This is a genomic window from Lachnoclostridium sp. An138, from assembly GCF_002160765.1.
Classification (GTDB): domain Bacteria; phylum Bacillota; class Clostridia; order Lachnospirales; family Lachnospiraceae; genus Laedolimicola; species Laedolimicola faecalis.
The window spans coordinates 57,672-171,885 of sequence record NZ_NFLF01000003.1 but is presented as its reverse complement, the minus strand read 5'-3'; the positions used below and the strand labels follow the sequence as shown (position 1 = coordinate 171,885).

Here is a 114,214-nt window from a genome sequence, read left to right as displayed (position 1 = left end):
GCCGGAAGCAGCTTCCGGTTCTGCGCAGACCCATTCTTCGGATCTGGAGCCTGATTCCTCCGGAACTCAATCTGTAAAAACCGTCCTGATCTGCTGGGAAGGTGGCATAGAAACGCTCTCCGGCTGCTCCACAGGACTGGTGGATGATATCTCTGCCCTGGCATGGCTGGCCCTCAGAGGCGGCCTGGATATGGAAGCCGTATCTGAAGACATTTCGGAAAATGATAACGAATGGATTCGAATCAGCAATTCCCTTCTCGATGAGGAAGAAGCTCCTTCTCTCCCGGAAGAAGACGGCGTCTCCCAAGATGACAGCTCCGTCTGGGTAAGAATTGTTCAGGAAAATGTTCCCTCTGAAGCGGGTACTGCCGTGACAGACCATAGGGATTATCTGGCCTATATGCAAGGAAAAGACGCTTATATCGCCGTTCAGTCCGGCGGAGACAACGAACTGTGGAATGTCTGGAAAATTCCCGGCTACGGCAACTGGCTGGAAAAAGAAATCAGAATAGCTGTCCGGGTTATGACCGGGCTGTAAGATCTGCGCGCAGAACACTGCGTTATATAAAAACTGCCGCAGAACATGCTTTCCCAATTTCCCGGAAAGCATGCCTGCGGCAGTTTTCTGTCACTTACTTGCTATTCGTTACTTTTTACTTATTCCCCGCTGCTGTTACAGCTGTTCTTTTACTCTGCTACAGTCACCATTGTGATATGCGGATTTACGCCCTCATACCAGTACAGGAAGCCCTGCATATCGATGGTCTGGCCAATCTCCAGCGCCTCTACCGTATTATACACATCCGTCGTATTGTCACACAGATAAGACTCTACCGTAAAGGTATACGTCTGTCCATTATAAGAAGCGTTAAAATACAGGTCGTCTCCGTCTGAACCGGAACCATCATAGCTGTACAGGAACGCTGCGTCGCTTCCCTCCGCAGCCGGCTCTACAGTCAGGCCTGTGAAAGATACGAACTCATTCTGATGATTGATGAGCTCATCGGTTCCCAGAAGCTCTGTCACATCCACAGGCTCTGCGATAAATTCTTCTCCATCATCTACAAACTCAAAGGTGCCGTCCATGATCTCCACTTCTCCGGACCACTCAGACTTGTATCCGGTCACGCGGATCTTGGTTCCCGGAGTCAGCTTCGCAGCATCTTCTTCTGTACATGCCAGCTCATAGAAGAAATACGCGCCGTCCTCGCTCTGAGCGTAAACCGTGATCTTTCCCTGTCCGTTATCATCCCACCAGGACTGGGTTGCCTGAACATAAGACTCTACTGTCACCTGGCTGTCCAGATCTGCTGCCATATACTCCTCATGGGTCATAACCTCTGCCGGAGCCGTCTCTTCCGCAGAAGCTTCTGTGTCTTCTGCTGCCTCTTCTGTCTCTGCAGTCTCTTCCGTCGTCTCTGCAGCGGCGCTCTCCTCTGTGGTCTCAGTCTCAGCCGTGCTGCCAGCCTGTCCGGCGCATCCGGCCAGAGCCAGTGTCATGGAAAGAACCAGAACTGCACATAAACTCTTTTTCATAATAATTCTCCTTTTCACTTTGTATCTCCTACAGTAACGGCGCTTTCTTCTGCCGGAACCGGACGGAAATCCGACTGCTGTCCGGCTCTGCCTTTGAAAACGCACAATTTTATTATAATCGAATTTTCAAAGAAGTCAACAATTCCGCCGCAAACAAGCCGGCAGATATTCCGCAGATATTCCGCCGCAAACAGCCTGCCGGAAATCAGCGCCTTCTTCCGCGTTTTCTCATTCCTTCCCTCGCGAGATACAGCAGGATCAGTACCCAGGCAGCCGCCAGCGCCCCCAGCAGCGCCTTCGCTGTTCCGGGCAGAGGACCCAGATCCACCTTGCCGCCGGCCGGACCGCCATATTCATTCAATCGGTAGAGAGCCTGAACCTCCGCATACAGATTTTCCATATAGGACTCATCCACCGTCTCCTTTCTGCGGACAGATTTCGTCACTTCCTCGATGAGCTGCCCCGCCGCGTCGCGGAGAGACGTGGAACCGTTGAATACCGGAGTGGTAAAGGTATCGTCCATATGATCCAGAAGAATCTGGGACGCCTTGATCTTTACCTCATAATAGGTATCGTCATCCTCCCCTGCGCGGGAGAGATAGTCCTGGTATTTCTCCGAGTTCTGCGCCTTTGTCGTAACGGGCACATAGCCCTCCGTCTGCGCATAGGCGATCTGCACCTCATTGCTCAAAAGATACTGGGTGAACAGCCAGGAAGCCAGAACCTCCTGGGGGTCTTCTTTATTGAAAATACAGATGGACGGCCCCTGAGAAATCATCTGAGGATTCTCCGGATCGTACTGAGGAATCTCCATGACATCGATCTCAAAATCCACCAGAGCTTCTTCCGCAATATCCACCAGAGGCGCGTCGCTTCCCATCCAGGTGGCTCCCGCCGTGGAGTCAATGGCGAAGACGCACTGGCCCGCGTTCAGGAAATTGGCAGGATAACCGGAGATCTTGAACGTGGAAAAGGCTCCGCTTGCCGTATGCTCTGCCGCCGTATAGAGAATCTCTTCCGTCGTATTGTTGAAAATCTGTATATCGCCTGTCTCCGTGGAGTAGCCTGCCCCCTGCTGCTTCAGCATTTGAATCATCATGTTGTCCGTGGACTTGTAGATAAAGGGAATCATGACGTCTCCGCCGTTCAGCTTATAGGTGCCATCCGCATTCTTCTCCGTGGCAGCCTCCGACACCTCCCAGATAAAATCCCAGGTCAGCGTCTCCGGCAGCGTGTAGCCCAGCGCCTCTACGTATGTTTTATTGATATAGCAGGCTTCTGTGGAACGCATGTAGGGCACCGCGTAATAAGCGCCTTCGATGGAGCACTCTTCCAGGAATTGAGGCACAATCTCCTCCTGTGTGGGTCCGTCAAACAAAAGCTCGCTTCCACCCAGACCGTATTTTTCATCCGCAAACAGATCATCCAGCGGGACCACCACGTTTTCCCCTGTCATATAAGTCGCGATATGGTCCGGATAGGTGATGCACACGTCCGGCGTCGTTCCCGTGGAAATGTTTGTGATGACGTCATTATAGATATCGCCGTAATCCGTATAAAGGCGCAGATTCACCGTAATATTCGGGTACAGCTCCTGAAAGTCGGCGATCGCCTGCTTATAGATCTCTGTCTGATTGATATTCGTATCGTTTTTCGCCCAGAATGTAATCTCATAATCTCTGGAGGTGTCAAAACTCTCCGGCACCGCGAAAGCGGCCTGCTCTCTCTGTCCGTGGCAGCCGGAAAGAAGCGCCAGGCACATAAGGCCGAGGCCCGCAAGCGCCGCAATTCCTTTCCCAGGCTTTCTCATCCCTTCATTCCTCCTCTTGACACGCCTTCCATAATCTTCTTCCGGAATACCAGGAACAGAATGATAAGCGGCACGGAAATGACTACCACAGCCGCCATCATGGCCGGAATATTCTCACGGCCAAAGCCATTCTCCCGGATCTCCTGGATTCCGTTTGAAACCAGATAATAGGCCGGATCATCGGTGATGAGTCTTGGCCATACATAAGAGTTCCAGCACTCAATAATCTTCAGAATCGTAACCGTGACGATGGTTGGCCTGCAGATGGGGACCATAACCTTCAGGAGATATTTCAAATCAGAGGTCCCGTCCACCTTGGCTGCCCGGTAAAGCTCGTCCGGCACCTGTTCAAAATTTTCTTTCAGCAGATAAATGTAAAACACCGAGGTCACCGACGGCAGCACCAGTCCCGCAAACGTATTTCTCAGATCCAGATTGGTCACTGTCACGAAATTGGTGATCACCACCAGCTCGCTGGGAATCATCATCATAGAAAGAAACAGCGTAAAAAGCAGGTTTTTCCCCCGAAATTCCAACCTGGCGAAGGCATACGCCGCCAAAACGCTTACAACTACCATCAGCAGGGTGGTCAGCAGGGCAAAAATCACCGTGTTCATCAGATAACCGCCCAGCGGCACCTGCGTAAACGCGTCAATATAATTCTGAATGGTCGGCGACAGGGTAAAGAAAGACGGGACATGCTCCGCGTTGTACGCGCCGTAGCTCTTTACCGATGTCAGAAGCATCCAGTAGAACGGAAAGAGCACAATCAGCGCCCAGACGCTCAACCCCGTATAGGTCAGAGCTTTCCTTATCCGGTTTCTCCTGCCTGCCTTCTTCTGTATTCTTTCATATTCCGCCCGCCCGGAGCCAGGGTTCTCATCCCGGCCTTTTCCGAGGCCGGCTTTCTCAAACTCAGCTTGTCGTTCCATGTTCTATCCCTCTCAAACGTTACTGTTCACTCGTACCTCATTTCATCAGTAACTCTTAAACTTCCACCCGTTTTCTGCTGACCAGAAGATTGATGCAGGTGATTGTCAGCACGATGGCAAACAGAATCACCGCCGCCGCGGACGCATAGGAGGGATATCCGCCGCTGTCTCCATACAGCATGTCATAGACATAACCCACAATCGTATTCATTCCGGCCGCGTTCAGGTCCGTGCCAAACAGCGCCACCGCGTCGCTGTAGGCCTTGAAAGCTCCGATAAAACCTGTAATCACAAGATAGAAAATCATCGGCGAAATCATCGGCAGCGTAATCTTTGTAAACACCCGGAGCCGGGGCGTTCCGTCCACCCTGGCCGCCCGGTAATAATCCTGATTCACGGAAGCCAGCGCGCTGGTCAGCACCAGAATCTTAAAGGGCATGACCACCCAGACGGTATAGAAACAGAGTACAAACATCTTCGCCCAGTACGGCCCGTCAATGAAATCCACCGTTCCGCCGCCGAACCAGCTGATCAGCAGATTCACCAGACCATCCGTATACTCCGTCTTCTGAAACAGAATCATAAACACAAGGCCCACCGCCAGCGTATTCGTCACATAGGGCAGAAAGTACACGGTCTGGTAAAGCTCCCGAAGAGGTTTGATGGAGCTTAATCCAACCGAAATCAGAAGCGCCAGCCCGGTGGAAACCGGCACTGTGATAATCACCAGAATAAAAGTATTTTTCACTGCCTGCAGAAAATACGGATCATGCAGGACATAGGAAAAATTATAAAGCCCTGTGCCGAAATATGTCTGCGACGCGAAATTATATCCTTCCTCCACCGAGTAGACAAACACGTCGATCAGCGGATATACCAGGAAAAACACAAGAAATAATGTGGCAGGCAGAAGATAAAGCCAGGCCTTTTTGCTGTTTGCATTCATAACATCCGTTTCCTTTTCCTTTCTGGCGCCCGGGACAAAAAACCTGCTGCTGTTCCGTCTTTGCAGACCCGGACGGGAAATTAAAAAATCCTGTGGCTGTTCCGTACCCTCAGTTACAAAATTCTTTCTTCTGTCTCTTTGTGGAACAGGAATACCTTGCCCGGTTTCAATGCAAACCGGACTGAACGGGCAGCTGTATTTACACTGGTCTCCGCCGTGATAATCGATCGTACGGCCTGCGCCGCGCAGGCTTTATGGCTGGAAATAATACTGATATCCCGGCCCATGATCTCCACGCGGTTCAGCTCACAGGTCAAGGGGCCGTCCTCCTGCAGCAGAAATCCTTCCGGCCGCACGCCGGCCCAGACTTCCTGATCGGGAACGCCCTCCGCGGAAAATACTGCCTCATCCCCGATGTAAAGCCGGCCGTCCCGGACTCTTCCCTCAAAGACGTTGATGGGAGGCGTGCCGAGGAACTTCGCCACGAACAGGTTCGCCGGATTGTCATAGACCTCCTGGGGCCTTCCCATCTGCATCAGCACACCCAGGCGCATGACCGCAATCCGATCCGAAATACTCATGGCCTCATCCTGGTCATGGGTTACGAAAACCGTGGTAATCCCCGTCTTCTTCTGAATTTTCCGTATCTCCTCCCGGGTCTGCAGGCGGAGACGGGCATCCAGATTCGACAGCGGCTCGTCCAGAAGAAGGACTCTGGGCATCTTCACCAGGGCGCGGGCAATAGCCACGCGCTGCTGCTGGCCGCCGGAAAGCTCTCTGGGCTTCCGGTCCATCAGCTCTTCGATCTGAACCAGGCGCGCCGTCTCCTCCGCCCGCTTCTGCATCTCTTCTTTTGACAGTCTCTCCTTTCCCTTCAGATTCTCCATGGGAAAGAGAATATTCTGTCTCACCGTCATATGAGGATAAAGGGCATAGTTCTGAAATACCATGCCGACACCCCGAAGCTCCGGCGGCAGATCGGTAATATCATCCTCACCGAAAAAAATTCTGCCGGAGGTGGGATTTTCCAAACCGCAGAGCAGGTTCAGCGTGGTGCTCTTTCCGCAGCCGGAGGGCCCAAGCAGGGCTATCAGCTCCCCGTCCGGTATCTCGCAGGAAAGATCATCCACCGCGGTCACATCGTTCTGAGCCTTCCTGCCCCGGCCCGGAAACGTCTTTGTCAGATTCTGCAATACTATTTTCATTGTCTTAACTCCATTTCAGCGCCGGTGCACAAGCCTTCTGCGGACCATTCTGCGCCGGCGCCGTTCCTGCTGATAAATCTCTGGTTACAATTATAGCGTTTCTTCCTGTAATTCTCAAGGGATCGGCAAAAATTTAACATTCCTGTCCGCTTTCCTGCCGCTGTCCGCTCGTTCTCAACGGCAGATCAGCATTCCAGAATCATCGGTTCCCCCTGGCAGATCAGCTTCCCTCCCTTCACCTGCACCTCCGTGCCGTCCACGCAGTTGCAGTATGTGCCGTCCGGAAGATCTGTCTCCACCTCCGCAGCCCTGCCTTTGAGACTGAAAATTCCCGCCAGCCGGATTTTTCTGTTTTCCCGTGCTTCTTCCAGAGTGCCGCCTTCCCTGCCGCAGCTCTCCTCCCAGGCGCCCGTCAGAATGTCCTGCCCGTCCAGCGCCTTCAGGGAATACGCCCCGTCTGCCATAACCGGGTTCTTCTTTACTGCCGCCAGCCTCCGCATAAACTCTGTCAGATCGTGTCCCGTATCCCAGGACACCGTATCCTTTTCAAACAAGCTGGGGCAGTTCGTATTCTCCGTCTCCTGGCCTGCATAGAGCAGCGTGGCTCCCTTCTGAAAATAGCAGAAAGCCGTCCAGTTCCGGAGCTCCCTCTCATCCATAATCAGGGATTTCGCTCTGGCCTGATCATGATTCTCCAGGAAACGCAGCTTCACATAATTGTCCGGATAGATATATTCCTGCATATTCAGCTGGGCCGCATAGGCGCTCAAGGGCATCTCTCCCTTCAGATAAGCCCGGAACGCCGGATACACATCATAATCATAGCAGAGATCGAAGGCCTGGTAGCACTCCGAATCCGAAAGCACCGGCACGCCGGCCTTCCGGAGCCACCGCACGAAATCCGGCTCCGAGGACTCCGCCAGCCAGATACAGTCCGGCCTTACCTTTTCCACTTCTTCCCTGGCCTTCTTCCAGAACTCCAGCGGAACCAGCGGCGCCACATCACAGCGGAAGCCGTCCACCATTTCCGCCCAGTATTTCAGCGTCTCGATCTGATAATCCCAGAGCTCCCTGTTTCCATAATCCAGATCCACCACATCCGTCCAGTCGCCTACACGGTTTCCCATCTTTCCGTCCGGCTTCCGGTAGAAATACTCCGGATGATGCTCCGCCAGCCAGGAATCCGGTGAGGTATGGTTGTACACCACATCGATCATACACTTCATTCCCAGCTCATGAATCCGGTCCACCAGCGACCGGAAATCCTGAAGCGTGCCGAATTCCGGGTTGATCTCCCTGTAATTCCGGATTGCGTAGGGACTTCCCAGGCTTCCCTTCCTGTTCTTCACTCCGAGCGGATGAACCGGCATCAGCCAGATGATATCCGTCCCCAGATCCCGGATACGCTCCAGATCCCGCTCCACAGCCGCGAAGGTCCCTTCCCCGCTGTAATTGCGCACATAGATGGAATAAATGATTTGGTTTCTGAGATTTTTGCTTGTGTTCTGTGCCATTTGCTTTTCCTCTCATATACGATTCTTATTTTCTGCATGCAGCAGGCAGACAGCTTCGCAGGCGTCTGCCATCCTGCCCTGTCCTGCCTGGCAGGCGCCGCGGGACCGGCGTCTCCCGCCGCAGATACCGTAAATCATAACGGAAATTCCTCCATTTTATCTCTAAGGAGCTCCCAGCCCGCAGCAGGCAGAAAATCAAAAGCACTCCCGTTCCGCAGCCCGCCGTCTTATGTCAGCCTGACTCATGGCCCGGTATGTTATTATTCATGTAAGTCTTTCCTTCCAGCTTATCCCATCCCTCTACGGTGAAATACTTCGGAAAAACCTCCGGAGCGGATTCAAAATGAAAGGTCAGCGTAAACTCTTCCCCTTCATAGACCGCAGCCTTTCCGTTATCCTGAATCCGGGCCGTGCCGGAAAGGATTTCGGGACCTTCATCCGTCTCCGCCGCCAGCTCGTTTACTGTAAAATCAAAGCTTGTGTCCGTCACATTCCTGATCAGGATTTCGCAGTAGGTCAGTAATGAGGCATCCGTAATCTCTCCGACCCAGTACAGATAAATGCTTTCGTCAAAGTACCGGCCGTCATAAATGAGCTGCGTATCCATCGGCGCGCCTGCCTCCGCCGCCAGCTCGTAGACCCGCTTCCGCGTCAGATCTGCCGCTTTGCTGCTTACCACCAGAGAATACAGGCTGCCGCCTTCCACTTCCGCTCCGGCTTCCTGTACAGTCTCTTCCTTTCTTCTGATCCAGTACCGCTCCTCTTCCGTCAGTGTTTCCATGGACTCTTCATCCTTATTCTCCTTCAGGATCTCCCAGATGGTGTTCAGCGCATTGTCCCACACTGCATAGATTTGGCCGGATATTTCATTCATATCCGCCTGGGCTGCTGCGTTCTGCAGCTCTTCCTCCAGCCTGTCTGCCTCTGCCTGGGCTGCTGAAACCTCTCTTTCTATCTGCCGCGCCCAGACCGGCGCCAAAGACGGTTCCTTCACTGGAGTGGAACTGGAAAAGCCCGCTTCCGCCTTTTCGTTATAAAGCCCATAGAAAGGAAGTTCTGTCTCCTCTGTGCTTTCCAGATCATAATATCCCACCCAGCTCCGGTACCCCTCCGGAAGTCCGGCGATTTCCGAGCCGGGAAGATACAGATACAGATCCTCTGCGCCTTCCAGTCCATACGCGTCACCATAGCAATAGAGAACGCCGTATCTGATTTCCTCTTCCCCTTTCCGCAGATAATCTATGGATTCTATCTGAAACCGGTAAGTCATATCATCCACTTTTTCCGGCTCCGTAAACTGCCCGGTGAAATCACTGCAATAGAGCGTTCCGTTTGGATAGTTCTCTCCCGTATCACCCAGATTACTGTCCTGGAAATGCCCGTCAAAGCTGCCGTCCTCATGAATATAGAGCACCGTATACCAGCCGCCCGCTCCGCTGCTGAAATAAAATTCTCTGTCTGCGACATCTGTGAAAGAAAATCCCTCAGCAGGAGTCTCGTCTCCACCCTGTCCTTCCGGCACAGTCTCTCCGTCCTGAACTCCATCTTCCTGTATCTGCTCCGTCTCTTCTGCAGCTGAAAGATCCGGCTCTTGCTGCGTCTGGCCGCAGCCGGCAGCCAGACCCGCAATCAATATTACAGCGAACAACGTTGTTTTCTTTTTCATCCGTGTGTACCTCCCCTCACACCCCATCGCATACCGCATTCCTTGACAGAGCGGCATTTTTGACGGCGCTATCTTTCTTCTGGCTGACATCTGACCGCGACTTTCATCACACGGTCCTTTTTATTTTCAAACAGCTCATACGCTGCTTCGATCTGCTCCAGCGGATAAGTGTGGGTAATCAGCGGGAGCGTATCCAGCCGTCCCTCCGCAATCAGAGAAAGAATCTCCTCGCAGTCACAGCCGTCCACCCCGCCTGTCTTGAAGGTGAGATTTTTCCCGTACATCTGCGGAAGGGGCAGCACCTGGTCTTCCTCATAGAGCGCCACGATCGTGACTACAGCATTGGGACGGGCGTATTTCCAGGCCATCTCAAAGGTTCCCTTTGCCCCCGCCACCTCCAGCACCACGTCTGCCCCTCCGTTGGGACAGAATCTTTTGACTGTCTCCGGCAATTCTTCCGGCGTAACTGCTGTCACTTCCGGATAATGCTTCCGCACAAAGGCCAGTCTGTCCTGGTCTTTTTCACAGACGATGAGTTTCTTCGGATCTTTCAGTCTGGCACAGAGCAGCGTGCAGATACCCGTGGGACCCGCTCCCAGTATCAGCACCGTGTCCTCCGGCCGGATCTCCGAAATCCGCACTGCCCAGAAACCCGTAGCCAGCACATCCCCCACAAAAAGAGCCTGCTCGAAAGAGACGCCCTCCGGAATCATAGTCAGGCCCTGATCCGCGTGGGGAACCCGGACATACTCTGCCTGTCCGCCGTCAATCCGGCAGCCCAGCGCCCAGCCGCCGTCCGGATCGGTACAGTTATTCACATAGCCTCTCTTACAGAAGAAACAGGTCCCGCAGAAAGTCTCCACGTTGACCGCCACCCGGTCTCCCGGCTTCACCTTCGTCACTTCGGAGCCCACCGTCTCCACGGTCCCCACCATTTCATGGCCCACTGTGATGCCCGGCACCGCCCTGGGCACGGCTCCATGCTTAATATGCAGATCGCTGGTACAGATGCTGGCCAGCTCCACTCTTACAATGGCATCCTTTCCGTCCCGAAGCTCCGGCTCCGGTTTTTCCATCAGGCGGAAATCCCCTTTCGACACATAGGTATATGCAAGCATGACATGATTCCTCCTACTTTTTTCTAATTTTACCATATCCGGGGCTTCTTTGAAATCCATCTTATAAGAAATCTGTATTCTTATAAGAAGCCCCTGTTCTTAAGAAAAACCCCTATTCTTATGAGAAACCCGTATTCTTATGAAAACCCTTATCTCTGTGACTTGTGGAAACTCAGGAACAGTCCCCGGAAGGAAACGCCCAGACAGATTACCGCCAGGCCTGTAACCGCCAGTACCACCCAGACCGCTTGCGTAAAAGCGTCAAAAAGCAGCCCATAAATCAACTGGCCCAGAGGCTGTGCACAGGTGGAAAACGTAATTACGAAGGCCATAATCTTCCCGGTCAGTTCCGCAGGCGTCCGCTCCTGAATCATGGAAAGCGACATGACGGAAAAGACGGCGGCAGCTGCCTGCACCGCACAGAAACACAGAAGCACCACCAGGTAACGGCCGAAGGCATTCACAGGAAGCAAAAACATCATTCCCGCGGGCAGCAGACAGATTCCTGCAAAAATCAGAAGCCGGTACAGCCGGCTCATCTGCAGCCTCCCTGCCAGAACGCCCGACAGGATTCCTCCGGCTACGGCCGCTGCTCCCATGGCGCTCTCGGCTGCGCCGTAATGCTCTGCCGACAGTCCCAGAACAGTGCGGACCAGATAGGGAAGACCCACAATCGCGGTTCCGACTACGAAAAAGCTGGCGAGCGCTGCCAGAAGCAGCAGCTTAAGTACCTGCGGTTCCTCCCTGAGCAGAAAGCGTCCGCTGTCACCAAAGTCAGCGCAGATCATGTTCCATATGCCCTCTTTTTCTTCGTTTCCCCGCTTCCGGCATGGGAGCTGAATAAAATGTTCCAGAAAGGCCGTCAGAAAAAAGCAGACCGCAGCACCAAAGAGAACGGGCCTGATTCCGAAGGCCGCATAAAAGAGGCTTCCGGTAAAAGGCGTCACCAGGCCTGCAAGAGCCTGTACCTGATTCACAGCCGCATTCCCTTTCAGCAGATTTTCACCTCTCTGCATCTGAGGCACACACGCCTGTACCACCGGCGATTCAAAGGCCCCGAGAACAGCCAGAACTATCTGCAGTGCGCCCACCAGGAACATACTCATATTTTCTCCCATCAGTAAAAACGCCGCCAAGACTGCCGTCCCTGAAAGGAAGTCCAGCGCCACCATCATGTTTCTTCTGTTCAGCCGATCCGCCATAACTCCTCCGAAAGGCCCGAGAATCACCGCAGGAACTGTGGCAATGGCAAGGAGCGTGCCAAAGACGGACGCCGAGCCAGTCTGCTCCAGCACATACATGGACAGGGCAAATTTCAGCGTATAATTTCCGATAAGGGAGAAAATCTGCCCCAGCATCAGAAAGGTAAAATTCTTAGTGAACAGTTTCTCTGTCTTTCCCATTTCATACCTCCAGATTCAAAATTTTTTCATACAGGTTCCGTACAGCCAGCACCGCCGGTACCAGCAGTACCAGAACCCCTGCTCCTGCGGCAGCTGCCGACAGATAAGAAAACTGCAGAAGCTGGCACCCCAGAGACGCCAGAATGACCGATGCAGTAACTGCAGCAACCACAGAGCGCTTCATATATCCGATCCAGACTGCAGACACTCCGATCTCTGCGGCCATAACAGCGCTGAACAGCAGAACTCCAAGACTTTTCAAAACTGTGCTCAGATTCAGCTGATCCGTACACAGTGGAAACAGCTGCTCTGTCAGAAAGAACAGAAGCATCACTCCCCCTCCCAACACAATCATAGCCCCGGAAGCATATGACTGGAGAGCAGAATCGTCATCTTCTGTTTCTGCATCAGCCCTTTCAAAAGCTCCCGCATCTCCCGGATTCCCGCCGGGTCCAGACCGTTCATGGGTTCATCCAGGAGCAGAAGCTCAGGCCTGTGGACGACTGCCCTTGCTATGGCCAGCCGCTGGCGCATTCCCAGAGAAAAGGTACCGACCGGCTGCTCTCCCGTACAGGGGAGACCGGACAGATCCAGAACTTCTTCAATCCGCTGCTGTATGTTCTGCTCCCGAATTTTCTGCCTCCGGGAATTTTCTTGTTCCTGACCGCATATCGTCTTCCCCGGCATTTCCATATAGGCCAGATGAATCCGAAGGTTTTCCTCCGCAGACAGATGCTCATAGAAAACCGGCGCTTCAATCAGGCTTCCTGTCCGCCTCAGAATCTCCCGGTTATCCCTCACGCTGTTCATTCCCAGTACTTCTGCCTTTCCCATCGCAGGTTTCAGGTATCCCAGCAGAAGCTTGAACAGAGTGGTTTTCCCGGCTCCGTTGCGTCCGAGAAGGCCATAGACCGTTCCCCGCTCCACAGCCAAACTGCAGTCTCTTAAGACCTCCCTGCCGGAAAATACCTTTGCAAGCTGCGTCGTCTTTACCGCAAATTCCATTTTGCTCCTCCTTATTGTTTTATATTTATATACATACCTTCTAAAGGTATGTATATAATCAAAAGAAAATCAGGCCGCAAAGCCCTGAAAACTGAAAAACAAAAAACGTGAAGAAATCTTCTCTTTTAATACCTACCGAATGAATGTATTAACTTAAAAGAATACGCGCAAAGGCTCCCGCATACTGTCTGACTCTGCGCGCATTTTCCGAAAATTCCCTGTAATATCCCACAGTCTTCTGCCGGCCTTTTACCGGCCGCCTGGTTCTCTCCCCGCGTCCTGGAAAGCTTCCGCTTCTTTCATACTGTCCTCGATCTCCCGGAAATACTCCTCCGCCATCTTCATAATCTCGTCGTCAATGACAGGCATTCCCATTTTCTCCAGCATCTCCCTGATAAAGCGGAATTTCTTCAGCATTCCCTCCGCTGTGGAGGGAAAGACCGTGGGCGCCAGCCAAAGGCTGGTCAGCAGAGGAATCAGCTCTGCCAGCTCCTTCCCATACTCCGTGTGAATCGAGCCATCCCTGCAGCCTTCCTCGATCAGCCGCTCAAAATAGGGCGTCAGCTCCTTCCGGTTCGCCTCGATCATCCCGGCAAGAACCCGGGGATTTTTCAAAATCGGCATGGACTGAATATTCATATCCTGCCTTGCCCGGTCGGACTGATTCACCCGCACCATCTCACGCAGCTTCTCCAGGCCGTTCAGATCCTTCCGTCCCATGACAGCCTCAAAGGGATTATTTTCCCGGAACATCCTGTCACCCACCGCATCCATGATTTCCTCCTTGGATTTGAAATGATGGTAGACTGCCCCCTTGGTCAGGCCGCCCAGCTCATCCACAATATCCTGAATGGTCGTATTGTCATAGCCCTTTTCCAGAAAGAGACGCTGGGCCGCGTCCAAAATCTTTTCCACTGTAATCTCCGGATATTTATTTCTTGCCATCTGAGCGCCTCCTGCATCTATACATTCTTTTGGTATGTTTATGGTAGCATAAATGAATCATGCCGTCAATCATTTTCCCCTGTCCGAACAGCAGGCGCAGGCACCCTGCAGCCTTTTCTCCAAAGCTGTTGCGGCGTCCCTGCTTTTCCCTTATAATTTTTCTGTAACCGGATGTAATCTGAGAAGAGAGAAAGGAAAACAATATGTTTGCAGACTATCACGTACATACGGAATTCAGCGATGATTCCGTCTACCCCATGGAGTCTGTCGTGCGGGACGCCATTCAGATGGGGATGGATGAAATCTGTTTTACAGATCATGTAGATTACGGGGTGAAGGATGACTGGGATGCCGGAGTGGAAATCCGCTGGCGCGGAAACGAGCCCTTTGCCAATGTGGATTATCCGGCGTATATGGCTGAAATCCGCAGGATGCAGTCGGAATACGGCGGCCGCATACACATCCGGACCGGTCTGGAATTTGGCATGCAGACACATACCATTCCGCAGTATAAAGCTCTTTTTGCCCGTTATCTTTTTGATTTCATCATCCTGTCTGTCCATCAGATTGAAAATAAGGAATTCTGGACTCAGGATTTTCAGCGGGGCAGAAGCCAGAAAGAATATAATGAACGCTATTACCAGGAACTGCTTGATCTGGTCAGAAATTACAAAAACTACAGTGTGCTGGGCCATCTGGATCTGATCAGGCGTTACGACAATGCCGGCGATTATCCCTTTGAATATACAAAGCCTCTGATCCGGGAGATTCTGCAGACCGTCATTCAGGATGGAAAGGGAATCGAAGTCAATACCTCTTCTTACCGCTACGGCCTGAACGATCTGACCCCATCGGAAGAGATTCTCCGCCTGTATCTGGAACTGGGCGGTACAATCCTTACCATCGGAAGCGACAGCCATAAGCCGGAACAGCTGGGGGCCCACATTTCGGATACCCGGAAGAGACTGAAGGAGCTGGGTTTTCAAAACTTCTGCACCTATGCGGAGATGAAGCCGGTATTTCATGAGCTTTAACTCTCCCGGGATTTTCCTCCCTTTACACCAAAAATCCACTGTACCGTCTCCGATACAGTGGATTCTATTACTCTATACTCAGGTTTTTCTGATATCCAGGCGGCCTGGGCCGGACACCGGATACAGAAAAACCGTCCTTATTTATCTCTCCAGATAATTCTGCCCTTGGACAGATCATAGGGAGACATCTCAATCGTCACTTTATCACCCGGCAGAATCCGGATAAAGTTCATGCGGAGCTTGCCGCTGATATGAGCCAGCACCTGATGGCCGTTCTCAAGCTGCACCTGGAACATGGCGTTGGGCAGCTTCTCCACTACGGTTCCTTCGATTTCAATTACATCTGCTTTAGACATTTTCATCCTCCTTTTCCTGCAGCCTGATGGCCCGCTTTACAAAATTGTCTGTCACGCTCTCAGAATCCCAGCCTTCCGGAATTCTGCATATGGGCTGAATATGCTTCTGATTCTTCCTTTTGGGTTTGGACAGAGGCCGCAGCTCTCCGTCTGTCAGATAGACGTATCCGCCCTCCGTTTTTAATATGATATACAGTTTATCCTTATCGTGTCCCGCCTTTGATCTGGCGAACATGCCCTGCTTCACTCTTTCCATAGGCATTTACAGTGTGAGGGTAAGAATCTCCGGCTCTCCGTCGGTGATCAGAACCGTATTTTCATAGTGAGCAGAAAGCGAGCCGTCGTCGGTGACTACCGTCCAGTCGTCGTCCAACCAGGAAACCTCCCAGGTTCCCGCGTTGATCATGGGTTCAATCGCAAGCGTCATTCCAGGCACCAGCTTAATCCCTCTGCGCCGCTGGCGGAAATTCGGTATCTGCGGATCTTCATGAAGATGCTCTCCGATTCCATGGCCTACCAGGTCCTGAACGACGCCGTAGCCAAACTGATCCACATAGTCGTTGATGGCTGCGGAAATCTCATGAAGATGATGTCCGGCCTTTGCGTATTTGATGCCTTCGAAGAAGCTTTGTCTCGTGACTTCTATGAGCTTTTCCGCCTCGGGGCTGATCTTTCCCACCGCATGAGTTCTGGCCGCGTCTGAATGGTATCCCTTGTAAATCAGACCTGCGTCCAGACTTACGATATCCCCCTCCTGCAGAATATGGTCCGCTCTCGGAATTCCGTGTACTACTTCGTCGTTTACCGATACGCAGATGGAAGCGGGATAGCCATTGTAATTCAGGAAATTCGGAATGCAGCCTCTCTCTCTTATGAGCTTCTCCCCATAGCGGTCAATGTCCAGTGTGGATATTCCAGGCTTTACAAAGGCCGCCAGTTCATTGTGAACCTCTTCCAGCAGTTTTCCCGCCGTCCGCATCAAGTCAATTTCTCTGGCAGATTTAATTGTTACCGACATAACCTACGCTCCTAATATCTTTACAATCGCGTCAAACACAGCGTCCACATTCTGAGTTCCATCTACCTCCACAAGCTTGCCCTGCTTGATATAATAGTCAATCAGCGGCTGTGTCTGGCTGTGATATACATCCAGTCTCTTCTTTACGGTCTCCGGCTTGTCATCGTCTCTCAGCACCAGCTTCTCGCCGCAGCGATCACAGATGCCCTCTTCCTTCGTGGGGGCGTACACCACATGGTAGGTGGCTCCGCAGGCCAGACAGGCTCTTCTTCCCGACATACGGGCAACGATGTTCTCATCCGGAACCTCTACATTGATTGCATAATCAATGGTTTCTCCATTCTTCTCCAGGGCTGCCGTGAGTGCCTCCGCCTGGGGAATGGTACGCGGGAAACCGTCCAGCACATAGCCGTTCGCGCAGTCCGGATTCTGGAAACGATCCATGATGAGTTCCAGCGTCAGCTCATCCGGTACCAGAAGTCCCTGATCCATGTAAGACTTTGCTTTCTTTCCGAGCTCTGTGCCCTCTTTTATATTTGCTCTGAAAATATCGCCCGTGGAAATATGCGGGATCTGATATTTGTCAGCGATTTTCTTCGCCTGTGTGCCTTTCCCTGCACCCGGTGCTCCCAACATGATAATTTTCATACCAGTACTCCTTTGTTTTTCTGTATCGCGGAAAGCCCCCGGGGTACTGCGCGGAAACTGTCTCCCGCGCAGGCCGGAAGCTTCTGTGATCTAGTCGTTCAAAAAGCCCTTGTAATACCGCACTGCCATCTGAGACTCGATCTGCTTGATGGTTTCCAGAACAACGCCCACCACGATGATGATGGAAGTTCCTCCGAAGGAAACGCTGGCGCCAAATACGCCGTTAAAGAAGATCGGGATCACGCATACGATGATCAGGCCGATTGCTCCGACAAATATAATGTAATTCAGAATTTTTGCAAGGTAGTCTGACGTGGGCCGTCCCGGACGGATACCCGGAATAAAGCCGCCCTGCTTCTTCATGTTATCTGCTATCTCCAGCGGATTGAAGGTGATAGAAGTATAGAAGTAAGCAAAGAATACTACCAGCAGAATATAGAGCAGCAGGCCCAGGCTGTAGATCGGGTTATCCGGATCGCACCAGCTGCTGGAACTTAAGCCCGTAATAATCTTGCTGCCGATTCCGTCGCCGTTTCCCTTTCCAAGAAAAGCAGCAATGATGCCCGGAAGAGACATCAGGGAAGAGGCAAAGATAACCGGGATAACTCCGGCTGTATTGACCTTCATCGGGATATGAGTGCTCTGTCCGCCCAGAACCTTTCTGCCCTGAAGCTTCTTGCTGTACTGAACGGGGATTCTTCTCTCACCATCCTGAAGGACAATAACAAATACTACCGTCACCAGGATGACAAGCAGAATAATGACAGCCGCAAGCACAGCCATCGCCACGCTCTTTCCAGCCATAAAGCTGTTGTACAGAGACACAAAGTCATCCGGCATACGGGATACAATATTAATCAACAGTACAATGGAAATACCGTTGCCCACACCGTTCTGTGTGATCCGCTCGCCGATCCACATCAGGAACGCGGAACCGGCTGTCAAGGCGATTACCACCACAGTCATATTGTACCATGTGGGATTCTCCAGAAGTCCCTGTCCGCCAAAGCCGATGGTCATGGCCGTTCCTTCAATCAGGGCCAGCGCCACCGTCACATAACGGGTGATATTCTGGATTTTCTTTCTTCCTTCCTCTCCGTCCTTCTGCATTTCCTCAAGCTGGGGAATCGCAATGGTAAGGAGCTGGATGATAATGGAAGAAGTAATGTAGGGATTAATACCTAACGCAAATATTGACATGCTGGCCAGGGAGCCGCCGGTGAACGCGTCCAGAAGATTGAACGCGTCTCCGGTCTGTGCCGCAAGCCAGGACGCAAAAAATGTACGGTTTACTCCGGGAATCGGAAGCTGAGATCCCAGTCTGATGACGATCAGCATCAGAAAGGTATAAATCAGCTTCTGCCGGATATCCTTGATTTTAAATGCGTTCTGTAAGGTCTTAAACATTAGATCACCTCTGCTTTTCCACCAAGAGCCTCGATTTTGGCTTTAGCGCCCTCGGAGAAAGCATTGGCCTGTACTGTAAGCTTTTTCGTAAGTTCTCCGTTTCCGAGAATCTTTACTCCATCCTTCGGATTTTTAACAATACCCTGTTCCATCAGAGTCTCTACAGAAACAACTGCGTCATTATCGAACACTTCCAGAGCGCTCACATTGATTCCAACGATAACCTTGGAATTTCTGTTTGTAAAGCCTCTCTTCGGAAGTCTTCTGTATAACGGCATCTGACCGCCTTCGAAGCCCGGTCTCGGCGCTCCGGAACGAGCCTTCTGGCCCTTATGTCCCTTACCGGCTGTCTTACCGTTTCCTGAACCGTGTCCACGACCTCTCCGGAAGCTTCCGCTCTGCTTGGAGCCTTCCGCATACTGCAAATTTGATAAGTCCATTGTGACACCTCCTATTCCGTAATCTTAATTAAATCTCTTCAACCTTTACCAGATGCTTTACGTGCCAGATCATTCCTCTGACCGCGTCGTTATCCGGCAGTTCCACTGTCTTGTTTACCTTGCGGAGACCGAGGGCCTCCACAGTAGCTCTCTGCTTCGGGATCGCACCGATGGGAGATTTCACTAACGTAATTCTTAACTTATCTGCCATGTCCGTATCCTCCTAGTTCGTAATCTCTTCAACGGATTTTCCGCGGTTCTTCGCCACTTCCTCCGGAGTCTTCAGAGCCTTCAGGCCTTCAATCGTAGCAAGAACAACGTTCTGCTTATTGTTGGAACCAAGAGACTTGGTACGGATATTCTTGATACCAGCCAGCTCCAGCACGTTACGAGCCGGGCCTCCTGCGATAACACCGGTACCTTCCGGAGCTCTCTTCAGCAGCACGGAAGCACTGCCGAACTTTCCGATAAAATCATGTGTAATACTCTTATTCTCGTCGATGGCTACAGTTACCAGTTTCTTCATGGCATCTTCTTTGCCCTTGCGGATTGCTTCCGGAATCTCAGCAGCCTTTCCAAGACCGGCGCCGACATGTCCGTTGCCGTCACCGACAACGACCAGAGCGGTGAAACGCATGGTACGTCCGCCCTTGACAGTTTTGCTTACACGCTTAATTGCCACTACCTTGTCAGTTAATTCCAGCTGACTCGGATCGATAATCTCATGTCTCATCTGTCTTTTTCCTTCCTTTCCTAGAATTCCAATCCAGCTTCACGGGCTGCTTCTGCCAGTGCCTGAATCTTACCCTGATATATGAAGCCGCCTCTGTCAAAGACAACGGTCTTAATTCCCTTATCAAGGGCTTTCTGTGCGATTACTTTTCCAAGGTATGCTGCCGCATCGACGTTGTTCGTCTTCTCCAGCTCTGCCTTCACATCCTTCTCCAGGGTGGAAGCGGCTACCAGAGTATGGCCGACGGTATCGTCAATAATTTGAGCATACATATGATTATTGCTTCTGAACACAGCCAGACGCGGTCTTTCAGCAGTACCGCTGAGATGATTACGTAATCTTCTATGCTTATTCGCGCGAACTACGCTTCTTGACTTTTTACTAACCATTTTTATACTCTCCTTACTTATTTTTTACCAGTCTTGCCGACTTTACGTCTGATGACTTCATCCGCATACTTGATTCCCTTGCCCTTGTACGGTTCCGGTCTTCTCTTGTCTCTGATTTCAGCAGCGTACTGTCCAACCTTCTCTTTGTCGATTCCCTTTACGGTAATCTTGTTGCCGTCTACTACAGACTCCAGGCCTTCCGGATCGATCATCTCTACCGGATGAGAATAGCCTAAGTTCAGCGTCAGCTTCTTGCCGGACTTCTGCGCTCTGTAACCTACTCCGTTTACCTCAAGAACTTTCTCGTAACCCTGGCTTACGCCTACGACCATATTCTGGATCAGGGTTCTTGTCAGACCATGTAAGGATTTCATCTTCTTCAGGTCATTCGGTCTGGTAACGACCACCTGACCATCTTCCAGTTTAATTTCCATCTCTGCGGGCAGAACTCTTACAAGCTCTCCCTTGGGTCCCTTAACAGTGACCTTGTTGCCCTCCGCGATGTCTACAGTCACACCTGCGGGAATGGCTACCGGATGTCTTCCAATACGTGACATTCCTATTTACCTCCTAAACTTAAATTCTCGGAGGAAGCTTGTGCGCTTCCTCTGTTTTCAGTATGAGCACTTAGTGAAAGCGAGCCACATCGGGCGAAGCTTGAACTTAGTGCGAATCTGCACCTGGTTCCTGGCTGTGAACACTTGGCGAATTTATGAGCCTAGTGTGAACGCCCACCTGGACACTTAGCGAAGACAAGCGCTCGCGCGTAGTCTGAGCTTAGTGACCACGGTGTTACCTTGTTCAGTAACCATGGTGCTTCCTTATAAAAATTCTCGGCTAATTACCGGGAACCGGGAATCTTACCAAACAAAAGCCAGAACTTCTCCGCCTACGCCCTGCGCGCGCGCTTCCTTATCGGTGATAACGCCCTTATTTGTAGAAATGATAGCGATTCCGAGACCGCCAAGTACCTTCGGCAGCTCTTCCTTGCTGGCGTATACACGCAGACCCGGCTTGGATATTCTCTTCAGACCGGAGATGATCTTCTCATTCTTATCCTTTCCGTATTTCAGAGTGATACGGATGGTCTTGAAGTTTCCGTCTTCTACGAGATCATATTTTGCAATGTATCCCTCGTCTACCAGGATATTCGCGATAGCGATCTTCATCTTGGAAGCGGGTACATCAACGGTATCATGTTTAGCGGTGTTCGCATTACGGATTCTCGTAAGCATATCCGCGATGGGATCGTTCGTTGTCAATGCCATGACTTCTTCTTCCTCCTAATTTTTTGAATGGAAACTGAGTAACCTGACGGGTATGTTCGCTCCACTAAACTCAAGCTTCGTCCTCCGGACTCCCCCCAGGGGGCCTTTTCTTGGCCTCCGGCCAATTCATCTTGCGCTTTCGTTAAGGGTCGCGAACGGCCTCGCACTAAGTTCAGGGTTCGCCTTCCAGGCTCCCCTTCACTAAGTTGCTTCCGGCCTACCAGCTTGCTTTCTTAACGCCAGGAATCTGGCCCTTGTATGCCAGCTCACGGAAGCAGATTCTGCAGATTCCGTATTTTCTCAGATATGCATGCGGACGGCCGCAGATTCTGCAGCGATTGTACTCTCTAACCGCAAACTTCTGTTTCCGCTGCTGCTTGATCTTCATTGCTGTCTTAGCCATGAATTTTTCCTCCTATTTTAGTCCCGCAGCCACCGTCCAGCACCTGGATGATAAGAATTTCTGCAAAACCGTCCAGAAATTCTCATGTGCTGTCCGCTGTCTGCTGATACAACCTTTTAGTTCCGCCTATTTTGTAAACGGCATGTTGAATAATGTCAGTAACTCTCTGGCTTCCTCGTCGGTCTTGGCCGTCGTCACGAAGATAACGTCCATACCTCTCACCTTGTCTACCTTATCGTATTCAATCTCGGGGAAAATCAGCTGCTCTTTGATACCCAGCGCATAGTTTCCGCGTCCGTCAAATGCGTTCGGGTTTACACCACGGAAGTCACGCACACGGGGAAGAGCCAGGTTGATCAGACGGTCAGCAAACTCATACATTTTCTCGCCGCGCAGAGTTACCTTGCAGCCGATTGCCATACCCTCTCTGATCTTGAAGTTCGCAACGGAGTTCTTTGCTCTGGTCAGAACTGCCTTCTGTCCGGTAATGGTTTCCATATCCTTCACGGCAGACTCAAGAACCTTCGCATTGTCCTTTGCCTCGCCAACGCCCATGTTTACCACGATCTTGTCGAGCTTCGGAACTTCCATAATGTTCTTATATCCAAATTTCTTAATCATCGCGTCCACGATTTCATTCGTGTACTTCTCTTTTAATCTACTCAACTTCTGCGACCTCCTTCCTCAATTAATCAATCACTTCGCCGGTCGCCTTGGCAACGCGGACCTTCTTGCCGTTCTCTACCTTGAAGCCGATTCTTGTGGTTTTGCCATTCTTCACGTACATTACGTTGGAGATATGAATCGGAGCTTCCTGGTGAACGATGCCGCCGTTCTGATTGGCCATGGAAGGTTTGGTGTGCTTGGTAATCATGTTCACACCCTCTACGAGCACAGTGTTGTTCTTATGATTGACGGCAATTACCTTGCCCTCTTTATCCTTGTCTGCTCCGGCGATAACCTTTACCGTATCGCCTTTCTTAATCTTAACTGTTGACATGTGGCACCCTCCTATAATACTTCCGGAGCAAGTGAAACAATTTTCATAAACTGCTTTTCACGAAGCTCTCTCGCTACTGGTCCAAAAATACGGGTTCCTCTCGGGTTCTTGTCATCTTTGATAATAACCGCAGCGTTCTCGTCGAATTTGATGTAAGAGCCGTCTTTACGGCGGGCGCCCTTAACCGTACGAACAACCACTGCCTTTACAACGTCGCCCTTCTTTACAACACCGCCGGGTGTTGCATCTTTGACGCTGGCAACGATAATGTCACCGATATTTGCATATCTTCTTGTGGAACCGCCTAATACGCGAATGCAAAGGAGCTCCTTTGCGCCGGTATTGTCAGCCACTTTAAGTCTGGTTTCCTGTTGTACCATGCCGGTAGCCTCCTTCTTAACTTATTTCGCTTTCTCCATGATCTCGACGAGTCTCCATCTCTTGTCCTTGGACAGCGGTCTCGTCTCCATAACCTTTACCGTATCGCCGATGTGGCACTCGTTGTTCTCATCATGAGCTTTCAGCTTGTAGGTATCCTTTACAATCTTCTTGTACAGCGGATGCTTTACATGCTCCTCAACAGCAACCACGATAGTCTTATCCATTTTATCGCTAACGACTTTGCCGACACGCGTTTTTCTCAAATTTCTTTCCACGACAATTCTCCTTCCGCTCTGTTACGCATTCGCCTTCTGCGCGATAACAGTCTGAATTCTGGCGATGTTCCTGCGAACCTCTTTGATTCTGCTTGTGTTATCGAGCTGATTGGTTGCGTTCTGGAATCTCAGATTGAAAAGTTCCTTCTTTGCAGCTACTAATTCCTCATTTAATTCCGCAGCAGATTTTGCCTTTAACTCTTCTACATACTTATTACTCTTCACTGTTATCACCGCCTTCTAAGTCTGCTTTAGAAACGATCTTACACTTGCAGGGCAGCTTGTGCATTGCAAGACGAAGCGCTTCTCTAGCTGTTTCTTCCGGTACACCTGCAACCTCAAACATTACACGGCCCGGCTTTACAACTGCTACCCAGTACTCCAGCGTTCCCTTTCCGGAACCCATACGGGTCTCGGCAGGCTTTGCTGTAACCGGCTTATCCGGGAAAATCTTAATCCATACTTTACCGCCACGCTTCATGTAACGGGTCATGGCAACACGGGCTGCCTCGATCTGATTTGATTTAATCCAACACGGTTCTGTAGCGACGATACCGAACTCGCCCATGGTGATCTTGTTGCCTCTTAAGGCCTTTCCTGCCATGGAACCACGGAACTGTTTACGACGCTTTACTCTCTTCGGCATTAACATTATTTATCGCTCCCTTCCTTGTTTCCTTTCGTCGGAAGTACCTCGCCCTTGTAGATCCACACTTTTACGCCAATCTTGCCGTAAGTGGTATCTGCCTCGGCGAATCCGTAGTCAATATCTGCTCTCAGTGTCTGCAGCGGAATGGTTCCCTCACTGTAGAACTCAGTACGAGCCATATCGGCTCCGCCAACACGGCCTGCTACAGCCGTCTTGATTCCCTTTGCGCCAGCCTTCATGGTTCTGGACATGGTGGACTTCATGGCGCGGCGGAAGGACACACGGTTTTCCAGCTGAAGCGCGATGTTCTCTGCTACAAGCTGCGCGTCGCGGTCCGGTCTCTTAATCTCCTTGATGTCTACGATGAGCTTCTTGTCGGTGTACTGAGCAAGCTCAGCCTTTACCTTCTCAATCTCAGAACCGCCCTTACCGATGACAACGCCCGGCTTTGCGGTATAAACGATAACTTTTACTCTGTCGGAAGCGCGCTCGATCTCGATCTTGGATACGCCCGCGCTGTACAGTCTCTTCTTCAGGAATTTACGGATGTTGTAGTCCTCTACAAGATAATCAGCGAAGGAATCTTCAGCATACCATCTGGAATCCCAATCTTTAATAACGCCGACTCTGAGGCCGTGCGGATTAACTTTCTGTCCCATGCTCTACCTCCTATTTCTCATCAAGCACGATTGTGATGTGGCTCATTCTCTTCTCGATTCTGTAAGCCCGGCCCTGTGCTCTCGGTCTGATTCTCTTCATTGTCGGTCCCTTGTTCGCATAGCACTCTGCTACGTAGAGGTTGCTGCGATTCATTCCGTTGTTGTTTTCAGCGTTTGCAATCGCTGACTTTAATAATTTTTCAATCAGTGTGGAAGCATAACGCGGATTGTACATTACAATACCAAGCGCTGTGTCCACGTCTTTGCCGCGAATGGCATCTAATACGAAGCATGCCTTCTGAACGGATACACGAGCGTAGGAAAGCTTTGCTGACGGTCTCGTATCCTTCTGGGCATTTCTTTCTCTCTTAATCTGACTTCTATGTCCCTTAGCCATTGGATGAGTCTCCTTTCCTTATTTTGCCTGTTTTCTGGCATTCAGGTACACCCGGAGGGTGTTTCCTTATTTTGCCTGTTTTCTGGCATCCAGGTACATGCCCCAGGGCATTTTTCCTTTTGCCCCGGAGGGTGTTTCCTGGTATTTATCGGTTAACGTCTGGATTTCTTCTCGTCTTTTCCATGTCCACGATAGGTTCTGGTCGGAACGAACTCACCGAGCTTATGTCCTACCATATCCTCTGTGATATACACCGGAACGTGTCTTCTTCCGTCGTGAACTGCGATTGTATGACCAACCATCTGCGGGAAGATTGTGGAGCGGCGGGACCAGGTCTTGATGACTGTCTTCTCGCCTGCTTCGTTCATCGCGTCTACCTTTTTCAGTAAGCTCTCATCTGCAAATGGTCCTTTTTTTAATGAGCGAGCCATGTGTTTTCCTCCTTACTTAAATGTTCTGCCGTCTCTTCTTCTGACGATCAGCTTATTGGACTGCTTGTTCTTCTTTCTCGTCTTCAAACCAAGAGCGGGCTTGCCCCACGGTGTGCACGGACCCGGACGGCCGATACCGGTCTTTCCTTCTCCACCACCGTGCGGATGGTCGTTCGGGTTCATTACAGAACCGCGGACGGTCGGACGGATACCCATGTGACGCTTGCGTCCTGCCTTACCGATGTTGATCAGGTTGTGCTCTGCATTTCCTACCACACCAACAGTCGCTCTGCAATTTAAGGGAACCATTCTCATCTCTCCGGAGGGCAGACGAAGTGTCGCGTACTTGCCTTCCTTAGCCATGAGCTGTGCGCTGTTTCCTGCGGAACGAACCATCTGTCCGCCCTTTCCAGGATGCAGCTCGATATTGTGTACCTGAGTACCTACAGGAATCTCGGAAAGCGGCAGGCAGTTGCCGATTCTTACCTCGGCCTCCGGTCCGTTCATGACCTTCATGCCGTCTTTCAGTCCCTGGGGAGCCAGGATATAAGCCTTCTCACCGTCTGCGTAGCAGATCAGCGCGATATTTGCGGTACGGTTCGGGTCGTACTCGATTCCGATTACCGTAGCCGGAATTCCATCTTTTCTTCTCTTGAAGTCGATGATTCTGTATTTTCTTCTGGAACCGCCTCCGCGGTGTCTTACTGTGATTTTACCCTGATTATTGCGGCCTGCGTTCTTCTTTAAGGATACCAGCAGGGCCTTCTCCGGCTCGTTCTTTGTGATTTCAGAGAAATCAGAACCAGTCATATGTCTTCTGGAAGGTGTATAGGGATTATATGTTTTAATTCCCATTACAGTTCTCTCCTTTCGTTTCTGTTATTTGATGTCACGCTTTTATGCGTATAGTCTGTTTCCCACGCCTTTTCCGGCGTCCGCGGCTTACAGTCCCTCGAAGATCTCGATGTCTGCGCTCTCAGCTGTCAGCTGTACGATAGCCTTCTTTGTCTTGGCTGTCTTTCCAACTACCATGCCGCGTCTCTTTTTCTTTCCATCCAGGTTCATGGTGTTGACGCTTTTTACCTTTGTTCCGGCAAACATCTTTTCCACAGCCTCTTTAATCTGAGTCTTGGTAGCATCTGTATGAACCAGGAATGTGTACTTCTTCTCACCCATGGCATCCATGCTCTTCTCGGTGATAACCGGCTTGCGGATGATATCGTAATACTTCAGATCTGCCATTATGCGTACACCTCCTCGATTGTCGCTACAGCGTCCTTGGTCAGGATCAGTGTGTTGTACTTCAGGATGTCGTATACGTTAATCGTATTCGTCAGAGCCGTCTTCACTGTAGGAATATTTCTTGCGGACATTACCACATTTGCATCGTTCTCGTTCAGAACTACCAGAGCCTTGTCAGCCTTCAGGTTGTTCATCACGTTTACAAAATTCTTTGTCTTAATCTCATCGAACTTCAGCTCGTCAACTACGATGAGCTTGTTCTCCTGAAGTCTGGAAGTCAGAGCAGACTTGAGTGCCAGTCTCTTCTCCTTCTTGTTCAGGCGGATGGTGTAATCTCTCGGTACGGGTGCGAATACCACGCCGCCGCCCGTCCACTGGGGAGCTCTTGTTGAACCCTGTCTTGCATGACCGGTTCCCTTCTGTCTCCAGGGCTTTCTTCCGCCGCCGGATACTTCAGAACGGGTCTTTGCTTTCTGCGTTCCCTGACGCTTATTTGCAAGCTGTGCAACAACGGCCATGTGTACCAGGTGCTCGTTTACGTCAACACCGAATACAGCATCGCTTAACTCGATTGTGCCAACTTCATTTCCTTCCATATTGTAAACAGATACTGTTGCCATCTGTAAGTCCTCCTTTCCGCTAAAGATTATTTGCTAACCTTTACTGTTTCCTTTACTGTAACCAGAGCCTTCTTCGGTCCCGGTACCGCGCCCTTTACCAGGAGCAGATTCTTGTCTGCGTCTACGCGTACAACCTCAAGGTTCTGGATGGTGATTTTCTTGTGTCCCATCTGTCCGGGCATCTTCTTGCCCTTGAATACCTTGCTCGGATCGGAGCAGGCGCCGTTGGAACCAGCGTGGCGGTGGAACTTGGAACCGTGTGCCATGGGTCCTCTGTGCTGTCCGTGTCTCTTGATGGCACCCTGGAAGCCCTTACCTTTGGAAATAGCAGTTACATCAATCTTGTCGCCTGCGGCGAAGATGTCTGCCTTAATCTCCTGTGCCAGAGCGTACTCTTCTGCATCCTCAAGCTTCAGCTCTCTCACGTATCTCTTATAAGAAACGCCGGCCTTGTCAAAGTGGCCCTTAAGCGGCTTATTCACCAGCTTCTCTCTCTTGTCTACGAATCCGACCTGTACCGCGCTGTATCCGTCGTTCTCTACAGTCTTAACCTGCGTTACCACACAGGGGCCTGCCTGAAGTACAGTAACCGGTGTCAGTACGCCGTCTTCGTTGAAAATCTGTGTCATTCCAACTTTGGTAGCTAAAATAGCTTTCTTCATTTTTTCTCCTCCTTGTTTCTCTACAGCGGAACGCATGCGCGTTCATTCTAGCTGAAGGAATTATTTTGTTTTCATTTTGATATCGATGTAAACGCCAGCCGGCATCTCCAGTCTGGACAGTGCATCAACCGTCTTCTGAGTCGGTGTAATGATATCGATAAGACGCTTATGAGTTCTCTGTTCGAACTGCTCTCTGGAATCTTTGTACTTGTGTACAGCACGAAGAATTGTCACTACCTCTTTCTTTGTGGGCAGCGGAACGGGACCGCTCACCTGCGCTCCGTTCTTTTTTACAGTTTCGATGATCTTCTTCGCGGACGCATCCACCAGCTGATGATCATAAGCCTTCAGTGTGATTCTCATTACTTGACTTGCCATAAAAAAAGTCGCCTCCTTTTCGTACTCTTAACCAGTACGACAAGCGGTGACTGTACACTCTCCCGTGTGTATCCTGTATAAAAAAGGAAAACACGTTGTTTCTATTCTAAGATAGACCGTTATTTGGTACAGTGACTTGTCGCCAGTTTCATAACTTGACATTCGCTCCACGGAAAACCTGCCATTCTCAGGCAGCAACCTCACGCTTCACAGCTATCAATGTCACAACAGTAGCAATTATACAGGAATGTTCCGGGAATTGCAAGGATTTTTTTAAAAAAATTCCGGAAAAACTTTTCACAAAATGCACAAAGTTTTGTCCGGAATTTTGGTGGTTTTGACGATGCAGAATCAGGCAGTTCCGATGTGTGGTCAGAGCATTTTCAGGGCACAAGATATTGTGGAATTCTATGGATAACAGTTCCGTACGCATCGTACTGCAGAGCTTCATAATCATAAGTCCCATTTATATAAGTAAACATCCCTTCGTTTCCATTCGGGCAGACCCGGATATCACGAAATCACTTATGGCTGCTCTCCAGGTATTTATAAAACCGTACTGGAATCATACAGCTCATCCGGACAGATATCCTGCCCATGAGGCCACATGACAGTAAAACCATCCACATTCACAGAATTGAAATAGTCCAGATCATTCAGTTCCCCGTACCACTCTCTGCGGATAAATAGTTTTACGTCCGCAGTTTTATCTTAGCATTCTTTTGTCTCCGTGAAAATGTTGGCTTTTCACCACTTCAAAACCATCTTCTCTGCTGTTATAATATTTACTGTAATCCTAACGTCGGTATACCAAGGGACGCTAACAATATCATTTATCTCATGGGAGGTTCAGAATGAATATCAGGCTGATCGCATTTGATCTGGACGGAACTTTACTGAACAGCGAAAAAACCGTGTCACCAAGGACAAAGGCCGCGCTTACCCGGGCCGCAGAGCACGGCGTGGTTCTCGTGCCGGCCACAGGCCGGCTGCACCGGGATCTCCCGGTGGATGTGGCCTCGCTTCCTTCGCTTCGATATGTCATCGCCATCAACGGCGCTGAGGTCTTCGACCTGAAAGAGGACAGGCTTTTGTATCAGGCAGAGCTGGACAGGAAAGATGCGCTGGAGCTTATGAAATATATGGATACTTTGCCTGCTATCTATGGCTGGTACCAGGGCGGACAGGGCTTCATCTCTTCCCGCTACTATGAAAGAATGAAAGATTTCGCTCATGCGCCCTGGCTGTTTGACAGCATGAGACGGGCTTACACTCCCACAGAAAATCCGGAAAAAACTCTTTTTGAAGAAGAGAGCGGCCCGCAGAAGCTGCAGCTTTATTTCCGGGACATGGAGGCCAGAAAAAAGGCTCTGGAGGAAATTCCTTCCCGCTTTCCCCAGTGCGCTGTGTCCTCGTCTCTTCCTATTAATATAGAAGTAAATGCTGCCAGCGCCACAAAAGGACACGCTCTGGCTTTTCTGGCGGAGCGCCTGGGAATAAAGCCTGAAGAGACTCTCGCCTTTGGAGACGGCACCAATGATATCTCCATGCTCCGGCAGGCCGGCACCGGCGTTGCCATGGGCAACGCCGCGCAGGAGGCGCAAGAGGCCGCAGACCGGGTCACAGGCACCAACGACGAGGATGGCATTGCCGCCATTCTGGAAGAATACGGTTTCTGAAAAGCAGCGGGAGGCCTTCCCATTTTAAACGCCTCCCGCTGCTTTTTACTTTTTACAGTTCTATATACAGCTTTTCCGCCGCTTTTTCAAATACCCACACGGATACGGAGCCGCCTTCGACCCGGAACTCGGCCCAGCCGTCTTCTCCCACTGTGGAGCTCTCTGAGATTCCTCCCATTGCATCCATCATGTTTTTCCCGGCATGCTGTTTTCCCACATACATGCGCTTGCTGCCCGCTACGCTGTCCGTAAGCAGCACCGCTGTGCCGGAATCCGGATGCTCCGCGTCCCCTTCTCTGGTAAAGCCCACCACAGACGGGTCATCAAAATACAGGTTTTCTTTTCCATAAGCATACAGCTTCCGGACTCTCAGAAGTGTCTTTAAGCCCGGCACCGGAGCGATTCTGTCGTGGGGGATTCCATAAAAATCTCCATAAAACACGCAGGGAATTCCCGCGTCCCGCAGGAGAATCAGCGCATAGGCAAGAGGCTTGAACCAGGCCGGAATAAAGGACACAAGAGCCTGCCCCGGCTGAGTGTCATGATTATCCACAAAAGGAACCGCATGTGCCGGGTCCAGGCCGGTCAGCGTATTCTCATAAATCCTGCTCATATCATAATTTCCATTGGAAGTAGCCGCTTCCAGAAAATGAAAATGGAGGGGCACATCAAACAGGCTAAGGCTCCGTTCCAAAGTATCCAGATAGTATCTCAGCTTGTTTACATCCCTGGACCAGTATTCGCCCACAGCAAACACTTCTCTTCCCGCATGGGTACGCATGGTTTTCAGCCATTCCCGGTAAAAATCAAACCCGATATGCTTCACTGCGTCCAGGCGGAAGCCATCCATCTGCACCGTATCCAGATACCACTTTCCCCAGTCGGCAGTCTCCTTCACCACCTCCGGCTGGTCCGTATCCAGATCTGCCCCCATCAGATAGTCATAGTTGCCGTTTTCATTGTCAATCTTCCGCTCCCAGTTTTTCCCGTCAAAGCGGAATATTCCCTTCCTTTTTGCTCCTTCGTCCCAGTCTGTGCCGCTGAAATGGCGGGCTCTCCACTGAAAACCGGAATATTTTCCTCCGCGGCCGGGAAAATCGAAACGCGTCCAGGCCGTAATGGTCCGGTCCGGGCTGATTTCCTGATTTCTGTCTGTGCTCAGAGTCTCATCGGCCACCACCACTTCTGTTCCATCCGCCCCCATCCTGTGATTCAGCACAATGTCCGCCAAAACCTGAATGCCCTGCTGCTGGAGACCGCGGACTGCAGCCAGATATTCGTCACGGATGCCGTATTTTGTCCGGATGGACCCCTTCTGGTCGAATTCGCCCAGATCGTACATATCATATACATCATATCCCACACTTTTCGCTCCGGCCGCTCCCTTATACGCCGGAGGCAGCCAGACCATGTCAATGCCGGCCTCTTCAAGTCTGCCGGCCTGGGCAGCGCAGCGGCGCCAGTGAAGGCCGTTCTCCGGAAGATACCATTCAAAATACTGCATCATTGTGTGGTTTTTCATGCTGTCTTCTCCTTTTTCTGCGCAAAAACCCCGCCCGCAGGCCGCTTTATCCGATGCTCTGCAGACAGGGTCTTCGTTATTTACATTTCTTCATTCTGCTTCTCTGCGTCTTCCACATGGCCGCCGTTTTCCGGTTCCGCATTCTGCGCAGCTCCGGACTGCTCAGCTTCTGTGTTTTCTGCATTCAAAGGTGCAGCCTCTTCCTGCTCCTTCTCCGGCTGCAGGCTTTCAGGCCGGGGAACTTCCGCTTTTACCTGTGCGTGGCTGCTCTCCTCCGGTTTCTTTTCCTCCGGCTCGGGAATTCCTTTCACCTCGCGGAAGATCTTCATAAATTCCTTGCCGGTGATGGTCTCCTTCTGAATCAGGTACTCTGCAATCTTGTCCATGGCATCCCGGTTTTCACTCAGCAGCCGCTTTGCCTCCTCGTAGGATTTCTTCAGGATCTTCATAACCTCCTGATCTACTTCTGCGGCCGTAGCATCGCCGCAGTTCATGACTACGCGGCCGGTCAGATACTCGTTTTCCTGATGCTCCAGGCCCATCAGCCCGAATTTTTCCGACATGCCGTACTGCGTCACCATGGCGCGGGCGATCCGGGTCGCCTTTTCAATGTCGTTGGCCGCTCCGGTCGTCACGGTATCAAACACAATCTCCTCCGCCGCGCGGCCCGCCAGCAGGCCCACCAGCATGGCGTCGATCTCTTTCTTCGTATTCAGGTACTTCTCTTCTTCCGGCACCTGCATCACATAGCCCAGAGCGCCCATGGTACGGGGCACAATCGTAATTTTCTGCACCGGCTCCGCGTCCTTCTGCAGGGCGCTGACCAGGGCATGGCCCACCTCATGGTAGGACACAATGCGCCGCTCCTCCTTGCTCATGATGCGGTCCTTTTTCTCCTTGCCTACCAGCACCACTTCCACAGACTCAAACAGATCCTTCTGAGACACAGCCTGCCGGCCGTTCTTGACCGCCAGGATCGCCGCCTCGTTGATCATGTTCGCCAAATCAGAACCTACGGCACCGCTGGTAGCGAGGGCGATGGCCTCCAGATCCACTGTCTCATCCATCTTCACATTTTTGGAATGCACCTTCAGGATATCCACACGGCCTTTCAGATCCGGACGGTCTACGATAACCCGGCGGTCAAAACGGCCGGGCCGTAAGAGTGCCGGGTCCAGAACCTCAGGCCGGTTCGTGGCTCCGAGAACCAGGCAGGCCGTGTGGCTGTCAAAGCCGTCCATCTCTGCCAGAAGCTGATTCAGCGTCTGTTCACGCTCGTCATTTCCGCCGTAACGGGAATCACGGCTCTTTCCGATAGCGTCAATCTCGTCGATAAAAATAATGCAGGGAGAGTGCTTTTTCGCCTCCTGAAACAGATCGCGGACACGGGACGCTCCCACGCCCACGAACATTTCTACAAAATCAGAACCGGACAGGGAAAAGAAGGGCACATGGGCCTCCCCTGCCACCGCTTTGGCAAGCAGCGTCTTTCCGGTACCCGGAGGACCTACCAACAGGGCTCCTTTGGGAAGCTTGGCTCCGATCTGCGCATATTTGCCGGGATTATGAAGGAAATCTACCACCTCCTGAAGAGATTCCTTGGCTTCCTCCTCGCCGGCCACGTCCTTGAAGGTCACTCCGGTATCCTTCTCGATGTAGACCTTGGCCTTACTCTTGCCCACATTCATGCCCATCATGCCGCTGCCGCCGCCCATTCTGCGCATCAGCAGGGCAAAGGCTCCCCAGAGCAGCAGTACCGGAAGCAGGAAATTCACAATCGCTGAAAGTATCACGTTCCGGAAATCCTCTACCGGAGAGAAATACTCCACATCCGCCTCATCCAGGCGCTGCTGCAGGGAATAATCCGGCACAGTGCCCGTATAATAGGTAATATTTCTTCCGAGGGCATCTTTTTCCGTAGAAATAATGTTGATCTGGCTGGAGCCAATCTCAACGCTTTCTACCTTGTCCTCATCCAGCATCTGTATAAATTCATCATACGTAATTTCTTCGCTGGAAGACCCCATATTGCCGATAAAATTCCAGAACAGAATCGCTACCAGCGCAATAATCAGAAACATAAGTATGCTCTGACGGTTTCTGGGATTTTTATTGTCGTCTCCGCCGCCGGGAGGGCGGCCGGAATTATTGTTATGTTCTTCCATATTTCTCCTCCTTATGTGTCATGAACGCTGCGCCGTCAGGCGTGGTTATACGATCATAACACTACTATTATAATGTGTGTTTTTCCAGAAAGCAATACGGAAACCTGTGAAAATTCTGTTACGATGCCGCTTCTGCCGCTCTTCACTCCGCTCACTGCAGCATCCGCGGCGCCGCAAAAATTCTTTTTGAGGGTGGGTTTGCAGACTCCTAATTCCCAGTCTGCCCCCCGGCCAGCAGACGCCCGAAACCGGCAGGAGCGCCCGCCCCGGTCCGCCCCGCTTTCCCTGAAATTCCGTCTTTGAAAAATACGTTTTTTCCCAAAATTTCCGTAATTTTTTCGGCGTGTTTTTGACCGGAAACCCTGGATTTTTTACAAAGGCGGCGTTATAATAGGGAAGTTATTTTTTTGAAGCCATATGTTATCTTTATTTTCATGAGGAGGGAATCCTATGCCTGTGAAATATGTATTTGTAACCGGAGGAGTCGTCTCCGGCCTTGGAAAAGGCATTACCGCCGCCTCCCTGGGACGCCTGCTGAAGGCGCGGGGATACAAGGTCACCATGCAGAAATTCGATCCATATATCAACATCGATCCCGGAACCATGAATCCGGTACAGCACGGGGAGGTCTTCGTGACTGACGACGGTGCTGAAACCGATCTGGATCTGGGCCATTATGAGCGTTTTATAGACGAATCTCTTACAAAAAACTCCAATGTCACCACAGGAAAAATCTACTGGTCTGTGCTCCAGAAAGAACGCCGGGGAGATTACGGCGGCGGAACCGTACAGGTCATCCCTCATATCACCAATGAAATCAAAAGCCGTTTCTACCGCAGCTATGTGGAAGACGAAACACATATTGCCATCATCGAAGTGGGCGGCACTGTGGGCGATATCGAAAGCCAGCCCTTTCTGGAAGCCATCCGCCAGTTTCAGCATGATGTAGGGCATGAGAACGCTATTCTTATTCATGTGACTCTGATTCCCTATATCAAGGCTTCCGGAGAATTGAAGACCAAGCCCACCCAGGCCTCTGTCAAGGATCTGCAGGGCATGGGAATCCGGCCGGATATTATCGTCTGCCGCAGTGAATATCCTCTGGATCAGCAGCTAAAGGACAAGATTGCCCTTTTCTGCAATGTGCCCAGCTCCCATGTCCTCCAGAATCTGGACGTGGAATACCTGTATGAAGCTCCTCTTGCCATGGAAAAGGAACAGCTGGCCCAGGTGGCCTGTGAATGTCTGAACCTTCCCTGCCCGGAGCCGAACCTGGCAGACTGGACGGCCATGGTAGACGCGCTGCGCCACCCCACCTCTGAGGTGACAGTAGCTCTGGTTGGAAAATATATTCAGCTTCACGACGCCTATATCAGCGTGGTGGAGGCCCTGAAGCACGGCGGCATCGCCAGCCGCGCCGTTGTCCATATCAAATGGGTAGACTCCGAACTGGTAACAGATGAAAATGCCGCAGAATATCTGCGGGATGTGGACGGCATTCTGGTTCCCGGCGGTTTCGGCGACCGGGGTACGGAAGGAAAAATCAGCGCGATCCGTTATGCCCGGGAGCATCAGGTGCCATTTCTGGGGCTGTGCCTTGGTATGCAGATGGCCATTGTCGAGTTCGCCCGCCATGTCATTGGCTGGGAAGACGCCCACAGCGCAGAACTGAATCCCGAGACTACCCATCCGATGATTCATCTGATGCCGGAGCAGGACGGAATTGAAGACATCGGCGGAACCCTGCGCCTTGGCTCCTATCCCTGTATTCTCGATCCTTCCACAAAGGCGTTTGAACTCTACGGAGAAAAGACCATTCACGAACGCCACCGGCACCGCTACGAAGTTAACAACGATTACCGCAGCGCCCTGAAAGACGCCGGTATGACCCTGTCCGGACTTTCCCCCGACGGCCGAATCGTGGAAATGATAGAGTTGAAATCCCACCCGTTTTTCCTGGCCACTCAGGGACACCCCGAGCTGAAATCCAGACCCAACCGGCCCCACCCGCTGTTCCGCGGTTTTGTGGCCGCCGCGCTGGAACATAAAAAATCCAGAGCTGCGGAATAATCAGCTTTTTCTCACACAGACCTCTTATCCCGGCAGCTCACGAAACTAAATGGAAGGGCCGCGCCGGCTGATTACTCAGCCTGGCGCGGCTCTTTATTTCCTTCCCCTATTATATTTATCTCCGCTCCGATTTCCGAAATCTGGTATTCATCATTTTCCTGCCGTTCCAGCAACACCAATTCCTGTACCCGGGTATCTTTTTCAGGGTCCATGTCATCCGCTATAAAATTATAGGGCGCAGGAGGTTCTGCCGGCTGAACCGTCACCTTAACCTCTGCCGCGATCTTCTCTCCATCTTCATAAAGAATCTGAACTTCATCGCAGGACACCGGTCCAAAATAATGCATATCCATTTCAAGACTGTCAAACAGTCCCTTGATACCATCTGACACAATTTCTTCCGCGTCTTCTCCCGTCGAAGAAAAAACATAGCCTTCACAGGATTCCAGAAACGCGCTCGTCTGATACTCCGGGTCCATTTCCAGCTCAAAAGAATAGAGCGTCAGCTGTCTGGCCTGCGCCAGATACAGGACTCCCGCGGACAAAATTCCCAGAATCCCAGCAAAGAACGCCAAATCAAACAGCCACCATCTCTGTACCTTTTCCCTTTTGCCGCAGCCCTTCCATCCCGCCAGCGCCCTGCGCTGCTCTGCCGTCAAATCCTCCGTAGGAATCAACAGCACATTCTCCTTGATGCCGCGGATATTTCTGATCTCCCCTCTGCTCAGAACAAGAGTGGATTTCAGGCTTATCACAGGATTCGTCTCTTCTCTGGGCCAGAACCATTGACCGTCCTTTGTCCGGTAACGCAGTCCTGTCTCTTCTATAGAAATTGTCAGCTCTTTTCTTTTTCCAAGCTCTTTTACCGTTATCTCATACAGCCATATCCTTTTCAGAATTTCAGACAGCAGAAACGACAGGAAAATCGCTCCGAAAAAGAGCTGCTGAAACCAGTAAATCATCTGCCTGTCTGAATGCCACATAAGCAGATAGCCAAGAATTATCCGCAGCGCTCCCCATCCAAGCAGATAGGCCAGAAAATGGACTGCCAGGCTGAGAATCAGCCTGCCATTACCGCCCTCATCCTCTTTTCTTCTGATTCCGGAAGTGTATATCCGGCTCCAGTAGTGCGCGTATTCTTTACACTGTCTTTCCGTGTATGTCGTCCGAATTTCCATGATACTGCCTCGTACTTCTCTTACCATCGCTCTGTTTCCCGCACAGCCGATAAAATGCAGCTCCAGTCTCCTCTGGCCTATCTGGGCTCTGAGGTCAGCAGCACGCCCAGCTTCTGGAAGGTCTTCTCATCCGTATCGCTCAGCATCCGTGAGGTGTGGACCTGGCTTCCCCGCAGGTGCGGAAGCTGTTTCAGAGCCAGGTCTGCCACTTCATTGCTCTCGGAGCTGGCAGACAGGGCAATCAGCACCTCCTCCATGTGAAGCCGGGGATTCCTGCTTCCCAGATACTTTACCTTCAGTTTCTGAATGGGCATAATGATATTCGGCGTAATCAGAAGCACGTCCTTATCGATTCCGGCCAGCTCCTTCAGCGCCTTAATCAAAAGCGCAGAGCAGGCTCCCATCAGGTCGCTTGTCTTTCCGGTGATCAGGCGTCCGTCCGGCAGTTCCAGAGCCGCCGCCGTATGTCCGGTCTCCTCCGCGCGGTTCAGGGCCGCCGCCACAACCTTCCGATCCTTTGTGGTGACGCCCGCTTTGTTCATCAGAAGCTCTATCTTGTAAGCCTCTTCCTCCGTGGCTTTCCCGCGGGCGATATTAACCAGGGTGTGATAATAGCGGCGGATAATCTCCTGGCAGGAGGCTTTGCGGCAGACCTCATCGTCCACAATACAGTTGCCCGCCATATTGACTCCCATGTCGGTCGGAGACTGATAGGGGCAGTCTCCGTAGATCTGCATGAAGATAGCCTTCAGCACAGGGAAGATCTCCACATCCCGGTTATAATTCACCGTGGTCTTTCCGTATGCTTCCAGATGGTAGGGGTCAATCATATTTACATCATTCAAATCCGCAGTCGCGGCCTCATAGGCCAGATTAACCGGGTGGCTTAAAGGCAGGTTCCAGATCGGGAAGGTCTCGTACTTGGCATAACCCGCCCGGATTCCCCGCTTATGCTCATGATAAAGCTGGGAAAGGCAGGTAGCCATCTTTCCGCTTCCCGGGCCCGGAGCCGTCACTACGACCAGCGGCTTGCTCGTCTCAATATACTCATTATGTCCGTAACCTTCCTCGCTGACTATCAGCGGAATGTTGTTCGGGTATCCCGGAATCAGATAATGACGGTACACCTTTACGCCCATCTTCTCCAGGCGGCTCTGGAACATCTGCGCGCTGTACTGCCCTGCGAAATGGGTAATACATACGCTTCCCACATAGAGATTCTTGGACTCAAACACCGCCTTCAGGCGCAGCAAATCGGAATCATAGGTAATTCCCAGATCTCCCCGCACCTTGTTCTTCTCAATGTCCTCCGCGCTGATCACAATCACAATCTCCACCTGATCGGCCAGCTGCATGAGCATCCTCAGCTTGCTGTCCGGCTCAAAGCCCGGCAGTACTCTGGAAGCATGATAATCATCGTAAAGCTTCCCGCCGAATTCCAGGTAAAGTTTATTGTCAAACTGGCTGATGCGCTCCCGGATATGCTCCGACTGCATCTTCAGATATTTTTCGTTGTCAAATCCTTTATTCATTCGATCTTGTCTCCCTCTTTTGTCCACACGTCTGTCCGGCTTTTGGTCCGCCGGATTTCTAACAGAACGCAGCCTGCCCCGAAAGGCAGGCTGCCCGCTGATCCATATTTTCTGAGTTTTATTCTTACCGTTCTTCCGCTTCTATCTTTTAATCCGCATAACCATTGGGGTTCATGGTCTGCCATCTCCAGGAATCCTCGCACATTTCGTCTATGCCGTACTGAGCTTCCCAGCCCAGCTCTGCCTTTGCTTTTGCAGGATCTGCATAGCAGGTGGCGATATCGCCGGGTCTGCGGGGCTTGATCACATAGGGAAGTTCCTTTCCGCAGGCTTTGGAGAACGCATGGATCACGTCCAGCACACTGTACCCTTTTCCGGTTCCCAGATTGTAAACCTGAACGCCGCCCTCAGACTTCTCCATTTTTTCGATAGCTGCCACATGGCCCTTTGCCAGATCCACCACATGGATATAATCCCGCACGCCTGTGCCGTCCGGCGTATCGTAATCGTTTCCAAACACGCCTACACACTCCAGCTTCCCGATGGCTACCTGCGCCACATAGGGAACCAGGTTGTTGGGAATTCCCTTCGGATCTTCCCCGATCAGTCCGCTCTTGTGGGCTCCGATGGGATTGAAGTAACGCAGGAGAATCACCTTCCAGTCATGATCCGACACGTAGATGTCCTCCAGAACCTGCTCCAGCATACTCTTGGTCTGTCCGTAGGGATTCGTGCATTTTCCCTTGGGGCATTCTTCTGTAATCGGAACAAAAGCCGGATCTCCGTACACGGTAGCGGAAGAACTGAATACAATATTCTTCACGCCATGATTTCTCATCACGTCACAGAGCACCAGTGTTCCGGCGATATTATTGTAATAGTACTCGATGGGCTTTGCCACGGACTCTCCCACAGCCTTCAGGCCGGCGAAGTGAATCACAGAATCGATCTTTTCCTTATCAAAGACTTCATTCAGCGCCTCCCGATCGAGAATATCCGCCTCATAAAAGGTCACATGCTTTCCTGTGATCTGTTCCACACGATCTATGGCCTTCCTGCTGGAATTATACAGATTGTCCACCACAACCACATCATAGCCCGCATTTAAAAGCTCCACACAGGTGTGGCTTCCGATAAAGCCCGCACCGCCTGTCACTAGAATTGCCATCTTGTACTTCCTCCTGATTTCTCTTTTTTGGCAGAAAACGGTTTTCTGCTCCGCCCTCTTCCTTCGATAAATATACCATGCTTTCCCCTTCGGCGCAAGCCAGATCCGGCCGCTTCCGGCAATCTGATCCGAAAATTTTCCAAAAGATTAATTTTTCGTTAAGTTCTTGCGAAACCTCTTGTCCCTTTACCTCTTCCTTCGTATAATGTCACTGTCATTTTATTTCCTTAAATGGGAGAGGAGAAAAGAGAGACTTATGAAACGCATCTTTGACTTTTTCAGGAATCAGCCACCAGGGCGTCTGATCACCCTGGGCTTTTTTCTGGTAATCATGACTGGAGCTTTTCTGCTGCTCACACCCATGGCCAGACGCCCCGGCGTCGATGTCAGCTTTGTGGACGCTCTGTTCACATCCACCAGCGCTGTCTGCGTGACAGGACTGATTGCCATCGACACCTATGATACCTTTTCCGTCTTCGGCCGGGCTGTTGTCGCGCTGCTGATTCAGGTGGGCGGACTGGGCGTTACCTCCGTGGGCGCGGGCCTGATTCTTGCCGCCGGAAAGAAATTCAGCTTCAAAGGCCGTCTCCTGATCAAGGAAGGATTGAACGTAGACAGCTTTAAGGGCGTGGTAAGTCTGGTCAAATCCGTCCTGCTCATGACCTTCTGCTTTGAGCTGGTAGGAGTCATTTTAAGCTTTATCGTATTTGTACAGGATTATCCTCCGCTTCATGCCCTGGGAAACAGTATTTTCCATTCCATTGCGGCTTTCAATAACTCCGGCTTCGATGTGCTGGGCGGACTGCAGAACCTGATTCCCTACCGGGATGATGTGCTGCTGAACCTGACTACCTGCGGCCTGATCATCTTCGGCGGTATCGGTTTCCTGGTTATCCTGGACGTGCTGAGGAACCGCTTCCGTTTCCGGAAACTGGCGCTGCACTCCAAGGTTGTCATTTCCACCAGTATATTCCTGATTATTGCAGGAACCCTAATCCTGAAATGCACAGATGATGTCACCTGGCTGGGCGCGTTTTTCCACAGCGTATCGGCCCGTACGGCAGGTTTTTCCACCTACCCGCTGGGCACCTTTTCCAACGCCGGACTGTTTGCCCTGACCATCCTGATGTTTATCGGAGCCTCTCCGGGATCTACCGGAGGCGGTATCAAGACGAGCACCTTCTTCACCCTGGTGCAGTCCATGCGCAGCGCTCTGAACAAGAAACATTTCGGTGCTTTCCGCCGCAGCCTTTCTAAGGAAACCCTTTCCAAGGCTTACCTGATTACGCTGCTTTCTCTGTGCGTAGTCTGTACCGGCACTTTTGTGCTCTGTATTCTGGAGCCCCATCTTTCGCTGATGCAGCTTCTCTTTGAAGTCACCTCAGCCTTCGGCACTGTAGGACTTTCCACCGGCATCACGCCGAATCTCTGTGACGCCAGCAAGCTTGTTGTCACACTCATTATGTTTATCGGCCGTCTGGGAGCGCTGACCATGATCACCATCTGGATCAACCGCCCGGAACAGCAGGCACGCTATACAGAGGAATCTATTACAATCGGATAGGAGAGAATTAGAATGAAAAAATCGAAAGCAAACTTATTTGGAGTCATCGGTCTTGGCCGTTTCGGCACCGCTCTGGCCATCAGTCTGTCAGAGGCCGGAAAGGATGTAATCGTAGTAGACCGGAATGAAGAAAAAGTAAAAAACCTGCGCCAGTACACGGAATATGCTTTTGTCACTGAAAATCTGTCCAAAGAAGCTTTGAAGGAAGTGGGCATTCAGAACTGCGATACCGTCATTATCTGCATCGGCGAGAGAATCGACACCAGCATTCTGACCACTCTGAACGTGGTAAGCCTCGGTGTTCCCCATGTGATCGCAAAGGCAACCAGCCAGGAGCAGGGCGCCGTGCTGGAAAAGATAGGCGCTGAGGTGGTATATCCGGAGTGGGATATGGCTCTCCGTCTCGGAAAGCAGCTCGCTTATAATAACTTCCTGGATTTCATCTTCCTGGATGAGCAGGTGGAGATTCAGCAGGTTCCCGTAGGAGAACGCATGGTGGGCGTCAGTGTCCAGGACTTCAATATCCGCCGGAAATACAATCTGAACATCATTGCCATTGAGCACGACCGTTCCACAGATATTGAGGTGTCTCCTGATTACCGCTTTGTAAAAGATGATATTGTGGTCGTCATCGGCAAGGTGGAAAATGTAAAGCGCTTTGAGCGTGATATGGCAGAGTAACCAAATAGCTGAGCAGCAGAATAACAGAATAAAAAACCACATCCCCCGCAGCAGACTGACAGGCATGAGAGACAGCCGCCACAGCAGAGCTGCGGGGGTTTTTGTATCCGCAGGACAGCTTCCCTCTGCGCCGCAGGACGCGCAGGCAGACGCAGGCAGGGGCAGCCTGCCGCTGCCCCTGCCCCTGTCTGGCTTCCTCTGTCAGACCGTAGACCGTATTTATTTTTCCATCAGCTCTTTCCAGCCTGCTGTTTCCTTCAGAAAATCCAGAGTCGGGTCTTCCCGCATGCTTTTTTTCAGGTATTCCCGCAAATCCAGTTTTTCTTTCGTCTCCACAACCTTAAACTTCAAATGGGAATACAGGAGAGAATTCCGGAAGCTTTCATCCATCCCGTTTACATGGTTCAGAAGCTGTTCCAGAATCTCGAGACACCGCTTTTCATCCTTCTCCACGACCGCCTGCTCCAGCTCCGGCGCGATGGCGCTGTACTCGCCCATATCAAAGAGATAGGCTGTCTGCGCCTGCTTCTCTGTCAGATAGCGGGCCTTCTCCCTGTCGCCCTGCGACAATGCCAGGCTGTACAGATTGTGAAGCACCAGGCTCACCATGGTGTAATAGGAATACAGCAGCTCTTCATAGGCTTTCCAGGCTTCCTCTGTCCGCCCGGTCTTTTCATAAACCGTGCCTTTGAGTCGCTTCCGCTCAGGATTCTGATCAGAAAGGAAATCCAGATATCCCTCCGCCTTTTCATACTGCTCTTTCTGGAAGTAGAATCGGAACAGGGAGTCTGCCGCGGAACGGCGGATTTCCTCCTCCCCGCTTTTCAGGGACTGCTCCAGCCAGCTGTAGATATCTGCGTCATACTGCTCCGGATTCTCCGGATTTTCCGTTATCCTGTACGCAGTCAGCATCTGAGCCATCCACAGAATCAGTCTTTCACTTCCCGGATACTCCTGAAGCTTCTCCTTCGCCCAGTGAAAAGCGCAGTCATAACCGTCTTTTTTCATCCGTTCTCCAAGCTCATTCAGCAGCGCCCGGATCTCCTCCTCCGTCAGCTCCTCCCGAAAGGACAGCAGTTCCTCCAGGGATACACCGAGAAGTCTGGCAATGGGCGCCAGAAGGGCAATATCCGGCAGAGAATTTCCATTTTCCCATTTATTCACGGCGGGAGCCGTCACGCCCAGACGCGCCGCCATCTCTTCCTGAGTCAGTTCTTTCTGCTTCCTGTACTTTCTGATCACTTCACCTGTCTTCATCATAGACCTCCTATCCGGCGGAAACCGGAAGCCGCGCCTTCCTCCGTTCCGCCTGCATCTGATTTTTGCAGGCTCCTGCTGTATTCAGAATATCACAGGCCCCATACAGGTACAATTGAGCAGATTTTAACTTTTATTTATATTTTTTAACCTTTAGTTAAGTTTCCAGGTATCCGGCTTTAGGCACTCCTGTGTTACGGCTGCCCGCCGTCTTTCTCCCAGATAATCTGATACTTGTTTTTTCCGGTTCTCTTGGCTTCGTACAGAGCCTGATCCGCCATTTTGTAAAACCCGGAATAGGGATTCTGCCTGCTGCCTATAAAGATCCCTGTGCTGCACTGCATCTCAAATCCTTCTCTGCCGGCCTGTTCCAGTTGGCCGTACAGCCGCTCCACAATCTTTTCCGCAGCCTGATCAGGCTGAGACACGTCTGCCGCAAATCCTATAAATTCATCGCCGCCCATGCGGTATACGATGTCGCTCTTGCGGAATACATGCTTCAGGATCGCCGCGAACCTTTTCAGATATTCGTCTCCCTTCAGATGCCCGTACGTATCATTGATGCGCTTGAAATTGTCAATATCCATCATAAACATGATGGCTTCCCCGCCGGCTTCCATATTTTCCAGCGCCTCCGTCACCATCTCTTTTCCGGTCTTCACATTGTAAAGGTCCACCAGAGGATCATACATGGCTTCTTTCTTCAGAGCGGCCTGAGCCTTTATCATCTGCTCCACATTCCGCAGGTATCCCACCACCCGCAGCTGTCCTGTCTTCTGTTCCACATAGGCCGAACTGCTGACTGCATACCAGCGGTATTCTCCGCCGCCTTCCAGGCAGGCCTGAATATTGAATTCCACGGCTCTGTTCCCCGCCTTCAGCCTCTCAAAGGCGTCTTCAATCCGGCCTCTGTCCTTCTCCCGGATGATTCCGTTTTCCACCAGTCCTTTCAGGCCGCCCTTGATCACCCTGTTCTTCTCGCTGACCCGCTCTCCGTCACCGAAGGCCAGCGTCTCCGTCGCGAAGTCATATTCAAAATCTATCTCTGTCGTGGCTTTCAGAAAGGTCTTTCTCTTCTCATGCTCATGGATCAGCTTCAGTTCCATTCTCCGGTTTTCCGTCACGTCCTGCAGCACACAGCCGCAGAGACTGTCCTCCAGAGGATAGAGATAAATCAGAAAATGCTTTTCCTGATCCGGGCTGTAATCCTTCAGAACATGTTCTTTTCCATGGAAGGCCGAATCATAGCAGCACATGAGAAGCTCCTGGTCGATATGTCCCCGCACCTCCAGGCCCCGCTTTCCATTCAGCGTACCGTAGGGCAGCCCTGCCAGCCTGGCATAGGCTCTGTTATGATAGACCAGGCAGTAGTCCACCGGCCGGCCGTCTTCTCCAGTCAGAATCTCCACCGCGCAAAACGCAATCGGCATATTTTCAAGGTAAAAATCAGCGTCTCTCACCCTTTTGCTTTTTCTCCTTCCGGGAGATTTTCCCATATCTCATATGATAAGAAAGGCATAGCAGATCCTCATGTAATGCGAACTCACTATGCCTGTCTTACTGATTCCAGTATAAAAGAATTTCTACAAATTGTAAAGAAACTTATCCCTTTTCTGCCGGTATACTTCATACATTAAGAGCGAAGCCGCCACCCCGGCATTCAGAGACTCCAGCTTTCCTTCCATGGGAATCCGGATGAGCGCGTCTGCCTTTGAGGAAAGCTCCTCCGTCAGCCCCGCTCCCTCATTTCCGATGAGAATAGCCGCTCCTCCTGTGTAGTCCTCCTGATCATAATATTTTTTCCCTTTCAGATGGGCCGCAAAGGAGCGGATGCCCCGGCTGCGCAGACTCTCCACCACCTGTCCCAGATCCTCCGCGTACAGCGTGGGAACCCGGTAGACAGAGCCCATCGTAGAACGGATCGTCTTGGGATTATACAGGTCCACAGAACCTCTGCTCAATATCACGCCTGCGGCTCCCGCTCCCTCAGCAGTGCGCAGGATCGTCCCCAGATTTCCCGGGTCCTGAAGGTTCTCCAGCAGAAGCAGCAGGGGATTGTCCTTCCGGAGAAGATCCTCCAGCTCCCAGTTCTGCCTGCGCACAATGCAGAGCACTCCCTGGGGCGTCTGGGTATCGCTGGCCGCCTTAAAGACCGAATCCTGCATCATTTCCCAGTCAATCCCCTCCAGGTCAATTTCCTGCCGGTGCGCCGCGAAAAAGCTTTCCGACACATAGACCCTTTCTATCCGGTCCCTGGGAGCCTCCTGAAACATCTTCAGCCCCTCCGCCACAAACACGCCCCGCTCGTCCCGGAGCTTTCTTTTTCTGTTCAACTGTATCAGCTGCTTTACCTGCTGATTGGACGTACTGGTTATCATGCTGCCTCCCTAACGGTGTATTAGCAGTGCTTTGACAGATCCTTTGCCACCTGATACTGATAGGGATCGATCCCCTTTACCATATCCAGCGCTTCGTTGATGTCAAAATCCTGGAAGCGTCCGTGCTGATATCCCACCACACGGTTGGTCTTGCCGTCGCAGAGCAGATCCGCCGCCATAGCTCCCATCATGGACGCATAGACGCGGTCCTTGCAGGTGGGGCTTCCGCCGCGCTGCATGTGTCCCAGAATCGTAGCGCGGGTCTCGATACCTGTGGCCGCCTCAATTCTGCGGGCCATACTGGTGGAATGGCCTACGCCCTCGGCATTCACAATGATATGATGCTTCTTCCCCCGCTTGCGGTTCTCAATGATATTATTGATGATCTTCTGCTCGTCATAGTCATAGTTCTCCGGCAGAAGGATATCCTCGGCTCCGTTTGCGATACCGCACCAGAGAGCGATATAGCCAGCATTGCGGCCCATAACCTCGATGATGCTGCAGCGCTCATGGGAAGTGGAAGTATCCCGCACCTTATCGATGGCTTCCATGGCCGTATTGACCGCAGTATCGAAGCCAATGGTGTACTCTGTACAGGAGATGTCCAGATCGATGGTTCCCGGCACGCCGATGGTATTGATCCCTAAGTTCGCCAGCTTCTGGGCTCCCCGGAAAGAACCGTCTCCGCCGATGACCACGATGCCGTCGATTCCGTGCTTGCGGCAAATCTCCGCTCCCCTTTTCTGGCCTTCCTCTGTCATAAATTCTTTACAGCGGGCCGTAAAGAGGATCGTTCCGCCCCTCTCGATGGTATTGGATACGTCGTTCGCTGACAAATCTATAATCTCTTCATTCAAAAGTCCCGAATACCCCTTTAAGATGCCCTTGACCTGTTTTCCGTTTACCAGGGCCTTGCGTACCACGGCACGGATCGCCGCGTTCATGCCCGGCGCGTCGCCGCCGCTTGTCAGTACTCCGATAGTTTTAATCTCTTTTGCCATGTTCATCCTCCTCGTATCTGCCCGTTTTTGAACACCTTTTTCTCCTCCGCACGCGGCCCTTTTTTGTCCGTACAGAGGCCTTTGAATGTGATTTTACTGCATCCTTCTTATATTTTCAATACGTTTCTCCACAACTTTTACATTCCCTTCACCAAAGCTTTTCTCGAGCTTTACAATCAGCTCCGGGCCGGCATCCACGGTCTGTCCTGCCGGCAGCCGTTTCACAGATTTCTCTGCCGCCGCGTACAGCACCACCCGGTCTTTTCCGTCGCTGTCCGCCAGAAGCGTCAGAAGCTCCGGCTCCCGGCTCAGGCATTCCTGCTGATTGGAAAACTGAATCCACAGCTCCCGTCTTGCCGCCTCGAAGGGCACGATCCGGTCGCAGATCAGCTTGGCCGCCTTATCGTCTCCGGCGTCCACATGGCCGCTCACAAAAATCTTGGCTTCCTCGTTCAGCTGCTGCGTGTTCTTCTCGTAAATATTGGGAAATACCACTACTTCCACGGAACCCAGCAGGTCCTCCAGCTGCAGAAAAGCCATAACACGGTTGTTCTTCGTGTATTTGACCGTCTTCCCGGTGATCATGCCGCCGACCACCACCTGCTGCCCGTCGCGGACCTTTGTGCGGTTCGTCTCCTCGTCCAGCTGGAAATCCGTCGTCACCGCCGTAATATTCTTCCGCCAGCGCCCTTCATACTCCTCCAGCGGATGGCCGCTTACATAGATTCCCAGCACCTCCTTCTCAAAGGAGAGCAGAAGCTCCTTGGGATATTCTCCCACATCGGGAAGCTTGGCCTGAAAGCTGGCCTTCTGATCCTCATCCACCAGGTCAAACAGACTCATCTGCCCTGTCATCATGGTCTTCTGGCTCTGGGCCACGCTGTCCATAATGCCCGCGTAGGCCAGAATGTACTGCTGTCTCGTTCCGCCCAGGCTGTCCAGGGCTCCGGCCTTGATCAGATTTTCCACCACCCGCTTGTTGACCTCTTTTCCGGTCATCCGCTCCAGGAAATCTGTCAGGCTTTTGAATTTTCCGCCCAGCCGCCTCTCTTCCATGATAGCTTCCACCACAGGACGCCCGATGCTTTTGATGGCCGACAGGGCGTAGCGGATGGAACCGTTGGATACAGAGAACCGGGCCGCTCCCTCGTTGATATCCGGCGGCAGAATGGAAATTCCCATCTGCCGGCAGGTCAGAATGTATTCGGATACCTTGCCCGGATTGTCAATCACCGAGGTCATGAGGGCCGCCATGAATTCCACAGGATAATAATGCTTCAGCCATGCCGTCTGATAGGCCACCACCGCGTAGGCCGCCGCGTGGGACTTATTGAAGGCATACTTGGCGAAATCAATCATCTCATCGTAAATCTTCTGGGCTGTGGCCTCCGGAATCCCATTTGCGATGCAGCCGGGCACTCCCTCTTCCTCATTCCCGTATACGAAGTTCTGCCGCTCCTTCTCCATGACAGAGGCCTTCTTCTTCGACATGGCGCGGCGCACCAGATCGCTCCGTCCCAGCGTGTAGCCCGCCAGCTTCTGTACGATCTGCATGACCTGCTCCTGATAGACGATACAGCCGTAGGTGGGTTCCAGAATCTCCTCCAGCTGCGGACAGTCATAGGTAATAGACTCCGGGTGATTCTTTCCCCGGATGTACTGGGGAATGAAATCCATGGGGCCGGGCCGGTACAGAGAGATTCCCGCGATGACGTCCTCCAGATTTTTCGGCTGCAGCTCCTTCATGAAGTTCTTCATGCCGCTGCTTTCCAGCTGGAACACGCCCTCAGTCTTTCCCGTACCGATGGAAGCATAGACTGCCGCATCGTCATAATCAATCTTATCCATGTCGATGGTCTTTCCCGCCCGCTCGGACGCCATGCGGGCCGCGTCCTGAATCACTGTCAGCGTCCGGAGTCCCAGGAAATCCATCTTCAGAAGGCCCAGCTCCTCCAGGGTCGTCATGGTAAACTGGGTCGTGATCGTGCCGTCAGAAGCCCTGGACAGGGGTACATACTCGTCCACTTCCTTCTGGCTGATGACCACGCCCGCCGCGTGCATGGAGGTGTGTCTCGGAAGTCCCTCCAGACGCATGGACATGTCGATCAGCTCATGGACCTGCGGATCATTCTCATAGCTTTTCCGAAGCTCAGGATTCATCTTCAGCGCCTTCTCAAGGGTGATATTCAGCTCCTGGGGCACCATCTTGGCAATGGAGTCCACAAAATTGTAGGGCAGGTCCATGACCCGTCCCACGTCCCTTAAGCACCCTCTGGCCGCCAGCGTACCGAAGGTGACGATCTGAACCACCCGGTCCTTGCCGTATTTGCGCACCACATAGTCGATGACCTCCTGCCTGCGCTCGAAGCAGAAATCAATATCGATATCAGGCATGGACACACGCTCCGGATTCAGGAAACGCTCGAACAGCAGCTGGTAACGGATAGGATCAATATTGGTAATTCCCATCGTATAGGCCACAATGCTTCCCGCGGCAGAGCCCCGGCCCGGCCCCACGGCAATGCCATGGTCCCTCGCATACTTGATGAAATCCCAGACAATCAGGAAATAATCCACATAGCCCATATTTTTAATAACGCCCAGCTCATATTCCAGTCTTTCCTTCAGAGGGCCGTCATCGTCCGGATAACGCTCCTTCAGGCCGTCGAAACAAATCTTGTTCAGATATTCCCAGGAGGTATAACCCTCTGGCACGTCGTACTTGGGAAGCTTCGTCACGCCGAACTCAATCTCCACATTGCAGCGCTCCGCTATCTTCGCCGTATTCTCGATGGCCTCCGGCGCATAGGGAAAGAGAGCCGCCATCTCCTCCGGAGATTTCACATAATACTGGCCGCCCTCGTAACGCATCCGGTCCTCATCCGCCAGCTTCTTTCCGGTCTGAATACAGAGCAGAATATCGTGGGGCTTCACATCCTCCGCATAGGTGTAATGGATATCATTGGTAGCCACAAGCGGAATATCCAGCTCCTGGCTCATGCGTATCAGGGCCTGGTTTACGATTTTCTGTTCCGGCAGGCCGTGGTCCTGAAGCTCCAGAAAATAATTTCCCTTTCCAAAGACCTTTTCATATTTGAGGGCAGACTTTTTGGCCTCCTCATAGAGGCCCTTCACAATATACCGCTGCACCTCTCCTGCCAGGCAGGCGCTTAAGGCTATGATACCCTCATGGAACTGGTTGAGAACCTCCATATCGACTCTGGGACGGTAATAGAAGCCTTCCACATAACCCCGGGATACAATCTTCATCAGATTCGCGTATCCCTGGTTATTCTCCGCCAGAAGAACCAGATGGTAATAACGGTCCTCCCCTCCGGTCAGCTCCTTGTCAAAACGGGAATTGGGAGCCACGTAAACCTCGCAGCCCAGAATAGGCTTGATACCCTCCGCTCTCGCCGCCCTGTAAAAATCTATCACGCCGAACATGGCTCCGTGGTCCGTAATGGCCGCCGCCGTCATGCCCAGCTCCTTCACCCTGGCCACGTACTCCTTAATCTTATTGGAGCCGTCCAGAAGGCTGTATTCCGTATGTGTATGCAGATGTGTAAATGGCATTCTTACCTGTCTCCTTTATCCGGCCGGGCCGGTATACGGCGCGCTCCCGGGCTGCCGCGCCCCGGAATTGCTGCGCCGTCAGTCCTTCTGCATTCCGCAGATCATATCCAGTATCTTATGAGCCGTCTCTTCCTTGGTCAGAAGCTCCAGCTCCGTATCTTTGTCCTTCGTAAGCACGGTCACCCGGTTCGTATCCGTTCCGAAGCCCGCGCCCTCGGCCCGGAGGCTGTTGGCACAGATCAGGTCGCAGTTCTTGCTCTCCAGCTTCTTTCTGGCATTTGCCAGCAGATCCTCCGTCTCCATGGCAAAGCCGCAGAGAATCTGCCCTTCCTTTTTGTGCTCACCCAGATATTGCAGAATATCTCTGGTCCGCTTCAGAGTCAGGGGCAGTTCTCCCCCCGCTTTTTTAATCTTGTTCTCCGCCGTCTCCACCGGTGTATAGTCGGCCACAGCCGCGGCTTTGATGATGATATCCGCTTCCTCTGCCCGGACCGCTACCGCCTGGAACATATCCTCCGCGGATTCCACCCGCACCACGTCCGTGAACAGGGGCGGCGCCACCTCCGTGTGCGCCGCCACCACTGTGACCTCCGCGCCGCGAAAGCTCGCGGCGCGGGCCAGGGCGAAGCCCATCTTGCCCGAAGAATGGTTCGTGATGAAACGCACCGGGTCGATGGATTCCCGGGTGGCACCGGCCGTCACCAGCACCTTTTTTCCTGTCAGATCCTTTTCACATGCAATCTCTTTCAATACATATTCCAGCAGAACGCTCTCCTCCGGCATTCTGCCGTCTCCGCTGTCCCCGTTTGCCAGCATGCCGTGCTCCGGCGGAATGATCTCATAGCCGAAGCGGGCCAGCTTCTGCAGATTGTCCTGCACGATGGGATTATGGTACATATTGTGGTTCATAGCCGGGGAAATGATCTTTTTGCAGGGGCAGGCCATCACCGTCGTTGTCAGCATATCGTCGGCAATGCCGTTCGCAATCTTTCCAATCACATTGGCGGAGGCTGGAGCCACAAGGACCACGTCCGCCAGCTTTGCCAGCGCCACATGCTCTACGTTGTACTGAAAATTCCGGTCGAAGGTGTCTACCAGACACTTGCTGCCAGTCAGCTCCTCAAAGGTCAGCGGCGTGATAAACTCCGTGGCATTGCGGGTCATCAGCACCTGCACATTACAGCCCAGCTTTTTCAGCATCCGGGCCAGGTTTACGATTTTATATGCGGCAATGCTTCCGGTCACGGCCAGCACTGCGGTCTTTCCTTTTAACTGCATAGATAATTTCCTTTCTTTTTATGAATTAGTATAACACAAAAAGCCCAAAGTTTTTATATCTTTTTCCTTCTTCTGTGGTATAATTTGAATGTATTGTATCTTCATGTGAAGAATAATAACAAGGAGGAATTTCAAAATGAAAAAAAGATTCAACACCCGGCAGCTAACCATTCTCGGGCTGCTGACCGGCATTCTGCTTCTTATGGCCTACACCCCTCTGGGATACCTGAACATCGGCCCGCTGGCCATCTCGTTCAACGTCATCCCCGTCGCTCTGGCAGCCGTGACCCTTGGACCTGCAGGCGGAGCCGCCGCGGGAGCTGTATTCGGGCTGACAAGCTTTCTGCAGTGCGTCGGCGTCGGAGGCTTAAGCGCCATGGGGGCCATTCTCTTTGGCATCAATCCCGTCCTGGCCTTTATTCAGCGGTTTGTACCCCGCGTTCTGGACGGTTTTCTTCTTGGCTATATATTCCGCCTCGTTCAAAAGACAGGCGGCGCGCGTCTGGGCTGCTTTGTCACAGGATTTTTCTCCGCATTTCTGAATACGCTCTTTTTCATGACCGCTCTGATTCTGCTCTACGGAAATACCGAATACGTGCAGGGGCTCATCGGCGGAAGAAATATTCTGCTTTTCGTATGCTCCTTTGTGGGCATCAACGCGGTCTGCGAAATGGCCGCTTCTACCATTCTGACAGGCGCCGTCGGCTATGCGCTGTACCGCTCCCGGCTTTTCGCCTCTCAGAAGTAGGCCGGAAGCGGCATTGAATTTTTATCCCGGAGGAATGGCAAATGATTCTTACCATAGATATCGGAAACACAAATATTGTAACCGGCTGCTTTGATCAGGACCAGCTTCTCTTTCTGGAACGGTTCTCCACAGAACAAGAGGCCACCAGCCTGGAGTACGCCACCATCTTCAAGGAGACACTGGATCTGCATGAGATCCCTCCTTCCCTGATTCAGGGAGGAATCATCTCCTCCGTGGTGCCTTCCGTCACCGGCACCGTCAAAGAGGCCGTGGAGAAATACACCGGCGCCCGGATTCTCGTGGTAGGTCCCGGGATCAAAACAGGCCTGAAGCTTGCTGTGGACGATCCCGCCCAGCAGGGAAGCGATCTGGTCGTGGGCGCAGTAGCCGGCGTGCATCTCTATCCGGTTCCCCAGATTCTCATTGATATGGGGACAGCCACCACCGTCTCCGTCATCAACCGGGAGAAAGCCTATATCGGAAAAATGATTCTCCCCGGCCTGGCCATTTCTCTGGACGCCCTTTCCAGCCGGACGGCCCAGCTTCCCAGGATTTCTCTTGATCCTCCGAAGAAGCTCATCGGAAGCAATACGGTAGATTCCATGAAAAGCGGGATTCTGTACGGGAACGCCGGAGCGCTGGATGGTCTGATTGACCGGATTAACGAAGAACTGGGGGAGACCTGCACGGTAGTGGCCACAGGAGGCCTGGCAGGCGTCGTCGCCCCTCTGTGCAGGCATAAAATGTTCCTGGAAGACGACCTTCTGCTGAAGGGGCTGCTGATTATCTATCACAAAAATATCCACCGGTAATTTGCCTTCTCAACTGCAATAGCATCTGCTAATACCATCTGCAAACATTATCTGCGAATGGAGCGTCAGAGAAGGCCGCGGTGTATTTCATAATCTTCCTATCTTCTTCAGATCGAAAACGAGGTAACTGCTCCCTCCGGGAACCTTTACCTCGTTTTACTTAACCATTAATCATAAATGAAACTAATTTATCGATATCTTCCTTCTCGTAAGCGATAATCTCCAGCTCCGGAATCTCGCCGTTGGAAAAGATATTTGCCATGGATACGTACTGAGAAAGCTTTGACTTCAGATTCAGTCTGTCGCCTTCACCTGTAACCAGCTCAACCTTACCCTTGCAGCTGTCAACTACCTTGAAGAACTTATCGATGTCAGTGATATTCTGAACTTTCATCTTTTATTCACTCCTTTCTTCTTCCCCATTATAACCGCTAACTACGGCTTTGGAAAGAGATTTTTTTCAAATTTTCAAATTTTGGTACTTTTTTATGATTTGCGGCGGATACTCTTCTCTGTTATTTCTATTTTGCCTTCTTTCAGGAGCCGTCCCACTGCCCTTTTAAAAGCATTTTTACTGAGTTTCAGCTCCCGCTCAATGACCTCCGGAGATGCCTTGTCATTGAAGGGCAGCACGCCGTCAAATTCATCGATGACCTTCAGTACCGTCTGCGCATCCTGGTCCATCTGGAGATACGCCTTTTCCCGGATGCTTAAATCCAGTTTTCCATCTTCATGAACCGCTGTCACCCGCGCTTCCACCACGTCGCCGATGGAGGCGTCCCCATGAAAGTCCTTTCTGGGAATCAGTCCGGAATACCGGTTGTCTACCGCCACAAAGGCTCCGAACTCCCGGCTGATCTCATAAACCGTTCCCCGGACCCGGTCCTCCTTCTGATAGGGCGACTGTGTCTCCAGGTACTCATAAACGTTCATGGTGGCGCAGAGGCGGCTGCTCTTGTCAATATACAGCGCAGCCAGGACCTGGTCTCCTTCCCTTACCCGCCGCGTCTGCTGACGGAACGGAAGAAGGAGATCCTTCTCCAGACCCCAGTCCAGAAACGCGCCGATTTTCCCCACCTGAACCACTTTCAGCACCGCCAGACCTCCCAGCTGCACCTTAGGTTCCTGGGTGGTGCAGATCAGTCTGTCTTTGGAATCCCGGTAGACGAAAACCGTAAGCTTATCTCCGGCTGCCGTTCCCTCCGGAACCTGCTTTTTCGGAAGGAGCACCCGCTCCGCCGCTCCCGGCTCCTCTCCAAGATATATGCCAAAATCTGTCTTCTTTATGACAGTCAGTTCCTGCTTTTTACCAAGCTCAATCATTTCTCATTTCCTTTCGTATCTCTCCGGGTGCTTCAGGAGAGTTCCACTACCGCGTAGGGTTTTCCCGCTTCGCTGCACAGCCCTATCGTATACCTGCCGTCACCGGAAGCCGTCACCGGATAAATCACGTCTCCCAGCAGCGCCGATTTCTTATACTCTGCCCGCATCTGCCGGATTGTAAATTCCTCCGGCACATATTCTCTGGCCATCTGAATGTACTGGCCGTTATTTACATGATGATTGGTGTCCAGATGATGCTTCTGGACCGAGAAGGGTTCTCCCGCCTTCCCTTCCGCCGGCATGGGAACCTTTCTGGAAGCATACTCCATATCCAGCTTCTCTTCCAATGTATACGCTTTTTCAATCTCTTCCGGAACCCGCGCGGGCCTGCCTGTCTGCGTATCCAGGAAGGTCCACAGGCTGTTGGCCCAGGCCAGCAGCTTTCCGTCCCCGTCCGTCATCGTAAAATTACGCCAGCCCAGAAATCCCTGAAACTGATAGGGCCAGGTGGAAATGCGTATTTTTTCACACAGGGCCGGATACCTGTCGACTACTATCTGCCAGGAGGACAGCACCCACACTCTCTGAAGAGCTTCCAGTCTTTCCACTCCCACCTGGAGCTCCTCGGACTGAAAAGTGCTGCAATCCTGAAAGTAGTTGATAATCCCATCCAGCGTCAGCTTTTTATCTTCGCCCACCTCGCTGTACCGGACGAAGCTGTCAAATGAGTACATATTTTTCCTCCCTGAGTGACAGAAAACAGCCGGTGACTCTGTTCCCGTCCACTGGCTGTAAAAACTGCAGATTTATTTTTACAAGCTTATATCATGCTCCTGTCCCAGTATATCATTTTTCTTTCCATTTTGCACTCTTATTTTTTATTTTATTTCAAGACACAAAGACGCTCCGGTGTATCTTCACCGGAGCGTCATGAGCAGGGCTACAAGGATTCGAACCTTGAAATGACGGAGTCAGAGTCCGTTGCCTTACCGTTTGGCGATAGCCCTTTGTTTTCAGCGAATGTTATTGTAGCATAGCTTTATCTCAAATGCAAGTACTTTTTTTAAATTTTTTTTATTTTTTTGAAATTCTTTGTTGCTATTCTTTTCCGCTATGCCGCCAGAAAACCAATCGTCTCAGGAATCTTCCGCGATATATCCGTTTTCCAACGTAACCACACACTGATAACGGGGGTCCAGACCGCTGACTTTCTCTACGATATCCAGATGAAGCTGCGTCATGTCTTTATCACTGTAGGAATGCGGCACCACCACGTCAAAAATCAGGTTAATCTGCTGCTCTCCATCCACAATGCGGAAATCATGCAGAGACAGCCTTTCATCAATCTTTTTCAGCTCCGCCGTCACCTGTTCTTTCAGCTCTGTCACACGCTCATCCCTGACCGCCACCGGGTCCATATGAATCACCAGAAAGATACCAAGCTTCCTGGCAGCGTCCCGTTCTATCCGGTCAATGATCTCATGAGAGGTCTCGATGTCCACATCATTGGGCACCTCTGCGTGAATGGAAGCCAGGCTCCGGGTAGGCCCGTAATTGTGCACAATCAGATCGTGGCTCCCCAGAATCCCATCGTAGCTTTCCACAAATTCTGAAATTTCCCGGTACAGCTTCGGATCTACCGGCTGTCCGATCAGCGGTTCCAGGGTATCGCGGGCGATGCCGATGCCGGCCCACATGACCACCAGAGAGACCAGAAGGCCCACAAAGCCGTCGATATTAATCTGCGTAAAATGAAAGAAGAGAATCGATCCCATTGTAGCCAGAGTTGTGACCACATCGCCCAGCGCGTCCGCAGCCGCGGCCTGCATCACGCTGGAATTGATTCGTTTCCCCAGTGCCTTGTTAAAGCGCCCAAGCCACAGCTTCACAGCCACAGAGGCTGTCAGAATCAGCATGGACACCAAATCAAAGCTCAAGTCCTCTGGATGGCGGATTTTATCCAGGGAGCTTTTAAAAAAGGTCAGGCCCACCTGTATAACCAGAAAAGCCACCACAAGAGCCGCGATATACTCAATTCTTCCATGGCCGAAGGGATGCTCTCTGTCCGCCGGCTTTCCGGCCATCTTCACCCCTACAAAGCCAATCACAGAAGAGGCAGCGTCGGACAGGTTATTGAATGCGTCCGCCATAACGGAGACGCTTCGCATCACCATGCCGACCGCCAGCTTTCCCGCAAACAGCAGTACGTTGCACAGAATTCCCACAACGCTTGTCAGAACGCCATAATCTGTGCGCACTCTGCTGTCATCTGTATTCTGATAATTTTTAACAAATTTTCTGACTAATAATTCTGTCATTGTTACTGTCCTGTATTAATCTCCGCCGTGGGATCTGTCTGTACTTCCGCAGTGGCCTGCCCGTCTGCATTGATCTCCGCGCTGCTGTTTAAAGCGGAGGTGTCGCCCGAAAGCGGGCTGATCACCGTGCCGATCAGATTGCCCGGATGCAGACTGCAGGGCTTAGCCACAAGCGGCGAGCCGGATACATTGTTGTCCTCCGGAATCAGCGTAATAATACGGAATTCATGGGTCGGACAGGTATCCGTGGCAAGCGCGCCGCTCTCCACGCAGGCCTCCCCGGTCACATGCACGTCGCAGTACTCGGTGGGAGTCGTACCCTCAGCAAAATATTCCGTCCTCATCATGCCGTCGCAGATACCCGGAATCGGCAGCTTGCCGGACGCCGAGCAGACGGTGGCGCTGGTAATGCCGGAAGGCATCTCAAAGCTCTTGTTATCCAGATTTTCGTGAATCCGGGACATGACTTCACGCCAGATATTCAGATGATACCGGGTCTCGCCCGCGCTGCTGCTCAGGCTGTGGTTGTTGTCATAGCCTGCCCAGACGCCCGCCGTATAATACGGCGTATAGCCTACGAACCATACATTAGTGTTTGAAGTAGTCGTACCGGTCTTTCCGGCAATGGTCATGCCGGAGAAGTTCGCTCTCGTACCCGTTCCGCTGGTTACTACATCCTGCATGGCATTCGTCAGAAGCCAGGCTGTCGTATCCTTCAGGACGGTTCTGGTGGTGGAAACGGTATTATCAATCAGTACATTCCCATCGTGATCGAGAATTCTTGTATAGAACACCGGCTCCGTATATACGCCTCCGTTGGCAATGGTGGCAAAGGCAGCAGTCAGCTCCACATTTTTGACGCCGTTCGTCAGTCCGCCCAGAGCCATAGCCTGGCCCACATCGCCGTTTCCTCCAGAATCCAGTTCTGTCTGGAGAGTCGTAATGCCAAAGTTCTGCACATAAGTGGCTCCCAGCTCCGGCGTGATATCCGTCAGCGTCTTTACCGCCACAATATTGATCGATCTCCGGATCGCTTCCCGGTATGAGGTCCAGCCGCTGTAGGAACGGTCGGCGTTGCGCACCTCTTTTCCCTTGCCTTCATCGTAATAATACGGAGCGTCATACTGGGTGGATGCCAGGGTCATGCCCGCGGAATCCAGCGCCGGAGCATAGGTGGATACAATCTTGAAAGTAGAACCCGGCTGACGGGTGGTATCCGTCGCTCTGTTCAGGGACAGGCTGGCTGTCTTCTCGCCGCGGCCGCCCACGATTCCCTTCACATAGCCGGTAGCCTGATCCATAACTACCATGGAAATCTGCGGCTGAATGGTAATATCAATACTCTCGTAAACCGTATCTCCTTCTTCTACCACAGACGCCTTATAGGCTTCGACATGCGCCATGGCGTCTTCCTCGCTGTCAAACAGCAGCTCAAAATCAGCATATTCATTTTCCTGGAAATATTTTTCCATCATTTCCTTGCTGTAATTGATCTGCTCCCCGTCTTCCTTTACAACAGTCAGCGCGTACTCCAGGCCGTACTTCACATTATCAGGATAGTTCTCAGGGTCCGAGGTCTCCTCGTCCATGATTGCCTGAATCTCCGGGTCCTGCGCCGTCTCGATGGTCAGTCCGCCATTGTAAACCAGGTTATAGGCCTGCTGGGAAGTATATCCTTTTATCTCCTGCAGGTCCGCAATGACTGCCTCGATGGTAGCGTCAACATAATAGGAGTACACTTCTGCGGTACCGGTGCTTTCATTGGTCACCTGAATGCGCTCATACACGTCGTCAGCCAGAGCCTCATTATACTCATCCTGGGTAATATGTCCGTTCCTCAGCATGGAATCCAGAACCAGCTCCCGTCTGGACGCATTATCCTCCGGATGGCTGATCGGATTGTATCTGCTGGGATTCTGGGTAATAGCGGCAATCACCGCCGCCTCGGAAATGGTCAGCTCTCCCACGTCTTTATTAAAATATCTGTTTGACGCGGCCTGTATGCCCAGGGTATTCTGCCCCAGGTTGATGGTATTCAGATAAGCTTCCAGAATTTCTTCCTTGGACATGATTTTTTCCAGCTCCAGCGCCAGATACTGCTCCTGAAGCTTACGCTCTACCTTCTCCACGAAGGTATCTTCGCTCATGAAATCAAACACGCTGTTCTTCAGAAGCTGCTGGGTGATGGTGCTGGCGCCCTCCGTCCTCTTAAAGCCTGTAGCCACAGCCGTCGCGGCCGCCCGGGCGATACCTCTTAAGTCGATACCGTTATGCTCGTAGAAACGCTCGTCCTCGATATCGATAAAGGCCCACTGTACATGCTCCGGAATATCTTCAATGTCGGCCCATACACGGTTCGAACCGGCCGTGACAAGCTCCGCCATCGTATTTCCTTCCGAATCCAGCATCACAGACTTGTAGCCTCTCGGAATTACACTGGTGCTGTCGATATCCGGCGCGTTGTCAATCACGCCTTTCATGATCCCGATGCCCGCGCAGGCGCCGATAACCACCACAGCCAGCATACAAATCAGAAATGCTTTTATAAATATCACACTTGCTTTTTTACTTACCTTTGTAGCTTTGGAGTGCATGGACTTCTGCTTTTTAGAAGTTCCGCGTTTTCCATAATTCATTTTCTTTCCTCCTCTACATCGTTTCATTATAGCAAAAACTTACCAAGGAATAAAGAGAAAATTAAAATTTCACAGTTTCATCAGCATTTCTTAAGCATTTTGCCCTGTCCTCGGTTGACAAAAAGCCTTCCTTCATTCTATACTGACCGTAGCATCGGCGCGCCGGAGGGCGCCGGCTTTTTGAAATTTTGGACCTCCGACAGCTTTCGACAGTCTTTTCAGCGGCCATCCTGTATAATACTCTCTGAAATCGGATATTCTGCCTCAGAACAGAAGGCGGCATGTCAATACAGCCAAAGGAGAGTATGATGCAAAAGGAATTTCTAATTGAAACCCGGACTGTCACTGATGAAAAAGGAACCCTGCTGAATCTGAAGTACTACCTGATCGAGGAAGAAGCGTCCCCTGCGGCCGCTCCCCTTTACCGGATCTGCGTCAAAAAATCCCTGTCAGAACATCCCGGAGTGGAAGAAAGCGCAAGCACTCCCCCTGTTTCCGATTCGGAAACGCGGGCCCGTCAGCTGCTCCGCCGGCTTATCACAAACGCTGTGACGCCCGTGTGTCTGCTGGAGATCGTAGACGACATAATGACAAAGGAGGACATGCAGGCGTCCTGAAAGGAATCACAGATAAATGCCTGAATCATACCGTTTTACCTGGCAGGGCGGAGCAGGAGAACTGATCGAGAAGAAATCCCGTTTCATCGCCACTGTCTCCCCTGTCAAATCTGAAGAAGAAGCCCAGCGCTTTATAGAGCAGATCAAAAAGCAGTATTGGGACGCCAGACACAACTGCACGGCTTTTACCATCGGCAGCCGCCATCAGCTGACGCGCTGCAGCGACGACGGAGAGCCTGCCGGAACTGCCGGACGCCCCATGCTGGACGTGCTTCTGGGCGAAGATATTCACGATACCTGTGTTGTCGTCACCCGCTATTTCGGCGGCACCCTTCTTGGCACCGGCGGACTGGTCCGCGCCTATTCGGGCGCCGTACAGGAGGCTCTGAAAGCTTCCGTCATTCTGGATCGGCAGAAGGGAATACGCCTGGAAATTCATTCCGACTATGGAGATATCGGAAAAATACAGTACCTGATTGGACAGAATCAGCTTCCGGTTCTGTCCTCCTCCTATACGGATTCCGTTTTGCTGGAAGTACTCGTGCCGGAATCCCATTTTGAAACCTTTACCGGCGCTGTCACGGAAGGCACTGCCGGAAAGGCCCGTCTGGAAAAGGGCGGTTCTGTCTGGTACGCCCTTCGGGAAGGAGAAGTACTTCTGTTCGACAAGGAGGAGACAGAATGAAGTTTTTTTCCGTCAGAAAACACGCCTTGTTATGGGCCCGTCTTTTTACAGCGGGTCTTTTTCTGGTTCTGCTCTTTTTTGTTTTCCGGAAGTATGAAAACGGTCTTTACACCGATCCGGTTCTTTCTCTGCGCATCAACGAAGTCTGCACCATCAGCCCCGGCACCACGGAAGGGGATTCCGTCACCTACGAGGATTACATTGAACTTTACAATCCCACCTCCCAGGCCGTTTCCCTGGAAGGACTCTATCTGTCCGATGATGCCGGAGATCCGCTGCAGGCCGCTCTCCCGGAAGGAGAGATTGAGCCGGGAGGCTATTATATCATCTATGCTGCCGGCGAGGGGGATTCCGCCCCGGAAGGCACGCCTTCTGTTGCTTTCGGCCTTTCCGAAGAAGAGGTTATTATGCTTACCTGGGTCTGCGAGCTGGAAGACGGCACAGAATCCGCCCATACCATTGACTCTGTTTACGTTCCCGCCTCCATCAGTCCCGGCGCCGTCTATGCCGCCACAGAAGACGGAGGAGACAGCTACGGGCAGCTTTCTCCCTCTCCCGGTCTTTCCAACGCTTCCGCCTCAGCCATTCTGGAGGACCCTGTTTTCCTGACTCCCGGCGGTTTTTATGAGGACAGCGTAGAGGTCACTTTGACTGCCGCGGAAGGCCTCTCCATCCGCTATACACTGGATGGAAGCGAACCCACAGAAGATTCCCCTCTCTATACAGAGCCTCTGATTCTCACTGACCCCAGCTCATCTCCCAACGTATGGTCTGCCCTGGAAAACATCACCACCTCTGACCGGAATTACGAGATTCCGGATACCCCTGTGGACAAGGCTGCCGTTGTGCGGGCTGCCGCTTTTGATGGAGAAGGAAACCGCAGCGGTACTGTGACCTGCACCTATTTTATCGATTTTGACGAAAAGGAAGGCTACGAGAATGCCGCCGTCCTCTCTCTTGTCACCGACCCGGAGAATCTGTTTTCCCAGGAGGAAGGCATCTACGTGCGCGGTTCTCTTTACGAGGAAGCCCTGGAAGCCGGCCTGATCTATGAAGGCTTAAGCTGGATTGAGCTGATGGATTATACGCATTATTATCTGGAAGGCATGTCCTCCGAGCGTCCCGCTCATCTGGAACTTTATTCTGTGTACGGAGACGCTCTGCTGAATCAGTCCTGCGGAATCCGCATCCGTGGAAACGAGTCCCGCAGCTTTCCCCAGAAGAGCTTTACGCTCTACTCCCGGAAACGGTATGAAAAAGAAAGCTTTGATCCGGTTCTCTTTGACACGGGAATTTCCTATGACAGTCTGATTCTGAACAACAGCAAAACACCGAAAAAGGTGTTTTTCTTCTCTCTGGTGGAAGATCGGGAAGCCGCCGTCCAGGAATACATCCCCTGCCAGGTCTTTCTAAACGGAGAATACTGGGGAATGTATTACCTGATGGAACGCTATTCCTCAGAATATCTGGAAGGCCGCTACGACGCCTCGCCGGAAGAATCCACTCTTATCAAAGACACCCGCTACGTGGCGGACGGTGTAGAGGAAGAAATCGAAAGCTACCGGGCTCTGCGGGACTATCTTGATCGGGAGGATCTGGATGACCCGGAAGTTTACGAGGGCCTTCTGGAACAGATGGATATGCAGAGCTTCATAGACTGGATGTGCGTAAATATCTATATCGCCAATACCGACAACAAGCCGCTGGAGAATAATGTGTATACCTGGAAGTCCGACGGCAGCACAGAGACTGCTCTTCCTGAAAACATGGAATACAGCGACGGAAAATGGCGCTGGATGCTTTACGACCTGGACGATTCCCTGGCTGCAGGCACAGTATACGCAGACAGCGGGGCCTGGTCCATGGATTCTTTCACGGAACATGCCGTCTATGCCTCTTCCGGCTATCTGGACGACAAGCCCATGCCTGCCCTGATGAAAAACGCCGATTTCCGCCGACAGTTTGTTCTGACCTTTTTGGACATGGCCAACGAAAATTTCCGGCCAGACCGGGTGCTGGCCCTTCTCGATGAAATCGAAGAACAGTATTCCTCCTGGGCCGAGCTGAGCTGGGAGCGCTGGAACACCAATCTCCAGGATCAGACCTTCTCTGAGCAGGTGGAGGAACTGCGTCTTTTCTTTGAAAACCGCTTTGATTCCATCATCCCCTGCCTGGCGGAGCATTTTGGGCTCACAGGAGAGCTTGTGACACTGAGCCTGTCGGCGGAAAACGGCGGAGCAGTGTCGCTGAACACGCTGGATCTGGATCTTATGGACGGCAGCTGGCAGGGACGCTATTACACGGACTACCCTGTGACCCTGACTGCGCAGGAAACAGACGGAGCGGCCTTCGACCACTGGGAAATCGAAGGCGGCTCAATTATAGAAGGAAGCCAGGACAGCGCCAGCATCCAGGTGCGGCTGGAAGAGGACACCACCGTCCGGGCCGTCTATACAGAGAGCTGACGCCTTTCCGGAGTTTTGATTCTTTTTTGAATTCTGCTCCTTCCCGGAATTCCGACGCCTTCGAAGGACAGCGTTTTTCCGCTGTCCTTCTTTTTTCTGTCTTTTTTCTTCCGTTTTGATTCTGTTATGAGATCGATAATTTTTGTCAATAATACTCCCAAATGGCAGCGTCCGGCGCATTGACTTTCTGTCTTCCGTTTGTTATTATGTTTGTAGTTAGTATTATCTAACTTCATGTGAATAACGGCAGACTCCTTTCGGAAAGACCGGCTTATCTTTCCAGATCCATGACAGGATATGATAGATACTCCAGGGTGCTCCATAAGCCCCTGGCATACTCTATCCCCTGATCCATCATGCGGCGCAGGCTGCTGCAAAGGCGCCCCATGCGCCGGACGGGAACAGTACCCGCGCCGCCTTCTGCCCGGAACAGGCAGAAGAGGCGGCGCGGGGGTTCCCGGGATGCTCTGCCAGAAATATGGAAGGAGATTATCACAATGGACTATTTACAGATCGAAAAAGTTATCGGAAGAGAAATTCTGGACTCCAGGGGCAATCCCACGGTTGAAGCTGAGGTCACTCTGGCCGACGGCACGACTGCCCGAGGCGCGGCTCCCAGCGGCGCCTCCACCGGTGAGTTTGAGGCTCTGGAGCTCCGTGACGGTGATAAAGGACGCTACCTGGGCAAGGGCGTCACAAAGGCCGTGGAAAACATTAACACCATCATCAGAGATACCATCACCGGCATGGATGCTTCTGACATCTATGCCGTGGATAAAGCCATGATAGCGGCCGACGGCACAAAGGACAAGTCACGGCTTGGCGCAAACGCCATCCTTGCCGTCTCCATCGCCGCGGCAAGAGCCGCCTCCGCCGCTCTCGGCATTCCGCTTTACCGCTTCCTGGGCGGCATCTCCGGAAACCGTCTCCCGGTACCCATGATGAATATTTTAAACGGAGGCGCGCACGCGGCCAACACCGTAGATGTGCAGGAATTTATGATTATGCCCGTGGGCGCTCCCAGCTTTAAGGAAGCTCTGCGCTGGTGCGCCGAAGTCTTCCATGCCCTGGCAGCCATTCTGAAATCCGAGGGCCTGGCCACCTCCGTGGGCGACGAAGGCGGCTTCGCTCCCAATCTGGCCAGCGATGAGGAAGCCATTTCCTATATCCTGAAGGCTGTGGAGAAAGCCGGATACGAGCCGGGAAGGGACTTTATGCTGGCCATGGACGCCGCTTCCAGCGAATGGAAAGGAGAAAAGAAGGGCGAGTACATCCTTCCGAAAGCCGGCACCCGCTTTACCTCTAAGACACTGATTGAGCACTGGAAACAGCTGGTAGAAAAATATCCCATCATCTCCATCGAGGACGCCCTCGACGAGGAGGACTGGGAAGGCTGGCAGCTTCTGACCCGGGAGCTTGGCGGTAAGGTTCAGCTGGTGGGAGATGACCTCTTTGTAACCAATACCGAACGTCTCTCTAAAGGAATTGCCCTGGGCTGCGGCAACTCCATCCTGATTAAGCTCAACCAGATCGGCTCCGTATCTGAAACCCTGGAAGCCATCAAAATGGCCCATCAGGCCGGCTACACTGCCATTTCCTCCCACCGTTCCGGCGAGACCGGAGACACAACCATCGCAGATCTGGCCGTGGCTCTGAACACCTGCCAGATCAAGACCGGCGCTCCCAGCCGTTCTGAGCGCGTGGAGAAATATAATCAGCTTCTGCGCATTGAAGAAGAGCTGGGCGCTGCGGCAGTATATCCCGGTATGGGAGCCTTCCATGTGAAGAGAAAATAAGATTCTGTTTTAACGGACGCGGGGACTTCTTCTGATTCCGCCGTTCGTCCCTTCTCTGACAGGCGTGTGCTTCCGGACGGACTAAAAATCAGTCCGCCGGAAGCACACACCGGTCTGCGAAGAGGCCGTACGCGTGAATTCAGAAGAAGTCCCCGCTGTCGTTCAAAAAATTTCAGTTTCTCCGTATGTCCCAATTTTTCCTGTGTCTCCTGCGCCCCTGTTTCTCCTGCCGCAGAAGTGTTGAGCTCTTTCGGTACCTTTGGTATAATACAGATAGATATTATACCACGCCGCCCCGGAACAGACCGGATGGAGGCGTTTCCCTTACCGGGGCGTGCGCATCCCCCGGAGGGTCCACAATTATTTACAGAAGAAAGAGAAGTGAAAACAATGACAAAACGCAACGAAGCACAGCTCCATGCAAAACCGGCAGACTGCGGCGTTTGCATGGAGTAGTAGTCATTGCCGCAGAAACCATATGCCGGCTTTGCCGCCTGACGATTATCTTATCTAAAGGAGGAAGCCTGCATGAAATACAGGAACGCAAAGGCTCTTCTTCCCGATGCGCTGGTCAGAGAGCTGCAGCGCTATATTCAGGGCGGATATCTCTATGTTCCCACCGAACAGGAGCAGAAGAAACGCTGGGGAGAAGCGTCCGGCTACCGGCAGGAATTACAGTGGCGGAACCGCCAGATCAGAGAGCAGTACCAGCAGGGGTGTTCTGTCGATTCTCTGGCCGAAAAATACTGCCTGTCTGTACATGCCATCAGAAAAATCATTTATCAGAAACCATAATCATCAGAGGCTGCCCTGACGCGGCCTCTGCCTTTTTATACTGTTTGATTCTGTATCATCCCGGGGATAGAAAAGCAGCCACGGTCAGGATAAGATATAAGAAAAACGCAGTGCCGGCGTGCCCGCAGACTCTCTCAGGCACATCGGCCGCAGGGAAAGGAGAAAGCCATGTGCACTCGATTTGTTTACCGGGGAAACGATACCGGAGATATCATCACAGGTTTTAATTTTGACATCGATCTCGCGGCATGGGATCATCAGGTTGTGAAAGAAAAGGACCGTTTCTATATCGGCATCCTGCGCCCCGACGGGCTGCGCCATTCCTATCACGGCGTTCACCAGAGCGGAAACGCCGGCACTCTGCTGTATGTCCATGGAAATCCCGAGGCTGCATACCGGAATACTTCCGGCTGCATGACAATCGCCGATCTGACAGAGCAGTTTATCCAGGCCCGGCTTACTTTTGACGATGTTCTCCGCATCGTGCAGGACAGGAAGATCGTCTATGCGCCGGATGCGACGATGCAGGCCATGTTCTCCGACCGTCAGGGACGTACTCTGATCATCGAACCGGGTATCGGCTGGCGCGAAGACTGCGGAAAATATTCACTGATTACCAATTACTCTCTTCTTGCCCCGGAAAGCACCCGTCCGTACACAGTGCCCGGTGACGATCGATATGAAAGAGCCGCACAGCTCCTGAACGGATACGGAAACCGTTTCTCCGTCTCCGACGCCTTTTCCGTTCTCCGTGCCGTCCGTCAGGAAGAGCCCTGGGCCACTAGAGTCTCTTTCGTATATTCATCCGGAGAACAGGCCGTCTATTACGTACAGAATTCCTGTTTTGAGCAAATAGAAAAATGGGAATTTACTGATTTCTGAGAGAAAGGAGAACTTATGAACCCAGAGAAAATCTATCCCCGCACCGGAGATTTACAGACCGTCTATCTGAAAAACGTTATCACAGATCCCAATATCACTGCGGGCAGTTACACCATCTACAATGATTTCGTCCATGACCCGCGGGACTTTGAACGGAACAACGTGCTGTACCACTATCCCGTCAATCACGACCGGCTGGTAATCGGAAAATTCTGTTCCATCGCCTGCGGAGCAAAATTCCTGTTCAACAGCGCCAACCACACTCTGTCTTCGTTGTCCACTTATCCCTTCCCCATCTTTTTTAAAGAATGGGATCTGGATATTCAAAATATATCGGATGCCTGGGACAATAAAGGCGATATCGTCATCGGCAATGACGTATGGATCGGATACGAAGCCGTCATTCTGGCCGGTGTCTCCATCGGGGACGGCGCGGTCATCGGCGCCCGTGCCGTCGTGACAAAGGACGTGCCTCCCTATACCATCGTCGGCGGCGTTCCGGCAAAACCAATCCGCAGGCGCTTCCCGGAAGAAACCATAGCTGTTCTCCAGAAGCTCAGGTGGTGGGACTGGCCGGAAGAAAAAATCCAGAGGCACATCAAAGACATACAATCCGGCAGAATAAAAAATATTACTGCAGCCCGCCCATAAAACACTTTCACGAAACAGCCCCTGCGGATTTCTGATATCCAGATGTACGGCCTCTTCGCGGACGGCTGTGGGATTCCGGCGGACTGGTTTTCAGTCCGGCCGGAAGCACACGGCTGTCAGAGAAGGGACGGACAACGGATACAGAAATCCGCAGGGGCGTCCCGTAAAATTCTTTTATCTTTTAACCTGTCCGTAGTAAGCATTTGCCCCATGCTTTCTCAGGAAATGCTTATCCTGAATCACCTGCGGAGCCGGAGCCACGCCCGGCTTCAGAGCTTCGGTGCGGTAAGCCATCTTAGCCACTTCCTCAAGCACGACTGCGTTATGTACCGCGTTGGCCGCGTCTGTACCCCAGGTAAACGGTCCGTGGTTTGTGCAGAGCACGCCCGGAATGTGCATCGGGTCTTTGCCCTGGAAGGTCTCAATAATGACAAGACCTGTATTCTTCTCGTATTCTCCGTTGATCTCCTCCTCTGTCAGGCTTCTGGCACAGGGAATCTCACCGTAGAAATAGTCTGCGTGAGTAGTTCCGTAGCAGGGAATGCTGCGTCCGGCCTGGGCCCAGGAAGTTGCCCAGGGTGAGTGGGTATGAACCACGCCGCCGATCTTCGGGAATGCCTTGTAAAGCTCCAGATGAGTCGGCGTATCGGAAGACGGATTGTAATCTCCCTCTACCTTGTTTCCGTTCAGATCGATGACTACCATATCTTCCGGCTTCAGAAGGTCATATTCCACGCCGCTGGGCTTGATGACAAACAGTCCGCTCTCGCGGTCGATGCCGCTGACATTTCCCCAGGTATAGGTGATAAGCCCTCTCTTCGGAAGCTCCATGTTGGCTTCGTATACTTTCTTTTTCAGTTCCTCTAACATTTTTATTCTCCTTCCTGACCGGGCATCCCCCAATCACACTCAGAATATTCCGGCTTTCTTCGGACAGCCGTCCTCCGAATCCTGTAACTTTATTTTACAGTCTGCAGGCATTTCTTTCAAGAAAAAATACACTGTTTTCAATCGTCGTTCTTCTGATCCAGAAGCTTTCTCATGGCGCTGCAGGCGAAATGCAGATCAGATTTCCAGTCTTCTTTTCCCAGATACCAGAACTCTGTCACGAAACGGCGGACGCCAATCTCCCATGCCGTGTCAATCATGGCCGGGAAGTCTACCTGTCCTTCTCCGAACATCATGTCCCGGAACTTTCCGGGCACGGTTTCCTTCAGATGCATGGCTACCACATGACCCGCGCAGGTGCGCAGATCCTCCAGCACATCCGTGCCATAGGTCAGGGCCGCGTTGTTGATATTTCCGCAGTCCGGATAGACGTTCAGGTATGTGGAACCTACGGCGTCCACATATTTCATGGACTTGGCGCAGGTGTTCATAAACTCGGTCTCCATGGTCTCAAAGCCCATGAGAACGCCCGCTCTGGCCGCCATACGGACCGCTTTCTTCAGATTTTCCCCAAAGCGTGCCACGGTCTCCGGAGTGGACTCGTCATAGTATACGTCATAGCCTGCCAGCTGAATGATGCGAACTCCCAGGTCATCCGCCAGCTGAATGGCTTTTTCCATGATTTCCATGCCTCTGGCGCAGACAGCCGGATCGCTGCTTCCCAGCGGATATTTGCGGTGTCCTGACAGGCACATGCTGCGGACCGGAATTCCCACCTCGTACATGGTCTTTACCAGCTCCAGGCGCTCTTCCTTTGTCCAGTTCAGACGGGCAAGCTTGGCGTCCGTCTCGTCGATGCTGATTTCCACAAAATCATAACCCGCCTCTTTGGCCGCTTCCAGCTTTTCCTTCCAGCTCAAAGTATTCGGCATGGCCTTTTCGTATAATCCAATGGTATATGCTTTCATTGCGTTTCCTTTCTTGTCGCCCCGGGAGCCGGATGGCTGCCGACTCCCTGCTCCCCTGTTCTTGGCTCTTACAGACTGTCAATCTCGTAAAAGGCAATCTGATTGATCTCGCGGTTTGTGGATACCAGGCCTACCTTGCCGGGTTTCTCATAGACACGCACGTTGGCCGGTCCCACATCATGATCCAGGACTTCCATCACATAGTCGCTGCCGTCATAGGTGCAGGCCAGCAGATCGCGCTCTCCCTTGCGGTGTCCGATGATGGCCACGCCCTTGCCGAACACTTCTGCGCCCCAGATGCCATGAGCAAACTCATAGGTCTTGTCAAAGGTCTTGATGCAGGTATAGGCGCCGTTTACCTTTTTGTAAATCTTCACGATCTCTCCATGGAACGGAGTCATGACCAGCATCTCCAGTTCTCCGTCTCCGTCAAAATCAGCGAAGGTCATGTCGCTGGCAGCATCCTCCGTCAGCGTCTCCACAGTCCACTCACCGCCCTTTTCCGCAGGAGGAACTACCTTGAAAATTCCGTTGTCGGCCGCTACGGCAGCCCAGACTCCTCCATTCTCCTCCACGCGGCAGTAACCATGGTTCTTGAGAAGTCCGTCCTTGAGCACGGTCAGCTCAATCTGATGCTCCTCATCCACGCCGCTCAGATCATCCGGCAGCACGCCGACCCAGATCTTTCCGGGGAATCTCCAGTCATCCTTGTACTCGTGATCGGATTTCAGCGCGCAGGCGATCAGATAGTTCACGCCGCCCCTGGTCAGAATGTCAAAACGGTGTACGAAGGGCAGATCTACGAGGGTCTTTACTTCCCAGTCGTTCTTCGCCTTCGGAGTCACCAGAACAATCTTTGCCTCTTTGGAATCATTGGGGGAGTAGAATTTGTGGGTTGCAAGGAACTGTCCGTTGCTTCCGGGAACCTGTACCATGCTCATGGTTCCGCCCGGCTCATCCCATACGGTCTCCTCCAGATTTCCGTCCAGGTCAAACAGAAGGCACTTGTTCACCTTCTCCGCCGCAATCAGGATATGCTCTGATCCGTTGTAGGTCAGAGGGCTGATTGCGTAGCACTTCTCCAGTTCATGTGTCTTTATCTTATTTACTTTCATTGTTGTCTCCTAATCTACCTGGTATACCCAGGTTCCAATCTCACGGAACTGCCGCACCATCTCTGGCGGAGCAGACATATCCGTTATAATATTCTCTATCTTTTCCGGCGGACACGACACGCGGCCGATTTTTTCTCCGAATTTGGTGCCGTCTGCCAGAATGTAAGAGGTTCCTGTAACACGCTGAAACATCATCTGATTCAGGTTTACCTCGCTGACCATTTCGGTGGTCATCCCTATATCAGGGCTCAGTCCGCTGCACCCGATAAAGCTTTTCTTGGCCGTAACCTGAGACAGATTATTCTTTGCAAAATCACCCACCATGGCGCCCTTCATATACCGCAGCTCTCCGCCCAGCAGAATGATGGTCGCCTGAGAAGGATTTTCTTCGTTGATGATATTCCCGTTATTCGTGATGATCGTCACGCGCCGGCTCTTAATGTATTTTACCATGGCCAGGGCTGTGGAGCTGGTATTGATAAAAATGCTGTCTCTGTCCTCCACCAGACTGGCCGCATAGCGGGCAATCCTTTCCTTGCGCAGTTCCCGGCTATTCTTCCGGGCCTCCTCCGCGCCGCCCGTACGGGCCCCGCCGTAAAAACGTTCCAGAAGCTTGTGCTCTTCCAGATACTGCAGATCTCTCCGTATGGTCAGCGGCGACACCTGAAGCTGTTCGGCAAGCGTGCTGACTGTCACGTCTCCCTCGCTGCGAACAGTCTCCAGGATTCTCTCCCGCCGGCTGTTTACAATCGAACGGCTTGCTTTCATGTCGCTCCTTTCCTGATAAAAAGATTCCCACAGGCTATCTTTTTTTTCATCTTAGAAGGAAAGAAGGTCCTTTCTCAGGCCTCCCGGACCTGAGAAGAACCTTCCCCCAATCTGCCGCTTAGTTCAGCGGCACTCCAGACTCTTTCAGTTTTTCTTCCATCTCAGCCTGGGACATTACGTTCTTCAGACCAATTACATGTACGCCCTTTGCCTCTGCGTCCTTGAACATGGAAATGAAGTTCAGCGGACAGAATACAACGTCAAACTGGGTAGCGGCGCTCTTTCCCTCAGACAGAGAGCAGTGATGCAGCTTTCCTACTTTCACGTTCAGAGACTTGATGACCTTCTCAGCGGTCATCTTCATCATCAGACTTGTTCCGGCGCCATTTGCGCAGCATACCAAAATGTTCAGCATCTTAATTCCTCCAATACTTTATAAAATTTTGAGCGGTTTTTATTCAGCCTTCTTAGCCTTCAGCTCCTTGTAAGCCTCCCAGTCCTCGGTCATCAGGAAGTAGCCGTCCTTGTCCAGTTTGTACTGAATCTGCGGAATCGCAAGAAGCGCAATGATAACGATCGCCAGACCTGCGTAGCTTAAGTACTTCATCAGAACTGTGAACACCGGCCATACTACTGCCCAGTCCCACATGCCAAGGTATCCGCCGTATGCAGCCATGCCTACCCAGCTTGCGATGAACGCGGAACCGAATACCTGACACAGACCGGAAATGAACGGCAGTACAATCGCAGCCTTCATACCGCCTCTGTTATTAGCATACACCGCGATGGTCGCGTTGTCAAAGAAAACAGGCACGAATCCGGCGATTACCAGTACCGGGCTCTTCAGAAGAATCAGAGCGCCGATAGCCAGGAACTGTCCTACGGCTCCTGCAAGGAAACCGATGGGAACCGCGTTCGGAGAACCGAATCCGTAAGATACCGCACAGTCAACAGCCGGAATGGAGCCGGGCAGCAGCTTGTTCGCGATACCCTGGAAAGAATTGGTCAGCTCAGTTACGAAGGTACGAACACCCAGCTGCAGGATTGCCAGATATACGGCAAAGTTCAGACAGGTGGTCAGGATATAGAACAGGAAGCTTGCGCCCTCTGCCAGGAAGCCTGCCTCTGTCAGGTAATCACGTCCCAGAAGCAGAAGAATGATGCCGAAGAACAGGGTCATCAGAAGAGCGGTACATACCATGTTCTCATTGAAGATGGACATGAAGCCCGGAAGCTCGATATCCTCGATCTTTTTGGATGCCTTCTTTCCCTTTTTGATATCATGGTCATGCCATTTTCCGGCAATCCAGGAGAACAGAGCCACGCCCATGATCTGCTGATGTCCAAGACAGAAGCCCGCGCCGTCGGTCAGCTCCTGCGTCGGCTTGATGGTCAGGTTGGAACCTACGGCCCAGTACAGACCCAGAACAACAGCCATGACAATCAGAAGCGCTGTGTTATTCGTCAGAAGTCCCGGCAGAGCGAACAGGATCAGCCAGTAAGCAGTGGAAGCCTGCTGTACCTGTACGTGTCCTGTGGTGAACAGGGAACGAAGCTTCGTGATTTTGCGGAAGCGTACCAGCAGAATATTGATAACAAACGCAAGCAGCAGAAGAATCATAACCTGTGAAAACGGTTTTCCAAATACTTCTTCCACACCTGCGGTAACCGCGTTCTGTCCGAAATAGGGGTCGATAACCATGGCGTCCAGATTGAAACGTTCGCCAAGGCCTACCAGTACCGGACGGAAATTGTTTACAAGTCCGCTGGAACCTACAGCCAGAATCATGTAGCCGATGACAGCCTTTAAAGTGCCTCCCAGTACATCATACCAGGGTTTCTTAAGCAGTATGTAACCAATCAGTACAATCAAACCGATCATCCATGCTGGCTGCTGTAAAATATTTGTAGCAAAATACGACCATGCTCTCATTAAAATATCCATACACTTTTCCTCCAGATTTTCCCTCTAGTTAAACATTAGCCCTCTTTATTGTCCAGATACTTTTCCTGAAGTCTCAGCAGATCCTCGGGTCCCTTTGCCTCCAGAAGCTCTGCTACCAGCTCTTCATTCATCAGCATCTCAGAAAGACGCATCATGTTATTCAGATGCTGTTCCGGATTGCAGGAAGCCAGCGTAAAGAACAGCTGCGCATCCTTTTCCGGGTCGTTCGGATCAAAGCTGACCGGCTTCTCCAGCTTCATAAAGCCGATAGCCGTCTTATTTACTCCTACCGCTCCCTCCTGGGAATGGGGCATCGCAATCTTCGGCATAATTACAATATAGGGGCCGTATTTGCGCACGCACTCCACAATATCGTGAGCATAATTGGACTCTACGGTTCCGTCCGCTTCCAGGGATTTGCAGCTCATGATAATGGCGTCTTCCCAGTCTTTGGCTTCTTCAGCGAACAGATAATGCTTCTTTTCCACAAATTCTCTTAACATAGCTCTTCTCCTTACATCTGCCCGCCCGGCGCTGCCGGGCAGACAGGAATGTTCAAATGATTACAGGCAGGAACGGAACGGGATATTCTGCGGATGCTCGAAGCAGTCCTCGAATCCTCTCCTGTGATGGTAGTAAATCTTATCCTTATCCTGCGGATAGGTATACTTGCCGCCTACCTGCCAGAAGAACGGGTGGAATTTGTATTCGTTGCGGTCCTTCTTGAAATCATAGAGCAGCTTAATCTCCTCGCAGTCCGCCTGGAAGTTGGTCCATACGTCCCAGTGAATCGGAACTACGACCTTGCACTGCAGGTTCTCAGCCATACGCAGCACATCGATAGAAGTCATCTTGTCCTGCATACCGATGGGGTTCTCTCCAAAGGAGCCGAATGCCACGTCGATATCGTAATCCTTGCCGTGCTTTGCAAAGTAGATGGAGAAATGGGAATCTCCGGAGTGATAGATGTTTCCGCCCGGAGTCTTCACCAGGTAGTTTACTGCCTTGTCGTCCATATCGGTCGGGCATACGCCGGTCAGCTCTTCTCTGTTCTCGCTGGTGTCGTCTGTAGTTACGATACAGGTACGGTCAAAGCTGTCCAGAGCAACAATCTCGATATCTTTGATCTTAATTGTGTCTCCCGGTTTTACGGTAATGCAGCGGTCAGCCGGAACGCCCCACTTCATCCAGGTCTCCACAGATTTCTTCGGTCCGATGAACGGTACCGGAATCTCCTTGCCGTTCTCATCTGTGGTGGTCATGCCGCTCTTGATTACGTGGGCTGCCCACTCAGCTGACATGTGATCCTGATGGTAATGAGTTGCCAGAACCGCGTCTACCTGCTTGAACGCAAAGGGATCGATCACGAACGGCACATTACGCAGATTCGGCTGCATCAGGCGGCCTCCGCACATATTCGCCATCTGATGGCCCGGCTTCATCTTGTTGTCACCATGGGTTCTCTTTCCATTTCCGCACCAGAGGTCAATGGTGATGTTCGCTCCGCCCGGAGTCTTAAACCAGATTCCGGTGCAGCCCAGCCACCACATGGCCACATTTCCGGGGGCAACCACCTCGTTCTCAATGTCTTCCACGAGCCAGGTTCCCCACTCCGGGAAAGTACTCATGATCCAGCTGTCTCTTGTGATTTCATCAATCTTGGACATATCTGTTCTTCCTTTCTTAAAAAGATTTATCAGTTCCTTATGGTTATTATTGTAACGGACACAGCTTCGTCTTGCAAATACTTTTATGATTGTTTCGTTCATTTTATGTTCATTTCGTTCTATATTTGATAATTTCGTGTTATCTCACAAGCAAAACCCACTATTTTGTCGGTTATGTAAACTAAAATCCGGCATTTTGTACAGATTTATTCTATTTTATGATTATTTTGAACATTTTGCAATGTTCATTTATTTCTTAAAACCATCTATTCAGGCAAAAGGCGGTGCCTTGACAGAAGTGACATTCTTTATTTTGCTGTCGCTATACACACCGAAACGCGGATATGCCATTATGCAATTTATCGAGAATGAAACGAAAGGGCGCTTACTATTGGGAAAGGGACATGACGGAGGGTTTACAATTCATCTATTCCAATAAGTAAACAGCCATAGTATAATAAAGCCAGGGACAAATTGAAAGTTGAAAAGGAGATTAGAAATGAAAAGATATGAGTATATGACCGTAGATTTAAGCGCAGAGCCTTCGTTTAATGTTCATGTTAAGTTAGACAGATATATTGCTAAGCTGAACGAATATGGTAAGCAAGGGTGGAGACTGATTTCTGGAACTGATGATTGGAAATATTCAATTTTTGAGCGAGAAATTGAAGATAAGGAAGAATGATAAACTGTAATTTAACGGGCCATCCTGACCCGAACTTTCAAAACTGAATACCAGCCACCCCAAGGCAGCCCTTGAGACTCTGCAGAGAACTCGGAATCTTTCCATATATACAGTTCAACCGGTTTCCATTATCCAAGTGTCCGTGAAAAATCATGATGACCCGCACTCTACCAGCTGAACTCTTTCAAAACACAATTCCGCGGCTTTCTGATATCGCAGTGTCCGGCTCGCTGCGGACGCCCGTATGATTCAGGCGGACTGTTTTTTAGTCCGTCCGGAAGCATACGGGCGTCCGTGGTGTGTCCGCAAGGTGAATTGCCGCACAGCGGCAAGAGAGGGCGGCCTGGGCCGAACACGGGATACAGAAAGCCGCGGAATGTCCGCTTTGAATTATTTCAGCACCTCTATCGCTGCCTGCAGCTGATTATCCTCTTCCTTCGGTATCTCTACCTCATACATCAGCTCCTCATCCAGCTCCACCGTCACATCCGGCTCAATTCCGGTTCCGTGGATGTTGTTCCCATTCGGCGTATAATACTTGGAAACCGTCAGCTTCACGGCCGTGCCGTCACTCAAAGGATATATCTTCTGCACAATACCTTTTCCATATGTGGTAGTTCCCACCAGGGTTCCGATTCCGTAATCCTTGATGGCTCCCGCGAAGATTTCGGAGGCGCTGGCGCTGTTTCCGTTGACCAGTACAGCCAGAGGCTTATCAAAGTAATTTTCCGCGTCGGAATATTCTTCCTCACGGTTTCCGTATTTGTCTTCCGTGTAGACAATCAGGCCTTCCGGAAGCAGGCGGTCCAGGATTGCGCATACGCTGGAGACCAGGCCGCCGCCGTTATTGCGCAGATCCACTACCAGGGCTTCCATTCCCTGACTTTCCAGAGTATCCAGAGCGGTCATAAACTGTTCCGTGGTCACATCGTCAAAGGAGGTAATGGCAATATACCCTATCTGGTTCTCCAGCATCTCCGACTCCACGGTAGGCACTTCAATGGTACGGCGCTCCACCTCAAACTCCAGGTAGCCGCTCTCGCCGTCCCGGGCCACCTCCACGGTAACGGTCGTATATTCCTCTCCCTTGATAAGAGCGACTACTTTGTTCAGGTCCTCGCCTGTCACTTCCTCTCCGGCAATCCTGTAAATCACGTCGCCGGGGAGAAGACCTGCTTCCTCTGCCGGGGAACCCTCAAAAATCCGGCTGATGGTAATGATGCCTGTGGTCATATTCTGGGAAATCTCCACGCCGATGCCGTAATAGCTGCCGTTTGTGGAATCTATCATGCTCTGGTACTCTTCTTCCGTATAGTAGGCCGCGTAAATATCACCCAGGCCGGCCACAGCTCCTTTATAAAGATAATCCTCTACCTGTTCCGCATCAATATCCTCCAGATAATAGGTCTCCATCAGAGCCTGAATCTCTTCCAGTTTGCTTTCCACCGATGAACCGGTCAGATTCAGCTGTCCGCTTTCCTCCCGGTTTTTCTCCTCCATGTCCGTCAGAAGATTCCGTCCGAATATCGCTCCCTCTGTCAGAATCAGGGTGATCACAAATCCGGCCGCTATCCCTTTCCAAAACTGTTTTCTGTCCTTCATACGCCGTATTCCCCGTCTTTCCGATAAGCGGGCTGCGGCAGATCATTCCGTAACCCGTAATCTGCAGCAGCCCCCGCTCCTCTTCGTTACTGTTCGCAGTAACCTTTTTCCTTCAATATACGCTTTTTTCTTTTGTTTCATACCCTTTCGGCACGGCGGCCCTCTGCGGCCGGCCCCAGCCTGTCATCCCACGTAACCCAGAGGATTTACATAGGACCCGTTCACAATCACGCCGAAATGCAGGTGGTTTCCTGTGGAATAGCCTGTGGAGCCCACCGCCGCTATGGTCTCTCCCTGGGAAACCGTCTGCCCTACCGACACATAGAGCGCCGAACAGTGCATATACACCGTGGATATCCCATTTCCATGGGAGATAACCACATAATTTCCCGCAGAACTGCTGTAGGTAGCCGTCGTCACGCGGCCGGCTGCCGAGGCTATGATAGCCGAGCCATATCCGGCTCCGATATCGATTCCTTTATGATTCGTGGAAGCGCCCGCCGTAGGCTGTTCTCTCGGGCCGAAATAGCTGGTAATCCGGCGGCTGCTGGGACAGGGCCAGAGAAAACCTGACGCTCCGCCGTCCCCGTCGCCATCCTGGGCGGCAGCAGCAGCGGCCGCGGCAATCTGCTGTTCAATCTGGTCCAGCAACTTTTCCTGCTCGGCCAGATCCGCCTCGTACTCCTCCGCATTGCTGCTTTCGCTGTCAATCTGCGCCTGATAGCTGGCGATTTCCGCGTTTTTAGCCGCGATCAGGTCTTCCACGGCGCTCTTCTGCTCCTTCGCGGCGTCTGCCAGCAGATTCAGCTCTTCCTCTTCCAGCTCCAGCTCCTGCTTTTTCTGCTCCACGGCCTCTTTCTGGGCAATATACTCATTCAGCATATCCCTGTCATATCTGGTCATCTGGGACGCGTATGTGGAGCGGTTCAGAAAATCCGCTATGCTGTCGGAGGTCAAAAGCAGTTCCAGCATGGAAGGCGTACCGTTTTCATAGAGATACTGAATCCGTTTCTTCATGTCCTCATACTGCTTCTCAGCTACGGCCTCAGCCTCAGCCAGATCCACTCTGGCCTGTTCCACTTCCGCTTCCTTGTCCGTAATCTCTCCGTTCAGCTCCTGAATTCTCTGCTCCAGCTCATTTGCCTCCTGGTCCAGCTGAGAAATGTAGCTCTGAAGACTGCTTTTGCTGTTTTCCAGATTTTCGATTTTTTCCTTGGCCGACTTGATATCTGATTTGATATCGTCGATTTTTTCCTGAGTCTCCTGTCTCTGCTCTTCCAGTTCATCCGTATCTGCTGTCTGGGAAGCAAATACCAGCGGCAGCTTATCTGATGTAAAAATACAGGTAAATGCCAGCGCGGCCGCGAGAATCAGACACGCGCCGGACAGTCGCTTTCTTTTCATATATTTACTTTCCTTAATTTATCCGCCCGTTTCCGGCGCGCCTGTGAATCCAAAGGCCTTCCTATACTCTCAGGTGCTTCCGGATCGTGAAAAAGCTTCCGAAAAATCCGATTCCCACGCCCAGGCCCAGGCCTACCGGAAGCAGAATGTGGAACATCTCGCCTACCGGCAGGAACTGAAGCAGTCCTGTCAGAATATTGAACTTGTCCCCCATAAAATTAATCAGCTTCGTATACAGGAAATACAGCAGCGCCAGCGGAATGGAAGCTCCGATGAGACCGATGATAATTCCTTCCACCACAAAAGGCGCCTTGACAAATCCATTGGTGGCTCCTATCAGCTTCATAATCGCAATCTCTTCTTTTCTGACAGCGATACCGATGGTAACTGTATTGCTGATCAGGAACACAGATACGCAGAGCAGAAGCAGAATGACCGCGATGGAAATGTATCCTATCAGCAGGTTGAAATTCGTCAGAATATCCGCTACCTGCGCCGATTCATTGATTCTGCGGATGCCTTCCACAGACTCCAGCCAGGTAACCAGATCGTCCTGGCTCTCCACGTCTGTCAGATAGATCTCATAATGAGCCTCATTGGCCAGAGGGTTGTCATCCTCAAAGCCATCCGCCAGCTCCGGAGCCTCCTCAAAGTAGATTTCCTTATACTCGTCCCAGGCTTCCTCCGCCGTCACAAAGACCACATCAGCTACTTCCGTTCTGGAACGGATCTGCTCACCGATGGCATCGATCTGCTCCTGGCTCAGTCCCTCGTCAAAGAACACAGTGACAGCCACCGACTTCTCCATCTCCCGCACCATGTGCTGGAAATTCTCCACCACACAGAAAAAGATGCCGAACAGGAAAATACAGGCTGCCATCGTAGCCACAGACGCCAGGGAAAACATTTTGTTTCTCCAGATATTTTTCAGGCCCTGCTTAATGCAGTAGGCTATCGAACTAATCCGCATGCTGTGTGTACCCAGCCTTACGCTCGTCACTGATAATGACGCCTTTGTGCATTGCAATCACGCGCTTCTTCATGGCATCCACAATCTCCTGATTGTGAGTCACAACCACGACTGTGGTTCCCCGCTCATTGATGGTCTCCAGAAGCTTCATGATCTCTTTCGAGTTTTTCGGGTCCAGATTTCCGGTAGGCTCATCCGCCAGAAGAATATTCGGCTGATTCACCAGAGCTCTGGCAAGAGCTACCCTCTGCTGTTCACCGCCGGAAAGCTCTTTCGGGTACGCCTTGTACTTCTCCGCCAGTCCTACCAGCGACAGCATTTTCGGCACATTTTTTCTAATCTGTTTTGTAGGCGTAATGATGACACGCTGGGCAAACGCGATGTTCTCATAGACGTTCCGGTCTTTCAGAAGGCGGAAATCCTGGAACACCACCCCCAGCTTTCTGCGGTATTTGGGAATGGCGCGCGGCTTCATCCGGTTCAGGTTGATGCCGTTCACTTTAATCGTTCCGGAAGTCGGGTCAAGCTCCTTCAAGAGCAGCTTGATCAGCGTGGATTTTCCGGAACCGCTGTCACCCACGATAAAGACAAACTCACCCTTATCAATGTGCAGCGTGATACCGTTCAGGGCCTGTACGCCCGTAGCATACGATTTTTTCACATTTTCCAAATCGATCATTTTTTCTCTCCTCGAAAATTCTGTCCGCCGGCAGGAAAGCCCGGGACAGGACCTTTAATAGTCCATGTTCTCCATGTACTTCATGTATTTGACAACCATCAGCGCAATCTTGAATGTGATTGCGTCCTCGAAGACGCGCAGATCCAACCCTGTACTCTTCTGGAGCTTATCCAGCCGGTAAACAAGCGTATTTCTGTGGATATAGAGCTGCCTGGAGGTCTCAGACACGTTCAGGCTGTTCTCAAAAAACTTGTTGATCGTAGTCAGCGTCTCCTCATCAAAATCATCCGGGGACTTTCCATCAAAAATCTCCTTGATGAACATTTTGCACAGAGGTATGGGCAGCTGATAAATCAGACGGCCGATGCCGAGCGTGCTGTAGGCCACGATGTCTTTGTCGTCAAAGAAAATCTTTCCCACATCCAGCGCCATCCGCGCTTCTTTATAGGAGCGGGACACCTCTTTGATCTCGCCCACGATGGTTCCATAGGCAATGTGAACCTGCTGATCATTTTCGCCGTTCAGCAGATCGCGGATCACCTTTGCAGTCTTGTTCAGCTCCGGATACCCTTCATTTTCTCCCAGCTCTTTTACTACAATGATATTTTTCTCATCCACTGCCGTGATGAAATCATGGGACTTGGGGCCAAACAGCGTGCGCACGCTTTCCAGGGAAGCCGTATCCTTTTCTCTTCCAGTCTCTATGATAAATACCGCGCGCCGCACTTCTGTCTGGATATGAAGCTTCTTCGCCCGGTTATAGATATCCACCAGAAGAAGATTGTCCAGAAGAAGATTCTTGATAAAGTTGTCCTTATCAAAGCGCTCTTTATAGGCCACCAGAAGATTCTGAATCTGGAATACTACCAGTTTTCCGATCATATAGGCGTCTTCACTTCCGCCGCCCGCCAGCAGAATATACTCCAGCTGATTCTCATCAAAGATTTTGAAGAACTGAAAGCCCTGAATCACCTGGCTGTCCGCCGGGGAATCAATAAACGCAAGAACGGAGCCCGTATAGGAATCCGCCTCAGGGAAAGTAGAAGCAAGCACCTTCCCTTCTGTATCTATAATACAGAGATCAATTCTGGTTATCCCCTTGAGTCCGTCAATCGTATTCTGCAGTATCTGGTTTGAAATCATAACTTTCTCCGCTCCTTCTGAATTATATAGTTTTGTGCATATCGCTGACAGTCATTCCGGAGCCTTCTCTCTCCGGTTTCCGGCAATATTTACAATAAAAAACCCCATTTTTCTGGCAACAAAAAAATACCTAAGTTATATATTAATGCAAAATTGTAAAAAAGAAAAGAGGAAATGCAAATTTTTTTATGCACATCCTCAGTATTTCCAGTAATTTTCTCCGATTTTTTTCTTATACATTGTTCACAAAATATGTAAGAGGCCATTTTTCACCTCCGCCCCGGCTTTTCCCGGGGGCCTTGCATTTTCCTTTTGCCTGTGATAGCGTTGGTGTGCAGGGAAAGAATATGGAAAAATTTTTTCAGCAAGGAGGCTGTCATGTCTGCAATCAATATAAAAACCACCCTCAGAAATTATATCCTTATCATCGTCGGAACAGCTGTGATGGCATTTGCCACAGCTTCCGTGCTGGAACCGGCCAGCCTGATCACCGGAGGCTTCACCGGTATCGCCATCATTGTCAAGCAGTTTACAGAGCATCTGATTCCCGGAGGAATCCCGCTGTCTGTCACCAACCTTGTACTTAATATTCCACTGTTTCTCATTACCATCCGCCTGAAAGGCTTTCACTATCTGGTCCGCACCATTTTCGCGACCCTCATGCTGTCCTTCTGGCTTTCCGCGCTCCCCGTGATCCCGCTGGCTGAAGGCGATCTTCTTCTGTCCTCTCTCTACGGCGGCATTTTCATGGGAGTCGGCATCGGACTGGTTCTTGTGGCCCAGGCCACCACGGGCGGTACGGAGCTGATCGCGGCGCTGATTCAGCATTTCCTGCGCCATTACAGCATCGCTTCCATTATGTGGATCATCGACACTGCCATTGTCATTCTGGGCGCTTATCTCTATGGAATTCAGATGGCGCTCTACGCGATCATCGCCATTTATCTGACTTCCAAGATCTCCGACGGCATCATCGACGGCCTGAAGTTCTCAAAAGCCGCCTTTATCATTACCGAAAAGCCGGAAGAGCTGGCCGCACTGGTTATGGACGAGCTTGACCGGGGCGTCACCGGTATCCCGGCCACCGGCATGTATTCCGGCGAAGCCAGAAACATGCTGTTCTGTGTCGTGGCCAAAAAACAGATTGTCCGCCTGAAGGATCTGGCCAAGGGCTGCGATCCGAACGCCTTTGTCATCGTAACGGATGTGCGCGAAGTGCTGGGCGAGGGCTTCATCGAGCACCAGGGCGGCACCGGCGCTTCTGTCTAGGGCGTTTCTGTCCAGGACTTTTCAGGCCTACGAAGCCCGGACATACTCCTGCTGTCCGCAGTTCCTGCCGCTGCTTTTTTTATCCAGATTTCTGCGCGCTCTGTGCCAGATTACGACGGACAGCCCCACCGCAATGTAATCTGTGACGCTCTGCCCGTAAATCACGCCGTTCAGTCCAAACAGAGCGTCCAGCAGATACAGAAGCGGTATCAGGAGCACTCCCTGACGCAGAATCGAAAGGATTGTGGCCGGGAAAGCATGATCCACAGACTGCAGGCAGTTCATATTCATAAAAAGAAATCCAATCACCGGACCGGAAAGCATATATCCAATCAGCATCTGCACGCCGTAGCGGATGACCTCTTCATCATTGATAAACATCCGGATCACGGACTCTCTGCAGGTATAATACAGGATCACAGACGCGATTCCCACAATCAGGCAGCATCTTTTCGTGAACCGTTCCACCGCCTGAAAGCGTTCCATATTCCCCGCTCCGTAATTATAACCCAGCAGGGGCTGCACGCCGTTGGCCAGGCCCATCTGCAGGAAGGTGATAAACATGTTCGCCTTGAACACAATGCCGATGGCTGCCACAGGGGCGTTTCCATACGCTACAAGAATCTGGTTCAGCACAATGGTGGACAGGCTCATAAGAGCCGAAAAAATCGCCGTTGGCAGGCCGATGCTGCAGATTTTCACAAGAATTCCGTCCCCGCACCGGAAATATTTTGGGCTGAGGGACAGAAGTCTGGACTTCTTCAGAAAATACCACAGAAAATAGAGGCAGGACAGTACGTTTCCAATGGTCGTGGCAATCGCCGCGCCCGTAGCTCCCATACCAAAGACGGAGATGAAAACCGGGTCCAGCACAATATTGGCTATGGTTCCGATCATACTTCCAATCATGGCTTCCCGGCTCGCTCCCTCCACGCGGATCACAAAGCTGCAGGCTGCCGACCAGATGATAAACGGAGCCCCGTAGGAAATATGGAACGTATATCCCCTGGCAAATTCATAGGTCTCGGAGTCGGCTCCAAACAGGGTCAGAACCGGCTGCATGAAGACCATAAGAACCAGCATAAACACAATTCCCACGATCAAAGACGCATACAGCACGAAGGCCGACACGTTTCTGGCCCGTTTTTTATTCTGCTCGCCCAGAGCCATGGAAGCCACCGCGCTTCCTCCCATTCCAAACATGTTTGCAAAGGCCATCATCAGAATAAATATGGGATTGGTGAGACTCACCGCCGCCACCTGAAGAGCGTCTCCCGTCTGTCCCACAAAGAAGGTATCAGCCATATTATAAACCACCGTCACCAGACTGCTGATGACGCTGGGTATGGCCATCTTTGCCACAGCCTTCGACACCTTCATCCTCCCCATCAGTTCATTGTCTTCCATCTGTTTCACTCCTCTATTCCAGATTTTTCAGCATCCGCTCTGCCAGCTCCAGGAACACTGCCTTTTCTTCCTCCGAGATTCCCTGCAGCATCCGTTTCTCCGTCTCTTCTATTTCTCCCTGAAGGGCCGCCCGGATTCCGTCCGCCTTCGGCGTAAATACCAGCTTCTTCAGCCTGCCGTCCCGTTCATCCGGCACTCTGGCAATCAGCCCCTCCGTCTCAAGGGCGCTCAGCGCTCCCGTCACCGTGGAAGAACGCAGGTCAAACTCCTTTTCAATATCCTTCGGATATACCGGACGTCTGGCTCCCTCCACCAGAATATAGTCCAGAATTCTCCCCTGGGCCTCGCTGATTCCCACAGTTTTCTGCACAGCCTGGGAACGTCTCCGAAGCCGGTGAGAGATTTTATTGATCATTTTTCCTGTTTCCACAAAACCACGCGCCTCCTCCATTTTTATTTTACTAGTTTCCTAGTAATTTTAGCGCCGGTTTGATCGATTGTCAAGAAGAATCCCGGCGGGGCAAAAAAGCTCAAGTATATTTCCCCCTTCTTTCTCATACCTTATAACAATCGAAACATACAGGAGGGGCTTTCCTTGAGCTCAAAAACAAAAATCGTCGTCCTCCGCATGAAAGAATTAATCTATACGGGAATCTTCGTGGCCCTTGGCATTCTTCTGATCCTTCTTCTGGTCTACATGTTCTCTCCGAAGGATAAGAGCACAGACACGGCCGCGGCTTCCGAAAAGTACATACCGGGCGTATACACCTCCTCCATCATGCTGAACGGCAGCGCTGTGGACGTGGCTGTGACCGTCAGCGCGGAGGAGATCGAATCCATCCAGCTGGTAAACGTCAGCGAAGCCCTGGAAACCATGTATCCCCTGATGGAGCCCGCCCTGGAGAGCCTTGCGGAACAGATCTGCTCTACCCAGTCCCTGGAAGGACTCACCTACGCGTCAGAAAACCAGTACACCTCCCAGGTTCTCCTGGACGCCGTCAGCCGGGCGCTGGATAAGGCAGCCGTGACAGAAGATGACAGTGAGTCGTAAGGTATATATAATACCTGCGCGCGGTGCGGAAACAAAAAAGGCCGACGGCGCCGGCGTACAGGGAAGCTCTGCACTCCCCTGTACGCCGGCGCCGTCTATAAACCGCGAACTATATACGCAAAACCGGATTCTGCTTTTATGTTCCTCTCATTTCATTCTTATTTCAATTTCTTTCTTAATTTCAATTTCATTCTTATTCCACTTATTCCACTCTTATTTCAGCCCTAAAACTCAAACACAGCCACTCCGTAAGGCGCCAGCGGGTAGGCGATGGAGTAGGGCTGGCCGTCGCACTCGCCCTTCACTGCCTTGTAAATCAAAGGCTTCTCCTGGCCGCTGCCGCCGTAAATGGCGGCGTCGCTGTCCAGCACCAGCTTGTACTGCTTTCTTCTCGGAACGCCTACCCGGTAATCAGGACGGGCCATGGGCGTGAAATTGCAGACAAAGAGCAGACTCCTTCTGCCGTTTTTCGCAAAACGCATAAAGGAAAAAATGCTGCGGTCCGCGTCATTGGGGTTAATCCACCGGAAGCCCTCCGGATAGGTATCCTGCTCATAAAGGGACGGATGAGTCTTGTACAGATGAAGCAGCGCCTTCACATAATTCTGAATCTGCTGATGGCGCTCTTCGCCCAGAAGATACCAGTCCAGCTCTCTGGCCTCGCTCCACTCCTGGAGCTGGGCGAATTCCTGGCCCATAAAGAGCAGCTTTTTCCCGGGATGGCCCATCATAAAGGAATAGGCCGCCTTCAGGTTCGCGAACTTGTCATCCGGATACCCCGGCATCTTATTGTACATGGAGCATTTCAGATGCACCACTTCGTCATGGGAAAGCACCAGAATATAATTTTCACTGTAAGCATAGGTCATGGCAAAGGTCATCAGGTTATGGGCTCCCTTACGGAAATAGGGGTCCAGTTTCATGTATTCCAGGAAATCATTCATCCACCCCATATTCCATTTAAAGGAGAAGCCCAGGCCGTCATTCTCCGGCTTATCAGTAACCTTGGGCCAGGCTGTGGACTCCTCGGCAATCATCATGGCGCCCGGGTTGCGGCCCAGCAGAACAGAATTCAAATGCTTGAAGAACTCCACTGCTTCCAGGTTTTCATTTCCTCCGTATTTGTTCGGCACCCACTGTCCTGACTGCTTTCCGTAATCCAGATACAGCATGGAAGCGACCGCGTCCACACGCAGGCCGTCCACATGGAACTGTTCCACCCAATAGAGAGCGTTGGCAATCAGGAAGTTCTTTACTTCGTTCATCTCGTAGTTAAAAATCTTCGTACCCCAGTCCGGATGCTCGCCCTTCCGGGGATCTGGATATTCGTACAGCGGCTGGCCGTCGAAATCCGCAAGGCCGTGGGCATCCCGCGGAAAATGAGCCGGCACCCAGTCCAGAATGACGCCAATCTTTTTCTTGTGCAGATAGTTCACAAGATACATGAAGTCCTGAGGACTTCCGTAGCGGGATGTGGGAGCATAATAACCTGTCACCTGATATCCCCAGGACCCGTCAAAGGGATGCTCCGCGATTCCCATCAGTTCCACATGGGTATAACCCATCTCATGCACATAGTCTGCCAGGCTGCTGGCCAGCTCACGGTAATTGTAGAAGCCGTCCTCGTCCGGACCATGGGGATGCTTTTTCCAGGAGCCGGGATGAACCTCATAGATGCTCATGGGTTCTTCAGTCATCTTCTTTTCCCGCCGCTGCTCCATCCAGGTATGATCCGTCCATTTAAATCCGGTAATGTCTGCCACACGGGAAGCAGTGCCCGGCCGCATCTCCGCAGAGGATGCGAATGGGTCCGCCTTATAAAGCCGGCGGTGATCCGGAGTCTCAATCAGATATTTATAAAGAGCTCCAGCCTTCAGCCCGGGAACGAACAATTCCCAGATTCCCAGAGGCTCCAGCCGCTCCATCTCACAGCTTTCCTCATCCCATCCGTTAAAATCCCCAATCACATGTACTTTCAGGGCGTGAGGCGCCCATACCGCAAAGTATACGCCCTTCTTTCCCCGGTACTCGGTGGGATGCGCTCCCAGCTTCCGGAAAATGTCATAGTGGGTTCCCTGGCCAAACAGATACTGATCCAGATCTGTCACGAAATTATCCGGCCGTTTTTTTCCGCTTCCCTTTGTTCCTTTTTTTCTTTCTTCCATAATCTCACCCCTGTTTTACTGTAAATACCGCACTTCCGTAAGCGGGCATCTCCCATATGATTTTTCCATTCTCTATCTTCTGCGTCTTTTCTGTAAAGACTTCCGCAGCTTCTGCCCCCGGAACAGGGCAGGGAATCTCAAAACGCGCTTCCTTTTCGTCGTTATTCACAGCCACGACTACCGCTTCCTGACCCAGGATTCTGGCGAACGCATACTGGCGGTTGGTAAGCAGCAGTTCCCGGTACACCCCGTCTGTCAGCGCCGGCTCCTTCCGGCGTACTTCCGCCAGGGTCTGAAGCAGAGCAGGCAGTTCCCGCACCGGCGGGTTCTCTTCCAGTTCCGCCAGCTTCAGGCAGGGCCGTAAGTATTCATCGCCGCCCCACTCCTTCTTTCCTTCCACTCCATATTCGCTTCCATAGTATACGGAGGGAATGCCCGGCAGCGTATAAAGCAGCGTATAGACAGAACGCAGGAAGTTCCTGTCCTGCAGCGTATTTACGATCCGGTTCACGTCATGGTTATCCACGAAGCTGTAAAGCCTGCAGCCTCTGTAGATGCCTCCGTTCGCGTCAAACTGGCGGCGGATTGTATGGGCAATCTCAAAATAATTGTGATCGTTATGTCCGGAATAAAGTCCTTTCCACAGCTCATAGTTGGTGACAGAGTGAAGCATCTCCCCGTTGACCCAGCGGGAGTAGTCTCCATGAATCACCTCTCCCATCAGCCAGAAATCCTGCTTTTTCTCTTCCACGGCCCTCCGAAGCTCTTTCATAAAGTCAAAATGCAGGCAGTCGGCGCAGTCCAGGCGGATTCCGTCAATGTCAAATTCATCGATCCAGAAGCGCACCACATCCAGCAGATAATTTCTCACCTCCGGATTCCAGAGATTCAGGTTTGCCAGCTCATAGCAGTCGTGCCAGGCTCTGTACCAGAAACCATCATGAAAAGGACTGTTCCCCTGAAAATTCACATCCTGATACCAGGAGGCATACGGAGAATGTTCCCTGTTCTTCTGCAGATCCTGAAAAGCGAAAAACTCGCGGCCCGTATGGTTGAACACGCCGTCCACCACCACCCGGATTCCGCTCTCATGACATCTCTCCACAAAGCGCCGGAAATCCTCATTGTCTCCCAGACGGCTGTCCACCTTCCTGTAATCCTTCGTGTCATAGCCATGGCTTGTGGATTCAAACAGCGGGCCGATATATACTGCGGTAAATCCCGTATCTTTCATATGATCGATCCACGGGTCCAGCTCTCTCAGCCGGTGAACCTCCCTTTCGTCCTGATGGGTCTTCGGCGCTCCCAGAAGCCCCAGCGGGTAAATATGATAAAAAATGGCCTCTTCGTACCATTTCGACATGATGATTCCTCCTCCGATTTTCTTCTGACACAGCCTGATCCCAGTCCCCAGTCCCCATTTCCGCAGTCCTCTTCTCGGGGCTGCCGCTCAGGAATAGATGCCGTGCATGAACTGATGGACCAGCGCTTCAATCTCCTCACGGGATATCTCAATCACTTTTCCCTCGCGCCTGTCGCTCTTCATCATCAGATAGACAAGCACCAGACCGATAAATCCCAGAGAGAACTGCTTCTGCCGGCCGTTCATGTTCCCCAGGTCAGCTGCCGCCGCCTGGAAAATTCCCTCCACATCCTGCTGCAGGCGGTGCACCAGCGGCCGGACCGCCTGATATGCCTCATTTTCCCTGGCAGAATAATACAGGGCCACGAACAAAAGAGAAAATTTCGGTTCTCTCCTCGCAAAGGCCGCCACAGCCGCCGCCGTCTCGCAGAGCGTATCCTTCAGTTCGCCATGATAGGCGCAGGCCCACCGAAGCTCCTCCAGGAACGGCTCTCCCCTGGTCTCCAGAAGCTGCTCCAGAAGGCCGTATTTGCTTTTAAAATAATAGTAGAGCGTTGGCTTGGTAACGCCAGATTTTTCCGCTATTTCCTGAACTCCCACCGCGTCATAGCCTCTGGAATAAAAGAGCTCCAGCGCCGTCTCAAGAATCCGTTCTCTGTTGTCCACAGACATCCTTCTTTCTACTGTTTTGTGCTGTGTATGTTTGTTCTTTTATTGTATACCGAACGGTATATTCTGTCAAGACTGTCCCTGCAGATTCTTCCATCTGTCAGACATGGCGCCGCAGAAAATTTCCGGCTGTTTTCGCTTTTCTCGCCTGTCTTTTGTTTGACATTTAATAGTTCTGCCCCTATAATGTATCTATATTCCACAAAAGTGTACGAAAAACCACGAAAACGAAAGGATTTGTCCATGATATTATCTGTAACTCTAAACCCCTGCATTGACAAAACCATTTATCTTGAGCGGCTGCAGGTGGGAGCCTATAACCGGGTAGAGGCGTCCCGCAGCGATCTGGCCGGAAAAGGGCTGAACGTAAGCACCGTGCTGAACAATCTGGGAGAAGACACCATCTGTATGGGCCTCAATTTCCGGAACAACGGAAGCCTTCTGGAACGCACCCTGAACAGCCGGGGGCTGAAGCACCATTTTGTCTATGCGGACGGTTCCATCCGAACCAACATCAAACTGTTTGACCAGGCTGCCCATGTCATGACCGAAATCAATGAGGCCGGTCCTCTTGTATCCTCCTCTGCCATTGACAAGCTGATCGACGAGATCGACGCCCGGCTGGAGGATACCCACATCCTTGTCTTAAGCGGCAGCGTTCCGCCGGGAGTTCCCGCTGATATCTATCAGCGGCTTATCCGCATGGCGCACCGGAAAGATGTGAAGACAGTGCTGGACACTGCCGGAGAGCCCTTCCTTCTGGGGCTTCAGGAAAAGCCGTTCCTGCTCAAGCCCAACAGCATGGAGTTCGAGCAGGCTTTCAAGACTGAGCTGAAAGCCGGACGGGGGCCGCTGGAGGTAGCCCGCAGCGTCGTAGACAGCGGAATTCCCTATCTCTGCATCTCCATGGGCGCAGATGGCGCCATCCTGCTGGACAGAGAACATACATACCGGGCCAGGCCCCTTTGCGTGGAAGCCAAAGGCCTGACCGGAGCCGGCGACTCGATGGTGGCGGGCATGTGCTTTGCGCTCCGGAAGCATCTCGGTTCCGAAGATATGCTGCGCTATGCCATGGCGGCGGCAGCCGGTTCCCTGCGGCAGGAAGGGACCCTGCTTGCCCGGGAAAGCGATATAAATGAGCTTCTTCCCCAGGTGGAGATCGAGACAATTGCGTAAAGGGCGTCCCTCACCCGGATGTCTGAAAAATCTGACGGAACATATCTGTAAAAATACGCAGAAAGGAGACAGCCGGCCGGCCCGGAACTGTCTCCTGATTTTTTTATCCGTTTTATATTTTCCCGGAATTCTCCCTTTTAAATCGCAGCTTTTTCCGCAGGTCTTTCTGCAGATTCTTCCGCAGATTCTTCCGCAGATTCTTCCGTAGATTCTTCCACCGGTTTTTCTGCCGGTTCCTCCATCAGAGCTTTCCGCTTTGCGATCACCCGCGGGAAAAAGTACAGGAACAGGCATGTTGTCATCACAGCTGCCGCCACATCCGCCGCAGGTTCAGAGAAAAAGGCCGCCTCGGCCGTGAAAAGAGCCGGCAGAAGCAGAAGGCTTCCCAGATAAATCACTTTCCGGAAGGCCGAGCAAAAGAGCGCCAGCCTGACCTGTCCCAGGGCCGTCGTCTCATCCACCAGGGGATACTGCACCGCAAGCGGAATGATCATGGCCGTAAAAATCTTGATATAATGGACTGAACGCGCCGCGATTTCCCCTTCTTTCGTGAACAGAGACACATACAGCGGAGAGACCGTATAAGTTATCACCATCATAAAGGCGCAGAAGCCGAGGCAGAGGCCCACGATGCAGCGCAGGGCTTTTCTGATACGGACCGCGTCCCCCCGTCCGTAATTGAAGCTGATAACCGGCTGGCTTCCCAGCGTAATCCCGCCCATGGGCATTGTAATAAGCAGAAGATAGCTCTGTACAATCGTCGCGCAGGTCACCAGGATGTCGCCTTCTCCAGGCCCCCCATAGCGCTGAAGCACCGTGTTCAGCACAATCAGAAGAATACTGTCGCTGGCGATAATCAGAAACGGCGACAGGCCAAAGGCGGCGATTCTCCGGACCGTCTTCCACCGAAAGCCTCCCCAGCCCAGACGTACCGGCATCTTCCGGCTTCTGAGCGCCAGAAGGACGAAAACGCAGGACGCGATCTGAGAAATCACTGTGGCGATGGCCGCTCCCGCCACGCCCATGTGAAAAATAAAAATAAACACCGGGTCCAGCACAATGTTCATGACCGCTCCCAGAACCACTGTCGCCATGCCAAGACCGGAAAAGCCCTGCGCAATCAGAAAGCTGTTCATGCCGCCGGCCATCAGGGCAAAAAAGGTACCCGCCGTATAAATGGTCATATAAATATCCGCATACGCAAAGGTGGCCTGGCTCGCGCCAAACCACATCAGCAGATATTCTTTGGAAAACAGAAATATCACAGTTAAAACTATGGACAGCGCCAGAAGCATCAGAAAGCCGTTATTCAGGATTCTTCCAGCCTCTTTTTTATTTCCCTCTCCCATTCTCATAGCCATCAGCGGAGAACCGCCCATGCCAACCAGAGAACCAAAGGAGGAAAGAAGCGTCACAATAGGCGCGCAGACTCCCACTCCTGCCAGAGCCAGACTTCCCACTCCCGCTCCGATATACATACGGTCTACAATCGAATACAGCACATTCACCAGCTGCGCCAGCATAGTGGGAACCGCCAGGCGCAGTACCAGTGGAAACACTTCGTCGTGTCCCAGATCATTTGTACGTTTCATAACTCTTCCGGCCGGTCTGACGGCCGGCCTTAAGCCCCTCTATTTTTCAAAGTCTTTTTCCAGAAGAATCAGATGTCCGAATTCGTCCATACGGCTCTTCTTTGTCCTGCCAAACAGGCCCCTCTTTCCCCGCTTGTCGATGGCCTCGTCCACCATTTCCTTCACCTCAGCCACATTTACCAGGTGGTCGCTGGTCTGGCTGTTCCCGATCCGGTTGTACAGAGCCAGAACCGCCATCTCATCCAGCACGCAGTCTCTTTCCTGCGCGTAAGATTCCCCGAAAGCCACCAGCTCTTTATTGGTAAATACAGGGATCTCGATCGTGCGGGTAAACTTGGCGCCCAGACTCTCGCAGCGGGTAAAGAGCCTGCGGATCTCTTCCTTTTCATCCTCCAGAATAACCAGCAGCCCGCCTGTCCTGCGCGTCATGGCGTGAGACAGCTGCACTGCCGTCTGGGTCTTCAGATTGCCCGCTCTCTCAATCAGAAGCGCTCCGCCGCCCAGCTTCGCAATGATATCCGACACGCTCTTGCCGTTCAGGCTCTCCGCCGCGATCTTGGCCATCTTTGCGCCTTTGACACGGCGCTGCTTCTGCAGAGCTTTCACAATGTCCGCCGCCAGAGTGGATTTTCCATTTCCACGCTCTCCGGTAATGACAATATTTCCCACCAGGGAATCCTCCCGGCGTCCCTTCCGCATCCGGTCTTCCTCCAGAAGCTCCGCCAGCTGGCGGTTCATGCCGCGCACTGAGGTAAAATAGGCAAAAAGCTTCTTCTGCTCCTCGGACAGCTGGCCCGGGGGCAGTGTGGAAATAGTCTCTTCCAGAGATTTTTCCAGTTTTTCGATCATCGGAGAAGCCGCTTCTTCCTTCGGTTCCTTCTTCCCGTTCTCTCTCTTTTCCTCTTTTTCTGTGTTTTCCTTCTCTTCTCTCTTCTCCGTCCTGTTCTCCGCCGTTTTTCCGGCTCCGGACGCCTCCGGCTGACAGGACTTCCGCTCCGGAGGGTTCTCTTCCAGGGACGGAGCCTCCAGAATATCCAGAATCTCCACAGCGCCCCGGGAAGCCGCAGTCTCTGTCTCCGGCTCCTCTGCCGCCGGTTCCACAGGAGCCTCCAGAATGTCCAGGATCTCCGCCGGTTCCTTTGAAGCCGCTCCTGCAGAAGCTTCCGCCCTCTCTTCCGGCGCCTGGCTGTCTGTTCCCGCTGTCCTGCTCTTTTCCGTCTCACCCGGTTTTACAGGCTCCAGTTCCACATGGACCTTCACCGGAATCATGCCTTCGATCTCATCAATCAGGCGCTGAATCTCTTCCGGCACCGTGGTCTTCACTTCGGTATTCAGATCCGGCAGCTGGCCGGTAGCCCGCAGACGCTCCCGCTCTCTGCGGCGCTCTTCATCTCTCTGGGCCGCCTCGGCAATCGCGGCCTCCGTCTCCCGTTTCTTGACCTCCCAGTCGCTCAGAATGTCTTCTATGCTGAGCTGGCCGGTAATCTGCCGGTCCAGCACGTTTTCTTCCATGTCAAAAGTCAGCTGCCCGCTCTCGTTCTGCCCGATGAATCTGGGAAGCTGCGACGTATTCCGGGGAGCGCCCTGGGGAAAGACAGACTGCCGCCCGGTATCCGCGCTTTCTGAGACAGCCTTCTGCTCCTGCTTTTCTTCCTCTGAAGACTCTTTTTCTGAAGAGCCTTTCTCTGACAGTTCTTCCCCGGCCGCGCCTTCGCTCGACGTCCCGCTTTCCGCCGTCTTCTCTTCCTTTGCCTTCTCTCCCGGCGCTTCCGTCTCCCTCTCCGTCTCCGAAGCAGCCTTCTCATCCTTTTCCCTGCGGATCAAATCCTGAAGCCCCTCCGCCAGAGCCGCCTGGAGATTGGTCGTGTTAAACTGGTCCATATTCACAGGGCGGACACGGATTTCTTCCGCGTCTGTCCCTTTGGCCATCTGACGGTACTTTTCCTCCTGAGAAGCAGTCAGCGGCTGAATCCGCATCTTCAGCTCCATGGCTTTCATGACATATTCGCCCTCGCTGAACCACAAAATCAGATCGTCACACTCTTCCACGCATTTGGAAAACATGCCCGCCTTGTAATACAGGCTGGCCAGCTCATAAGCCCATTCCTCCTGATATTCCCGGCTCTTGTATTCCTCAAGGATCGCTATCTGATCTTCTATGGAAGAACCGCGCCCTCTGTAAATCTTATATTTCAGCACATACCGTCCCAGATCATGAGGCGCTATCTTGACAAACTCCTTATACAGCTCCACCGCCTCATCAAAATCCTTCAGCTGCACCGCTATCTCTGTCATTTTATAGACGATCATGCGTCCGATAGGCGCGCAGTCATAAGCGATATTCAGGATCTCATAGCAGTCCTCATACCGCTCTGTCTTCTCATATGCTTCCGCCACCTCCAGGAGAAGCCCCACGTTCCGCACCTTACGCCAGTCGATGGAATCCGCGATCTTTGCCGCAGTCTGATAATCTCCTTTTTTCAGCAGCTTTCCCATCTGCTCTGTCTTTATCTGAAATTCATACTTATCCAATGATTTCCACCTCAGCCATCCAGTCAAACCACCATATTTTGTTGCATTTCCGTTCCCTTTGTCAAAATATGCTACAATTAAAGTTAGTGTATCACAGGGTACTTTCCTTGTCAAAAAAATTCTTATCCAAGCCGGAAAACCGCCTCCGGGAACCGAAAGAGGGCGCTGTCCGGTCACGCCTAACGCGCACCGGGCACCGCCCCCTGTTTGTTTCTCTGTATTCACACGGTATTTCTGTATCCGCGCTTTTTACCGGTTCAGAATCCTGGTGGCCGCCACCGCAAGAGAACCGTCCCCGATATGGCAGGATACGCTTAAGGACAGGGAATCCACAAAGCCCACCTGGTATCCCGGGAAAGCCTCTTCCACTTCCTTTTTGAAATCCAGAGCCTCTTCCAGGTTATTGGTATGAGCGATGTCCAGATAGACCTCATGGGCATCCACGCCTCCAAAACGGTTTTCAATATCATTTCTGATGGCGTCAATCATAGTCTGGCGGGCCTGGCGCATGGTTCTGGCCTTGGAGAAGGAATCAAGCCGTTCTCCCTGAATCGTCAGCACCGGCTTCAGCCTGAGCATAGTTCCGATGGCAGCCACAGCAGGAGTGATGCGTCCTCCCTTTTTCAGGTATTTCAGCGTCGCCACCGTGATATAGATGCTGGACTCCATCCTGGTCTTTTCCAGAATCTCGCGAATCTCCCGGGCGCTCTTTCCTGCTTCCGCCAGGCGGATAGCGTCCTCCACAGACCTCCTCTGGGTGATGGAAATGCGGTGGTTGTTCACTACCTGCACTCTGCCGTCAAAATCGTCCGCCAGAGCAATGGCTGTCTGGCAGGAACCGGACAGACCGCTGGACATGGGAATATGCACGACCTCATCATACTCCTTCAAAAGATTCTTCCACAGGGTCAGCACAGATTCCGGCGACGGCTGGGATGTGGCGATATCCGCATCCTTTTTCAGATATTCATAAAACTCTTCCTGAGTCAGATTAATTCCTTCAAAATACTCTTTTCCATCGATCGTAAAAGGCATCGGCAGTACCGAAATCCCCATCTGTTCAGCCAGCTCCTGGGGAATTCCGCTGTTGCTGTCTGTTACAATCGCTATTTTACTCACAAAAACCTCTCCTTCCGTACACATGCTGCCCAGAAAAGCCCTCGGCAGCTCAAAAAAACTTTCGCGCCGCTGAGGGTAAGTATAACAGCTTGGCAGAGAAAAGGCAAGCATTCTATTTCTTCATCTTCGGCTGGAACACAAGACTGGCCAGATATCCGAATACCAGCGCCGCGCAGATTCCTGCCGCGCTGGCCGTAAAGCCGCCCTTGAAGATACCCAGAAAACCGTCTGTCTCCACAGCTTCCCTGACGCCCTTCCATAATGTATTTCCAAATCCCAGCAGCGGAACCGACGCTCCCGCTCCCGCGAATTCCTGAAAAGGCCCGTACAGTCCCACCGCCCCCAGCACAGCACCGCTGCAGACCAGAAGCACCATGATGCGGCCCGGCATCATTTTCGTCTTTTCCATCAAAATCTGCACCAGCGCGCAGATAAGCCCTCCCGCCAGAAACGCTTTCAGATAATCCATTTTCATCTACCTCCTAACTGCCGTCTCCCGGCCGGCACTGCCTGTCAGCAGTGTTCTATCACTACCGCGTGGGCGATGCCCGGCACACTCTGCCCTTCGTTATAGCTCACGGTGGAAAGCAGCGCGCCTGTGGGTACGAACAGAACCCGTCTCCACTGGCCGCTTTCTATCTTCGGCAGGATATATGCCGCCAGCGTCACAGCAGAACAGGCGCAGCCGCTTCCTCCCGCGTGGGTGTCCTGGGTTTCGGAATCAAAGATCATCATGCCGCAGTCCAGATGACGTTCCTCCAGGTCAAAGCCCCGTTTTCCTGCCAGCTCCAGCAGAATAGTATGACCCACACTCCCCAGATCTCCCGTAATAATATAATCATAGTCGGAAGGCTTCCGTCCGAAATCCTCCAGGTGGCTGCAGATGGTATCGCAGGCCGCCGGCGCCATACAGGCTCCCATATTCATGGAATCCTTCAGTCCGTAGTCCACCACACGCCCCGGAGTAGCTCCGGAAATTCTTGCCCTTCCGCCGGAACGGGCCACTACAAAGGCTCCGCTTCCCGTGACCGTCCAGGTGGCGGACAGCGGCCGCTGTCCGCCGTATTCCAGCGGATACCGGAACTGCTTCTCCGCGCTCCCGAAATGACTGGAGGTCAGGGCCAGCACCGCGTCCGAGTACCCTCCCTGCACAGTCATAGCCGCCAGCATCAGCGCCTCTCCGATGGTGGAACAGGCCCCGTACAGTCCGAACAGAGGCAGTTTTAAATCCATTACCCCAAAGGATGTGGCGATAAGCTGCCCCAGCAGATCGCCGGAAAACAGATAGCGGACCGGCGGCACGCCCGGCCCCGCCTTCTCCATGGCCAGACCTGCCGCCTTTTTCTGCAGGGCGCTCTCCGCCTCCTCCCAGGAAGCCTGTCCCACCATGGGGTCCTCTTCTATCTGATCAAACAGCTTCCCCAGGGGCCCTTCGCCTTCCTTTTTCCCGACGATGGATGCGGCGCTTACAATGTGAGGCGCCTCCCGAAACTGAATGCTCTGCTTTCCTACGATTGTCTCCACTGCCACTTTTCTTTTCCGTCCTTTCCGCCGGTATTCTTTTGTTATTTTAACCGGACAGAATTATTTTATGCCTGGAGGACGGGAAATATGACCTTTGACTCCTTTTTCCCCATAACATAAAAAGAAGCGGCCGCGCAGGCCGCTCCTCTTCTCTGTTCAGCTCCTCTGTACATGGGGAAACACGCCCCTGCACACGGATGCCGGTATCTCTCTATTATTGTATGTGCCTTTTTCAGTCATCCACCACCGGAACAGACTCCTCATCCCAGGCATCCAGATCATTGATGTATTTCTTCGTCTCCTTCGAAATCACGTTAGAAAGGAGCAGAACGGCAATCAGGTTCGGGATCGCCATCAGCGCGTTCAGAATATCCGCGATATCCCATACCATATCCAGCGCCACCACAGGAGCTATCGCTGCCACGATCACATAAAGGGTTCTGTAAGGAATCAGTCCCTTCCTGCCCGCAAAATATTCTACCGCGCGTTCGCCATAGTAAGCCCATCCAAGGACAGTGGAAAAGGCAAAACAGATGATTCCCAGCGTCAGCACAACCGGTCCAAAATAGGGAATCTGACCGAAAGCAAGTGTGGTCAGAATGCCGCCGTCTGTGATCTCTCCCATGTTGATAGCCGGATTTTTCATAATCGTCGTCACCAGCACAAGCCCTGTCATCAGGCAGACTACTACCGTATCCCAGAAGGTTCCGGTAGAAGATACCAGCGCCTGGCGCACGGGATTCCTGGTCTGAGCAGCCGCGGCCGCGATAGGTGCGGAACCCATACCGGACTCATTGGAGAACAGTCCTCTGGCGGTTCCATAACGCATGGCGGTCATGATTCCGGTTCCCACCAGGCCGCCTGCCGCCGCGCCCGGCTGGAACGCAAGCCTGATAATGGTCTTAATGGCCGGAATAATAAAGTCATAATTGATTCCCAGAATGATAAGACATCCCACCACATAAAAAACAGCCATAAAAGGAACCAGCTTTTCACAGACATTTGCGATGGACTTGATGCCGCCGAAGATAACCACGCCTGTCAGAGCGGCCACAGCAAGACCCACAATCCATCCCTGGATTCCCACATTTTCCTCCACAATATTGGCGATGGCGTTTACCTGGGTGGCACAGCCGATTCCAAAAGAAGCCACGCCTGCGAAAACTGCAAAGAGCATACCCAGCGCCGCGCCGAGCTTCTTCCATTTCAGACCTCTGGAAAGGGCATACATGGCTCCGCCCTGCATACGTCCGTCCTTTTTCTTCACCCGGTATTTTACCGCAATCAGAGACTCCGCGTACTTGGTCGCAATGCCAAAAACGCCGGAGAGCCAGCACCAGAGCACCGCGCCCGGTCCGCCCAGGGCAACTGCCGTACCCACGCCCACAATATTTCCCGTACCGATGGTAGCCGCCAGCGCTGTGGTCAGCGCGCCGAAGTTGGATACCTCTCCTTCCGCGTCCGGATCTCTGGTCACAGAAAGCTTGATTCCTTTTGTAATGGATTTCCACTGGATAAAGCCTGTCTTAAAGGTCATAAAAACATGGGTGCCCAGAAGCAGAATAATCAGCCACCAGCCCCAGACCGCGTCATCAATGGCAGTGATGACATTTCCTATCGTTTCCATCATAAGCTGTCCCTCTCTCTCTTCCGGCGCCTTAAACCAGACCGGAAATATTCTCTTAAGTTCGGGCAGGACAGGCTTTTCTTTTCCTGTCCGCCGTAGCGCCGCGGCCGGCTCACAGCAGCGGCCGCTGTCCATCCTCTTGTAAATGTCTGTCCGTTTCCCGGGACACCCTCCCGCCCCGGCGGGCTCGCCCTGCGCAGGCGGCAGACTCTTTCACCGGATGGATCACGCAAAAAGAGCATCGGCAAACTGTCGATACTCTTCTCCACGTCACCATGGTATAAGTTTAATGCAGTATATGGGAAAATGCAAATATTTTTTTCTTTTACATCATCCCAGTTACACCACTCCCGTCAGCTTCAGCACCCAGTAAATCAGCCCCAGAAGCCAGCTTGTAAAAATCCCGTACAGGATCACCGGACCCGCAATCGTAAAAATCTTGCATCCGATTCCAAATACCTGGCCTTCCTTCTGATACTCAATGGCCGGAGCCGCCACGCTGTTGGCAAAGCCGGTAATCGGAACCAGCGCTCCCGCGCCTCCCCATTTCGCGATGCCCGGGAAAATATTAAGCCCTGTGAGCACCACACTCAGCAGCACCAGAAGCAGGGAGCACCAGGCTCCTGCCGTATCCTTATCCAGACCAAGGCTGCCCGCATAATTCAAAATTCCCTGACCGATGCAGCAGATCGCGCCGCCGGTCACAAAAGCCTTTATCATCTGCATCCCCAGACTGTGGGCAGGCGTCACCTGTTTTACATATTCGCCATACTGCTGTTTTTCCTGGTCACTCAGCTGGACATCCGCCTCTCCCTGAAAGCCCGCCTGATTCTGTCCGCTTGGCGCGGCTCCAGACTGGCCGCGCTCCTGAAATTCTTTCATCGTTCCGCCACTCATCCTTTCTTCCGCTTCTCTTTCCCTGGCGTCCAGCTCCCATGCGCCTGTGTGCACAATACGCTCTGGTACGCCGGCCCTAAAAACCAAAATAATAAAAAATAAGAGCCCCTGCCGTCCGTCCCAGAGCCATGCTCACAATCAGCAGTTCCAGCCCTCTGCGGAAATCCAGCCGCCTCGCAAAAATCGGAATAATATTGATAATCTCTGTCAGTGCCATGGCCCAGGCCCCTACAAAGACGCCGGCAAAGATTCCGAAGATGCCGGCTCCCGCCTCTCCGAAGGGCAGCGGAAACTGATAAATGCTGATCAGATTTCCAAGAATTCCGCCTGCCGCTACCGCGTCCTCGTACCAGAGAATATGACGGGCCGTATGAGTCTGGTCCGCGAACTCTGCCACCAGTCCCAGGGCAATGATCAGGGCAAAGAGGCCGCCCGCCACCGCCAGACCGCCGCACAGGCCCACGACTGCCATCAGGATTTCCTTCCACCACATGTTCCAAAACCTCTCCTGCTTTTTCTCTGATTCTTTTTCTCTGATTTTTTTCTCTGATTCTTCTCCCCGGATTCCTTTCTCCTAATTCTCTTTCTGATCTTCCTTCCGGCGCGTGCCGTTCCGGTCTGCCGTCTTGATCAGAGTCGTATTGACATCGTCTTCATAGAGACGCATTTCCACCTCGATAGGCGTAGGTTCCTTGCTCAGCCGGCGGCCGCCGATGTGATTGAAGAAAGCGATAATTCCCACTGACAGGCCCACCGAATAGGTCAGTTCCAGAACCGTAAACCCATCCGGCGCCTGACCGGTCAAAAGCGTATAGAACTGATCAAACAGTTTCACGGTAGACACATCGTTATTAAAGGCCATAATAGAAAATGCTGACCCGAAAAAGCAGATCAGGCACACCAGCGCCGTCTTTGCAAAGGTAAAAAACGTATTTTCTTCCGGTTTTGTGGAATACTCCACCACAAAATCCTCTTCACCCAGATTTTGAATTTCCAGAGAGGGATAGACCGCCTGAATCTTCTCCACCACATCCAGAATAGAAAGCACGGTACGGGCCGCGCAGGTATGCTTTCCCCGCCGGGCATGGTCAAAAGTATACAGCTTTTCTGTCTTCAGTCTGTTCACAATTTTAGAGTCTGCGCACTGCATCTGAACAGCTTCCCCCAGCGTAAGCGTCCTGTTATAGGTACGGATATTCTTTTCCAGTTTTACATACAGGATTTCATTCATAAGAAAACCCTTCCGCCAGCTGTTGGACTGTCAATTTCCTGTCCGCCTGTTCCCCGCCTGTCAGCTCATGATAGACCAGTGTGCCGTCCGTAATGGTCTTCTCTTCCTCTTTCCCGGATAAATACCAGATCATTCCAAGCACAGCCACGGCCAGGGCAATAGAAATCAGCCATACACGATATTTTGTATGATTCATTCCGCTTTCCTCCTTATCTTTAGGGGTAGTATTTCCATGCACTCGAAAGAATATGCAGTCTTTCACACCCCTTTACGGCGATACCGACCGGAGAACACTGGAAATCCGTGCAACTGTAGAGCGTTATCCCTATCTGGATCTCACGCCCAATTACAAATACGACGTAGAATCAATCCCTCATTATAAGGGGTGACCGCCCCAGGCAGCCCAGCGGACATACAGATTTTTCTGATAAAATAAAAATGCCGTGAAACACATCGGATTTTTCTAAAATATAAAAACTGCCGTGACGTAAGCCTGGCGGTTTCTGATATCCCAGTGTCCGGCTTCTCATGGACAGGTGTATGGATCAGGCGGACCGCTTTTTGGTCCGTCCGGAGACATACACCTGTCCATGAGACGCCCGAACACAGGATACAGAAACCGCCAGGCGTATTCACAGCAGTTGCATCACACTTTATAAAAATCCTACACCGTCGTCTTCCGGAATCTGGACAGGAACTCCCGCGTCTTCTCGCTCCTGGGGGCTCCGAAGATCTGATCCGGCGTTCCTTCTTCCTCTATGACTCCATCCGACATATAAATCACATGGCTGGACACATCGCGGGCAAATGCCATCTCATGGGTTACCACCAGCATGGTCAGGCCTTCTCTTGCCAGCTCCTCCATAACGTTAAGCACCTCGCCTACCATCTGCGGGTCGAGGGCAGAGGTGGGCTCATCAAAAAGCAGCACCTCCGGCTCCATGGCAAGGGCACGGGCAATGGCCACACGCTGTTTCTGACCGCCGGACAGCTGCCGCGGCTTTGCGTTCATGAAGGAGTCCATGCCTACTTTTCTGAGGTAGTGGATGGCGTTTTCATGGGCCTCTGCCTTTTCCTTCTTTGCCACCTTTACCTGTCCGACGATACAGTTTTCCAGCACCGTCATATTGTTGAACAGGTTAAAGCTCTGGAATACCATGCCCACCTTTGCGCGGTAGGCCGGCACATTCATCTTCGGATCGGTGATATCCTGTCCATGGAACAGAATCTGTCCGCCGCTTGGTTCTTCCAGGAGATTCACACAGCGGAGCATTGTGGATTTTCCGGAACCGGAGGCTCCGATGATGGAAACCACGTCGCCCCTGCAGACTTCAAAATCAATGTCCTTAAGCACCCCATGGCTTCCGAAGCTTTTGCTCAGATGGGATATTTTTAAGATTTCCTCTCCACGGCTCATCATCTCTTCCTCCTCTCCGCTCTCTTCTCTATGTTCGATGTGCGGAGCTGATCTCCGATACCCATGGTATCTACCAGCTCATAATTGGCGTCGCCGTCCATCTTCCGTTCCCAGATTCGCAGCAGACGGGAGCAGACAACGGTCATAATCAGGTATACCACCATAACGATCGTTGCCGACTCAAAGTAGGTATACAGCGCGCCGGACACGCTCCGGTGAACGGCAAAGAGCTCGGTAACGCCGATAGAAAACAGCACGGAGGTATCCTTGATATTGATGATCAGGTTATTTCCGATCTGGGGCATAATATTTCGCAGGGCCTGAGGCAGAATCACATAACACATGGTCTGCACATGGTTCATGCCGATAGCCTTCGCGCCCTCTGTCTGGCCCGGATCGATGGAAATGATTCCGCCGCGGACAGACTCGGCCATATAGGCTCCCGTATTGATGGATACAATCAGAAAGGCTGACGACCACATGCCAAGCTGAATGTCAAACACCTGTGACATACCGTAATAGATAAATGTAGCCTGTACGATCATGGGCGTTCCGCGGAACAGCTCCACATATGCCTTCATAACCGCCTTGACCACACCCAGCACGCCTCTTTTGGCCAGGCTGTCGCGCTTTCTGTCTACGGGAATGGTCTGTATCACACCCACGACAAAGCCGATCAGGCAGCCGATCGCCGTGGATACTACTGCGATAGCAAGTGTGGCCCCCGCTCCTTTCAGATAGGAAGGACCATACTCCTGCAGCAGATATACAATTCTTTCAAAAAAATTCATCTGAGAAACAGTCATCTTTGGTTCACGGCTCCCTTTCTCTTATCTTTACTCAGACAGCGGCTGAACGGAAATCGCCTCGTCCATCATGCTGTTGAAATCGTCTGCAGTCATCTGGGACAATACGCTGTTCATGGCGTCCAGAAGCTCTGTATTTCCCTTCTGCACGGAGATTCCGATATTGATCTCTTCCTCGGATACCTCAAAATCATCATCTGTTCCGGCAAAATCCAGAAGCTTCAGATCCGGATAAGCTACAGTCGCGGCAGTACCTGTGGGCATATCTGTCACTACCAGATCCACACGTCCGCTCTCCAGGGCTACCAGCATGGCCGGAGCAGACTCCTGAGCAGCCTGAATATCAGCGTCCTGAATCTGGGGCAGGCATACGTCATACCAGATGGTTCCCAGCTGGGAGGTACAGCTTGCTCCTGCCAGATCCGCCACACCCTGGGCGTTCGCATAGGGGCTGTCCTCTTTTACCAGAGTAATAATCGTCGCATAGTAATAAGGCTCTGTAAAATCTACCATCTCAAGACGCTCTGAGGTAATGGACTGGCCTGCAATCGCGCAGTCTACGGTTCCGGACTGTACGGCCGGCACCAGAGAATCCCAGTCAAGCTTTACAATCTCCAGCTCATAGCCCAGCTCGTCCGCAATATGCTGCGCCATCATAACGTCGTAACCGTATGCGTAATCGGAACTTCCGCTGATGGGAACCGCGCCGTTGGAATCATCCGGCTGCGTCCAGTTATACGGAGCGTAGGAACACTCCATGGCTACCCTCAGCACCTTTTTATCACCGGAATCCGCCGTCTCGCCGGCAGACGCGTCTTCTGTCTCCGCCGCGTTTCCTTCCGTGTCAGAGCTGCCGCCTGAAGAACCACAGGCTGTAAGTGATACAGCAAAAACTGCTGCCATCAACATTGCAAGCAATCTTTTTTTCATAACTTTACCCTCCTGTTTTAAGCTGTAAGAAACAGGGCTTCACTCCAGCCGCTCTTATCGGATAGATATGAAACCCTGTTGTTTCTTCGGACATTATAGCCCCTGAACCGCCGTTTTTCAAGGCTTTTTTACAAAATCAACGGAAAAGTATGCAGTTTTTTCCCATTTCAGGCATAAAAATACACCCCCTGGAGCTTCCGGGCGCCTTCTGTCCCGGATTTGCCTACATTTTTTCCTTCAGCGCGGAAAGGATCTTTTTCTCCAGCCTGGACACCTGAACCTGGGACATTCCAAGCTCCATGGCCACCTGGGTCTGGGTTCTGTCATAAAAGAACCGGAGGACAATGAGCCTCCGCTCTCTGGGCTCCAGAGAAGACAGCAGTTCTTCCAGCAGCATACGGCGCAGAAGCTCCTCCTGTTCGTCATGCCCCTGCTCCACCCGTTCCATCAGGCTTACTCCCTCACTGCTGCCCTGGCAGATAACTTTTTGAAGAGATTCCACCTCTATGCTGCTGTCCATGGCCTGCACCAGCTCTTCCGGCTCTACCTTCAGACGCCTGGCAAGCTCATCCACCCCGGGCTCCTCCCCTCTCTCCATCAGCAGCTGCTCCCGTAGCCTGGCGGCCTTTACCGCCAGCTCTTTCAGAGAGCGGCTGACCTTGATCATACTGTCGTCCCGCAGAAAGCGTTTGATTTCCCCGGCGATCATCGGAACAGCGTAGGTGGAAAACCGCACACCAAAGCTTAAGTCAAAACGATCCACTGCCTTCACCAGGCCCACCGCGCCTATCTGAAACAGGTCCTCCGCTTCCACGCCTCTGCCCAGAAAACGCTTCACCACATGGTGGATGAGTCCCAGGTTTTCCTCTATCAGTGTCTCCCGCGCCGCTTTATCTCCGTCCTGTGACCTCCGAATCAGCTCCTCCGTGCGGTCCATGGTTTATTCCCCCCGCTGGCCGATCCGTTTTTTCATCATGACTGCCGTACCCTTTCCCGGCTCTGATTCCACTTTTACTTCATCCATAAATGCCTCCATGAAAAGAAATCCCATGCCGGAACGTTCCAGCTCCGGGCGGGTGGTATACAGAGGCTCCATGGCTTTTTCCACATCAGCGATTCCCACTCCCCGGTCCTCCACGGAAAGCTCCAGCCATTCGCCATCGATTCTGCCCCGGATGACTATTTTATGTACTTCTCCCTCATATCCGTGGATGATGGCGTTTGTCACTGCCTCAGAGACGGCTGTCTTCACGTCAGCCACCTCCTCCATGCTGGGATTCATCTGTGTCATAAAGGCTGCCACAGTTACCCTTGCAAATGCCTCATTGGCCGAAATACTGTCAAATTCCAGACACATCTCATTTTTCATCATCATTTCCTCCCTGTTCCCTCTCTACCGGAATCACCTTCATCACGCCGGACAGCATCAGAATTCTCTCCACCCTGCCCTGCACCCGCACTGCCTTCACCGTTCCGCCCAGGGCCTGCATCATCTTGTACCTGCCCATCAGCATACCGACACCTGAGCTGTCGCAGAAAACTGTCCGGGAAAAATCAAAGACAATCTCCCTGATATCCTGCGTCCGTACCAGTTCATCCGCCTGCGCGCAGATCTGAGCTGCGCTGTGGTGATCCAGCTCCGCCGGGACTCTGATTCTTAAGCTTCTGTTCTCCACCTTCATGCCGGAGTCCGTCCCCGCGGCGCCCCGGCTCTTTTTCCGCTTCATACTTCCTCTCACTCTGCCATTCCTCCATTTCCATCTCTGTTTCTGCAATATAATAAAAGGGACATACCATCTCTGGTATGCCCCTCGCTTCAGGGTTTCTCTTCTGTTTTCTTTACTGCGTCTGGGTACCGGACTGAGCTCCCGTCTGATTCTGAGCGCCCGCCTGCTGCAGCCGCGCTATGGCGTTATTGGAATAGGTCGCCCGCTGCGTGCCGGGGTAGGCCGCGGCAAATCTCTGGAACATCTCCAGCGCCTGGTCATTCTGCCCCAGATTCTCGTAAGAACGGGCCAGGTAATAGAGCGCGTAGCCATCACTGTAGCGCTCGTCATAGTCTACCACCCGCTGCAGATTCGTAACGGCTTCTTCATAGTTCTGCGCATCGTAAGCCGCCGAGCCCGCGTCAAAGAGGGCCTGCACCTCATCTGCATGCACCGTGCCGTAAATCTCATTGTAAATTGCTCTGGCATTATCCGAAAGCTGTTCCGGGTCCACCTGATCCAGAGAAGCCGCCGCTCCTTCTGTATCGCTGGCCTGGAAGCTTGTATAGGCGTCAATCAGAAGTTCATAATCATTGCTTTCTGCTTCCGCCGTCTCTTCCTCTGTCTGTCCGTCTCCCTGCAGGGCATCCAGCTGGCTCTGCAGATCATTGATCTCCGTCTGCCTGGCTGCCAGCTGATCGCTGTATTCCCGGATCTGGTCCGCCGTCTCACTGCGCACCGACTGTACCTTTGCCGGGACCGCAAGGAACCACATGAGAGCCACGCCCACCACCAGGCCGATAAAGATATTCAGGATCACATTGACGCCGGTGTTTTCCTTATAGGCAGCCGGCATGATGATCGTCTCATTTCCGCTGGTATAGGAAATGATATCCGGATTCTTCCCATCCTTCTTTTCCTTTTCCGCCTTCGGGGAACGTCCCGCCGGCTTTCCGGTCAGCTCCGCCAGCTCAGCCTGATAATGAAGCGAAACATTGTCCGTCTTATCGATGGCCAGAGCTCTCTTCAGTTCCCGTTCCGCCCGCTCGTATTCCTCCGTCTTGATGTAAAGGAGGGCCAGGAGCTGATGAGCCTTCACCAGCTTGGGATTCAAAGACAGCACCTTCTTCAGCTGGATGATTGCCAGATCCTCGCTTCCCTGCTGGCAGTACAGCAGAGACTGATTGTATTTCTTAATGGTCTGATTGATCGTGTCAAGCCGCGCCGGATTTGCCTGAATCGCGTTGATATACTCGTCTGCGATGTTTTTCTCCGGCTCCAGGTTCTTGCTGATGATCCATTCGGTCAAAGCCGATACCACGTCGCCCACCTCAAAACAGATCAGTCCCAGCAGGTTTCTGGCCTGTATATTGTTCTTATTCAGCTCCAGACTGTGCCGCAGATCCTGCACGGCGCCTGAAAGATTCCGCACCTTCGCCTTTTCCAGTCCCATATTGTAATAGGTATTGGACAGCCTGATAAGCCTTTTATATATCTGAATTTCCGTCCCGCAGGAGCTGCAGTAGCCGGGATCGGTCAGTACCGCTCCACATTTTATACAACGCATAGGTTCCTCCTCTAAAAACGGCTGCCGCCCTTCATTTCCTTCAGCATCTCGTCAAGAAGATCTGCCATATCCTTCGGCTTATTCTTATACACATTTTCTTCTACCTGTTCCACTTCCAGGCTCGGATGAAATTTCTTCAGTTCTTCTTCAAAATCAATCATGTGCTGTCCTCCTTTTCTTCAAAATACTCTTTATGCTTCCTACCAGATACAGAGAACCGACACAGAAAAGTATGCCGTCTCCTTTTTCCTTCATCGCCTCGTCAAATGCCTCTTCCACATCCGGACAGGCCGTCACCTGCTTCTGTCCGAACTCCCGAAAAAGCGCCTCGGGCTTCCTCACATCCACGCTTCGGTAGCCCCCGACCTCTGTGACAATCACACGTTCCAGACGGAGCTCCCGGCAGATCGTCTCTATCATATGCCGGTAATCCTTGTCTCCCACCGCCGCGAAGAGCAGAGTCACCGGATCATCCGCCTCCAGCCGTCTGGCTGTCTTTACAAATTCTTCTACGCCTGCCTCGTTGTGGGCGCCGTCTATGATGACTCCCGGCAGCACCTGCTCCATTCTTCCCTGCCAGCGCATTTTTTCAATTCCGCTTCGAATCACCTCGTCGGAAAATTCTCCGCCCTGCTCCATGACACGGATGGCTGTCACCGCTTCCGCGGCATTTTTTACCTGATACTCCGCCACGCTGGAAATGGTCAGTTCAATACAATCATAATACCCACAATCAATACAAAAATCAATATGTTTCTTTGTGGTTTTGGAAATTTTATACATTTTCGGCGTGATTCCGTAGGCCGGCGCGTGCAGCTCCTCCGCCTTTTTCCGGATAACCTCTGCCGATTCCGGGCAGGAAGCGTCATAGACCACCGGTACGCCTTCCTTGATGATGCCTGCCTTTTCTCCGGCAATAGCCGCAATGGTGTCTCCCAGATATTCCGTATGATCCAGGCTGATGGAGGTGATCACAGTCACCAGCGGATGCGCGATGGAATTCGTAGCGTCCAGGCGTCCGCCCAGCCCCGTCTCCAGCACCAGATATTCCACTCCCGCCTTCTCAAAGATCTTCATGCCGATCAGAAAGAGCAGCTCAAAATAGGTGGGATGGGGATAGCCTTCTTCTCTCATCTCCCTCACGCAGTCCATGACTGTATGAAAGGCCTCCAGAAACTCCTCATCACCAATCTCTTCCTCGTCAACCACAAAGCGTTCGTTGATTTTCACCAGATGGGGGGAGGTAAAAAGTCCCGTCCTCTTCCCGGCCGCTTTCAGCATGGACGCCAGGAAAGAGCAGACGGAGCCTTTTCCATTCGTTCCCGCCACATGAAGAATTTTCATGTTCTCCTGGGGATCTCCCAGCCGTTTTAAAAAAGCCCGTGTGTGCTCGAGAGAATTTTTCTTCGTAAACTTTGGCGTCTCATCAATATAAGCCACCGCTTCCTGGTATGTCATGCTGCTTCGCCTGTCCCTTCCTGTATACTGCTGTCCTGCCCGGTGTTCTGTGTGTCTGTGTTCTGCGCGTCTATTTCCTGCGCGTCTGTATTCTGTGTGTCTGTGTTCTGCGCGTCTGTTTCCTGCGTGCCGCCGTCCAGCGCGTCCGTACTCTCTGTATCCGTACTCTCTGTGTCTGTGCTCACTTCTTCCTCCGGCTCCTCATAATGGAAGCTGTAGGTATTTCCCTCGCTCAGGACACGCCTTGCCTTTCCGGGCGCCAGCTGCTTCACGGCAATCTCCGCGTCACTGTCCAGAACCGTCTTCTTCAGACGGAGTACGTGATCATTGATAAAGGAAGTGCTTTGATATTCGCCGTCCACATAGATCTTCGAGGCAGTGGTAAAGTTCTGGCCGAATACATACGTCGTGCCTTCCAGAGCCACCACATTGCGGATGTAAGGCTGATGGATTCCCATCTGCATATCCGTGGGTTCATAGGGGCTTTCTCCGTCTTCCCCGTAAGCATACCGTTCTCCGTAAAGGAGATCATACTGCAGAAGCTCCATATCCGCCATATACCATTTGGTCTTCCGGCGGGCCTGATGATACTGCATCATGGTTCCCGTATGGATATCCAGCTGATTCAGAACCTCCGCCGCGATCTGGTAGGAGCAGAGAGTCTGATCCTGCTTCTCCAGGCCCACATTGTCCACGATCACATACGTGGTGTCAAAGAGATAGCGGTTGCTGACATCCTCCACCGTAAGTCCCAGAGTGGGCAGGTGATCGCCGTACATGACGAGCACGTAATCCTCTCCGTAAGCGTCCAGCGCCGCAATCAGGTCTACAATAAACTGATCCATCTCATGAAGCTGATTTACATAGTACTCCCACTGGTTGTTCTTTTCCTCTGTCTCGGCTCCCGTGACCTGAATGGCCGGGTCCTCCAGGACCTTCTCCGTGGGATACTCGCCGTGTCCCTGGACAGAGATGGTATAAATGAAATCCTGGCGCGCCGTGGAATCCAGGCAGTCCAGAATATGTTCTATCAGCACCTCATCCTTCAGCCAGCCGTTTTCCGTGGTGTTGGATACATCCATATATTCCTTGGAGGTGTAAGTCTCAAAGCCCAGATTTTTAAACACATCCGCGCGGCTGTAGAAGGTAGCCTTGTTATTGTGGATAGCGTGGGTTGCATATCCGATATCTCTCAAATCATAAGCCACACTCTCACAGGTCGTTTCCTTGAGAATGGTTTTATAGGGATATTCTCCCGGTCCGAAATACCGGAGATTCATGCCGGTAATCGCCTCAAATTCTGTGTTGGCCGTACCCGCGCCCACAGAAGGAACCTTAAAAGCTCCCGATGAATATTCTTCCATCAATCTGTGGAAATTGGGAATGGGATCTTCGGAAAACTCCAGGAACTCCACCGTGGTAGGATCGAAAAAGGTTTCCAGCTGCAGAAAAATGATGTTCGGTTTCTCCGTATCATTGTCCTCATCCGCCAGAGTCTCTTCGTCCCTGTCCACAATAGCCTGAATGGTCTCTTCCGAATAATTATAGGGCTCATCCATTCCTGTGGCCAGAAGACTGCAGAAAAAGCAATAGGGAAGGCCGTAATCCTCATAGGCAAAGGCAATATTTCCAAAGTAAGTGGACAGCACCCTCTGTTCCAGACAGAGCCTTGTGGCTCCCGCGAAGAGGGCAATCACCGCCAGCAGGCCCGCGATATTAACAGGGTATCGGATCTTTTTCTGATACTTCGGGGCAAACACCCAGAGCAGCACCAGAATCACAATTCCGAGAACAACCCCTCCTACTTTAATAATGATCTGAGACGGAGACATATAGCCGTTTAACACATCCAGGGCATCCGTGATCAGGTGCAGATCCTGTCCTGTAAACGGCGTCACGCGGCTGCTTAGGATCGTGCCGTTTATAATCCCGAGCACCAGCCAGAAAAACGCGATCAAAAGACGCATGAAAATTCTGCGCCGCACCAGATACACCAGCATAAAGCTCATAAAAATCATGAAGCTGTTATATGCAAAAGCCGCGGTGCTGTCCGTCATAAATGTCCAGGCTTCCGCCACCGAATGACGGGACACTGCTTCCATAATAAAGTAAATAATCCAGGAAGCCAGCGCATGAAGCACCAGTGAAAAACGGTTTGCCAGCGCTATCGGCTTCTGAAGAGGTCCGCTGCACCTCTCATGAATTCTGTGGAAAAACTTCCCCAGGCCCCCCAGCCACGTCTTAAACTTTTTCATAGTCCTCTCTTTTCATATTCTGCGCCTGCTCCGGCACAGGACGCGCCGCATCCTGTGCCGGGGCCGGCCGCAGACAGCGCCCTATTTCGTAAGCGCCGCCAGGTGCTCCTTCACCTGTGCCATCATCTGTGTATATTTTGCAAGCTTCTCCCTTTCCTCGTCCACCTTGGACTGGGGAGCCTTGCTCATGAATTTCTCATTGTTCAGCATACCGTTTACACGGGCCAGCTCCTTCGTAAGCCGTTCCTCTTCCTTCTTCAGGCGCTCCAGCTCTTTCTCCAGATCCACCAGCTCCGCGAAGGGCATATAGACCGCGGCGTCCGGAATCAGCGCCGATACCGCGTCTTCTCCGATGCCTGTCTTGTCCGCCTGTACCGTCACCTGGCTGGCATAGGCAAGCGTGGCAAAGAACAGACTGCTGCGTTCAAAGACGCCGCGCACCTTCTCATTCTCAGACACCACGAACACCTGCGCCTTTTTGCTGGGCGGCACGTTCATGGAAGAACGGGTGTTGCGGATCGCCCGTACCGCTTCCTTAATCAGCTCTACCTCTGCCTCTTCCTCCGTAAAGTTCCACTCTTCCTTATATTCCGGCCACGCGGAAATCATGATGGATTCCTCGTCGGTCAGATTCCGGAAAATCTCTTCTGTGATAAAAGGCATATAGGGATGCAGAAGCTTCAGCGCGTTCGTCAGCACAGTCTTCAGCGTCCAGAGAGCCGCCGCCTTGGTCTGGTCCTCTTCACTGTAGAGACGGGGCTTCACCATCTCAATGTACCAGTCGCAGAACTCTTCCCAGATAAAATCGTACAGCTTCTGTACGGCGATTCCCAGCTCGTATTTATCCATATTTACGGTCACATCCTGAGCCAGCCTGTTTACCTTGGAGAGAATCCATTTATCGGCTCCCGTCAGTTCCTCCGGATTCATCTGCTCCGGCACCTCTGCCTTCTCAATGTTCATCAGAATGAACCGGGAAGCATTCCAGATCTTGTTGGCAAAGTTCCGGCTTGCCTCCACACGCTCCATGTAGAAACGCATGTCGTTTCCGGGAGCGTTTCCGGTTACCAGCGTAAAGCGCAGAGCGTCCGCCCCGTACTGGTCGATGATCTCCAGCGGATCGATGCCGTTGCCCAGGGACTTGCTCATCTTCCGTCCCAGGGAATCCCGCACCAGTCCGTGGATCAGCACGTGATGGAAGGGGCATTTTCCGGTCTGTTCATAGCCGGAGAATACCATACGGATAACCCAGAAGAAGATAATATCATAGCCTGTCACCAGCACGTCAGTAGGATAGAAGTAATCCAGATCCTCTGTCTTCTCCGGCCAGCCTAAGGTGGAGAAGGGCCACAGAGCGGAAGAAAACCAGGTGTCCAGCGTATCCGGGTCCTGGGTGAAATGCGTACAGCCGCACTTCGGACACACCCTGGGCATCTCTCTGTCCACCACGATCTCGCCGCAGTCGTCGCAGTAGTAGGCCGGAATCCGGTGTCCCCACCAGAGCTGTCTGGAGATACACCAGTCGCGGATATTTTCCAGCCAGTGCAGATAGGTCTTGTCAAAGCGCTCCGGCACGAAAGTCAGATCGCCGTTCTTTACCGCCTCGATGGCGGGCTTCGCCATCTCCTCCATCTTTACAAACCACTGCTGTTTGATCATGGGCTCCACGGTCGTGCCGCAGCGGTCATGGGTTCCCACATTGTGCACATGATCCTCTACCTTTACCAGAAGTCCCTGCTCCTCCAGCTCCTTCACGATGGCTTTTCTCGCCTCGTAGCGATCCATGCCCGCATACTTGCCGCCGTTCTCGTTGATGGTGGCGTCGTCGTTCAGGATGTTGATCTCCGGCAGATTGTGGCGTCTTCCCACCTCAAAGTCATTGGGGTCATGGGCCGGCGTAATCTTTACCACGCCGGTTCCGAATTCCTTATCCACATAAGCGTCCGCAATGACCGGAATCTCACGGCCCACCAGGGGCAGAATCACGGTCTTTCCGATGATATCCTGGTAGCGCTCGTCATCCGGATTGACCGCCAGAGCCGTATCGCCCAGCATGGTTTCCGGTCTCGTGGTCGCGATCTCCACAAACTTGTCGCTGTCCTTGATCGGATAATTGATATGCCAGAAATGGCCGGCCTGCTCCTCATGCTCCACCTCCGCGTCGGAAATGGAGGTCTTGCAGACCGGACACCAGTTAATAATCCGGGAACCCTTGTAAATATATCCCTTCTTATATAAACGCAGGAATACCTCCTGCACGGCTTTGGAGCAGCCCTCATCCATGGTAAAGCGCTCTCTGTCCCAATCACAGGAGGAGCCCAGTTTCTTCAGCTGATCTACGATGGTGCGGCCGTACTCCTCGCGCCATTCCCAGGTCCGCTTCAGAAAGCCCTCGCGGCCCAGCTCATTTTTATCAATGCCCTCTTCCTTCAGCTGCCCTATGACCTTGACCTCCGTGGAAATCGAAGCATGGTCCGTTCCCGGCACCCAGAGCGCATTGAAGCCCTGCATTCTCTTATAACGGATCAGAATATCCTGAAGCGTATTGTCCAGGGCATGGCCCATGTGAAGCTTGCCTGTGATATTGGGAGGCGGCATCACAATCGTAAACGGTTTTCTGCTTCTGTCCACCTCAGCGTGGAAATACTTCTTTTCCAGCCAGTCTGCGTAAATCCGATCCTCCATCCCCTTCGGATCGTAGGTCTTTGCCAGTTCTTTCATTCCTTTGCTCCTCCTGTTCTTCTTTCATCGGCCCGCCGCTTTTCCGCCGCTGCCGCCTGCCCGGAATCTTTCCGGCTCCGGGCCGCCTTCTGTCCGTCTTACGGAAAAAAGAAAGACGCCCCTTCTGTCGAAAGGGCGTCAGTCAATGCGCGGTACCACCTTACTTCATACGCGTACAAGCCCGCGTATCTCTTTACCCGTTAACGCTGGTTGGGCGTGAACGGCTACTCCTTTTTCACCGTTCCGGCTCCAAAGCTACCTTCCGCAGCGACTGTTCCCCGGCAGCCTTTCAGCCATGAGCTGCCCTCTCTGAATGATGTCCCCCTCTGCGTACTCCTCTTTTTCTATGCCTTTTTATCTTTCGTAATTTTATCATACGCTCCCGGGCAGGAGCGTCCCCTGAAGCTGTCTTTTGCAGAATTCTTCTGTCAGCTGAGGGTAATATAGCAGGCTTTTCGCCGCTTGTCAAGTCTTCTGAATGGTATATTCGTCATAAACGGTCCAGGAATCCACCAGATATGCCCGCAGATGAAGCTCCGTGTCCGTCACGTCGAACCGCAGGGCCATAGGTACATGGGGCTGGCCTTCCACCACCAGATTCGAATTGGGCGCCACCTCCCGGTAGATGCTTCCGCTGGCTGTGCTGCAGGT

113 protein-coding genes, 1 tRNA gene and 1 other annotated feature (2 of these 115 only partly in view) are annotated in these 114,214 nt (G+C 52.1%); of the genes, 19 read left to right on the top strand and 95 right to left on the bottom strand.

Features of this window, described 5'->3' with window-relative positions; translation table 11 throughout:
- On the top strand, window positions 1–538 hold the 3' portion of the coding sequence (locus tag B5E82_RS03995; RefSeq protein ID WP_087306090.1) for a hypothetical protein. It extends 107 nt beyond the left edge of the window; the window shows 538 of its 645 coding nt (coding positions 108–645); the start codon falls outside the window, past its left edge; its stop codon occupies window positions 536–538.
- Between the two features lie 149 nt (window positions 539–687).
- Here B5E82_RS03995 and B5E82_RS03990 read toward each other — a convergent pair whose 3' ends face one another.
- The 12 genes from B5E82_RS03990 to B5E82_RS03935 form a co-directional block, all read right to left on the bottom strand.
- Window positions 688–1,536, bottom strand: coding sequence for a hypothetical protein (locus B5E82_RS03990; protein ID WP_087306089.1), 849 nt, complete (start codon window positions 1,534–1,536; stop codon window positions 688–690).
- Between the two features lie 205 nt (window positions 1,537–1,741).
- Entirely contained in the window at window positions 1,742–3,346 is a 1,605-nt protein-coding gene (locus B5E82_RS03985; RefSeq protein WP_087306088.1) for an ABC transporter substrate-binding protein, read from the bottom strand.
- Window positions 3,343–4,278, bottom strand: a complete 936-nt coding sequence (locus B5E82_RS03980) for a carbohydrate ABC transporter permease (protein ID WP_087306087.1) — start codon at window positions 4,276–4,278, stop codon at window positions 3,343–3,345. The genes B5E82_RS03985 and B5E82_RS03980 overlap by 4 nt, the downstream gene beginning before the upstream one ends.
- 55 nt (window positions 4,279–4,333) lie before the next feature.
- Window positions 4,334–5,224 carry a carbohydrate ABC transporter permease gene (locus B5E82_RS03975; RefSeq protein WP_087306086.1) on the bottom strand — a complete coding sequence of 297 codons (891 nt, stop codon included), beginning with the start codon at window positions 5,222–5,224 and terminating at the stop codon, window positions 4,334–4,336.
- Window positions 5,225–5,337: 113 nt separating this feature from the next.
- A complete protein-coding gene (locus B5E82_RS03970) occupies window positions 5,338–6,429 on the bottom strand; it encodes an ABC transporter ATP-binding protein (RefSeq protein WP_087306085.1) in 1,092 nt (363 codons plus the stop codon).
- A 185-nt stretch (window positions 6,430–6,614) separates the two neighbouring features.
- The gene (locus tag B5E82_RS03965) at window positions 6,615–7,943 is read right to left on the bottom strand and encodes an alpha-amylase family glycosyl hydrolase (protein ID WP_087306084.1); all 1,329 of its coding nucleotides are present in this window, start codon (window positions 7,941–7,943) and stop codon (window positions 6,615–6,617) included.
- Window positions 7,944–8,175: 232 nt separating this feature from the next.
- Window positions 8,176–9,609 (bottom strand): lysozyme inhibitor LprI family protein, encoded by a 1,434-nt coding sequence (locus B5E82_RS03960; protein WP_162610699.1) that lies wholly within the window; start codon window positions 9,607–9,609, stop codon window positions 8,176–8,178.
- Window positions 9,610–9,677: 68 nt separating this feature from the next.
- Window positions 9,678–10,727: an alcohol dehydrogenase gene (locus B5E82_RS03955; protein WP_087306082.1), complete on the bottom strand. Its 1,050-nt coding sequence runs from the start codon at window positions 10,725–10,727 to the stop codon at window positions 9,678–9,680.
- A gap of 149 nt (window positions 10,728–10,876) precedes the next feature.
- Window positions 10,877–12,130 carry an MFS transporter gene (locus B5E82_RS03950; RefSeq protein WP_087306081.1) on the bottom strand — a complete coding sequence of 418 codons (1,254 nt, stop codon included), beginning with the start codon at window positions 12,128–12,130 and terminating at the stop codon, window positions 10,877–10,879.
- Between the two features lies 1 nt (window position 12,131).
- Window positions 12,132–12,461, bottom strand: coding sequence for a hypothetical protein (locus B5E82_RS03945; RefSeq protein WP_087306080.1), 330 nt, complete (start codon window positions 12,459–12,461; stop codon window positions 12,132–12,134).
- 20 nt (window positions 12,462–12,481) lie between these two features.
- Complete coding sequence (locus tag B5E82_RS03940) at window positions 12,482–13,135, bottom strand: ABC transporter ATP-binding protein (RefSeq protein ID WP_087306079.1); 654 nt, start codon at window positions 13,133–13,135, stop codon at window positions 12,482–12,484.
- Between the two features lie 249 nt (window positions 13,136–13,384).
- The gene (locus B5E82_RS03935; protein WP_087306078.1) at window positions 13,385–14,080 is read right to left on the bottom strand and encodes a TetR/AcrR family transcriptional regulator; all 696 of its coding nucleotides are present in this window, start codon (window positions 14,078–14,080) and stop codon (window positions 13,385–13,387) included.
- A gap of 203 nt (window positions 14,081–14,283) precedes the next feature.
- On the opposite strand from B5E82_RS03935, the gene B5E82_RS03925 reads away from it, so the two are divergent.
- A complete protein-coding gene (locus B5E82_RS03925; RefSeq protein WP_087306076.1) occupies window positions 14,284–15,114 on the top strand; it encodes a histidinol-phosphatase HisJ family protein in 831 nt (276 codons plus the stop codon).
- 137 nt (window positions 15,115–15,251) lie between these two features.
- On the opposite strand, the gene infA is transcribed toward B5E82_RS03925, so the two are convergent.
- The 26 genes from infA to rpsJ form a co-directional block, all read right to left on the bottom strand.
- A complete protein-coding gene (gene infA, locus B5E82_RS03920) occupies window positions 15,252–15,470 on the bottom strand; it encodes a translation initiation factor IF-1 (protein ID WP_087163521.1) in 219 nt (72 codons plus the stop codon).
- Window positions 15,463–15,705 (bottom strand): KOW domain-containing RNA-binding protein, encoded by a 243-nt coding sequence (locus B5E82_RS03915; RefSeq protein WP_242966238.1) that lies wholly within the window; start codon window positions 15,703–15,705, stop codon window positions 15,463–15,465. Before B5E82_RS03915 ends, infA begins: the two co-directional genes overlap by 8 nt.
- 27 nt (window positions 15,706–15,732) lie before the next feature.
- Window positions 15,733–16,488: a type I methionyl aminopeptidase gene (gene map / locus B5E82_RS03910; RefSeq protein WP_087306075.1), complete on the bottom strand. Its 756-nt coding sequence runs from the start codon at window positions 16,486–16,488 to the stop codon at window positions 15,733–15,735.
- Between the two features lie 3 nt (window positions 16,489–16,491).
- Window positions 16,492–17,136: an adenylate kinase gene (locus tag B5E82_RS03905; protein ID WP_087306074.1), complete on the bottom strand. Its 645-nt coding sequence runs from the start codon at window positions 17,134–17,136 to the stop codon at window positions 16,492–16,494.
- Between the two features lie 90 nt (window positions 17,137–17,226).
- Window positions 17,227–18,543 (bottom strand): preprotein translocase subunit SecY, encoded by a 1,317-nt coding sequence (secY, locus tag B5E82_RS03900; protein WP_087306073.1) that lies wholly within the window; start codon window positions 18,541–18,543, stop codon window positions 17,227–17,229.
- On the bottom strand, window positions 18,543–18,983 hold the full coding sequence (gene rplO / locus B5E82_RS03895) for a 50S ribosomal protein L15 (protein ID WP_087306072.1): 441 nt from the start codon (window positions 18,981–18,983) through the stop codon (window positions 18,543–18,545). Before rplO ends, secY begins: the two co-directional genes overlap by 1 nt.
- Window positions 18,984–19,011: 28 nt before the next feature.
- Window positions 19,012–19,194, bottom strand: a complete 183-nt coding sequence (gene rpmD / locus B5E82_RS03890) for a 50S ribosomal protein L30 (RefSeq protein WP_087306071.1) — start codon at window positions 19,192–19,194, stop codon at window positions 19,012–19,014.
- A 12-nt stretch (window positions 19,195–19,206) separates the two neighbouring features.
- Window positions 19,207–19,716 carry a 30S ribosomal protein S5 gene (gene rpsE / locus B5E82_RS03885; protein ID WP_087306070.1) on the bottom strand — a complete coding sequence of 170 codons (510 nt, stop codon included), beginning with the start codon at window positions 19,714–19,716 and terminating at the stop codon, window positions 19,207–19,209.
- A 20-nt stretch (window positions 19,717–19,736) separates the two neighbouring features.
- Window positions 19,737–20,105 (bottom strand): 50S ribosomal protein L18, encoded by a 369-nt coding sequence (gene rplR / locus B5E82_RS03880; protein WP_087163514.1) that lies wholly within the window; start codon window positions 20,103–20,105, stop codon window positions 19,737–19,739.
- Window positions 20,106–20,122: 17 nt separating this feature from the next.
- A complete protein-coding gene (gene rplF / locus B5E82_RS03875) occupies window positions 20,123–20,662 on the bottom strand; it encodes a 50S ribosomal protein L6 (protein ID WP_087306069.1) in 540 nt (179 codons plus the stop codon).
- 303 nt (window positions 20,663–20,965) lie between these two features.
- Window positions 20,966–21,367: a 30S ribosomal protein S8 gene (gene rpsH / locus B5E82_RS03870; RefSeq protein WP_087306190.1), complete on the bottom strand. Its 402-nt coding sequence runs from the start codon at window positions 21,365–21,367 to the stop codon at window positions 20,966–20,968.
- A 223-nt stretch (window positions 21,368–21,590) separates the two neighbouring features.
- A complete protein-coding gene (locus B5E82_RS03865; RefSeq protein WP_087163512.1) occupies window positions 21,591–21,776 on the bottom strand; it encodes a type Z 30S ribosomal protein S14 in 186 nt (61 codons plus the stop codon).
- Between the two features lie 126 nt (window positions 21,777–21,902).
- Window positions 21,903–22,442, bottom strand: coding sequence for a 50S ribosomal protein L5 (rplE, locus tag B5E82_RS03860; RefSeq protein WP_087306068.1), 540 nt, complete (start codon window positions 22,440–22,442; stop codon window positions 21,903–21,905).
- 22 nt (window positions 22,443–22,464) lie between these two features.
- Entirely contained in the window at window positions 22,465–22,776 is a 312-nt protein-coding gene (rplX, locus tag B5E82_RS03855; protein WP_087306067.1) for a 50S ribosomal protein L24, read from the bottom strand.
- Window positions 22,777–22,787: 11 nt separating this feature from the next.
- A complete protein-coding gene (gene rplN / locus B5E82_RS03850; protein ID WP_087163509.1) occupies window positions 22,788–23,156 on the bottom strand; it encodes a 50S ribosomal protein L14 in 369 nt (122 codons plus the stop codon).
- 21 nt (window positions 23,157–23,177) lie between these two features.
- Entirely contained in the window at window positions 23,178–23,432 is a 255-nt protein-coding gene (gene rpsQ / locus B5E82_RS03845) for a 30S ribosomal protein S17 (RefSeq protein WP_087306066.1), read from the bottom strand.
- 21 nt (window positions 23,433–23,453) lie between these two features.
- Window positions 23,454–23,657, bottom strand: coding sequence for a 50S ribosomal protein L29 (gene rpmC / locus B5E82_RS03840; RefSeq protein WP_087163507.1), 204 nt, complete (start codon window positions 23,655–23,657; stop codon window positions 23,454–23,456).
- The gene (gene rplP, locus B5E82_RS03835; protein ID WP_087163506.1) at window positions 23,647–24,084 is read right to left on the bottom strand and encodes a 50S ribosomal protein L16; all 438 of its coding nucleotides are present in this window, start codon (window positions 24,082–24,084) and stop codon (window positions 23,647–23,649) included. Before rplP ends, rpmC begins: the two co-directional genes overlap by 11 nt.
- Window positions 24,084–24,740, bottom strand: a complete 657-nt coding sequence (gene rpsC, locus B5E82_RS03830) for a 30S ribosomal protein S3 (protein WP_087163505.1) — start codon at window positions 24,738–24,740, stop codon at window positions 24,084–24,086. Before rpsC ends, rplP begins: the two co-directional genes overlap by 1 nt.
- Window positions 24,741–24,750: 10 nt before the next feature.
- On the bottom strand, window positions 24,751–25,137 hold the full coding sequence (rplV, locus tag B5E82_RS03825; protein WP_087306065.1) for a 50S ribosomal protein L22: 387 nt from the start codon (window positions 25,135–25,137) through the stop codon (window positions 24,751–24,753).
- Between the two features lie 152 nt (window positions 25,138–25,289).
- A complete protein-coding gene (gene rpsS / locus B5E82_RS03820) occupies window positions 25,290–25,568 on the bottom strand; it encodes a 30S ribosomal protein S19 (RefSeq protein WP_087163503.1) in 279 nt (92 codons plus the stop codon).
- Between the two features lie 12 nt (window positions 25,569–25,580).
- Window positions 25,581–26,423, bottom strand: a complete 843-nt coding sequence (gene rplB, locus B5E82_RS03815; RefSeq protein WP_087306064.1) for a 50S ribosomal protein L2 — start codon at window positions 26,421–26,423, stop codon at window positions 25,581–25,583.
- A gap of 87 nt (window positions 26,424–26,510) precedes the next feature.
- Window positions 26,511–26,810: a 50S ribosomal protein L23 gene (gene rplW / locus B5E82_RS03810; protein ID WP_087163501.1), complete on the bottom strand. Its 300-nt coding sequence runs from the start codon at window positions 26,808–26,810 to the stop codon at window positions 26,511–26,513.
- Complete coding sequence (gene rplD, locus B5E82_RS03805; protein WP_087306063.1) at window positions 26,810–27,430, bottom strand: 50S ribosomal protein L4; 621 nt, start codon at window positions 27,428–27,430, stop codon at window positions 26,810–26,812. The genes rplW and rplD overlap by 1 nt, the downstream gene beginning before the upstream one ends.
- Before the next feature lie 26 nt (window positions 27,431–27,456).
- Complete coding sequence (rplC, locus tag B5E82_RS03800) at window positions 27,457–28,092, bottom strand: 50S ribosomal protein L3 (RefSeq protein ID WP_087306062.1); 636 nt, start codon at window positions 28,090–28,092, stop codon at window positions 27,457–27,459.
- A gap of 60 nt (window positions 28,093–28,152) precedes the next feature.
- Complete coding sequence (gene rpsJ / locus B5E82_RS03795) at window positions 28,153–28,470, bottom strand: 30S ribosomal protein S10 (protein WP_087306061.1); 318 nt, start codon at window positions 28,468–28,470, stop codon at window positions 28,153–28,155.
- 854 nt (window positions 28,471–29,324) lie between these two features.
- On the opposite strand from rpsJ, the gene B5E82_RS03785 reads away from it, so the two are divergent.
- On the top strand, window positions 29,325–30,149 hold the full coding sequence (locus tag B5E82_RS03785; RefSeq protein WP_087306059.1) for a Cof-type HAD-IIB family hydrolase: 825 nt from the start codon (window positions 29,325–29,327) through the stop codon (window positions 30,147–30,149).
- A 52-nt stretch (window positions 30,150–30,201) separates the two neighbouring features.
- Here B5E82_RS03785 and B5E82_RS03780 read toward each other — a convergent pair whose 3' ends face one another.
- Complete coding sequence (locus B5E82_RS03780; protein WP_087306058.1) at window positions 30,202–31,671, bottom strand: alpha-amylase; 1,470 nt, start codon at window positions 31,669–31,671, stop codon at window positions 30,202–30,204.
- A gap of 80 nt (window positions 31,672–31,751) precedes the next feature.
- Window positions 31,752–33,836: an ATP-dependent zinc metalloprotease FtsH gene (ftsH, locus tag B5E82_RS03775; protein WP_087306057.1), complete on the bottom strand. Its 2,085-nt coding sequence runs from the start codon at window positions 33,834–33,836 to the stop codon at window positions 31,752–31,754.
- 450 nt (window positions 33,837–34,286) lie between these two features.
- On the opposite strand from ftsH, the gene B5E82_RS03770 reads away from it, so the two are divergent.
- The gene (locus B5E82_RS03770; protein WP_087306056.1) at window positions 34,287–35,906 is read left to right on the top strand and encodes a CTP synthase; all 1,620 of its coding nucleotides are present in this window, start codon (window positions 34,287–34,289) and stop codon (window positions 35,904–35,906) included.
- Window positions 35,907–35,977: 71 nt separating this feature from the next.
- On the opposite strand, the gene B5E82_RS03765 is transcribed toward B5E82_RS03770, so the two are convergent.
- From B5E82_RS03765 to galE, 3 genes are all read right to left on the bottom strand, one after another.
- Window positions 35,978–37,084, bottom strand: a complete 1,107-nt coding sequence (locus B5E82_RS03765; protein ID WP_140393080.1) for a hypothetical protein — start codon at window positions 37,082–37,084, stop codon at window positions 35,978–35,980.
- Between the two features lie 77 nt (window positions 37,085–37,161).
- Window positions 37,162–38,616: a DUF1846 domain-containing protein gene (locus tag B5E82_RS03760; RefSeq protein ID WP_087306054.1), complete on the bottom strand. Its 1,455-nt coding sequence runs from the start codon at window positions 38,614–38,616 to the stop codon at window positions 37,162–37,164.
- A 148-nt stretch (window positions 38,617–38,764) separates the two neighbouring features.
- Window positions 38,765–39,784, bottom strand: coding sequence for a UDP-glucose 4-epimerase GalE (gene galE, locus B5E82_RS03755; RefSeq protein ID WP_087306053.1), 1,020 nt, complete (start codon window positions 39,782–39,784; stop codon window positions 38,765–38,767).
- Window positions 39,785–40,040: 256 nt separating this feature from the next.
- Between galE and B5E82_RS03750 the strand changes: the two genes are divergently transcribed.
- Both B5E82_RS03750 and B5E82_RS03745 read left to right on the top strand, forming a co-directional pair.
- The gene (locus B5E82_RS03750) at window positions 40,041–41,348 is read left to right on the top strand and encodes a TrkH family potassium uptake protein (protein WP_087306052.1); all 1,308 of its coding nucleotides are present in this window, start codon (window positions 40,041–40,043) and stop codon (window positions 41,346–41,348) included.
- A 12-nt stretch (window positions 41,349–41,360) separates the two neighbouring features.
- Complete coding sequence (locus B5E82_RS03745; RefSeq protein ID WP_087306051.1) at window positions 41,361–42,029, top strand: potassium channel family protein; 669 nt, start codon at window positions 41,361–41,363, stop codon at window positions 42,027–42,029.
- Window positions 42,030–42,248: 219 nt separating this feature from the next.
- Here the strand turns inward: B5E82_RS03745 and B5E82_RS03740 are convergent, their stop codons facing one another.
- The 6 genes from B5E82_RS03740 to coaBC form a co-directional block, all read right to left on the bottom strand.
- Entirely contained in the window at window positions 42,249–43,289 is a 1,041-nt protein-coding gene (locus B5E82_RS03740) for a helix-turn-helix domain-containing protein (protein WP_242966237.1), read from the bottom strand.
- A 191-nt stretch (window positions 43,290–43,480) separates the two neighbouring features.
- A complete protein-coding gene (locus B5E82_RS03735) occupies window positions 43,481–44,746 on the bottom strand; it encodes a sensor domain-containing diguanylate cyclase (protein WP_162610698.1) in 1,266 nt (421 codons plus the stop codon).
- Between the two features lie 123 nt (window positions 44,747–44,869).
- The gene (locus B5E82_RS03730) at window positions 44,870–45,664 is read right to left on the bottom strand and encodes a TrmH family RNA methyltransferase (RefSeq protein WP_087306048.1); all 795 of its coding nucleotides are present in this window, start codon (window positions 45,662–45,664) and stop codon (window positions 44,870–44,872) included.
- 20 nt (window positions 45,665–45,684) lie between these two features.
- Window positions 45,685–46,665: a 6-phosphofructokinase gene (pfkA, locus tag B5E82_RS03725; protein WP_087306047.1), complete on the bottom strand. Its 981-nt coding sequence runs from the start codon at window positions 46,663–46,665 to the stop codon at window positions 45,685–45,687.
- A gap of 93 nt (window positions 46,666–46,758) precedes the next feature.
- A complete protein-coding gene (locus B5E82_RS03720; RefSeq protein WP_087306046.1) occupies window positions 46,759–50,241 on the bottom strand; it encodes a DNA polymerase III subunit alpha in 3,483 nt (1,160 codons plus the stop codon).
- Window positions 50,242–50,319: 78 nt separating this feature from the next.
- Window positions 50,320–51,519, bottom strand: coding sequence for a bifunctional phosphopantothenoylcysteine decarboxylase/phosphopantothenate--cysteine ligase CoaBC (coaBC, locus tag B5E82_RS03715; protein ID WP_087306045.1), 1,200 nt, complete (start codon window positions 51,517–51,519; stop codon window positions 50,320–50,322).
- 136 nt (window positions 51,520–51,655) lie between these two features.
- Here coaBC and B5E82_RS03710 point away from each other — a divergent pair, with 136 nt between their 5' ends.
- A complete protein-coding gene (locus B5E82_RS03710; RefSeq protein ID WP_087306044.1) occupies window positions 51,656–52,267 on the top strand; it encodes an ECF transporter S component in 612 nt (203 codons plus the stop codon).
- A 41-nt stretch (window positions 52,268–52,308) separates the two neighbouring features.
- Complete coding sequence (locus B5E82_RS03705; protein ID WP_087306043.1) at window positions 52,309–53,079, top strand: type III pantothenate kinase; 771 nt, start codon at window positions 52,309–52,311, stop codon at window positions 53,077–53,079.
- A gap of 160 nt (window positions 53,080–53,239) precedes the next feature.
- Here B5E82_RS03705 and B5E82_RS03700 read toward each other — a convergent pair whose 3' ends face one another.
- The 6 genes from B5E82_RS03700 to B5E82_RS03675 all read right to left on the bottom strand — a co-directional run bounded on the left by B5E82_RS03700 (window position 53,240) and on the right by B5E82_RS03675 (window position 59,356).
- A complete protein-coding gene (locus B5E82_RS03700; RefSeq protein ID WP_087163641.1) occupies window positions 53,240–53,473 on the bottom strand; it encodes a polya polymerase in 234 nt (77 codons plus the stop codon).
- 92 nt (window positions 53,474–53,565) lie between these two features.
- Window positions 53,566–54,402 carry a CvfB family protein gene (locus B5E82_RS03695; RefSeq protein ID WP_087306042.1) on the bottom strand — a complete coding sequence of 279 codons (837 nt, stop codon included), beginning with the start codon at window positions 54,400–54,402 and terminating at the stop codon, window positions 53,566–53,568.
- Between the two features lie 32 nt (window positions 54,403–54,434).
- Complete coding sequence (locus tag B5E82_RS03690) at window positions 54,435–55,136, bottom strand: acyl-[acyl-carrier-protein] thioesterase (protein WP_087306041.1); 702 nt, start codon at window positions 55,134–55,136, stop codon at window positions 54,435–54,437.
- 201 nt (window positions 55,137–55,337) lie between these two features.
- Window positions 55,338–55,409 (bottom strand) — tRNA-Gln (locus B5E82_RS03685).
- Between the two features lie 129 nt (window positions 55,410–55,538).
- Entirely contained in the window at window positions 55,539–56,720 is a 1,182-nt protein-coding gene (locus tag B5E82_RS03680; protein ID WP_087306040.1) for a cation diffusion facilitator family transporter, read from the bottom strand.
- 2 nt (window positions 56,721–56,722) lie between these two features.
- Window positions 56,723–59,356, bottom strand: a complete 2,634-nt coding sequence (locus B5E82_RS03675; protein WP_162610697.1) for a transglycosylase domain-containing protein — start codon at window positions 59,354–59,356, stop codon at window positions 56,723–56,725.
- Window positions 59,357–59,661: 305 nt separating this feature from the next.
- Here B5E82_RS03675 and B5E82_RS03670 point away from each other — a divergent pair, with 305 nt between their 5' ends.
- From B5E82_RS03670 to B5E82_RS03640, 7 genes are all read left to right on the top strand, one after another.
- Window positions 59,662–59,973 (top strand): DUF6514 family protein, encoded by a 312-nt coding sequence (locus B5E82_RS03670; RefSeq protein WP_140393079.1) that lies wholly within the window; start codon window positions 59,662–59,664, stop codon window positions 59,971–59,973.
- Between the two features lie 16 nt (window positions 59,974–59,989).
- Window positions 59,990–60,658 (top strand): YigZ family protein, encoded by a 669-nt coding sequence (locus tag B5E82_RS03665; protein WP_087306037.1) that lies wholly within the window; start codon window positions 59,990–59,992, stop codon window positions 60,656–60,658.
- A complete protein-coding gene (locus tag B5E82_RS03660) occupies window positions 60,655–63,123 on the top strand; it encodes a CotH kinase family protein (protein WP_087306036.1) in 2,469 nt (822 codons plus the stop codon). Before B5E82_RS03665 ends, B5E82_RS03660 begins: the two co-directional genes overlap by 4 nt.
- 497 nt (window positions 63,124–63,620) lie before the next feature.
- Complete coding sequence (eno, locus tag B5E82_RS03655; protein WP_087306035.1) at window positions 63,621–64,919, top strand: phosphopyruvate hydratase; 1,299 nt, start codon at window positions 63,621–63,623, stop codon at window positions 64,917–64,919.
- A 528-nt stretch (window positions 64,920–65,447) separates the two neighbouring features.
- Window positions 65,448–65,714 carry a CD3324 family protein gene (locus B5E82_RS03650; RefSeq protein WP_087306034.1) on the top strand — a complete coding sequence of 89 codons (267 nt, stop codon included), beginning with the start codon at window positions 65,448–65,450 and terminating at the stop codon, window positions 65,712–65,714.
- A 168-nt stretch (window positions 65,715–65,882) separates the two neighbouring features.
- Window positions 65,883–66,596 carry a conjugal transfer protein gene (locus B5E82_RS03645; RefSeq protein WP_087306033.1) on the top strand — a complete coding sequence of 238 codons (714 nt, stop codon included), beginning with the start codon at window positions 65,883–65,885 and terminating at the stop codon, window positions 66,594–66,596.
- Window positions 66,597–66,611: 15 nt separating this feature from the next.
- Window positions 66,612–67,247 carry a CatB-related O-acetyltransferase gene (locus tag B5E82_RS03640; RefSeq protein ID WP_087306032.1) on the top strand — a complete coding sequence of 212 codons (636 nt, stop codon included), beginning with the start codon at window positions 66,612–66,614 and terminating at the stop codon, window positions 67,245–67,247.
- A 174-nt stretch (window positions 67,248–67,421) separates the two neighbouring features.
- On the opposite strand, the gene araD is transcribed toward B5E82_RS03640, so the two are convergent.
- The 8 genes from araD to ulaG form a co-directional block, all read right to left on the bottom strand.
- The gene (gene araD, locus B5E82_RS03635) at window positions 67,422–68,117 is read right to left on the bottom strand and encodes an L-ribulose-5-phosphate 4-epimerase (RefSeq protein WP_087306031.1); all 696 of its coding nucleotides are present in this window, start codon (window positions 68,115–68,117) and stop codon (window positions 67,422–67,424) included.
- Window positions 68,118–68,254: 137 nt separating this feature from the next.
- On the bottom strand, window positions 68,255–69,103 hold the full coding sequence (locus tag B5E82_RS03630; RefSeq protein WP_087306030.1) for an L-ribulose-5-phosphate 3-epimerase: 849 nt from the start codon (window positions 69,101–69,103) through the stop codon (window positions 68,255–68,257).
- Between the two features lie 68 nt (window positions 69,104–69,171).
- Entirely contained in the window at window positions 69,172–70,218 is a 1,047-nt protein-coding gene (locus tag B5E82_RS03625) for a hypothetical protein (protein WP_087306029.1), read from the bottom strand.
- Window positions 70,219–70,227: 9 nt separating this feature from the next.
- Window positions 70,228–70,986: a DeoR/GlpR family DNA-binding transcription regulator gene (locus tag B5E82_RS03620; RefSeq protein WP_087306028.1), complete on the bottom strand. Its 759-nt coding sequence runs from the start codon at window positions 70,984–70,986 to the stop codon at window positions 70,228–70,230.
- Between the two features lie 118 nt (window positions 70,987–71,104).
- Window positions 71,105–71,401, bottom strand: coding sequence for a PTS sugar transporter subunit IIB (locus B5E82_RS03615; protein WP_087306027.1), 297 nt, complete (start codon window positions 71,399–71,401; stop codon window positions 71,105–71,107).
- A gap of 39 nt (window positions 71,402–71,440) precedes the next feature.
- Entirely contained in the window at window positions 71,441–72,931 is a 1,491-nt protein-coding gene (locus B5E82_RS03610; RefSeq protein ID WP_087306026.1) for a PTS ascorbate transporter subunit IIC, read from the bottom strand.
- Window positions 72,932–72,966: 35 nt separating this feature from the next.
- Window positions 72,967–73,434, bottom strand: coding sequence for a PTS sugar transporter subunit IIA (locus tag B5E82_RS03605; RefSeq protein WP_087306025.1), 468 nt, complete (start codon window positions 73,432–73,434; stop codon window positions 72,967–72,969).
- A 60-nt stretch (window positions 73,435–73,494) separates the two neighbouring features.
- Window positions 73,495–74,598, bottom strand: a complete 1,104-nt coding sequence (gene ulaG / locus B5E82_RS03600; RefSeq protein ID WP_087165961.1) for an L-ascorbate 6-phosphate lactonase — start codon at window positions 74,596–74,598, stop codon at window positions 73,495–73,497.
- A 499-nt stretch (window positions 74,599–75,097) separates the two neighbouring features.
- Here ulaG and B5E82_RS03590 point away from each other — a divergent pair, with 499 nt between their 5' ends.
- Window positions 75,098–75,283, top strand: coding sequence for a DUF4177 domain-containing protein (locus B5E82_RS03590; protein WP_204876404.1), 186 nt, complete (start codon window positions 75,098–75,100; stop codon window positions 75,281–75,283).
- Between the two features lie 390 nt (window positions 75,284–75,673).
- Here B5E82_RS03590 and B5E82_RS03585 read toward each other — a convergent pair whose 3' ends face one another.
- From B5E82_RS03585 to B5E82_RS03565, 5 genes are all read right to left on the bottom strand, one after another.
- Window positions 75,674–76,885, bottom strand: a complete 1,212-nt coding sequence (locus tag B5E82_RS03585) for a S41 family peptidase (RefSeq protein WP_087306023.1) — start codon at window positions 76,883–76,885, stop codon at window positions 75,674–75,676.
- 183 nt (window positions 76,886–77,068) lie between these two features.
- Window positions 77,069–78,289 (bottom strand): murein hydrolase activator EnvC family protein, encoded by a 1,221-nt coding sequence (locus tag B5E82_RS03580; RefSeq protein WP_087306022.1) that lies wholly within the window; start codon window positions 78,287–78,289, stop codon window positions 77,069–77,071.
- A gap of 61 nt (window positions 78,290–78,350) precedes the next feature.
- The gene (gene ftsX, locus B5E82_RS03575) at window positions 78,351–79,259 is read right to left on the bottom strand and encodes a permease-like cell division protein FtsX (protein ID WP_087306021.1); all 909 of its coding nucleotides are present in this window, start codon (window positions 79,257–79,259) and stop codon (window positions 78,351–78,353) included.
- Complete coding sequence (gene ftsE, locus B5E82_RS03570; protein ID WP_087306020.1) at window positions 79,249–79,938, bottom strand: cell division ATP-binding protein FtsE; 690 nt, start codon at window positions 79,936–79,938, stop codon at window positions 79,249–79,251. Before ftsE ends, ftsX begins: the two co-directional genes overlap by 11 nt.
- Before the next feature lie 54 nt (window positions 79,939–79,992).
- Complete coding sequence (locus B5E82_RS03565; RefSeq protein WP_087306019.1) at window positions 79,993–81,081, bottom strand: PucR family transcriptional regulator; 1,089 nt, start codon at window positions 81,079–81,081, stop codon at window positions 79,993–79,995.
- Window positions 81,082–81,459: 378 nt separating this feature from the next.
- Here B5E82_RS03565 and B5E82_RS03560 point away from each other — a divergent pair, with 378 nt between their 5' ends.
- Window positions 81,460–82,350, top strand: coding sequence for a YitT family protein (locus B5E82_RS03560; protein WP_087306018.1), 891 nt, complete (start codon window positions 81,460–81,462; stop codon window positions 82,348–82,350).
- A 27-nt stretch (window positions 82,351–82,377) separates the two neighbouring features.
- On the opposite strand, the gene B5E82_RS03555 is transcribed toward B5E82_RS03560, so the two are convergent.
- A complete protein-coding gene (locus B5E82_RS03555) occupies window positions 82,378–83,757 on the bottom strand; it encodes an MATE family efflux transporter (protein WP_087306017.1) in 1,380 nt (459 codons plus the stop codon).
- Between the two features lie 13 nt (window positions 83,758–83,770).
- Window positions 83,771–84,187 carry a MarR family winged helix-turn-helix transcriptional regulator gene (locus B5E82_RS03550; protein ID WP_087306188.1) on the bottom strand — a complete coding sequence of 139 codons (417 nt, stop codon included), beginning with the start codon at window positions 84,185–84,187 and terminating at the stop codon, window positions 83,771–83,773.
- A gap of 165 nt (window positions 84,188–84,352) precedes the next feature.
- On the opposite strand from B5E82_RS03550, the gene B5E82_RS03545 reads away from it, so the two are divergent.
- Window positions 84,353–84,808: an FMN-binding protein gene (locus tag B5E82_RS03545; protein WP_087306016.1), complete on the top strand. Its 456-nt coding sequence runs from the start codon at window positions 84,353–84,355 to the stop codon at window positions 84,806–84,808.
- Window positions 84,809–85,032: 224 nt separating this feature from the next.
- On the opposite strand, the gene glgB is transcribed toward B5E82_RS03545, so the two are convergent.
- The 3 genes from glgB to B5E82_RS03530 form a co-directional block, all read right to left on the bottom strand.
- Complete coding sequence (gene glgB, locus B5E82_RS03540; RefSeq protein WP_087306015.1) at window positions 85,033–86,973, bottom strand: 1,4-alpha-glucan branching protein GlgB; 1,941 nt, start codon at window positions 86,971–86,973, stop codon at window positions 85,033–85,035.
- A 4-nt stretch (window positions 86,974–86,977) separates the two neighbouring features.
- Window positions 86,978–88,336 (bottom strand): alpha-amylase family glycosyl hydrolase, encoded by a 1,359-nt coding sequence (locus B5E82_RS03535; RefSeq protein WP_087306014.1) that lies wholly within the window; start codon window positions 88,334–88,336, stop codon window positions 86,978–86,980.
- An 87-nt stretch (window positions 88,337–88,423) separates the two neighbouring features.
- Window positions 88,424–89,002: a TetR/AcrR family transcriptional regulator gene (locus tag B5E82_RS03530; protein ID WP_162610696.1), complete on the bottom strand. Its 579-nt coding sequence runs from the start codon at window positions 89,000–89,002 to the stop codon at window positions 88,424–88,426.
- A 246-nt stretch (window positions 89,003–89,248) separates the two neighbouring features.
- On the opposite strand from B5E82_RS03530, the gene pfkB reads away from it, so the two are divergent.
- The gene (pfkB, locus tag B5E82_RS03525; protein ID WP_162610695.1) at window positions 89,249–90,181 is read left to right on the top strand and encodes a 1-phosphofructokinase; all 933 of its coding nucleotides are present in this window, start codon (window positions 89,249–89,251) and stop codon (window positions 90,179–90,181) included.
- A gap of 137 nt (window positions 90,182–90,318) precedes the next feature.
- Here the strand turns inward: pfkB and B5E82_RS03515 are convergent, their stop codons facing one another.
- The 22 genes from B5E82_RS03515 to B5E82_RS03415 all read right to left on the bottom strand — a co-directional run.
- Window positions 90,319–91,773, bottom strand: a complete 1,455-nt coding sequence (locus tag B5E82_RS03515; RefSeq protein ID WP_087306010.1) for an MATE family efflux transporter — start codon at window positions 91,771–91,773, stop codon at window positions 90,319–90,321.
- A 39-nt stretch (window positions 91,774–91,812) separates the two neighbouring features.
- A complete protein-coding gene (locus B5E82_RS03510) occupies window positions 91,813–94,305 on the bottom strand; it encodes a tetratricopeptide repeat protein (protein ID WP_087306009.1) in 2,493 nt (830 codons plus the stop codon).
- Between the two features lie 249 nt (window positions 94,306–94,554).
- Window positions 94,555–95,424, bottom strand: coding sequence for a DegV family protein (locus B5E82_RS03505; protein WP_191415677.1), 870 nt, complete (start codon window positions 95,422–95,424; stop codon window positions 94,555–94,557).
- A gap of 112 nt (window positions 95,425–95,536) precedes the next feature.
- Entirely contained in the window at window positions 95,537–95,893 is a 357-nt protein-coding gene (locus tag B5E82_RS03500; protein ID WP_087306008.1) for a SpoVA/SpoVAEb family sporulation membrane protein, read from the bottom strand.
- A 44-nt stretch (window positions 95,894–95,937) separates the two neighbouring features.
- Complete coding sequence (gene spoVAD / locus B5E82_RS03495; protein ID WP_087306185.1) at window positions 95,938–96,948, bottom strand: stage V sporulation protein AD; 1,011 nt, start codon at window positions 96,946–96,948, stop codon at window positions 95,938–95,940.
- A 232-nt stretch (window positions 96,949–97,180) separates the two neighbouring features.
- Window positions 97,181–98,575 (bottom strand): alanine/glycine:cation symporter family protein, encoded by a 1,395-nt coding sequence (locus B5E82_RS03490; RefSeq protein ID WP_442911301.1) that lies wholly within the window; start codon window positions 98,573–98,575, stop codon window positions 97,181–97,183.
- 339 nt (window positions 98,576–98,914) lie between these two features.
- Window positions 98,915–99,472 carry a SpoVA/SpoVAEb family sporulation membrane protein gene (locus tag B5E82_RS03485; protein WP_242966236.1) on the bottom strand — a complete coding sequence of 186 codons (558 nt, stop codon included), beginning with the start codon at window positions 99,470–99,472 and terminating at the stop codon, window positions 98,915–98,917.
- 76 nt (window positions 99,473–99,548) lie between these two features.
- Window positions 99,549–99,965, bottom strand: coding sequence for a stage V sporulation protein AB (locus B5E82_RS03480; RefSeq protein WP_087306007.1), 417 nt, complete (start codon window positions 99,963–99,965; stop codon window positions 99,549–99,551).
- An 81-nt stretch (window positions 99,966–100,046) separates the two neighbouring features.
- Window positions 100,047–100,703, bottom strand: a complete 657-nt coding sequence (locus B5E82_RS03475; protein ID WP_087306006.1) for a stage V sporulation protein AA — start codon at window positions 100,701–100,703, stop codon at window positions 100,047–100,049.
- Window positions 100,696–100,899: a hypothetical protein gene (locus tag B5E82_RS03470; RefSeq protein WP_087306005.1), complete on the bottom strand. Its 204-nt coding sequence runs from the start codon at window positions 100,897–100,899 to the stop codon at window positions 100,696–100,698. The genes B5E82_RS03475 and B5E82_RS03470 overlap by 8 nt, the downstream gene beginning before the upstream one ends.
- A gap of 468 nt (window positions 100,900–101,367) precedes the next feature.
- Window positions 101,368–102,120, bottom strand: coding sequence for an amino acid ABC transporter ATP-binding protein (locus B5E82_RS03465; RefSeq protein WP_087306004.1), 753 nt, complete (start codon window positions 102,118–102,120; stop codon window positions 101,368–101,370).
- A complete protein-coding gene (locus B5E82_RS03460) occupies window positions 102,120–102,911 on the bottom strand; it encodes an amino acid ABC transporter permease (RefSeq protein WP_242966235.1) in 792 nt (263 codons plus the stop codon). Before B5E82_RS03460 ends, B5E82_RS03465 begins: the two co-directional genes overlap by 1 nt.
- 45 nt (window positions 102,912–102,956) lie before the next feature.
- Window positions 102,957–103,856 carry a transporter substrate-binding domain-containing protein gene (locus tag B5E82_RS03455; RefSeq protein WP_087306002.1) on the bottom strand — a complete coding sequence of 300 codons (900 nt, stop codon included), beginning with the start codon at window positions 103,854–103,856 and terminating at the stop codon, window positions 102,957–102,959.
- Between the two features lie 223 nt (window positions 103,857–104,079).
- Window positions 104,080–104,793, bottom strand: coding sequence for a SigB/SigF/SigG family RNA polymerase sigma factor (locus B5E82_RS03450; protein WP_087306001.1), 714 nt, complete (start codon window positions 104,791–104,793; stop codon window positions 104,080–104,082).
- 3 nt (window positions 104,794–104,796) lie between these two features.
- On the bottom strand, window positions 104,797–105,231 hold the full coding sequence (gene spoIIAB / locus B5E82_RS03445; RefSeq protein ID WP_087306000.1) for an anti-sigma F factor: 435 nt from the start codon (window positions 105,229–105,231) through the stop codon (window positions 104,797–104,799).
- The gene (locus B5E82_RS03440) at window positions 105,215–105,595 is read right to left on the bottom strand and encodes an anti-sigma factor antagonist (RefSeq protein WP_242966234.1); all 381 of its coding nucleotides are present in this window, start codon (window positions 105,593–105,595) and stop codon (window positions 105,215–105,217) included. Before B5E82_RS03440 ends, spoIIAB begins: the two co-directional genes overlap by 17 nt.
- A 100-nt stretch (window positions 105,596–105,695) precedes the next feature.
- The gene (locus B5E82_RS03435) at window positions 105,696–107,129 is read right to left on the bottom strand and encodes a tetratricopeptide repeat protein (protein ID WP_087305999.1); all 1,434 of its coding nucleotides are present in this window, start codon (window positions 107,127–107,129) and stop codon (window positions 105,696–105,698) included.
- An 11-nt stretch (window positions 107,130–107,140) separates the two neighbouring features.
- Window positions 107,141–107,290, bottom strand: coding sequence for a hypothetical protein (locus B5E82_RS18185; RefSeq protein WP_164488682.1), 150 nt, complete (start codon window positions 107,288–107,290; stop codon window positions 107,141–107,143).
- Complete coding sequence (locus tag B5E82_RS03430; RefSeq protein ID WP_087305998.1) at window positions 107,283–108,587, bottom strand: bifunctional folylpolyglutamate synthase/dihydrofolate synthase; 1,305 nt, start codon at window positions 108,585–108,587, stop codon at window positions 107,283–107,285. Before B5E82_RS03430 ends, B5E82_RS18185 begins: the two co-directional genes overlap by 8 nt.
- Entirely contained in the window at window positions 108,584–110,842 is a 2,259-nt protein-coding gene (locus B5E82_RS03425; protein ID WP_087305997.1) for an LTA synthase family protein, read from the bottom strand. Before B5E82_RS03425 ends, B5E82_RS03430 begins: the two co-directional genes overlap by 4 nt.
- 81 nt (window positions 110,843–110,923) lie before the next feature.
- Complete coding sequence (locus B5E82_RS03420; RefSeq protein WP_087305996.1) at window positions 110,924–113,563, bottom strand: valine--tRNA ligase; 2,640 nt, start codon at window positions 113,561–113,563, stop codon at window positions 110,924–110,926.
- Between the two features lie 128 nt (window positions 113,564–113,691).
- Window positions 113,692–113,919, bottom strand: a binding site (T-box leader).
- Window positions 113,920–114,028: 109 nt separating this feature from the next.
- Window positions 114,029–114,214 carry the end of a purple acid phosphatase family protein gene (locus tag B5E82_RS03415; RefSeq protein WP_087305995.1) on the bottom strand. Its footprint extends 1,371 nt past the window's final position, so the window shows 186 of its 1,557 coding nt (coding positions 1,372–1,557); the start codon falls outside the window, past its right edge; the stop codon is at window positions 114,029–114,031.

Excerpts from the sequence above, each read along its gene's own strand:
- B5E82_RS03990 (WP_087306089.1), bottom strand. The coding sequence starts at position 1,536 with ATGAAAAAGAGTTTATGTGCAGTTCTGGTTCTTTCCATGACACTGGCT.
- B5E82_RS03985 (WP_087306088.1), bottom strand. The coding sequence starts at position 3,346 with ATGAGAAAGCCTGGGAAAGGAATTGCGGCGCTTGCGGGCCTCGGCCTT.
- B5E82_RS03980 (WP_087306087.1), bottom strand. The coding sequence starts at position 4,278 with ATGGAACGACAAGCTGAGTTTGAGAAAGCCGGCCTCGGAAAAGGCCGG.
- B5E82_RS03975 (WP_087306086.1), bottom strand. The coding sequence starts at position 5,224 with ATGAATGCAAACAGCAAAAAGGCCTGGCTTTATCTTCTGCCTGCCACA.
- B5E82_RS03970 (WP_087306085.1), bottom strand. The coding sequence starts at position 6,429 with ATGAAAATAGTATTGCAGAATCTGACAAAGACGTTTCCGGGCCGGGGC.
- B5E82_RS03965 (WP_087306084.1), bottom strand. The coding sequence starts at position 7,943 with ATGGCACAGAACACAAGCAAAAATCTCAGAAACCAAATCATTTATTCC.
- B5E82_RS03960 (WP_162610699.1), bottom strand. The coding sequence starts at position 9,609 with ATGAAAAAGAAAACAACGTTGTTCGCTGTAATATTGATTGCGGGTCTG.
- B5E82_RS03955 (WP_087306082.1), bottom strand. The coding sequence starts at position 10,727 with ATGCTTGCATATACCTATGTGTCGAAAGGGGATTTCCGCCTGATGGAA.
- B5E82_RS03950 (WP_087306081.1), bottom strand. The coding sequence starts at position 12,130 with ATGGGAAAGACAGAGAAACTGTTCACTAAGAATTTTACCTTTCTGATG.
- B5E82_RS03945 (WP_087306080.1), bottom strand. The coding sequence starts at position 12,461 with ATGCTTCTGTTCTTTCTGACAGAGCAGCTGTTTCCACTGTGTACGGAT.
- B5E82_RS03940 (WP_087306079.1), bottom strand. The coding sequence starts at position 13,135 with ATGGAATTTGCGGTAAAGACGACGCAGCTTGCAAAGGTATTTTCCGGC.
- B5E82_RS03935 (WP_087306078.1), bottom strand. The coding sequence starts at position 14,080 with ATGGCAAGAAATAAATATCCGGAGATTACAGTGGAAAAGATTTTGGAC.
- B5E82_RS03925 (WP_087306076.1), top strand. The coding sequence starts at position 14,284 with ATGTTTGCAGACTATCACGTACATACGGAATTCAGCGATGATTCCGTC.
- infA (WP_087163521.1), bottom strand. The coding sequence starts at position 15,470 with ATGTCTAAAGCAGATGTAATTGAAATCGAAGGAACCGTAGTGGAGAAG.
- B5E82_RS03915 (WP_242966238.1), bottom strand. The coding sequence starts at position 15,705 with ATGTTCGCCAGATCAAAGGCGGGACACGATAAGGATAAACTGTATATC.
- map (WP_087306075.1), bottom strand. The coding sequence starts at position 16,488 with ATGTCGGTAACAATTAAATCTGCCAGAGAAATTGACTTGATGCGGACG.
- B5E82_RS03905 (WP_087306074.1), bottom strand. The coding sequence starts at position 17,136 with ATGAAAATTATCATGTTGGGAGCACCGGGTGCAGGGAAAGGCACACAG.
- secY (WP_087306073.1), bottom strand. The coding sequence starts at position 18,543 with ATGTTTAAGACCTTACAGAACGCATTTAAAATCAAGGATATCCGGCAG.
- rplO (WP_087306072.1), bottom strand. The coding sequence starts at position 18,983 with ATGGACTTATCAAATTTGCAGTATGCGGAAGGCTCCAAGCAGAGCGGA.
- rpmD (WP_087306071.1), bottom strand. The coding sequence starts at position 19,194 with ATGGCAGATAAGTTAAGAATTACGTTAGTGAAATCTCCCATCGGTGCG.
- rpsE (WP_087306070.1), bottom strand. The coding sequence starts at position 19,716 with ATGAGACATGAGATTATCGATCCGAGTCAGCTGGAATTAACTGACAAG.
- rplR (WP_087163514.1), bottom strand. The coding sequence starts at position 20,105 with ATGGTTAGTAAAAAGTCAAGAAGCGTAGTTCGCGCGAATAAGCATAGA.
- rplF (WP_087306069.1), bottom strand. The coding sequence starts at position 20,662 with ATGTCACGTATTGGAAGACATCCGGTAGCCATTCCCGCAGGTGTGACT.
- B5E82_RS03865 (WP_087163512.1), bottom strand. The coding sequence starts at position 21,776 with ATGGCTAAGACAGCAATGAAGATCAAGCAGCAGCGGAAACAGAAGTTT.
- rplX (WP_087306067.1), bottom strand. The coding sequence starts at position 22,776 with ATGTCAACAGTTAAGATTAAGAAAGGCGATACGGTAAAGGTTATCGCC.
- rplN (WP_087163509.1), bottom strand. The coding sequence starts at position 23,156 with ATGGTACAACAGGAAACCAGACTTAAAGTGGCTGACAATACCGGCGCA.
- rplP (WP_087163506.1), bottom strand. The coding sequence starts at position 24,084 with ATGTTAATGCCGAAGAGAGTAAAGCGTCGTAAACAGTTCCGTGGTTCC.
- rpsC (WP_087163505.1), bottom strand. The coding sequence starts at position 24,740 with ATGGGACAGAAAGTTAATCCGCACGGCCTCAGAGTCGGCGTTATTAAA.
- rplV (WP_087306065.1), bottom strand. The coding sequence starts at position 25,137 with ATGGCTAAGGGACATAGAAGTCAGATTAAGAGAGAAAGAAATGCCCAG.
- rpsS (WP_087163503.1), bottom strand. The coding sequence starts at position 25,568 with ATGGCTCGCTCATTAAAAAAAGGACCATTTGCAGATGAGAGCTTACTG.
- rplB (WP_087306064.1), bottom strand. The coding sequence starts at position 26,423 with ATGGGAATTAAAACATATAATCCCTATACACCTTCCAGAAGACATATG.
- rplW (WP_087163501.1), bottom strand. The coding sequence starts at position 26,810 with ATGGCAGATCTGAAGTATTACGATATCATCCGCAAGCCGGTTATCACC.
- rplD (WP_087306063.1), bottom strand. The coding sequence starts at position 27,430 with ATGGCAACAGTATCTGTTTACAATATGGAAGGAAATGAAGTTGGCACA.
- rplC (WP_087306062.1), bottom strand. The coding sequence starts at position 28,092 with ATGAAGAAAGCTATTTTAGCTACCAAAGTTGGAATGACACAGATTTTC.
- rpsJ (WP_087306061.1), bottom strand. The coding sequence starts at position 28,470 with ATGGCAAGTCAAGTAATGAGAATCACACTGAAGGCTTATGATCATCAG.
- B5E82_RS03785 (WP_087306059.1), top strand. The coding sequence starts at position 29,325 with ATGAATATCAGGCTGATCGCATTTGATCTGGACGGAACTTTACTGAAC.
- B5E82_RS03780 (WP_087306058.1), bottom strand. The coding sequence starts at position 31,671 with ATGAAAAACCACACAATGATGCAGTATTTTGAATGGTATCTTCCGGAG.
- ftsH (WP_087306057.1), bottom strand. The coding sequence starts at position 33,836 with ATGGAAGAACATAACAATAATTCCGGCCGCCCTCCCGGCGGCGGAGAC.
- B5E82_RS03770 (WP_087306056.1), top strand. The coding sequence starts at position 34,287 with ATGCCTGTGAAATATGTATTTGTAACCGGAGGAGTCGTCTCCGGCCTT.
- B5E82_RS03765 (WP_140393080.1), bottom strand. The coding sequence starts at position 37,084 with ATGGAAATTCGGACGACATACACGGAAAGACAGTGTAAAGAATACGCG.
- B5E82_RS03760 (WP_087306054.1), bottom strand. The coding sequence starts at position 38,616 with ATGAATAAAGGATTTGACAACGAAAAATATCTGAAGATGCAGTCGGAG.
- galE (WP_087306053.1), bottom strand. The coding sequence starts at position 39,784 with ATGGCAATTCTAGTGACAGGCGGTGCGGGCTTTATCGGAAGCCACACC.
- B5E82_RS03750 (WP_087306052.1), top strand. The coding sequence starts at position 40,041 with ATGAAACGCATCTTTGACTTTTTCAGGAATCAGCCACCAGGGCGTCTG.
- B5E82_RS03745 (WP_087306051.1), top strand. The coding sequence starts at position 41,361 with ATGAAAAAATCGAAAGCAAACTTATTTGGAGTCATCGGTCTTGGCCGT.
- B5E82_RS03740 (WP_242966237.1), bottom strand. The coding sequence starts at position 43,289 with ATGATGAAGACAGGTGAAGTGATCAGAAAGTACAGGAAGCAGAAAGAA.
- B5E82_RS03730 (WP_087306048.1), bottom strand. The coding sequence starts at position 45,664 with ATGATAACCAGTACGTCCAATCAGCAGGTAAAGCAGCTGATACAGTTG.
- pfkA (WP_087306047.1), bottom strand. The coding sequence starts at position 46,665 with ATGGCAAAAGAGATTAAAACTATCGGAGTACTGACAAGCGGCGGCGAC.
- B5E82_RS03720 (WP_087306046.1), bottom strand. The coding sequence starts at position 50,241 with ATGCCATTTACACATCTGCATACACATACGGAATACAGCCTTCTGGAC.
- coaBC (WP_087306045.1), bottom strand. The coding sequence starts at position 51,519 with ATGCAGTTAAAAGGAAAGACCGCAGTGCTGGCCGTGACCGGAAGCATT.
- B5E82_RS03710 (WP_087306044.1), top strand. The coding sequence starts at position 51,656 with ATGAAAAAAAGATTCAACACCCGGCAGCTAACCATTCTCGGGCTGCTG.
- B5E82_RS03705 (WP_087306043.1), top strand. The coding sequence starts at position 52,309 with ATGATTCTTACCATAGATATCGGAAACACAAATATTGTAACCGGCTGC.
- B5E82_RS03700 (WP_087163641.1), bottom strand. The coding sequence starts at position 53,473 with ATGAAAGTTCAGAATATCACTGACATCGATAAGTTCTTCAAGGTAGTT.
- B5E82_RS03695 (WP_087306042.1), bottom strand. The coding sequence starts at position 54,402 with ATGATTGAGCTTGGTAAAAAGCAGGAACTGACTGTCATAAAGAAGACA.
- B5E82_RS03690 (WP_087306041.1), bottom strand. The coding sequence starts at position 55,136 with ATGTACTCATTTGACAGCTTCGTCCGGTACAGCGAGGTGGGCGAAGAT.
- B5E82_RS03680 (WP_087306040.1), bottom strand. The coding sequence starts at position 56,720 with ATGACAGAATTATTAGTCAGAAAATTTGTTAAAAATTATCAGAATACA.
- B5E82_RS03675 (WP_162610697.1), bottom strand. The coding sequence starts at position 59,356 with ATGAATTATGGAAAACGCGGAACTTCTAAAAAGCAGAAGTCCATGCAC.
- B5E82_RS03670 (WP_140393079.1), top strand. The coding sequence starts at position 59,662 with ATGATGCAAAAGGAATTTCTAATTGAAACCCGGACTGTCACTGATGAA.
- B5E82_RS03665 (WP_087306037.1), top strand. The coding sequence starts at position 59,990 with ATGCCTGAATCATACCGTTTTACCTGGCAGGGCGGAGCAGGAGAACTG.
- B5E82_RS03660 (WP_087306036.1), top strand. The coding sequence starts at position 60,655 with ATGAAGTTTTTTTCCGTCAGAAAACACGCCTTGTTATGGGCCCGTCTT.
- eno (WP_087306035.1), top strand. The coding sequence starts at position 63,621 with ATGGACTATTTACAGATCGAAAAAGTTATCGGAAGAGAAATTCTGGAC.
- B5E82_RS03650 (WP_087306034.1), top strand. The coding sequence starts at position 65,448 with ATGAAATACAGGAACGCAAAGGCTCTTCTTCCCGATGCGCTGGTCAGA.
- B5E82_RS03645 (WP_087306033.1), top strand. The coding sequence starts at position 65,883 with ATGTGCACTCGATTTGTTTACCGGGGAAACGATACCGGAGATATCATC.
- B5E82_RS03640 (WP_087306032.1), top strand. The coding sequence starts at position 66,612 with ATGAACCCAGAGAAAATCTATCCCCGCACCGGAGATTTACAGACCGTC.
- araD (WP_087306031.1), bottom strand. The coding sequence starts at position 68,117 with ATGTTAGAGGAACTGAAAAAGAAAGTATACGAAGCCAACATGGAGCTT.
- B5E82_RS03630 (WP_087306030.1), bottom strand. The coding sequence starts at position 69,103 with ATGAAAGCATATACCATTGGATTATACGAAAAGGCCATGCCGAATACT.
- B5E82_RS03625 (WP_087306029.1), bottom strand. The coding sequence starts at position 70,218 with ATGAAAGTAAATAAGATAAAGACACATGAACTGGAGAAGTGCTACGCA.
- B5E82_RS03620 (WP_087306028.1), bottom strand. The coding sequence starts at position 70,986 with ATGAAAGCAAGCCGTTCGATTGTAAACAGCCGGCGGGAGAGAATCCTG.
- B5E82_RS03615 (WP_087306027.1), bottom strand. The coding sequence starts at position 71,401 with ATGCTGAACATTTTGGTATGCTGCGCAAATGGCGCCGGAACAAGTCTG.
- B5E82_RS03610 (WP_087306026.1), bottom strand. The coding sequence starts at position 72,931 with ATGGATATTTTAATGAGAGCATGGTCGTATTTTGCTACAAATATTTTA.
- B5E82_RS03605 (WP_087306025.1), bottom strand. The coding sequence starts at position 73,434 with ATGTTAAGAGAATTTGTGGAAAAGAAGCATTATCTGTTCGCTGAAGAA.
- ulaG (WP_087165961.1), bottom strand. The coding sequence starts at position 74,598 with ATGTCCAAGATTGATGAAATCACAAGAGACAGCTGGATCATGAGTACT.
- B5E82_RS03590 (WP_204876404.1), top strand. The coding sequence starts at position 75,098 with ATGAAAAGATATGAGTATATGACCGTAGATTTAAGCGCAGAGCCTTCG.
- B5E82_RS03585 (WP_087306023.1), bottom strand. The coding sequence starts at position 76,885 with ATGAAGGACAGAAAACAGTTTTGGAAAGGGATAGCGGCCGGATTTGTG.
- B5E82_RS03580 (WP_087306022.1), bottom strand. The coding sequence starts at position 78,289 with ATGAAAAGAAAGCGACTGTCCGGCGCGTGTCTGATTCTCGCGGCCGCG.
- ftsX (WP_087306021.1), bottom strand. The coding sequence starts at position 79,259 with ATGCGGATTAGTTCGATAGCCTACTGCATTAAGCAGGGCCTGAAAAAT.
- ftsE (WP_087306020.1), bottom strand. The coding sequence starts at position 79,938 with ATGATCGATTTGGAAAATGTGAAAAAATCGTATGCTACGGGCGTACAG.
- B5E82_RS03565 (WP_087306019.1), bottom strand. The coding sequence starts at position 81,081 with ATGATTTCAAACCAGATACTGCAGAATACGATTGACGGACTCAAGGGG.
- B5E82_RS03560 (WP_087306018.1), top strand. The coding sequence starts at position 81,460 with ATGTCTGCAATCAATATAAAAACCACCCTCAGAAATTATATCCTTATC.
- B5E82_RS03555 (WP_087306017.1), bottom strand. The coding sequence starts at position 83,757 with ATGGAAGACAATGAACTGATGGGGAGGATGAAGGTGTCGAAGGCTGTG.
- glgB (WP_087306015.1), bottom strand. The coding sequence starts at position 86,973 with ATGGAAGAAAGAAAAAAAGGAACAAAGGGAAGCGGAAAAAAACGGCCG.
- B5E82_RS03535 (WP_087306014.1), bottom strand. The coding sequence starts at position 88,336 with ATGTCGAAATGGTACGAAGAGGCCATTTTTTATCATATTTACCCGCTG.
- pfkB (WP_162610695.1), top strand. The coding sequence starts at position 89,249 with ATGATATTATCTGTAACTCTAAACCCCTGCATTGACAAAACCATTTAT.
- B5E82_RS03515 (WP_087306010.1), bottom strand. The coding sequence starts at position 91,773 with ATGAAACGTACAAATGATCTGGGACACGACGAAGTGTTTCCACTGGTA.
- B5E82_RS03500 (WP_087306008.1), bottom strand. The coding sequence starts at position 95,893 with ATGGATTATCTGAAAGCGTTTCTGGCGGGAGGGCTTATCTGCGCGCTG.
- B5E82_RS03490 (WP_442911301.1), bottom strand. The coding sequence starts at position 98,575 with ATGGAAACGATAGGAAATGTCATCACTGCCATTGATGACGCGGTCTGG.
- B5E82_RS03485 (WP_242966236.1), bottom strand. The coding sequence starts at position 99,472 with ATGAGTGGCGGAACGATGAAAGAATTTCAGGAGCGCGGCCAGTCTGGA.
- B5E82_RS03480 (WP_087306007.1), bottom strand. The coding sequence starts at position 99,965 with ATGTGGTGGAAGGAAATCCTGATGGCAGTCGTGGGCCTGTGCGGCGGT.
- B5E82_RS03475 (WP_087306006.1), bottom strand. The coding sequence starts at position 100,703 with ATGAATGAAATCCTGTATGTAAAACTGGAAAAGAATATCCGTACCTAT.
- B5E82_RS03470 (WP_087306005.1), bottom strand. The coding sequence starts at position 100,899 with ATGAATCATACAAAATATCGTGTATGGCTGATTTCTATTGCCCTGGCC.
- B5E82_RS03465 (WP_087306004.1), bottom strand. The coding sequence starts at position 102,120 with ATGAGCCGTGGAGAGGAAATCTTAAAAATATCCCATCTGAGCAAAAGC.
- B5E82_RS03460 (WP_242966235.1), bottom strand. The coding sequence starts at position 102,911 with ATGAATTTTTTTGAAAGAATTGTATATCTGCTGCAGGAGTATGGTCCT.
- B5E82_RS03455 (WP_087306002.1), bottom strand. The coding sequence starts at position 103,856 with ATGAAAAAAAGATTGCTTGCAATGTTGATGGCAGCAGTTTTTGCTGTA.
- B5E82_RS03450 (WP_087306001.1), bottom strand. The coding sequence starts at position 104,793 with ATGGACCGCACGGAGGAGCTGATTCGGAGGTCACAGGACGGAGATAAA.
- spoIIAB (WP_087306000.1), bottom strand. The coding sequence starts at position 105,231 with ATGATGATGAAAAATGAGATGTGTCTGGAATTTGACAGTATTTCGGCC.
- B5E82_RS03435 (WP_087305999.1), bottom strand. The coding sequence starts at position 107,129 with ATGCGTTGTATAAAATGTGGAGCGGTACTGACCGATCCCGGCTACTGC.
- B5E82_RS18185 (WP_164488682.1), bottom strand. The coding sequence starts at position 107,290 with ATGATTGATTTTGAAGAAGAACTGAAGAAATTTCATCCGAGCCTGGAA.
- B5E82_RS03430 (WP_087305998.1), bottom strand. The coding sequence starts at position 108,587 with ATGACATACCAGGAAGCGGTGGCTTATATTGATGAGACGCCAAAGTTT.
- B5E82_RS03425 (WP_087305997.1), bottom strand. The coding sequence starts at position 110,842 with ATGAAAAAGTTTAAGACGTGGCTGGGGGGCCTGGGGAAGTTTTTCCAC.
- B5E82_RS03420 (WP_087305996.1), bottom strand. The coding sequence starts at position 113,563 with ATGAAAGAACTGGCAAAGACCTACGATCCGAAGGGGATGGAGGATCGG.